The 115,343-nt window shown below is 52.2% G+C and carries 109 protein-coding genes, 2 pseudogenes and 2 riboswitches (2 of these 113 cut by a window edge); of the genes and pseudogenes, 71 read left to right on the plus strand and 40 right to left on the minus strand.

The window, feature by feature from the left end; genetic code table 11:
* Both CO251_RS09880 and CO251_RS09885 read right to left on the minus strand, forming a co-directional pair.
* Window positions 1-907, minus strand: partial view of an EAL domain-containing protein gene (locus CO251_RS09880; protein WP_103375653.1) — the 5' portion only. Its footprint begins 368 nt before the window's first position; the window shows 907 of its 1,275 coding nt (coding positions 1-907); its start codon is at window positions 905-907; the stop codon falls past the left edge of the window.
* Window positions 908-1,039: 132 nt separating this feature from the next.
* Window positions 1,040-1,579, minus strand: a complete 540-nt coding sequence (locus tag CO251_RS09885) for a TetR/AcrR family transcriptional regulator (RefSeq protein WP_103375654.1) — start codon at window positions 1,577-1,579, stop codon at window positions 1,040-1,042.
* Window positions 1,580-1,728: 149 nt separating this feature from the next.
* On the opposite strand from CO251_RS09885, the gene CO251_RS09890 reads away from it, so the two are divergent.
* The 8 genes from CO251_RS09890 to CO251_RS09925 are packed head-to-tail and all read left to right on the plus strand — an operon-like array spanning window position 1,729 to window position 9,268.
* Entirely contained in the window at window positions 1,729-3,918 is a 2,190-nt protein-coding gene (locus tag CO251_RS09890) for a type IA DNA topoisomerase (protein WP_158246280.1), read from the plus strand.
* Window positions 3,919-3,978: 60 nt separating this feature from the next.
* A complete protein-coding gene (locus CO251_RS09895; protein ID WP_242968527.1) occupies window positions 3,979-5,076 on the plus strand; it encodes a M24 family metallopeptidase in 1,098 nt (365 codons plus the stop codon).
* A gap of 32 nt (window positions 5,077-5,108) precedes the next feature.
* Complete coding sequence (locus CO251_RS09900; RefSeq protein WP_242968528.1) at window positions 5,109-5,606, plus strand: peroxiredoxin; 498 nt, start codon at window positions 5,109-5,111, stop codon at window positions 5,604-5,606.
* Window positions 5,560-6,234, plus strand: coding sequence for an endonuclease III (gene nth, locus CO251_RS09905; protein ID WP_103375656.1), 675 nt, complete (start codon window positions 5,560-5,562; stop codon window positions 6,232-6,234). Before CO251_RS09900 ends, nth begins: the two co-directional genes overlap by 47 nt.
* Before the next feature lie 16 nt (window positions 6,235-6,250).
* Window positions 6,251-6,583 carry a hypothetical protein gene (locus tag CO251_RS09910; protein WP_103375657.1) on the plus strand — a complete coding sequence of 111 codons (333 nt, stop codon included), beginning with the start codon at window positions 6,251-6,253 and terminating at the stop codon, window positions 6,581-6,583.
* Between the two features lie 43 nt (window positions 6,584-6,626).
* Window positions 6,627-7,484, plus strand: a complete 858-nt coding sequence (locus CO251_RS09915) for a patatin-like phospholipase family protein (protein WP_103375658.1) — start codon at window positions 6,627-6,629, stop codon at window positions 7,482-7,484.
* 14 nt (window positions 7,485-7,498) lie between these two features.
* Entirely contained in the window at window positions 7,499-8,470 is a 972-nt protein-coding gene (locus CO251_RS09920; RefSeq protein ID WP_103375659.1) for a GGDEF domain-containing protein, read from the plus strand.
* Between the two features lie 18 nt (window positions 8,471-8,488).
* On the plus strand, window positions 8,489-9,268 hold the full coding sequence (locus CO251_RS09925) for a hypothetical protein (protein ID WP_103375660.1): 780 nt from the start codon (window positions 8,489-8,491) through the stop codon (window positions 9,266-9,268).
* Between the two features lie 64 nt (window positions 9,269-9,332).
* On the opposite strand, the gene CO251_RS09930 is transcribed toward CO251_RS09925, so the two are convergent.
* Complete coding sequence (locus tag CO251_RS09930; RefSeq protein ID WP_103375661.1) at window positions 9,333-9,512, minus strand: hypothetical protein; 180 nt, start codon at window positions 9,510-9,512, stop codon at window positions 9,333-9,335.
* Window positions 9,513-9,529: 17 nt separating this feature from the next.
* On the minus strand, window positions 9,530-10,867 hold the full coding sequence (locus CO251_RS09935) for an NRAMP family divalent metal transporter (protein ID WP_242968530.1): 1,338 nt from the start codon (window positions 10,865-10,867) through the stop codon (window positions 9,530-9,532).
* A 221-nt stretch (window positions 10,868-11,088) separates the two neighbouring features.
* Window positions 11,089-11,261: riboswitch (M-box (ykoK) riboswitch) on the minus strand.
* A gap of 465 nt (window positions 11,262-11,726) precedes the next feature.
* Here CO251_RS09935 and CO251_RS09940 point away from each other — a divergent pair.
* Entirely contained in the window at window positions 11,727-12,134 is a 408-nt protein-coding gene (locus CO251_RS09940; RefSeq protein ID WP_103375663.1) for a hypothetical protein, read from the plus strand.
* 53 nt (window positions 12,135-12,187) lie between these two features.
* Here the strand turns inward: CO251_RS09940 and CO251_RS09945 are convergent, their stop codons facing one another.
* Window positions 12,188-13,444 carry an NRAMP family divalent metal transporter gene (locus tag CO251_RS09945; RefSeq protein WP_242968531.1) on the minus strand — a complete coding sequence of 419 codons (1,257 nt, stop codon included), beginning with the start codon at window positions 13,442-13,444 and terminating at the stop codon, window positions 12,188-12,190.
* A 359-nt stretch (window positions 13,445-13,803) separates the two neighbouring features.
* Here CO251_RS09945 and CO251_RS17420 point away from each other — a divergent pair, with 359 nt between their 5' ends.
* Both CO251_RS17420 and CO251_RS18060 read left to right on the plus strand, forming a co-directional pair.
* The gene (locus CO251_RS17420; RefSeq protein ID WP_158246281.1) at window positions 13,804-13,965 is read left to right on the plus strand and encodes a hypothetical protein; all 162 of its coding nucleotides are present in this window, start codon (window positions 13,804-13,806) and stop codon (window positions 13,963-13,965) included.
* Between the two features lie 296 nt (window positions 13,966-14,261).
* Window positions 14,262-14,423: a DUF86 domain-containing protein gene (locus CO251_RS18060; protein ID WP_103375665.1), complete on the plus strand. Its 162-nt coding sequence runs from the start codon at window positions 14,262-14,264 to the stop codon at window positions 14,421-14,423.
* 60 nt (window positions 14,424-14,483) lie between these two features.
* Here the strand turns inward: CO251_RS18060 and CO251_RS18065 are convergent, their stop codons facing one another.
* The 3 genes and pseudogenes from CO251_RS18065 to CO251_RS09960 form a co-directional block, all read right to left on the minus strand.
* Window positions 14,484-14,606: a type II toxin-antitoxin system mRNA interferase toxin, RelE/StbE family gene (locus CO251_RS18065; protein WP_369825260.1), complete on the minus strand. Its 123-nt coding sequence runs from the start codon at window positions 14,604-14,606 to the stop codon at window positions 14,484-14,486.
* Between the two features lie 61 nt (window positions 14,607-14,667).
* Window positions 14,668-14,802, minus strand: a pseudogene (locus CO251_RS18070) (hypothetical protein); the annotation flags it as partial.
* A complete protein-coding gene (locus tag CO251_RS09960) occupies window positions 14,774-15,031 on the minus strand; it encodes a type II toxin-antitoxin system RelB/DinJ family antitoxin (RefSeq protein WP_103375666.1) in 258 nt (85 codons plus the stop codon). The gene CO251_RS09960 and the pseudogene CO251_RS18070, both read right to left, overlap by 29 nt.
* A gap of 805 nt (window positions 15,032-15,836) precedes the next feature.
* Here CO251_RS09960 and CO251_RS09965 point away from each other — a divergent pair.
* Window positions 15,837-17,216 carry an HD-GYP domain-containing protein gene (locus tag CO251_RS09965; RefSeq protein WP_103375667.1) on the plus strand — a complete coding sequence of 460 codons (1,380 nt, stop codon included), beginning with the start codon at window positions 15,837-15,839 and terminating at the stop codon, window positions 17,214-17,216.
* Between the two features lie 258 nt (window positions 17,217-17,474).
* On the opposite strand, the gene CO251_RS09970 is transcribed toward CO251_RS09965, so the two are convergent.
* Both CO251_RS09970 and CO251_RS09975 read right to left on the minus strand, forming a co-directional pair.
* Window positions 17,475-17,810, minus strand: coding sequence for a hypothetical protein (locus CO251_RS09970; protein WP_103375668.1), 336 nt, complete (start codon window positions 17,808-17,810; stop codon window positions 17,475-17,477).
* Entirely contained in the window at window positions 17,807-18,475 is a 669-nt protein-coding gene (locus CO251_RS09975; protein WP_103375669.1) for an ABC transporter substrate-binding protein, read from the minus strand. Before CO251_RS09975 ends, CO251_RS09970 begins: the two co-directional genes overlap by 4 nt.
* A 72-nt stretch (window positions 18,476-18,547) precedes the next feature.
* On the opposite strand from CO251_RS09975, the gene CO251_RS09980 reads away from it, so the two are divergent.
* Window positions 18,548-19,666, plus strand: a complete 1,119-nt coding sequence (locus tag CO251_RS09980; protein ID WP_369825255.1) for an RNA-guided endonuclease InsQ/TnpB family protein — start codon at window positions 18,548-18,550, stop codon at window positions 19,664-19,666.
* Between the two features lie 54 nt (window positions 19,667-19,720).
* Here CO251_RS09980 and CO251_RS09985 read toward each other — a convergent pair whose 3' ends face one another.
* Both CO251_RS09985 and CO251_RS09990 read right to left on the minus strand, forming a co-directional pair.
* Window positions 19,721-20,086 (minus strand): hypothetical protein, encoded by a 366-nt coding sequence (locus tag CO251_RS09985; RefSeq protein WP_103375670.1) that lies wholly within the window; start codon window positions 20,084-20,086, stop codon window positions 19,721-19,723.
* A 40-nt stretch (window positions 20,087-20,126) separates the two neighbouring features.
* Window positions 20,127-20,561 carry an ABC transporter substrate-binding protein gene (locus CO251_RS09990; RefSeq protein ID WP_103375671.1) on the minus strand — a complete coding sequence of 145 codons (435 nt, stop codon included), beginning with the start codon at window positions 20,559-20,561 and terminating at the stop codon, window positions 20,127-20,129.
* Between the two features lie 267 nt (window positions 20,562-20,828).
* On the opposite strand from CO251_RS09990, the gene ylbJ reads away from it, so the two are divergent.
* The 3 genes from ylbJ (at window position 20,829) to CO251_RS10005 (ending at window position 23,217) form a co-directional block, all read left to right on the plus strand.
* On the plus strand, window positions 20,829-22,082 hold the full coding sequence (ylbJ, locus tag CO251_RS09995) for a sporulation integral membrane protein YlbJ (RefSeq protein ID WP_103375672.1): 1,254 nt from the start codon (window positions 20,829-20,831) through the stop codon (window positions 22,080-22,082).
* A gap of 73 nt (window positions 22,083-22,155) precedes the next feature.
* Window positions 22,156-22,422 (plus strand): hypothetical protein, encoded by a 267-nt coding sequence (locus CO251_RS10000; RefSeq protein ID WP_103375673.1) that lies wholly within the window; start codon window positions 22,156-22,158, stop codon window positions 22,420-22,422.
* A 42-nt stretch (window positions 22,423-22,464) separates the two neighbouring features.
* Window positions 22,465-23,217: a glucose-6-phosphate isomerase family protein gene (locus CO251_RS10005; protein WP_103375674.1), complete on the plus strand. Its 753-nt coding sequence runs from the start codon at window positions 22,465-22,467 to the stop codon at window positions 23,215-23,217.
* Window positions 23,218-23,219: 2 nt separating this feature from the next.
* Here CO251_RS10005 and CO251_RS10010 read toward each other — a convergent pair whose 3' ends face one another.
* From CO251_RS10010 to CO251_RS10025, 4 genes are all read right to left on the minus strand, one after another.
* A complete protein-coding gene (locus tag CO251_RS10010; RefSeq protein ID WP_103375675.1) occupies window positions 23,220-23,549 on the minus strand; it encodes a hypothetical protein in 330 nt (109 codons plus the stop codon).
* A 114-nt stretch (window positions 23,550-23,663) separates the two neighbouring features.
* Window positions 23,664-23,930 carry a hypothetical protein gene (locus CO251_RS10015; protein ID WP_103375676.1) on the minus strand — a complete coding sequence of 89 codons (267 nt, stop codon included), beginning with the start codon at window positions 23,928-23,930 and terminating at the stop codon, window positions 23,664-23,666.
* A gap of 55 nt (window positions 23,931-23,985) precedes the next feature.
* The gene (locus CO251_RS10020) at window positions 23,986-25,197 is read right to left on the minus strand and encodes a transglutaminase family protein (protein ID WP_242968533.1); all 1,212 of its coding nucleotides are present in this window, start codon (window positions 25,195-25,197) and stop codon (window positions 23,986-23,988) included.
* Window positions 25,198-25,353: 156 nt separating this feature from the next.
* Window positions 25,354-25,869, minus strand: coding sequence for an NYN domain-containing protein (locus tag CO251_RS10025; protein WP_103375677.1), 516 nt, complete (start codon window positions 25,867-25,869; stop codon window positions 25,354-25,356).
* A gap of 195 nt (window positions 25,870-26,064) precedes the next feature.
* Here CO251_RS10025 and CO251_RS10030 point away from each other — a divergent pair, with 195 nt between their 5' ends.
* Window positions 26,065-27,375 (plus strand): 6-phospho-beta-glucosidase, encoded by a 1,311-nt coding sequence (locus CO251_RS10030; protein WP_158246282.1) that lies wholly within the window; start codon window positions 26,065-26,067, stop codon window positions 27,373-27,375.
* A complete protein-coding gene (locus tag CO251_RS10035) occupies window positions 27,372-28,364 on the plus strand; it encodes an N-acetylglucosamine kinase (RefSeq protein WP_103375679.1) in 993 nt (330 codons plus the stop codon). Before CO251_RS10030 ends, CO251_RS10035 begins: the two co-directional genes overlap by 4 nt.
* On the opposite strand, the gene CO251_RS10040 is transcribed toward CO251_RS10035, so the two are convergent.
* Window positions 28,365-30,137 carry a cation:proton antiporter gene (locus tag CO251_RS10040; RefSeq protein WP_103375680.1) on the minus strand — a complete coding sequence of 591 codons (1,773 nt, stop codon included), beginning with the start codon at window positions 30,135-30,137 and terminating at the stop codon, window positions 28,365-28,367.
* Between the two features lie 131 nt (window positions 30,138-30,268).
* Between CO251_RS10040 and CO251_RS10045 the strand changes: the two genes are divergently transcribed.
* Window positions 30,269-31,336, plus strand: a complete 1,068-nt coding sequence (locus CO251_RS10045) for a hypothetical protein (protein ID WP_103375681.1) — start codon at window positions 30,269-30,271, stop codon at window positions 31,334-31,336.
* Window positions 31,337-31,446: 110 nt separating this feature from the next.
* Window positions 31,447-32,358 (plus strand): GHMP kinase, encoded by a 912-nt coding sequence (locus tag CO251_RS10050; protein ID WP_103375682.1) that lies wholly within the window; start codon window positions 31,447-31,449, stop codon window positions 32,356-32,358.
* A 26-nt stretch (window positions 32,359-32,384) separates the two neighbouring features.
* Here CO251_RS10050 and CO251_RS10055 read toward each other — a convergent pair whose 3' ends face one another.
* Window positions 32,385-32,876 carry a hypothetical protein gene (locus CO251_RS10055; protein ID WP_103375683.1) on the minus strand — a complete coding sequence of 164 codons (492 nt, stop codon included), beginning with the start codon at window positions 32,874-32,876 and terminating at the stop codon, window positions 32,385-32,387.
* Between the two features lie 114 nt (window positions 32,877-32,990).
* Here CO251_RS10055 and CO251_RS10060 point away from each other — a divergent pair, with 114 nt between their 5' ends.
* From CO251_RS10060 to CO251_RS10070, 3 genes are all read left to right on the plus strand, one after another.
* A complete protein-coding gene (locus tag CO251_RS10060; protein WP_207654670.1) occupies window positions 32,991-34,193 on the plus strand; it encodes an MFS transporter in 1,203 nt (400 codons plus the stop codon).
* 73 nt (window positions 34,194-34,266) lie between these two features.
* Window positions 34,267-35,232, plus strand: a complete 966-nt coding sequence (locus tag CO251_RS10065; RefSeq protein ID WP_103375685.1) for a Gfo/Idh/MocA family protein — start codon at window positions 34,267-34,269, stop codon at window positions 35,230-35,232.
* Between the two features lie 19 nt (window positions 35,233-35,251).
* On the plus strand, window positions 35,252-36,592 hold the full coding sequence (locus CO251_RS10070; protein ID WP_242968535.1) for a GH1 family beta-glucosidase: 1,341 nt from the start codon (window positions 35,252-35,254) through the stop codon (window positions 36,590-36,592).
* 520 nt (window positions 36,593-37,112) lie between these two features.
* Here CO251_RS10070 and CO251_RS10075 read toward each other — a convergent pair.
* A complete protein-coding gene (locus tag CO251_RS10075; protein WP_158246283.1) occupies window positions 37,113-37,556 on the minus strand; it encodes a MarR family winged helix-turn-helix transcriptional regulator in 444 nt (147 codons plus the stop codon).
* 295 nt (window positions 37,557-37,851) lie between these two features.
* Here CO251_RS10075 and CO251_RS10080 point away from each other — a divergent pair, with 295 nt between their 5' ends.
* Window positions 37,852-39,168 (plus strand): transglycosylase SLT domain-containing protein, encoded by a 1,317-nt coding sequence (locus CO251_RS10080; protein WP_103375687.1) that lies wholly within the window; start codon window positions 37,852-37,854, stop codon window positions 39,166-39,168.
* A gap of 7 nt (window positions 39,169-39,175) precedes the next feature.
* Here the strand turns inward: CO251_RS10080 and CO251_RS10085 are convergent, their stop codons facing one another.
* Window positions 39,176-39,751: a hypothetical protein gene (locus CO251_RS10085; RefSeq protein ID WP_103375688.1), complete on the minus strand. Its 576-nt coding sequence runs from the start codon at window positions 39,749-39,751 to the stop codon at window positions 39,176-39,178.
* Window positions 39,752-40,065: 314 nt separating this feature from the next.
* On the opposite strand from CO251_RS10085, the gene ftsH reads away from it, so the two are divergent.
* The gene (gene ftsH / locus CO251_RS10090; protein ID WP_103375689.1) at window positions 40,066-41,868 is read left to right on the plus strand and encodes an ATP-dependent zinc metalloprotease FtsH; all 1,803 of its coding nucleotides are present in this window, start codon (window positions 40,066-40,068) and stop codon (window positions 41,866-41,868) included.
* Between the two features lie 28 nt (window positions 41,869-41,896).
* Here the strand turns inward: ftsH and CO251_RS10095 are convergent, their stop codons facing one another.
* Window positions 41,897-42,154: a hypothetical protein gene (locus CO251_RS10095; RefSeq protein WP_103375690.1), complete on the minus strand. Its 258-nt coding sequence runs from the start codon at window positions 42,152-42,154 to the stop codon at window positions 41,897-41,899.
* A 276-nt stretch (window positions 42,155-42,430) separates the two neighbouring features.
* On the opposite strand from CO251_RS10095, the gene CO251_RS10100 reads away from it, so the two are divergent.
* From CO251_RS10100 to CO251_RS10150, 11 genes are all read left to right on the plus strand, one after another.
* Window positions 42,431-44,332 carry a nucleoside-diphosphate sugar epimerase/dehydratase gene (locus tag CO251_RS10100; protein WP_103375691.1) on the plus strand — a complete coding sequence of 634 codons (1,902 nt, stop codon included), beginning with the start codon at window positions 42,431-42,433 and terminating at the stop codon, window positions 44,330-44,332.
* Between the two features lie 31 nt (window positions 44,333-44,363).
* Window positions 44,364-45,662, plus strand: coding sequence for a nucleotide sugar dehydrogenase (locus CO251_RS10105; protein ID WP_242968559.1), 1,299 nt, complete (start codon window positions 44,364-44,366; stop codon window positions 45,660-45,662).
* Between the two features lie 29 nt (window positions 45,663-45,691).
* A complete protein-coding gene (locus tag CO251_RS10110) occupies window positions 45,692-46,720 on the plus strand; it encodes a Gfo/Idh/MocA family protein (protein ID WP_103375693.1) in 1,029 nt (342 codons plus the stop codon).
* Window positions 46,721-46,723: 3 nt separating this feature from the next.
* Window positions 46,724-47,497 carry an acyltransferase gene (locus CO251_RS10115; RefSeq protein ID WP_103375694.1) on the plus strand — a complete coding sequence of 258 codons (774 nt, stop codon included), beginning with the start codon at window positions 46,724-46,726 and terminating at the stop codon, window positions 47,495-47,497.
* A gap of 53 nt (window positions 47,498-47,550) precedes the next feature.
* Window positions 47,551-48,681: a DegT/DnrJ/EryC1/StrS aminotransferase family protein gene (locus CO251_RS10120; RefSeq protein ID WP_242968536.1), complete on the plus strand. Its 1,131-nt coding sequence runs from the start codon at window positions 47,551-47,553 to the stop codon at window positions 48,679-48,681.
* A 2-nt stretch (window positions 48,682-48,683) separates the two neighbouring features.
* Window positions 48,684-49,736: a non-hydrolyzing UDP-N-acetylglucosamine 2-epimerase gene (gene wecB / locus CO251_RS10125; protein ID WP_242968537.1), complete on the plus strand. Its 1,053-nt coding sequence runs from the start codon at window positions 48,684-48,686 to the stop codon at window positions 49,734-49,736.
* A 1-nt stretch (window position 49,737) separates the two neighbouring features.
* Window positions 49,738-50,895: a DegT/DnrJ/EryC1/StrS aminotransferase family protein gene (locus CO251_RS10130; RefSeq protein ID WP_103375695.1), complete on the plus strand. Its 1,158-nt coding sequence runs from the start codon at window positions 49,738-49,740 to the stop codon at window positions 50,893-50,895.
* Entirely contained in the window at window positions 50,892-51,491 is a 600-nt protein-coding gene (locus tag CO251_RS10135) for a sugar transferase (RefSeq protein WP_103375696.1), read from the plus strand. Before CO251_RS10130 ends, CO251_RS10135 begins: the two co-directional genes overlap by 4 nt.
* Window positions 51,492-51,594: 103 nt before the next feature.
* On the plus strand, window positions 51,595-52,128 hold the full coding sequence (locus CO251_RS10140) for a chromate transporter (RefSeq protein ID WP_103375697.1): 534 nt from the start codon (window positions 51,595-51,597) through the stop codon (window positions 52,126-52,128).
* Window positions 52,129-52,205: 77 nt separating this feature from the next.
* On the plus strand, window positions 52,206-52,667 hold the full coding sequence (locus tag CO251_RS10145) for a MerR family transcriptional regulator (protein ID WP_103375698.1): 462 nt from the start codon (window positions 52,206-52,208) through the stop codon (window positions 52,665-52,667).
* Window positions 52,664-54,343 (plus strand): MFS transporter, encoded by a 1,680-nt coding sequence (locus CO251_RS10150; protein WP_103375699.1) that lies wholly within the window; start codon window positions 52,664-52,666, stop codon window positions 54,341-54,343. Before CO251_RS10145 ends, CO251_RS10150 begins: the two co-directional genes overlap by 4 nt.
* Before the next feature lie 63 nt (window positions 54,344-54,406).
* Here CO251_RS10150 and CO251_RS10155 read toward each other — a convergent pair whose 3' ends face one another.
* A complete protein-coding gene (locus tag CO251_RS10155; protein WP_103375700.1) occupies window positions 54,407-54,670 on the minus strand; it encodes a hypothetical protein in 264 nt (87 codons plus the stop codon).
* Window positions 54,671-55,020: 350 nt separating this feature from the next.
* On the opposite strand from CO251_RS10155, the gene CO251_RS10160 reads away from it, so the two are divergent.
* From CO251_RS10160 to CO251_RS10180, 5 genes are all read left to right on the plus strand, one after another.
* Window positions 55,021-56,067: a DUF444 family protein gene (locus tag CO251_RS10160; protein ID WP_158246284.1), complete on the plus strand. Its 1,047-nt coding sequence runs from the start codon at window positions 55,021-55,023 to the stop codon at window positions 56,065-56,067.
* Between the two features lie 36 nt (window positions 56,068-56,103).
* Window positions 56,104-57,447, plus strand: a complete 1,344-nt coding sequence (locus CO251_RS10165; protein WP_103375702.1) for a SpoVR family protein — start codon at window positions 56,104-56,106, stop codon at window positions 57,445-57,447.
* A 1-nt stretch (window position 57,448) separates the two neighbouring features.
* Entirely contained in the window at window positions 57,449-59,350 is a 1,902-nt protein-coding gene (locus CO251_RS10170; RefSeq protein WP_103375703.1) for a PrkA family serine protein kinase, read from the plus strand.
* A 157-nt stretch (window positions 59,351-59,507) separates the two neighbouring features.
* On the plus strand, window positions 59,508-60,749 hold the full coding sequence (locus CO251_RS10175) for a glycosyltransferase family 4 protein (protein WP_242968539.1): 1,242 nt from the start codon (window positions 59,508-59,510) through the stop codon (window positions 60,747-60,749).
* Window positions 60,746-61,807 (plus strand): glycosyltransferase, encoded by a 1,062-nt coding sequence (locus tag CO251_RS10180; RefSeq protein ID WP_103375704.1) that lies wholly within the window; start codon window positions 60,746-60,748, stop codon window positions 61,805-61,807. Before CO251_RS10175 ends, CO251_RS10180 begins: the two co-directional genes overlap by 4 nt.
* Here CO251_RS10180 and CO251_RS10185 read toward each other — a convergent pair.
* The 4 genes and pseudogenes from CO251_RS10185 to CO251_RS18075 form a co-directional block, all read right to left on the minus strand.
* Entirely contained in the window at window positions 61,804-62,703 is a 900-nt protein-coding gene (locus tag CO251_RS10185) for an aldo/keto reductase (RefSeq protein WP_103375705.1), read from the minus strand. The two genes, CO251_RS10180 and CO251_RS10185, sit on opposite strands and share 4 nt — an antisense overlap.
* A 30-nt stretch (window positions 62,704-62,733) precedes the next feature.
* A complete protein-coding gene (locus CO251_RS17645) occupies window positions 62,734-63,378 on the minus strand; it encodes a hypothetical protein (RefSeq protein ID WP_207654671.1) in 645 nt (214 codons plus the stop codon).
* Window positions 63,379-63,438: 60 nt separating this feature from the next.
* A complete protein-coding gene (locus tag CO251_RS10195) occupies window positions 63,439-65,742 on the minus strand; it encodes a glycosyl hydrolase family 18 protein (RefSeq protein ID WP_369825261.1) in 2,304 nt (767 codons plus the stop codon).
* Window positions 65,743-66,342: 600 nt separating this feature from the next.
* Window positions 66,343-66,699, minus strand: a pseudogene (locus CO251_RS18075) (IPT/TIG domain-containing protein); the annotation flags it as partial.
* Between the two features lie 292 nt (window positions 66,700-66,991).
* On the opposite strand from CO251_RS18075, the gene CO251_RS10200 reads away from it, so the two are divergent.
* From CO251_RS10200 to CO251_RS10220, 5 genes are all read left to right on the plus strand, one after another.
* On the plus strand, window positions 66,992-68,113 hold the full coding sequence (locus CO251_RS10200; RefSeq protein ID WP_103375707.1) for a glycosyltransferase family 1 protein: 1,122 nt from the start codon (window positions 66,992-66,994) through the stop codon (window positions 68,111-68,113).
* A 33-nt stretch (window positions 68,114-68,146) separates the two neighbouring features.
* Window positions 68,147-69,607 (plus strand): O-antigen ligase, encoded by a 1,461-nt coding sequence (locus tag CO251_RS10205; RefSeq protein WP_103375708.1) that lies wholly within the window; start codon window positions 68,147-68,149, stop codon window positions 69,605-69,607.
* Window positions 69,604-70,692 (plus strand): glycosyltransferase, encoded by a 1,089-nt coding sequence (locus CO251_RS10210; RefSeq protein ID WP_103375709.1) that lies wholly within the window; start codon window positions 69,604-69,606, stop codon window positions 70,690-70,692. Before CO251_RS10205 ends, CO251_RS10210 begins: the two co-directional genes overlap by 4 nt.
* 84 nt (window positions 70,693-70,776) lie before the next feature.
* Window positions 70,777-71,865 (plus strand): glycosyltransferase family 1 protein, encoded by a 1,089-nt coding sequence (locus CO251_RS10215; RefSeq protein ID WP_242968540.1) that lies wholly within the window; start codon window positions 70,777-70,779, stop codon window positions 71,863-71,865.
* 33 nt (window positions 71,866-71,898) lie between these two features.
* Complete coding sequence (locus CO251_RS10220; RefSeq protein ID WP_103375711.1) at window positions 71,899-72,825, plus strand: NAD-dependent epimerase/dehydratase family protein; 927 nt, start codon at window positions 71,899-71,901, stop codon at window positions 72,823-72,825.
* 86 nt (window positions 72,826-72,911) lie between these two features.
* Here CO251_RS10220 and CO251_RS10225 read toward each other — a convergent pair whose 3' ends face one another.
* Complete coding sequence (locus CO251_RS10225) at window positions 72,912-74,054, minus strand: geranylgeranyl reductase family protein (RefSeq protein WP_103375712.1); 1,143 nt, start codon at window positions 74,052-74,054, stop codon at window positions 72,912-72,914.
* 155 nt (window positions 74,055-74,209) lie between these two features.
* On the opposite strand from CO251_RS10225, the gene CO251_RS10230 reads away from it, so the two are divergent.
* The 5 genes from CO251_RS10230 (at window position 74,210) to CO251_RS10250 (ending at window position 79,386) form a co-directional block, all read left to right on the plus strand.
* Window positions 74,210-75,283 (plus strand): DUF3048 domain-containing protein, encoded by a 1,074-nt coding sequence (locus tag CO251_RS10230; RefSeq protein WP_242968541.1) that lies wholly within the window; start codon window positions 74,210-74,212, stop codon window positions 75,281-75,283.
* A 79-nt stretch (window positions 75,284-75,362) separates the two neighbouring features.
* Window positions 75,363-76,766, plus strand: coding sequence for a sugar transferase (locus CO251_RS10235; RefSeq protein ID WP_103375714.1), 1,404 nt, complete (start codon window positions 75,363-75,365; stop codon window positions 76,764-76,766).
* A 117-nt stretch (window positions 76,767-76,883) separates the two neighbouring features.
* Window positions 76,884-77,357 carry a hypothetical protein gene (locus CO251_RS10240; protein WP_242968542.1) on the plus strand — a complete coding sequence of 158 codons (474 nt, stop codon included), beginning with the start codon at window positions 76,884-76,886 and terminating at the stop codon, window positions 77,355-77,357.
* A 36-nt stretch (window positions 77,358-77,393) separates the two neighbouring features.
* Window positions 77,394-78,968 (plus strand): S8 family serine peptidase, encoded by a 1,575-nt coding sequence (locus CO251_RS10245; protein WP_103375715.1) that lies wholly within the window; start codon window positions 77,394-77,396, stop codon window positions 78,966-78,968.
* A gap of 73 nt (window positions 78,969-79,041) precedes the next feature.
* Window positions 79,042-79,386, plus strand: a complete 345-nt coding sequence (locus tag CO251_RS10250; protein WP_103375716.1) for a helix-turn-helix transcriptional regulator — start codon at window positions 79,042-79,044, stop codon at window positions 79,384-79,386.
* 45 nt (window positions 79,387-79,431) lie between these two features.
* Here CO251_RS10250 and CO251_RS10255 read toward each other — a convergent pair whose 3' ends face one another.
* The 6 genes from CO251_RS10255 to CO251_RS10280 form a co-directional block, all read right to left on the minus strand.
* Window positions 79,432-80,379: an NAD-dependent epimerase/dehydratase family protein gene (locus tag CO251_RS10255; RefSeq protein ID WP_103375717.1), complete on the minus strand. Its 948-nt coding sequence runs from the start codon at window positions 80,377-80,379 to the stop codon at window positions 79,432-79,434.
* 35 nt (window positions 80,380-80,414) lie between these two features.
* Window positions 80,415-81,791, minus strand: a complete 1,377-nt coding sequence (locus CO251_RS10260) for a UDP-glucose/GDP-mannose dehydrogenase family protein (protein WP_103375718.1) — start codon at window positions 81,789-81,791, stop codon at window positions 80,415-80,417.
* A gap of 14 nt (window positions 81,792-81,805) precedes the next feature.
* Window positions 81,806-82,927 carry a glycosyltransferase family 4 protein gene (locus CO251_RS10265; RefSeq protein WP_103375719.1) on the minus strand — a complete coding sequence of 374 codons (1,122 nt, stop codon included), beginning with the start codon at window positions 82,925-82,927 and terminating at the stop codon, window positions 81,806-81,808.
* A gap of 16 nt (window positions 82,928-82,943) precedes the next feature.
* Window positions 82,944-84,755, minus strand: a complete 1,812-nt coding sequence (locus CO251_RS10270; RefSeq protein ID WP_242968543.1) for a M61 family metallopeptidase — start codon at window positions 84,753-84,755, stop codon at window positions 82,944-82,946.
* A 62-nt stretch (window positions 84,756-84,817) separates the two neighbouring features.
* Entirely contained in the window at window positions 84,818-85,969 is a 1,152-nt protein-coding gene (locus CO251_RS10275; protein ID WP_173677099.1) for an aminotransferase class I/II-fold pyridoxal phosphate-dependent enzyme, read from the minus strand.
* Between the two features lie 197 nt (window positions 85,970-86,166).
* On the minus strand, window positions 86,167-87,087 hold the full coding sequence (locus CO251_RS10280; RefSeq protein WP_103375722.1) for a sulfur oxygenase reductase family protein: 921 nt from the start codon (window positions 87,085-87,087) through the stop codon (window positions 86,167-86,169).
* A 366-nt stretch (window positions 87,088-87,453) separates the two neighbouring features.
* Between CO251_RS10280 and CO251_RS10285 the strand changes: the two genes are divergently transcribed.
* The 11 genes from CO251_RS10285 to CO251_RS10335 all read left to right on the plus strand — a co-directional run bounded on the left by CO251_RS10285 (window position 87,454) and on the right by CO251_RS10335 (window position 99,737).
* Window positions 87,454-88,839 carry a DUF2079 domain-containing protein gene (locus tag CO251_RS10285; RefSeq protein WP_103375723.1) on the plus strand — a complete coding sequence of 462 codons (1,386 nt, stop codon included), beginning with the start codon at window positions 87,454-87,456 and terminating at the stop codon, window positions 88,837-88,839.
* 106 nt (window positions 88,840-88,945) lie between these two features.
* Window positions 88,946-89,809 carry an ABC transporter permease gene (locus CO251_RS10290; protein ID WP_173677095.1) on the plus strand — a complete coding sequence of 288 codons (864 nt, stop codon included), beginning with the start codon at window positions 88,946-88,948 and terminating at the stop codon, window positions 89,807-89,809.
* Window positions 89,810-91,006: an ABC transporter ATP-binding protein gene (locus CO251_RS10295; protein WP_103375725.1), complete on the plus strand. Its 1,197-nt coding sequence runs from the start codon at window positions 89,810-89,812 to the stop codon at window positions 91,004-91,006. It begins immediately after the preceding gene.
* Window position 91,007: 1 nt separating this feature from the next.
* Window positions 91,008-92,108: a glycosyltransferase family 1 protein gene (locus CO251_RS10300; RefSeq protein WP_158246285.1), complete on the plus strand. Its 1,101-nt coding sequence runs from the start codon at window positions 91,008-91,010 to the stop codon at window positions 92,106-92,108.
* Window positions 92,105-94,015: a glycosyltransferase family 4 protein gene (locus CO251_RS10305; RefSeq protein ID WP_103375727.1), complete on the plus strand. Its 1,911-nt coding sequence runs from the start codon at window positions 92,105-92,107 to the stop codon at window positions 94,013-94,015. Before CO251_RS10300 ends, CO251_RS10305 begins: the two co-directional genes overlap by 4 nt.
* Entirely contained in the window at window positions 94,012-95,073 is a 1,062-nt protein-coding gene (locus CO251_RS10310) for a glycosyltransferase family 1 protein (protein WP_158246286.1), read from the plus strand. Before CO251_RS10305 ends, CO251_RS10310 begins: the two co-directional genes overlap by 4 nt.
* Complete coding sequence (locus CO251_RS10315) at window positions 95,070-95,984, plus strand: glycosyltransferase family 2 protein (protein ID WP_158246287.1); 915 nt, start codon at window positions 95,070-95,072, stop codon at window positions 95,982-95,984. Before CO251_RS10310 ends, CO251_RS10315 begins: the two co-directional genes overlap by 4 nt.
* Before the next feature lie 86 nt (window positions 95,985-96,070).
* Entirely contained in the window at window positions 96,071-97,306 is a 1,236-nt protein-coding gene (locus CO251_RS10320; protein ID WP_158246288.1) for a helix-turn-helix domain-containing protein, read from the plus strand.
* 237 nt (window positions 97,307-97,543) lie between these two features.
* A complete protein-coding gene (locus CO251_RS10325) occupies window positions 97,544-98,482 on the plus strand; it encodes an MBL fold metallo-hydrolase (RefSeq protein ID WP_103375731.1) in 939 nt (312 codons plus the stop codon).
* A 12-nt stretch (window positions 98,483-98,494) separates the two neighbouring features.
* On the plus strand, window positions 98,495-98,836 hold the full coding sequence (locus CO251_RS10330; RefSeq protein ID WP_242968544.1) for a NifB/NifX family molybdenum-iron cluster-binding protein: 342 nt from the start codon (window positions 98,495-98,497) through the stop codon (window positions 98,834-98,836).
* Between the two features lie 58 nt (window positions 98,837-98,894).
* Window positions 98,895-99,737, plus strand: a complete 843-nt coding sequence (locus tag CO251_RS10335; RefSeq protein ID WP_242968545.1) for an SDR family oxidoreductase — start codon at window positions 98,895-98,897, stop codon at window positions 99,735-99,737.
* Window positions 99,738-99,842: 105 nt separating this feature from the next.
* Here CO251_RS10335 and CO251_RS10340 read toward each other — a convergent pair whose 3' ends face one another.
* Window positions 99,843-101,012 carry a flagellin gene (locus tag CO251_RS10340; RefSeq protein ID WP_103375733.1) on the minus strand — a complete coding sequence of 390 codons (1,170 nt, stop codon included), beginning with the start codon at window positions 101,010-101,012 and terminating at the stop codon, window positions 99,843-99,845.
* 297 nt (window positions 101,013-101,309) lie between these two features.
* Here CO251_RS10340 and fliD point away from each other — a divergent pair, with 297 nt between their 5' ends.
* From fliD to CO251_RS10365, 5 genes are read left to right on the plus strand one after another with little or no spacing between them, the layout of a single operon-like run.
* The gene (fliD, locus tag CO251_RS10345) at window positions 101,310-102,764 is read left to right on the plus strand and encodes a flagellar filament capping protein FliD (protein ID WP_103375734.1); all 1,455 of its coding nucleotides are present in this window, start codon (window positions 101,310-101,312) and stop codon (window positions 102,762-102,764) included.
* Window positions 102,765-102,780: 16 nt separating this feature from the next.
* Window positions 102,781-103,185 carry a hypothetical protein gene (locus CO251_RS10350; RefSeq protein WP_103375735.1) on the plus strand — a complete coding sequence of 135 codons (405 nt, stop codon included), beginning with the start codon at window positions 102,781-102,783 and terminating at the stop codon, window positions 103,183-103,185.
* Complete coding sequence (locus CO251_RS10355; RefSeq protein ID WP_103375736.1) at window positions 103,182-104,423, plus strand: glycosyltransferase; 1,242 nt, start codon at window positions 103,182-103,184, stop codon at window positions 104,421-104,423. Before CO251_RS10350 ends, CO251_RS10355 begins: the two co-directional genes overlap by 4 nt.
* A gap of 15 nt (window positions 104,424-104,438) precedes the next feature.
* On the plus strand, window positions 104,439-106,232 hold the full coding sequence (locus CO251_RS10360) for a glycosyltransferase (RefSeq protein WP_103375737.1): 1,794 nt from the start codon (window positions 104,439-104,441) through the stop codon (window positions 106,230-106,232).
* Window positions 106,216-107,511, plus strand: coding sequence for a glycosyltransferase family 2 protein (locus CO251_RS10365; RefSeq protein ID WP_103375738.1), 1,296 nt, complete (start codon window positions 106,216-106,218; stop codon window positions 107,509-107,511). The genes CO251_RS10360 and CO251_RS10365 overlap by 17 nt, the downstream gene beginning before the upstream one ends.
* Window positions 107,512-107,523: 12 nt before the next feature.
* On the opposite strand, the gene CO251_RS10370 is transcribed toward CO251_RS10365, so the two are convergent.
* The 4 genes from CO251_RS10370 to CO251_RS10385 form a co-directional block, all read right to left on the minus strand.
* Window positions 107,524-108,363 carry a hypothetical protein gene (locus CO251_RS10370; protein WP_103375739.1) on the minus strand — a complete coding sequence of 280 codons (840 nt, stop codon included), beginning with the start codon at window positions 108,361-108,363 and terminating at the stop codon, window positions 107,524-107,526.
* Window positions 108,364-108,455: 92 nt separating this feature from the next.
* The gene (locus tag CO251_RS10375; RefSeq protein WP_103375740.1) at window positions 108,456-109,238 is read right to left on the minus strand and encodes an ABC transporter ATP-binding protein; all 783 of its coding nucleotides are present in this window, start codon (window positions 109,236-109,238) and stop codon (window positions 108,456-108,458) included.
* A complete protein-coding gene (locus CO251_RS10380; protein WP_242968546.1) occupies window positions 109,238-110,197 on the minus strand; it encodes an iron ABC transporter permease in 960 nt (319 codons plus the stop codon). The genes CO251_RS10375 and CO251_RS10380 overlap by 1 nt, the downstream gene beginning before the upstream one ends.
* 7 nt (window positions 110,198-110,204) lie before the next feature.
* The gene (locus tag CO251_RS10385; protein ID WP_103375742.1) at window positions 110,205-111,170 is read right to left on the minus strand and encodes an ABC transporter substrate-binding protein; all 966 of its coding nucleotides are present in this window, start codon (window positions 111,168-111,170) and stop codon (window positions 110,205-110,207) included.
* Between the two features lie 153 nt (window positions 111,171-111,323).
* On the opposite strand from CO251_RS10385, the gene CO251_RS10390 reads away from it, so the two are divergent.
* On the plus strand, window positions 111,324-111,617 hold the full coding sequence (locus CO251_RS10390) for a hypothetical protein (protein WP_103375743.1): 294 nt from the start codon (window positions 111,324-111,326) through the stop codon (window positions 111,615-111,617).
* 3 nt (window positions 111,618-111,620) lie between these two features.
* Here CO251_RS10390 and CO251_RS10395 read toward each other — a convergent pair whose 3' ends face one another.
* Window positions 111,621-112,241 carry a histidine phosphatase family protein gene (locus CO251_RS10395; RefSeq protein ID WP_242968547.1) on the minus strand — a complete coding sequence of 207 codons (621 nt, stop codon included), beginning with the start codon at window positions 112,239-112,241 and terminating at the stop codon, window positions 111,621-111,623.
* 37 nt (window positions 112,242-112,278) lie between these two features.
* Window positions 112,279-112,449 carry a hypothetical protein gene (locus tag CO251_RS17425; RefSeq protein WP_158246289.1) on the minus strand — a complete coding sequence of 57 codons (171 nt, stop codon included), beginning with the start codon at window positions 112,447-112,449 and terminating at the stop codon, window positions 112,279-112,281.
* Window positions 112,434-112,557, plus strand: a riboswitch (cyclic di-AMP (ydaO/yuaA leader). (Overlaps the previous gene by 16 nt.)
* Window positions 112,558-112,653: 96 nt before the next feature.
* Between CO251_RS17425 and CO251_RS10400 the strand changes: the two genes are divergently transcribed.
* The 3 genes in view from CO251_RS10400 to CO251_RS10410 are tightly spaced (at most 52 nt apart) and all read left to right on the plus strand, a layout consistent with a single transcriptional unit that may run on beyond the window.
* Window positions 112,654-113,505, plus strand: a complete 852-nt coding sequence (locus tag CO251_RS10400) for an ABC transporter permease (RefSeq protein ID WP_207654672.1) — start codon at window positions 112,654-112,656, stop codon at window positions 113,503-113,505.
* A gap of 52 nt (window positions 113,506-113,557) precedes the next feature.
* Window positions 113,558-114,601, plus strand: a complete 1,044-nt coding sequence (locus CO251_RS10405; RefSeq protein ID WP_242968548.1) for an ABC transporter substrate-binding protein — start codon at window positions 113,558-113,560, stop codon at window positions 114,599-114,601.
* 12 nt (window positions 114,602-114,613) lie between these two features.
* Window positions 114,614-115,343, plus strand: the 5' portion of a protein-coding gene (locus CO251_RS10410; protein WP_103375745.1) for an ABC transporter ATP-binding protein. 47 nt of this gene lie beyond the right edge of the window; only the first 730 of its 777 coding nucleotides appear in the window; the start codon lies at window positions 114,614-114,616; its stop codon lies off the right edge, out of view.

Raw genomic sequence — 115,343 nt, forward strand, 5'->3', positions numbered from 1 at the left:
GTAGCAAGCGAAAAGTCGACGCCATGATGGCCATTAACCGCTCATGGGGGGTAGCCTGGGGGTCGGCTAGGCTTTCCATCAGTAATGACCAGTGCAACCGAAAAGAATCCCATGCCATTAAATTTTGCGCCGAGGATTCTAAGAGTTCATTTTGACGGCGCTGGATTTCATGAATGACGTGATTAGGCGCTTGTACTCCGGGGTTCCACGCGCTAGGGCGAGCAAAATAATAGCCTTGTCCAATCGCAACGCCCAGATCAATGCAAGTAAGGAGTTCTTCACGGGTTTCGATTCCTTCGGCGATGAGCTGAAATCCCAGAAATTCGGCCATGTGACTGACTGATGCGATTAAATTGCGTTTGACCGGATACATATGGCATTGAGCAATAATGGAGCGGTCCAGTTTAACAAAATTGGGGCGTACAGCGACTAATTTTTCTAGACCAGAATATCCCGTGCCGAAATCATCCAGGGCGACGGTTCCGCCTTGATTGCGAAAGGTTTGCATGACCGGTTCCACAATGTCACCAAACCAGTTTCCCCGCTCGGTAATTTCAATCACAATGGCCCCATGCTGGCTGCTCCCGACCATGCTCTGAATGTCAGGATCTGTGAGCGAGTCGGGGTGCAAATTGATAAAGAGCGGGTAGGAGAGAGGGTGACCTTGCAAAAATTTCGTAATCTGACCCACAATAAGGCGGTCTACGGCCACGGCGTGACCTTGTATGCTGGCTTCATGGAAAAAGGATTCGACCAGCAGGGGTCGGTGGTTGCGATCAACCGGCCTGGTCAGCACCTCAAATCCGATAATGTTGCCGCTTGACAACGCTAAGAGCGGCTGAAAAGCTAAATCGAATTGAGGCTCCGAGTAAAGCCACTGTGCAATGTCCACGACAGGTAGCGACATGATGTATGATGCGCAGGCAACCCACGCAATCTCCTTTGGCTGTAATGCGATAACGGTTTCATTGTGCCAGGGATAAGGGGGGTTTGTCCATGATTTTGTCGAGGGTTGTCATCGTAAGGACAGAACGTAGATTTAGGTGAATCGTCCGAGAATCACGGGAATAATGGCATATAAACTGTTTTTGTCGGCATGTCCGCTTTTTAGGGCATGCAAGGTGGGCACGGCAATGGCACCAAAGAGAGCATAAGCCAGCCATTCTCGGTTTGTGGCGGGGATATGGGGATGCAAGTAGGTGGCTACAGGTTCTAAGAGTCGGTTTAAAAATTGTCCCACGAGTTGTTCGCGCGAGCGGTCGCGCCATGCTTCACTAAGAAAAAGGCTGAGAAATTCTTGCTCCTCCCAAAAAAAATCAATCCATTGTCGCAAAAGGTCAGATAGCGATGCACCCTCGTGAGCCAGCACCTCTTTGGTCAAAGCTTCCAAGCGTCCCGCGCGTGATTGGACTAAAGCCACCCAAATCGCCTCTTTGGATGCGAAATGGTAATAGACGGACCCCTTCGCTACATGTGAGCGTTGGGCAATGCTGTCGACCGTGGCGCGGTCGTAGCCTTGTTCGGAAAACTCTTGCAAGGCGGCATGCAAGATGCTGTCCCGGGCATTTGATTTTGCCATTGATTTCGCTAGGCTCCTTTACCGAAAGGAATTGTCCTTACCATACCGTGACAGGAGGCATTGAGCAAGGGTTCGGCTAAGGCTATGCGATTTCCTGATGGCACGCTAGTATAGGTGTGGAAGATTTTTAGCGGGTAATGGAGGCCCTCATGAAAACACTAGTCATTGCGGAAAAACCGTCCGTTGCTCGGGATTTAGCCCACGTATTGCGTCCCGGGACGCGTAAAAGTCCTGATAGGCTCGAAGCCGAGGACATGGTATTTACCTGGGCTTTGGGACATTTGTTGTCGCTCGAAGATGCCGAAGGGTATGACCCACGCTACCGGGTGTGGCGTCTCGAAGATTTGCCCATTATCCCCGCCGAAATGAAATACCGGGCGCTTAAGGCCACCACGGGCCATTTGAAAGCGGTGGCGGCATTGATGAAGCGGGCGGATATTGATGTGGTCGTGAATGCTTGTGACGCAGGGCGTGAAGGAGAGCTGATTTTTCGGGAAATCAGCCGTTTTGCCGGATTGCGCAAACCAGTTCAGCGTCTATGGCTGTCTGAGACAACCCCTGAAGCCATAAAGAGGGCGTATGCGGCGATGTTGCCGCAAGCCCATTACGACAATCTTGCGGCTGCGGCATTTTTGCGTCAAGAAGCGGACTGGCTCGTAGGCATTAACGCTTCTCGGGTGTTTTCGGTGCGCCACAAACAACGCCTCAGTGTGGGACGGGTTCAAACCCCGACCTTAGCCCTGCTTGTCGCCCGGGAGAAAGAAATTGAAAATTTTACGCCGCAAACGTTTTATCAGCTGCATGCGACGTTTGAGACGACAAAACAGGCTCAATACCGGGGAATGTGGGTCTTGCTCAATGATCAGGGAGAGGTGGCCCAAGACCGTTTTCAGACCCGTGAAGAGGTGGCTCAACACCAATATCCTTTGCCGCGGCAGGCGGTAGTTCGGCAAGCTCAGAAGTCCACAGAGCGGGAATTGCCGCCCCTGTTGCCCAATTTGTCGGATATTCAGCGGGAGGCCAACCGTCTATGGGGACTCACGGCGGCGAAAACGTTGGCCGCGCTGCAAGGGCTTTATGAGAAAGGCTATATTAGCTATCCGCGGACCGAAAGCCGCCATCTGACCAAAAGCTTGGCGGGCAGTCTGGGATCCAGACTAAAAGCCTTGGAGGCCACAGACCTTGCGCCCCAGGCTCAGCAGGCGTTGCAGAATCTTGAGCAATTTCGCCACTACGGCAAACGATATGTGGACGATGCCAAGGTTACAGACCATCATGCCATGATTGTCACTACCAAGGTTCCTGCGGGCCGTTTGGGGAGTTCGGAAGAATCCTTGTACCGATTGATTGCCCGCCACTTTTTAGCCGCGTTCTTTCCGCCCGCTCTCTTTTCGGTGTATACCGTGCTATCTGAAGATGTTGAGCGCGGGGACATGTTTCGCTCGACGCAGCGGCAAAGGCAGGAAGAAGGCTTTCAAGTGCTCTTTCCTCCGGCGCAAGATCCTAATAAAAAAGAGTCTACCGATCAGTTGCCGTCGTTGCACGAAGGCGAACGGGTGACCATTGTCCAATATGACGTGCATGAAGGCGTGACAAAACCTCCCGTGCGCTATACGGAAGCGGCGTTATTAGGGGCGATGGAGCGAGCTGGTAAAAAAATCGATGATCCCGCCTTAAAAGACGCTATGAAAACAGCAGGATTAGGTACTGCGGCTACGCGCGCTGCGATTATCGAGCGACTAATTACGGTGGGGTACGTGAAACGGGAAAAGAAGCAATTGGTGCCCACGGATAAAGGTAAAACCCTTGTGACATTAGTGCCGGATTTGCTCACACAAGTCACCTTAACGGCGCAATGGGAGGATGGCTTGAGAGCGGTGGAAGAAGGACGGGCAGCCGTTCAAGAGTTTCGCCAAGCCATCCATGGGTTTACCCGGGATGTCGTCGAGCAGGCGCGGTCTGCTCCCGTCAACGAGTTTGCAGTACTAGACGAAGAGGCTCTCTATCCGTGTCCTTTGTGCGCCTCGCCTCTGCAAAAATTTTCTAAAGGGTACCGGTGCACCAAGCAAAAGGATACTCAGTGTGCCTTTATTTTATGGACCACCATTGCCAGCAAAACTCTGACGCCCCGGCAAGTGCAAACGTTATTGACGAAGGGCCGGACAGGAACTATCCGGGGGTTCAAGTCGAAGGCGGGCAAGTCCTTTCAAGCGGCGCTTGTGTTGGAAAATGGAACGGTGCGATTCGATTTCGATCAAGAATCCGCTACAGCCAAGAAGGTCCCACGGAAAAGAAAGGCACCGTCTACGGTCACTAAAAAGGCGGGGACAAAGCGGTAGGAGGCCGCGTTTTGGTATGATACGATAACATGAGCACGTAGTTGAGAGGTAGGCGATGAAATGGGTATCGAGCGACTAGCCAAAGCGCGTGAGCGCCTTGGCAAAGAGCATGCGGCAATGTTTTTAGCTCCTGGTGATGATTTCCGCTATCTGCTCTCATGGTCACCTTTGGCCGATGAGCGGGTGACATTCTTGGGGGTTTCACATGACCGGGTCGTCTTGGTTATTGCTTCCGTCAATGCTCAAGAAGCTCACGAGCATCTAAACGGCATGGTTGACATTGTGGCATTTTCCGATCAAGACGGGCCCCATGCGGTGATGCAAAAAATCTTTGGTCCCATGGCGGCAGATTGCCAGACCTTATACGTTTCGGACGATGCTCGTTTTGATCACGTGGAACGGCTAAAGGCTGCTATTAATGTGCATGATGGGCTCACTGTCGCCTCGTCTCTGATGGCACCATGGCGGATGTCTAAGGATCCTGATGAAGTAGAGAAACTTATGGCCTGTCAGGCGATTAATGACCGGGCTATGCGAAAAGGGTTGGAAAGCATTCGGCCAGGTATGACGGAAATGGAGCTGCAAGATATTATCCGCCGGGCGTTTATGGAAAATGGAGCCGACCGAGAAGCCTTCATCATTGTTGCCGCGGGTTCCCACAGCGCCATGCCGCACCATACATCGGATCAAACCGTCATTGCTGAAGGTCCCGTCCTATTGGATATTGGTTGCTATAAAGATGGCTATGCATCGGATATGACGCGGATGGCTTATGTAGGAGCGATTCCGGACGAATTCGCGCATGTACACCGGATTGTGAATCGGGCGGTCGAAGCCGCATTTGACCAAGTGGCCGTAGGACAAGAAGCACAGCAGATTGATCATGCCGCACGCCGAGTGATTGAGGAAGCGGGATACGGAACATACTTTGTACACCGAACAGGGCATGGGATTGGGTTGTCTGTTCATGAACCGCCTTCCATTATGGAAGGGAATCCGCTTCCGCTTCCGCTCGGGGCAGCATTTTCTATTGAGCCAGGAATCTATCTTCCCAGGCGTTTTGGCGTGAGGCTCGAAGAAGTCGTCGTAGTTAGACATCAGCAGGCTGAAATTCTATCGAAAATCCCACGTGACATCTATCACGTGCCCTTAGATTAAAGACCTAAACGGTGACGGAGTGGAGGATAACGATGACAGTCAAAGCGGAAATGGGAACGCAAGATAGCATGGTAGGGCAGGTGGCGCCAGATTTCACGCGCGAAGGGACCAATGGAACGGTTCACTTAGCTGACCTGAAAGGCCACATTGTGGTGCTGTATTTCTATCCCCGGGATAATACACCAGGGTGTACAACAGAGGCCTGTGATTTCCGCGATGCTATTGCGGACTTTTCGCAAGTCGACGGCATTGTGCTCGGGATCAGCACCGATTCCTTGGCGAGTCACGAAAAATTTACCGCCAAATATCAATTGCCCTTTAACTTGTTGTCTGACCCTGACGCCGAAACGGCGAAGGCTTATGGCGTGTATAAACAAAAGAATCTTTACGGCAAAGTGTCCTGGGGCATTGAACGTTCGACCTTTATCATCGATGCACAGGGGATTATCCGGTACGTGTTTCGCAAGGTCAAGGTGCCAGGACATGTCGAACAAGTCAAGGCGCTCGTCGACCAGTTGGCAGGTGACTAACGCCGTGGTCCAGGACGTACTGACCGTCCTTGCATCGTTGTATCCGAATCCGGTAACGGAGTTGGTCCATGACGGCCCATGGCAATTGTTAGTGGCCACGATGTTATCCGCCCAATGCACAGATCGCCGGGTAAATATGATTACGCCGCGTATTTTTGCCCGTTATCCGGGTCCTGCGGAGCTAGCGCAGGCCTCGGTGGAGGAGATTGAAGCATTGATAAAAGATTGTGGGCTGTATCATAGCAAAGCCCGCAATCTGCGGGCGACGGCGGAAATTATTGCGACGCAGTTTGATCAACACGTTCCGGAAGATCGCGAGACTCTCATGACGTTGCCAGGGGTGGGCCGGAAGACGGCCAATGTGGTATTGTCAAACGCCTTTGGTGTAGATGCCATTGCCGTGGATACCCATGTCTTTCGCTTGTCGCACCGCTTAGGGTGGTCTGATGCTAAAGATGTGTTGGGGACCGAAGAAGATTTAATGCGTCTATTGCCACAATCGGTATGGAGTCAGGCGCATCACTGGCTGATTTTGCATGGGAGACAGGTGTGCATGGCGCGCAATCCGCAGTGTGCAAGGTGTCCGGTCGCGCCGTTTTGTGAGCAACGCGGCGTAAATAAGGCGTGAGGGAGGGCGTGCTGAGGTGCTCTATGCGTTAGTCTCTGATTTATTTTTTGCGGATGTTGTCATGCGCGCGGCAAGCAGCGTCGGAGAGCGTGTCCAAACGTTCTCGACACCCGATACGTTGTGCCAAGCCGTGGCTCAAGCATCCCCACCACCTTTAGTGTTGCTTGACTTATCGATATGGGACCAGAGGCTCTCGCCGTGCTTAGAAGCGGTGCAACACATTGCAGGATTTGGTCCTCATGTCGCGCGCGAACAATTTCAAGCGGCCCGTGCCCAGGGAATTGAGACGCTGTGGGCCAACTCGGCGCTGAGTCAGAAACTAGGGCCGTGGATCGTGACCAACCGCTGACATATGGTCGTGTGCAGACACAGCATAAAGGAGGAATGGGGCCATGCGGGCAGTGGTCCTAGGGGGCGGAGGCATTTTAGGCGTTGCTGCCATAGGTATCTTGGAAGCATTAGAAGAACTGGGAATGGCCCCAGATATTGTGGTAGGCACGTCCTCAGGGGCATTGATTGGGGCGTTGTATGCGCTGGGCATTTCTCCAACCGAACTGAAAGACATTGGACTCTCGGTAAGGCGCCGAGATATGGTATGGAACTGGCGACGGATGGGCCGGGAATTGCTCACGCGGCATACCCTGGCCGAGTCCATCTTAGATCCGGAGCCTTTTTGGAGTAAATTATATAAATATTTTGGCTCGCAAACATTTGCGGATACCCGCCTTCCCCTATTTATGGTGACGACGTCGCTGACGCATCGCATGAGCGTAGTGTTTGGATCCTATATTCCCCAAACCTTTTATCGCTTGCCGCATGTTTTGTGGGTGGATGGGACGCACCAAGAAATCTTTCCTGCGGCTCGGGCTTCTTCGGCGATTCCTGGATTCTTCCCTGCTGAGCGAGTGGCTGATATGATATTGGTAGACGGGGGAATGACAGATGATTTCCCACTCGATGTGGCACAAGCTGCGGGCGCGACGAGTGCCATGGGATTGTGGATTGATGAACCCGTCCGTTGGCAAGTGCCAACGCCCCGTCCGCATTTGTTGCAAGTTTTGACGGAAAGTCTTGCCGTCACCATTCATCATATGACCGTTCTGAAGAAAAACACGGTGACGATGCCGTATGTGATGGTGCGATTGGAGATGGACCACCGCGCCGATATGGCTCGGATTCCGCAAATCATTCGCCGCGGCTACGAACAAACTATGGCGCTTAAAGAGATTCTTGTTCGAGACTATCGGTAAAGGAGGTGCAGTCAATGCCTGACACTCCCTCGTCATTGATGGTTTTGATTCAAGAGTCGCGCCAATGGGCGTCGGTGAGTCGTGGCTTGGAATTGTTTACGCGGGCGAGTGAAGCGTTGCAACGAGCGTTTTTGGTAGACAGTGGGTATTTTATCTATAAAAAGACGGGGCTTTGGGAACGAATCGAAGATGAGGCGTGCCGCCTTTACGCGCCCTGGGGAGTAATGGTTGCCCACCAAGGCGGATATCCCGCCGAGGAAGACCGGCAAGGTGTGGCAGCGGTCGAGGGGTTCGAAGACAGGACAGGCTGTTGGATTCGTACGGCGGACGCGCCCGAACTTATTCGCCAACAGTGGCAATCATGGGGGATCAAAGTCGGCGGCGCATGGCGTCTCACGTTAGGTACAAAGCCGGTAGGACTCATGGTATTACGCCGCTCTGTCCCAGTAGCGGATGATGCCGAACTGATGGGAATGGTGGCAGGGCAAGTCTCTTTAGTGATGGAGTTGTTGCGCTTTCGGCGCACCGCCGAAGAGGCCGGGTGGCGCGATGAGTTGACGGGTATTTATAACCGCCGCGGTATTGAACGCCAAATGGCGCTAGTAACGCAACAAGGAGCTCAGACCCTAGGGACTGCTTGGATTTTTGGCATTTTTGATATTAACCGGTTCAAATACATTAATGACGCATATGGACATCCAGAAGGGGACCGTGTATTAGCAGATGTGGCGAAGGCTCTGTGTGCTGGGTTAAGGCCTCAAGATATTTGTGGACGCTGGGGCGGCGATGAGTTCGTGGTGTTAGTCAATACCGCACAGGCCCAAGCTTCCACGGTCATCGCCCGCTTGCAAGAATTAGTCGCTGCCCGTGTCGAACGGGTTACCGTTAGTGCGGGGTGGGCCGTTTGGGGCGTTGACGGCAACGATTTGGATACGATTTATGATGTAGCAGATCAACGATTATATGAAGATAAGAAGAGACATTAACCGAAAGGATGGCGAGTAATGGAGCGAGCACACGCGGTGATTGTGGGAATGGGCCAAATAGGCAGAACATTAGGAGAAGGCCTTTTAATGGCCGGATATACGGTCACCCCTGTACTACGCGGACAAAGGTATCCCACCGATGACGCACTGCGGCCCTTTATTATTGCCACGGGAGAAGACGATTTGGCACCAGCGCTCGAACGTCTTCCGGAACCGATAAAAAAAGCGTCGTCGGTAGTGTTGTTGCAAAATGAATTGTTACCCAGTCAATGGGAGCCCGTGGGGATTTTGAACCCGACGCTTTTTGTAGTGTGGTTCGAGCGGAAACTTGGCAAACTGATAAGCGTGTTGCGCCCTTCTGTGGTCTTCGGGCCGCAGCAAGCAGCGATCCAAGAAGCCATGGACCGGTTGGGACTCGCCTGCCAGCAAGCCGACAGTTTTCATGAGGCGATGGAACAAGTGGTTATCAAAAATGTCTATATTTGGGCGACCAATATCGCCAGCTTGCGGGTCGGAGGCACTACCGGCGAATTAGTTAAAAACCATTTTGCCTTGGTTCGGTCCTTGTCCCATGAAGCACTTGCGATGCAAGAAGCCGTAATGCAGCAACGATTTGATGGAGATCGCGTGATGGATGAAGTGATTGCCGCGCTCAAGGCGGATCCAGCACATCAAGCCGGAGGACGCAGTGCCAAAAGGCGACTGGAACGGTTTTTGGCTCATGCGGCAGCGGAAAAAATCGATGTGCCTGTAGCACAAGATATTGCAAAGGCCCATGGTCTGAGCCCAAAGTTGTAAGCTAACGCTAAGGTCCTGGCAGAAGTGCCAGGACCTTAGTGTTGGGAGGGATATCACAGGACTGTCAATGGATGCCGCGGCTGAAGCCAATGGCGACAAGGACGACCATGACAAGAATATAGATGCGTAAGGCCCAAAACGCGACCTGAATCCAACCCTTGGGAACAACTTTCGTCAGTTTTACCGGGGTATGGCTATCCTCAGGGACGGAGAGCACTTGCAAATTCTTTTGTGGGGTCTTCATATCGATCGCGCCTCCTTTCAAAACCACTTCGGGAATACGACGGACAATCCATAAATGCCATTCAGCACAACCAGCAATCCGACAATGGTAAAGGCCGAAATGTTTTGCCACTTGCGGTTGACGTGTTCTCCCATAATGCCCGGGTCATTTAAGAGCAACAGTAAGAAGAGCATGGCAGCCGGCATGAAGATGGATGCAATGACTTGCACTGTTAAGTTCAAAAAGCCCAAAGGCGTGTTAGGAATCAAGACTACAGCGGCTGCCAACACCGCACTCAAAAGTCCCGGGATGTAAAACCGCCATGCTTTTTGGAACGGCAGGTTAATGCTCTTGGGCCAGTTGAATGCTTCGCCCATGGCCCATGAGGTGCTGGCCGTCAGCGCAATAGTGGCAATCGTGCCAGCTTCTACCAAACCCAAGGCGAACAGGCTTTGTCCGACAGGCCCAACGCGTTGGCCAATCACCTGAATGATTTGTTGAATGTCATAATTCGAAGCCCCTGGCCGCCCAAACGCTACCGTCCCTGTCAGAATGACGATGGCTAACGCCACTAAAACCATCGCTAAAGTGCCTAATGCGGTGTCGATTTGTCCATGGCGGACATCTTCGACCGTTAACCCTTTGTCGACGACCGAAGACTGTTGGAAAAATAGCATCCAAGGGGCGATGGTGGTACCAAAGTTCGCCAACACGACAAATAAGAAAGCGGCTGTAAAACCTCCTGGAACCTGCCAGTGCGCAAATGCGTTGGCGACCGCACTCCAATGCGGATGAGCCATTAACGCGAGAGGCACAAAGATGAGATTGCCGGCGGCAATCCACAATGAGACCCGCTCCCATGTCCGGTACCGGAGGACCAAGAGGATGACCGCATCCAGCACTAATCCACCTAGCGCGCTCCAAATGGGCGGGACGCCAAAGACTGACATGCCAATAGTAATACCTATAAATTCCGTGACCAGTGTCAGGACGTTGGCTACTACCAAATCAATGAGCGAGAACCAGCCCCAAAATGCGCCGTAACGCCCCCAAATCATTTCCGCGTGGCCCCGGTGTGTGACCGCGCCAAGACGCACAGTCATTTCTTGCACAACGTAGGCAATGAATCCGCCAATAATTAAAGCCGGAATAAAAAACCCAATCCCGTAGGTTGCTCCCGTTTGTGCATACGTAATGACACCGCCTGCATCATTGTCAGCAATCATAACGAGAATCCCTGGACCAATCAACGTGAGCAACAACATTAACCGCTTGCGCCAGCCGCGGGATTCGCGCAAAGCGGCGACACGCGCCTGGTCCTCTGCCCGGATCTGGGTGTCGTCCAACGGGGTTACTGCAGAAATTGTCTTTTTCACGATCTATCCCTCCCTCGGCTGTCCCGAGGCAGGTCACGCACGCAATAAATTACGTAGGAGACGAGAGCACTCGGGAGAGCACAGCGTGTTCACTGAATTAATTGAGACGGTTTGACTTCTATGGCCTCCAGGGTCTGTATTCACCCGCGTTCCCTCCTTATAGTGGAGATTCTCCATAAAAATATCCTCTTTGTCTGCACAAGAGGATAGCGCGCGAAAAACGCAATCCCCCTGGTGGAGCTTTGGCACTGCATCACGTGAGAACTCCCGTGAGAGTTCAGCCACATTGGAAGAAGCCTTAATCCGGCAACTTCTGGTCTACTCCTTAGCGTCTTTAGACGGGTCGGAGCAGTGGCCTATGTTGATGCAGACGCCTCGCCTAACGAGGATATCAATTGACTTTCTACCCTCACTATATGCGCCTAAGCGGGCGTGTGTCAATGGCCAAGTATGATATGGGGAGAAAAAATCGGATATTCGTCCAAAATACCGTCTAAATAGTCCTTTGTTGTCCCATACGGGGAATTTCGGGTTTATTTCTCCATTGAATGATCCTGTCAACGAAATTAACACGACTTTGTAACCTATAGAAATCGAAAAAAGCGGGGACGGCTTTCGGTGATTTACCAAGACATTATTAGAAATTGATTAGAAATCTGCCAAAAGATCCGGGACAGCGCAAAAATTGCTGACTATAATTAAATAGGGGAAGGTTATTTAGACCTAGTCCCCATAGGTATCGAGTTTAGACTCCGTACGTGTTGCAATATCGGTCCGGCGGAGTGACTAGTGGTCCATAACATATGGGCGTTACTTCAAGTTGGGAGGCCGACTAATCTACAAAGAAAGAAGGGTGGCTATGTCTACAGCGACCAAGGGAGTTTTGTGGGTGATTGGCGCATTAGTGGTGATTGTGGGTTCGTTCTATGCGACATCGGCGGTGCATGTTGCGCGCTTATCACGGCGTTATGGGCAGGCCTACTTAAATCCCGAATTGGGAGGAGCGGCCCAATATAAAATCAATGTCTGGGTACCCAGCGGAAACGGCACGGCTCAGTATGTTGTGCTCTATGACGCCAACAAATTCAAAACGGTAAGTGTGCCAGAAACCGGTGCAGCCCATTGGGCCACGTTGGGCGTGTTTCCGTCACAGGGTAACGCCACTATGTCAGTGCGGCGTGTGGGTGAAAGTGGACAGCGCAACGACGGTGTTGTAAATGGGCACATACAGCATCAGCAAGTGGAATTTATTCCGGTGGCTTCGTAAGATACGGAATCGAAATGCGGGAGGACTGCCAGATGAGCGGTCCCCCCGCTCTTTTATAAGAAAGCCGCAATCATATAGAGACCAAACGCCATGACAATGCCGGACAGTGTCCAAACCATTAACCGGTAGCCGCCATGCATGCGGTGGGCTGGGGGAAGCACGCGAGCCTCAAGAAGGAGCAAAAAGCCTAAGACAACAGGAAGAAGCATCGCGTTCATGACCTCCACATCGATGGTGAGTTGAACTAAATCGATGCTGGCAATGACCATAATTGCGCCTAAGACGTGCGCTAAAGTATAGATGAGGTAAAAGGCAGGCGCTTCTCGAAACTTGTGGTTGAGACTATGCTTGATACCAAAGGCTTCTCCGATCCCCCATGAGCCTGCAATCGAAGCCACGAGAGCCGCGACAAAACCCGCACCTAAGATGCCCGCTCCGAATATGAGTCGTCCAGCTGTCGTGCCCATAACGCTAGTCAGGGCGTTGGCAATTTGCACAATGGATTGTAATGATCCAAGATTTTCGTGCCCAAGCGTTGCCGCCGTGGTGAGCACGACGGCAATCATTAAAAGCTGCGTGATAATAGAGCCGATGCCAGTATCCCACCGTGCGGCCTTGACATGGGATTGGTCCCACCGTTTGTCAATAATAGCGCCTTGCTGATAGAAGATCATCCAAGGCATAATGACCGCGCCAACGTTGGCGGCCAATAAGAACACGTAACGCGGATTACTTACGGGCATGGTTACCAACCCGCGAGCGACCTGAGGGAGCGCTGGATGAGCCATGATAGCGGTTACAAAGAAGGCGAGTTCTAAACTGCCAAGTGCAATTCCAATCCATTCGACGCGTTGATACCGTCCGGAAACGCCAATGGCGATGAGTGCCAAAGTGGCAATACTGACACTGATCCATGGCGGCAACCCAATTAGAGAGCCCACCCCTGCTATGCCAGCAAATTCCGTAATTAAAGCGCCCACCACGGATAAGAACAGCGTGGAGACCGACAACCACGCCCATCCGCGTCCAAACCGTTCGCGAATGAGTTCGCCATGTCCCTTGCCTGTAAAAATGCCTAATCGCACGGTCATTTCTTGAATCACAAACAGCATGGGAATGAGAATCAATTGAGGCAAAATCATTTGATATCGCCACTCCACGCCAGATTGCGCAGCTGTGACAACACTTCCCACATCGGTATCCGCCAACATCACCATAATGCCGGGGCCAAAGAGTGCGGAATACCTAAGAAGGCGCGAGCGCCAAGGGTCTGGCCTTGTGGCGTCAAGCGATTTGGCCTGATGATTCATGTCGGACACTCCTAGCAATAATTCATAGAATGCACTGAAATTGATAATGTTAATCATTATCATAGCGGCTTAAAAGATACAATCATTCTTTCTAACCGAACCGGATAACCCGATGTCTCTCACTATATCATGTCAACGGACAAAAACGACCGATTTATCTAAACCAGAATTGAGTGGCCCGAATCCGTTGGTGCGATTAATACCAAATCTTATTACAAAATGCATTCTCACGTAAAACGTCCTAATTCTTGTGCATACCATACAACGAAAGGAAAAAGAGGTGGAGCTTTCCGACTTTTGTCATAAATCAGCGGCATTTGGGCAACATAAAGCCACATTGCATGCGAGGAGTGGATGAGATGGATAAGCGAAACCGTCTGACCAAGAGCTTGTTATGGATAAGCGAGACGACAGGACTGTCTGCCCAAGCGGCTATCCATGCTCTAGCCATGGAAAAACGAGGCGACGTGGATAAAGAACTCGAGAACACCGAAGAAGAAGACCCTGAAACACAAGGATAATACGGTTCCATGGCTAATATTTAGAATCCGCCTGTGAACTTATGTCTGATGAAAAATTCCAAGGAAATTCTTTGATACTAAACTTGGGAGTGTATGGGATACTGTATGTCATTCAGATCATGACTAAGGTCAGGTTGCAGCACATGCGTGGTGCAATAAAGTATAAATGAGGTGAAGTCATGGGTCTGAAAGAGCGCCTAATCGTTGCGGGTTCCGTTATAGGCGCTGTCTTTTTGGTTGCGCCTGCTACGTTTGCTAGTGCCTAACCGTATATTCCATAGTCCGCGATTGCCCAAATGAGAGACCGCTTAGTTCACCACTACCTGGGACCCCACTTAGAGATTGTTTGGGAAGTTGTGATCCATGACCTGCCACCGCTTAAAGCCGTTGTTGTTGCGATGTTGAAAACACGATGCCAAATATCCGAGTTCGATGAGAAACCTCGCGGTGTGCGATAGCGATCATGTGGCGCCCGGAAGAGCCGGTCCCGGCTAAGCTTGGGCCGTATGGTGGCGGGCTCATTCCTCGAAAATATCGGCGTGCGTTCCGGTGCGCAGTAATATGAGTTCTGAGATGGCGCGGTTGATCCGATAGATTAAAAGCCAATCGGGTTCGATATGGACGTCGCGCCACCCGTGCAGGTCGCCCCGTTAAGGCGTGATCGCGATAACGGGAAGGAAGCGGCTCTTCGGCCACTAACAAGGCAATGACGGCTTTCAATTTGGTTAACTCTTTATGGCGGCGTGCCATTTTTTTAAGATCCCGCTCAAAGCGCGTAGTGACGCGAATGCTGAGAGACATCTGCGGTTTACTGGGGAAATCGGTGAAACAGGTCATCGAGCTTCTGAAACGAATGACCGCCGCCGTTCTCAATTTCGTCCATGGCTTCTCGTGTGGTGTGGTTAGGCACCGCGACGGCAAACGGGAGGCGTTCTTCTTCAGCCACGCGCAGAAACGTTAGACGAATCAGGTCCGAGGCAGTCAAGCCCATTTTCTCTAAGACCGCGAGAGCCTTTTCTTTGGTTTCTGCGGGTATGCGTGCGCGCACAATCGTATTCGCTTTCATCAGTATCCCTCGCTTTGCCAAGTGTATACTCTATTATAGCTACATTGTAGCTACGGTATCAAGGATGCCGTCTAAAGACCTCAAGCGCGGTCAGCGCCGCGTCCCCCGTTAACACGGTCTAACGATGGGCAAGCACAAACCGCCAGACGGCACGACTGTTGCCTGTGAGTCCGCGAATCCTAATCCGCTGACGGAGCACGTTATGCGGTCGAACTAACTGGTCAGGACATCTACGCGGGATAAGTCACAAAGTACTGGAGTGCCCGTAAGCGGTGAGATGCGCCCGCAAGCGCCGCGGGAGCTGGGCGAGATCCGGCGTGCCGCACCAGGCGGGCGAAGAGCTGGGTTAGAGGCGAATGAGGTTGGCCCGGTAACGTACGATGGCACGCGACGCACTGAACCTGTTCCTCGGCGGTGACGATGCGAAAACGAGTCGCTGGAAGACAAGCGACATGGATGCTCGTCAGAGTATAGCAGAGCGAGCCTTTTGCACTGGGGGACAGGGGCGTCACAGCGCCCCTGTCCCCCAATCCCGTAAGGCTGACATGATATCCCAATGCGTATCCGCGTAAAAGAGATGGCAAATGTCCAAATTTTGGGGACCGCAGGAATATAAAGGGCAGACCCCATGGGATTCGGTTTTTTTCAGACAAAATCTGGCACAACCTAAACTCTATGTTCACCATGTGGATAATGTGCTTCACAACGAGAATTTAAGGGCATTCGAAAATCTCACGATGGAAATTATTTCTTAAGATGAAGGGAGTTTGGGGGTGATGTGCTAGCGTGAATATGAGGTGACGGAATGATCAACCACGAGCCGGTCTTGCATATACCTACCGCAGAATTAGTCGCCGCCTTATCTCGGGCGCTCGACTTGACAGAAGGCGAGCCTATGGGCCATGCCATGCGCACATGCTGGATTGGTATGGAAATTGGGCGCTATTTGACGTTATCGGAGAAAGAACGAGCGGAATTATATTACGCGCTATTATTAAAGGACGCCGGCTGTTCTGCCAATGCGCGGCAAGTCGCCGAATGGTTTGACACCGATGACCGTTCTGCGAAGTATGCATTCAAGTCGGTAAATTGGTCGAACTTGTGGCAGGCGACGCGGTATGCCATATCGCAAGTCAAACCGGGTGCCCCATGGACACAACGTCTCAATCAGCTCATCAGCGTGGGAAGGCGCGGCCCTCAAGGCGCACGGGAATTGGTTGAAATGCGGTGCACAAGGGGAGCGGACGTCGTGCGGCAGTTAGGTTGGGTCACGATAGCGCCGGATGCGGTATTGAATTTAGATGAACATTGGGACGGATCAGGGCAACCGCGCGGTCTTAAAGGCCAAGAAATTCCGCTTTTAGCCCGGATTTTGCTGCTAGCCCAAACGATCGAAATTTTTTGGAACCGTTCTGGAGCCCAAGCCGCACTGAAAGTGGTTCACGATAGGCGAGGAACGTGGTTTGATCCGGCATTAGTCGATCTATTCTTGACAATAGGGAAAGCCGAGACATTTTGGGCCCAATTGGGCCAGATCACAGAGCCCATGGCTATTGCGCATTTAGATCCGGACCCTTCGGCGATCTCGATGTCTTCGCTCGATGAGCTGTTACACATTGCACGCGTCTTTGGAGAAATCGTGGATACGAAATCCTCATGGACCGCAATGCATTCGATTCGTACCGCACAGGTTGCCGCATCGTTAGCCGAGATAATGGGTGAGAGTGAACGCGTACAACAAGAAACGTTGCTGGCAGGATTTCTGCATGATTTAGGTAAATTAGGCGTAAGCAACTTGATCTTGGATAAACCCGGGGCACTCGATGCGCAGGAAAGGCAAGAAATTCAGAAGCACCCGGAATTAACCTATCATATATTGGAGCCGATTCGTGCGCTTCAGCCGATTGCGGCGGCTGCGGCATCGCATCACGAAAGACTTGATGGCACCGGCTATTATCAGGCCCTGCATGGCGATACCATCCCCTTAGTGGGTCAAATCGTGGCGGTCGCTGACGTGTATGATGCTCTAGCGCATGCTAGGCCCTATCGCCGTCAGCTTGATACAGGCGAAGTCCTCGGGATTATGCGGCCCGACGCGGGCAAGAAATTGTCTGGACCAGCAATGGAAGCGTTAGAGTGGGGGCTAACGCAGCAACCCGAGAGATTTGTCGCAGAGTCTGGATAATAAAACGCCTTGGGCCGCTATAGTAGAGACAACGCCCGTTGTCGAGCTCTTATCGAGGCCGTCCGGGTTTATCCCGCGCGATTTGCTATGTACGGGATTCTCTTGCACAAACCTTTGAGGACATGACATCCTAACGACCCCAAGCATCTATTCGCAGACGAGAACCCCCTGGCTTATGACAAGACTAGGGGGTTCTGCACGAGATTCAAGATCATGGTGACGTACATAGCACCACCGACGGCAGCCGTCCGGCCATATTCAGGAATTCGTCCATAAATTGGGGTAGATCAGACCTGATACCCAATTTAAGGACTGCGAGAAGCCATGCAGATGATTGCTGACCACGAAGTTCGTTGCGGAATACGGCATCCAAATGACTGGGATATGGCGGGAGGCAAACATTTGATATTGATCGAGCCGTGAGAGTTCTTGAGATGTGCTAGTGTAAGGCGCATAGGTTTGATCAATGAGGGAATTCATCGTGGTATTGCTATAATCCTCGCCGTTGAGGGCGGCATTGGTTTTAAACAAGGCGCCGCCGGTCGGATAATAATCGGGGCTATAGATCCAACTGCCAAGCCCCAGCCAAATCATGGACCATTTGCTTGGGGGAGGGCAATGAGGCTATCAAATGGGGTGGAGACAAGGTTCGCCTCAATCCCTTCTTTCGCCCAATCGGTCTTGAGTAGCTGGACAATATCTGTGACGGTTTGGCTGCCCGCGTTGTAGTTTAAGGTAAATGCCAAAGGCTTTCCGTTTTTCATCATGATGCCGTGGTTGTCTTTCCAACCATGGGCTAACAAAATCGACCGTCCTTGCTGTGGATTATAAGAATAGATAGGTTGGTTTAGGGCGGTATCGTAATAAGGGGTCTTGGGCTGTTCGGGAATGGGGCCGTCTCCGATAATGCCATGACCATGATAAAACGCGGCGATAATAGCCGGTTGATTAATGCCATACGCTAAAGCCTGACGAATGTAGAGTTGATGAAAGAGCATGCCGGTACCATTGGGGGCGGTGGGCGACTCATTGGGCTGGAGGTACGTCATTCCCCAGACATAACCGGATATTATGCGATCATGCGTTAATGTATGGCGGGATTTCCACAAGCTAAGCGGAAGGTAACCAATAGTCAAAGCCCCCGTCTTTAAGGCTGAGAATTCACTTGCCGATGACGTTTCATCAAAATACCGCGCGGCGGAGACCTCGGCCTTCAGGCCGGGGAGGAGCCGCGTCAGAGAACCCTCCCTTCTTCCCATGTTGTGGTCTCACTAACATTGCGATATGATAGGTCTCGTGAATGTTGGGAGGCGTCTGCGACGGTACTGACCTTGACCGCGAAGGTGCAATTGTATCCGAACCCGGATCAGGCGACGTTGCTCCAGCAGACCGTCGAGGCCTACCGTCAGGGCTGCAACTGGGTCTCCGGGGTCGTCGATACCACGCACTGCCTTCAGCAAGCCGCTCTCCACACCGAGACCTACCGGCCCTTGCGGGCGCAGTTTGGCTTGCGATCCCAAATGGCGCAATCGGTGATCAAAACCGTGATGGCCCGCTACAAGAGTGTGCTGGCCCACGGGCATCCCTGGACTCGGGTGCAGTTCACCAAACCGGCCTTCGACCTCGTCTGGAATCGCGACTATTCCTTGAAGGCCGGCGCATTCTCTCTCAATACGCTGGCGGGCCGCGTGCCGATCCCCTTCGCCCGGCAGGGCATGGAACGCGTCTTCGACGGGACCTGGCAGTGTGGCACGGCACATCTTGTGCACCGCCATGGGCGCTGGTTTCTCCCTGTACCGATGACGAAAGACGTGGCCGAGACCGATTGGGCGGAGATTCGTCAGGTGGTCGGGCTCGACTTCGGCATCAACTTCCTGGTGACGGCCTACGATTCCCAGGGGCAGACTACCTTTTTCCCCGGCCGCGCCGTCAAAGCGCGGCGTGCTCACTTCAAGCTCCTTCGACAGACCCTGCAACGGCGGCAGACACCGTCCGCCCGCCGGCGCCTGAAACGCTTAGGACAACGAGAAAACCGTTGGATGACCGATGTGAACCATCAGGTCAGTAAGGCACTCGTGGTCCGCTATGGGGCTCAGACGCTATTCGTCCTGGAGGATCTGACGGGGATGCGGGGGGCCACGGAGCGGGTCCGGCGACGGGATCGGTATACGTCCGTGTCGTGGACCTTTTACCAACTCCGCCAGATGCTCGAATATAAAGCGACCCTATATCAGTCCCGCACGATCGCGGTGGATCCGCGCTATACCTCGCAAACCTGTCCCCACTGTGGGCACGTGGCCCGAGGAAATCGCGATAAGCGCCGACACCGCTTCGCGTGCCAACAATGCCACTACCGGTCGAACGATGACCGGATTGGCGCCATGAACCTGCACCGTCAGGGAATTGAGTACCGGGTGACAGGTGCGATCGCGGCAGGCCCGCGGTCGTGAGGGCGACGTCAACCGCCCTACGATGCGACCCCAACCCAAGGAAGGAGATGGCGTTCAGCCATCGGACGCACTTCCGGGGAGTCGCAAGCTCCGGCCTTTAGGCCGGGGTAGTTGACACTGAAAGATAAGGGAAGATAGATGAGATTTGCGTCCCCCATAGTCTTTATGTGCGACAAAACTCCATGACTGGTTTGGTTGAACCCGGCCAAAATGATAGGCTCCATCGACTATTTTAAACAGGGCACTGGTGGGGCTGTTCGCTTCAGATTGAATAAACTTGAGCTCTTTGATCATATTGTTGGGATATTTATCCCACACAAAGGCCGGTACGGGATTGATTTGGCCTAATCCATTGAGAATAAACCACTGCGGATTCACGCCGGAATTTAACGTGACTTGGAGCGTGCGGGCATTAATCACGTCGACATTTTTGAAATCGGTGGGGACCCCGCCGCTGCCCTTAGTTCCAAGGCAAATTTTTGGCGTTACTACTGGCGCCTTTCATAATGGACCAGGTGAACGCCACATCTTGAGCCGTGACGGGTTGTCCATTGGACCAATGGTAGCGCGGATTCATGTGCAGTGTAAACACGCTGGCCGTCTTGTTCCAGGTAATGGAAGAGACTAAAGAATGTTGATAGTCTACCGTATCGTGAGGCGTCACATCAAGCAACGGTTTGTACATTAAGGCATCGAGTTCGATGTTGGTGGCGCTAAACGTATTGCTGGAGAAGACGGGGAAAAACCAGTTAGGACTCGTTTGCACGGGTAACGCGATAACTACGGGGGCAGAAGCAGGTGGCGCGGCCTGAGAGGACGTGGTGCCACACGCCGTGAGTTCCAACCCCGCCAACAGAGAGACAGACATCATACTCCACATCAGTTTCCGTGCCATGGTTGACACTCCCTCCAAAATACGATTAATGAATATTTATTCATCATCTCATATGTAGATATGGTTGTCTTGGGCATTCAACCTAAAATATGGCAAGAATCCGGATGGCGGCATTCTTTGGAGAATTCGGGCTGTCTTTAGAATTCCCTGGGTGTGTCGTGAGGAATAACCGCGCAGAAACAGGGCGCGCTGAAAATGTCTTGGCTCGTCATAGCACCTGGGTATGGGACATAGCATGAAGGGAAGTCCCAGAAATGAGGTGGCCTCATGGACCAAGAACCACGCCGCATTGCTACGTTGATTACCGGGTTTACCATGCTGCTGTTGACGATTGCGCTGATCGTATTTTCGGAGCATGGGTTTCACGCGACGGTCGATGCCTTAAAACTCTTTTTTGAGGTGGTCTTCCCGTCGTTACTACCGTTTTTCATTTTGTCAGATGTGCTCCTGTCGACAGGCATGGTGCACTATTTAGGCGTCTATTTTGAGCCATTGATGCGCCCTCTCTTTAATGTGCCAGGAGTGGGATCCTTTGTCTTTTCGATGGGGCTCGCGGCTGGATACCCCATGGATGCGGTGTTGACCGCCAAATTTCGTCGGCAAAATTTGTGTACCAAAGTGGAAGGCGAGCGGTTGTTGGCTTTTTCCAATTCGGCGGACCCGTTATTTCTCTTTGGCGCCGTAGCCGTTGGAATGTTTGGCCAGCCTGCTTTAGGGGCCGTACTGGCCATGGCCCATTATGCGTCGGTGTTGATGGTTGGACTAACCTTTCGCTTTTATGGGCGGCGGGCAGACCACCCTCGGCAGGAGGAAGGAGTGGTGCTGCGCGGCATTCATAAGCGGGCCATGGATGCATTGATTCGTGGTCGAATGGAAGACGGCCGCTCATATGGAAAGGTTTTCAATCAAGCTATTGGAGAGAGTATGGGGACGTTATTCATGATTATGAGCTTTATGGTCTTGTTTGCCGTGCTTTTACGCGTATTGACCGCGACAGGCCTTATGGTGGTCCTGACAGCCCCCTTGACCGCGGTCTTTCATGTCTTGGGCTTTTCCCCCCAATTGGTGCCGGCGGCTGTAAAAGGGCTCTTTGAAATTGATTTAGGGTCAGCCGCTGCGGCCCATGCGTCAGCCCCCTTGCTCCAAAAATTGGTCATTGTGTCAGCGATTGTTGCATGGTCAGGCTTGTCGGTTCATGGGCAGGTGGCATCAGTGCTCGCTGATACCGATATTTCCATGAAGCCGTATTTTATGGCACGTGCGTTGCACGCGGTCTATGCGGGCATCATGACCGTCGTGTTTTTTCATCCAGTTGAACAGGCCTTGGGCGGCATCACTTTGCCGGCCTTTGCCGATCGTGATTTCTTAGTGGTAGCGCCAACCGCGCCCACCATGGTCGATGCCTTTCATGTGACCTTGCTCATGATGATTTTGTCCCTGTCCGCTTTGGCGGTGGCCATGCTGGTGATGGGCATTGTGCGTATGTTGCGTCTGGAATGGCTTGGCGCCCGATTTCGGTAATCTCGTTCGCACGCACCCTTAGGCGCCCTCCGAATACCGTACAGGAGGGAGCCGATACAAGGGGTGAACCAAGATGGAACAAGAAGTGGGAATGGTGTTGGCGCTTGTTGCCACATATACGGTGACCCGCCACGTGCACGCTACTGCTGTCGTGTGGCGGGTTTTAGCGTTGGTTGCCGAGTATGCGTATTTTACTGGCGTATGGCCCCAGGTGGCGCAAGCCGTTTTTCTCATGGCATTAGGCGTCACTGTCGGACTGTGGACTTGTCAGCGCAAAGGCTCTGCGCTAGAGATTACGGAAGTGGTGGCATGGACGTGGATGGCCTTGGCGATTTTGTGAAGTTTGCTATGATAAACAGTATGAAGCGTAGTGAGGTGACCCGTGTTTGATTTGACAACGCATTTGGGCGTGCCATTGTCTTGGACGGGACACCAGGAAAATCCGGTGTATCCTCTTATTGATGGAGCGGTTGACCATCATGTGGCTAGGAGTTTAGAAGAGCTTCGTCCTTTTTTGGAAGATCCGGACGCATCAGGGCCGCCCTATGTCTATCATGTTTATGAAGGCATTCATTTGAAAAGTGAGGAAACGCGTTACCGGGCGCAAGGCATTAGCGTTGATCTCACGATTATCTGGCCAGGAGTTCTGCGGGACGAATGGACGAAAACCGCTGGACATAAGCATTCAGCAGCCGACAATGACGAATGGCGGGCGGAAGTTATCGAAGTGATTAATGGCCAGGGTCTCTTTGTTCTGCAGTCGGGAAATCGGGACCGAATTGATGACTTGGTCGTCATCTCCGCCCAGGCGGGAGATTGGGTGGTGATACCACCAGGATTTGGCCATGTCAGCGTCAATGTCGGGGAAGAAGTTTTAGCCATTGTATGTGCGCATGCCCAGGACATTTATTTAGAATATGAAGACATGGCCCGGCACCGAGGTGCCGGGGTGTGGATTGGACCAGAAGGCATGCGGGAGAATCCGAGTTATTTGAGGATTCCCCCTGTTAAGCGCTTGGCGGCGCGTGACGTGATGGCGCGTCCTAGTCAGCAGCCGTTATATCGAATGGTGGGCATGAATGCGTCACAGTTTGAATTCCTCCAAGACCCGAGGCGGCCTGTTCCGTGGCGTTAGGATTAGGGCACCAGTTGTAGGTCTTGGGCATGATACCGGCTTAACTCATCGGTAAAGGCATGTTCGGGCGATTCCAAACACACCACGAGACCACCCTTTTCAAGAATGTCTGCATATTTTTTAGCCCAGCTTCGATTGAGACCTAAGCGATAGATGTGATGCTGCACATCCAAAAAAGGATAGGGTGCCACAAAGCGGGTTAATGGGCCCATGACGACGACTTCTAAGTCTTGCTGGCGCATTAAGACGGAGACAGCGGCACTTCGTTGGACGCTCTCAATACAGGACAGCAGAGTCTTGGGGTTTTTAAACCATCCAAACGTTCTTGGCATGAAACCACCTCCGCCACTAGTATCTGCTGTTACTGGGCAAAGCATAATGGAAATTGGGTCCACTCAAACCGTAAGCGGGCCATCCCCGAGAGGATGGCCCGCTTACGGCAGCAGCTATTTTTGCGAGGCGGAATCTTGGTCTTGACCAACCGCTTGGATGAAAAGGTGTGCAAGCTGTTCTTTCTCATCGTCTTCGGCCACACGCCAAGAGGTATACGCTAGCCAATCATCGGGCTTTTGCCACTGATGTTGATGTTTGACCACTTGATTGCCTGTGCTGACGAGTTGGTTGTGCAGATCATCCACGCTTTCAGGAGCATAGTGCTCCTGCACGTACGCCCACACCGTGTCCAACGTGGTTGGAATGTCAATGGACTTCATTATTCCCACCTCCACTATTTAAGGTGGCTGGGATGGGCGTAAACTATGCAGGAGATTATAGGCCCACTTGCGCAAGACGAGCAGAAATCCAAGCACCAACGCGGTCTTCCGTTTGCCGAATCCATTGGCTGATGGCTAACCACCAAGCTTGCCACGGTTTCAGCGGCACACTGTGCACGCGGTGGGAAATCGTCGAAGGATCCAAAAGCGGTCGCGGTTTCGTCACACGGTGCGTAATGGTCACTTTAGGGTGCGCACCAATCGTGGGAATAGGCGTTTGCGCAAACACGTAATGATAATTGATGGCGATTTGTGAAGAAGCTTCAGCGGCTGTCAAGGCCGAAGGCGAGTAATTCCAGTTGACGGTGATGTCTTTGCGGATGCCGTCATACAAGGCAATATGCCAGTGGTCTTGAAGCGAGGCAAAGTAGCCATAGGCCCCCCATGTGGGATCGGCTACCACCCATCCAACCGTGGGCAGGTAAAATTCTGTCCACTGGTGAAATCCTCCTTGCCCACTGCCATTGCTTGTCACGTAGCCTCCTACAAAGCGCGCTGGAATTTTTGCCGTGCGCAGCAAGCCGACATAGAGATCGGCAATGTCGCTGCAGATCCCTAGGTGGCTTTCGGCCGTTGCCACAGCACTGCCAGAAGCCTGCAAGGTATAGTTGTAATGGATGTTGGCCACAATCCACTCAAAAAGCGCATGCGCTTTTTGTTCCGGATTTTCCCCAGGGGTAATCACGGAATTGACAATGTTCTCTAAAACCGGGGAGTCGGTGTCGACCTCTTGGGCCTCTTCTGCCGGATTGGTGTAGGTTTGGTATACGCTGCTATGGGTATTATAAGGCGGATAGGTTACAGGCAGCTTGTAACTTACCTCAGATGAAGTGGCGGTGTAATCTAAAACTAATGTTACGGTCTGGTGTGGAGCAATTTGGTTCCACATAAAACTGCCAATCAGATTGCCATATTGATCATGGTAGGTGCTGACCGGTTGGATGCTGGTGTGAACTAATTGGACTTGTGAATAGCTCGTCTCAGGTGCCAGCAAGACCACATCGGCTTTCACGTCATAAGCCTCGGCATTCTGCGTATTGGTCAAAGTAATCGTTTGGCTAAAGGTATAATGTGCTGGCAGCGTCGGGATTGCATCGGGTGAGGCGATGCTGAGATTGGTTTGCGCAGCAAACACCCCAGGAGTCCACGTAAAAACCCCCGAAAACATCACGACAAGACTGATTGTGACGAAACGCTTGACACCCAAAGCCAATCCCCCTAAATGATTAACATAACTATTATAATGACGGGGCGCCCAAGAGGAAACTCACCAATGTTAGGGTATTAGGAACCTAGACGGTGAAAACATGAGTAATCCCTATGTGGGGGCTAAAGCAGGGGGGAGGGCCGGTAAACCCGGCCTTCAGCGCACTTTTTCCACTTCTGATCGAATATCTTCTAGCTTGACGTAGCGGTCACAAGCATTTTCCAATTCGGCCGAAATCATTCCGCGCGTGCCTACCCCAATGATTTCTTTGCCACGTGAGCGAATGAGCTCGACGGCACGCTCAAAATCGCCATCGCCTGACATGAGTACCGCCACATCATAGCGGTTGACGGTACTAAACATGTCAATCACAATTTCGATGTCCAAATTCGCCCGCCGAATAACGGAACTCGAACTTTGGTCCATCGTTTCTTTAATAGACTTTTCCCGGATGGTAAAGCCTAAGTGACGCAATGCCGTAAGAAAGTCACGCTGGGAATTGTCAGGAGGCACCTGAACCCCAGTGTAATAAAAAGCGTTGTAAATTTCCCGTCCTCGGGTAAAGTATTCGATGACACGGGCAAAATCGAGATGCCATCCTAGCACACGCTGGGCGTAAAACATATTCGCGCCGTCAACAAAAATAGCGACTCGTTCATTGCTGTAATCCACGTTGTCCTCCCTCATGATTCAGATGCTTTTCTATTGCGCGCACCTCATTGGTTATCTTGTACACGGTAAATAGCGATCCACTTCTATCATACTTAATCCTGCGCGAAACGCTAAGTATTTATTAAACCCGCGGTCGAAGAAATTTACGCGCGTCTGACGTCTTTTCGTTATATGATCAATGAAAGAGATGAGGAGATGATGAAGATTTCGGGAGTGCGTATAGTCATTGTGGGGGGTGGCAGTTCTTATACACCCGAACTAGTCATGGGACTTTTGGAGGCTCAACGCTTGTCTGTCGATACATTGACGCTAGTGGATGTCCCTGCAGGACAAGAAAAAATGGACATTGTGGCGCACTTTTGTCGACGGCTGATTAAAAAGGCCGGTTCGGCGATACGGCTTGAGACGACATATGACCGGAAAGGGGCATTAGCGCAAGCCGATTTTGTCCTCACGCAATTTCGTGTGGGGGGCTTGGCGGCTCGGGCTCAAGATGAGCGCATTCCCTTGCGCTACGGTGCGGTAGGCCAAGAAACGGTAGGGGCTGGAGGTTTTGCTAAGGCATTGCGGACTATTCCTGTGGCTTTGGAGTTGGCCAAGGAGCTTGAAACGGTTAATCCCAACGCCTGGCTTATTAATTTTACCAATCCATCAGGCATGGTCACCCAAGCGCTCTTGCGTCACACGGCCATTCGCAGCATTGGCCTGTGTAATGTGCCTATTACTATAGCCAGGACCATTGCCAAAGCCTTGGCCGTTGATCCTGAAGCTGTAAGTCTGGACATGTTTGGTCTCAATCACCTATCGTTTGTCCGCGGTATTTACGTCAATGGACAAAATATCACAAGCCTCGTTCTCGAATTTTTAAAGAATCCTCAAACTGCGGTGGCCAATATTCCAGATCAGCAGTGGAATGCCGAGGTGATAGGCGCGTTGGGCATGGTCCCCAATCCTTATCTACAGTACTACTGGAATCCCGGGGAAATGGTTCAGAGGCAGCGTCAGGAAGTGGAGGCGGGACGCGGCACCCGCGCGGACATTGTGATGAAGGTCGAGCAAGAGTTGTTTGCAGATTACCGCAACCCCGAACAAGTCACTTTGCCGGAGGCATTGATGCGGCGCGGGGGCGCGTATTATAGTGCGGTGGCAGTTATGCTGATAGAATCCTTGGCGTTAAATCAACGCCAAGAAATTATTGTGAATGTCCGCAATGGGCAGGCTTTGCCGGAATTGCCCGAAGACAGTGTCGTAGAGGTTCCGGCGATGGTGGATGGCCGGGGGGCCATCCCCTTGACCTGCGGCCCGATGCCGGCATCTGTGAGAGGATTGATCCAACACGTGAAGGCCTATGAAGAACTGACGATTGATGCCGCGGTAACGGGAAGCCGTCAAACGGCTTTGGCAGCCCTAATGAATAACCCCTTGGTGCCGTCAGAAGAAGTAGCCCGGTATATCCTCCGTGACATTTTGCAGGAGCATGCGGCCTGGCTGCCGCAATTCGCATGATGGGCATGGTCTATATAGGGGTCGATGGGGGAGCTAGCAAAACCGAAGCGGTTTTAGCGCGTCACGGGAACATCGTGGCGCTTGCCCGCACTGGGCCGTCAAATCCTCAAGGTCCTGTGGGCTTTGAGGGAGCGATGGAGTCTATTACCCAAGCTGTGACGGAGGTGTTGCACCAAGCCGACCTCGCAGCAAACGAGGTGGATTACGCTGTGTTGGGCTTGGCTGGGGCAGACTTTCCTGAAGACGTGGCCAAAATGACTCAGGCGCTCAAGATGCGCTTGCCGGGTCTTAGACTGCGGGTAGTAAACGATACGCAAATTGCGTTGGTGGGAGGCAGTCGCAGCGGATATGGCATTGCCGTTATTTGTGGCACAGCTACCAATGTGCTGGCAAGACATCCCGATGGCCGCGAATGGACTATTGGTGGCTTAGGCTATGAAATGGGTGATTATGGGGGCGGGATAGATTTGGCGCGCGAGGTGCTTCATGTGGCATTTCGCAGCGCCGAAGGCCGAGGCCCTAAAACGCTGTTAGAACAAGGAGTGCTGGCCAAAATGGGCCAGCCTGATTATCTGGCTTTGCGCCGTGCCATGTATTTTAGGGAAATTCATCCCTACGCCTTCTTGGCGTTGGTGCCTTTATGTTTTGAAGCGGCAGCTCAGCAGGACCGCGTTGCGATTCATCTTTTGACAACCATGGCTCGGGCATTGGCGGACAGTGTAAGAGCAGCGGCGGCCGCGTGGCCGGTAGACAAGGACCGCGTGGAGGTCGTGACCGTAGGCTCCTTATGGAACGGAGCCTCTGATATTTTGCAAAGGCATTTTACCCACTGGTTAACGCGCCGATATCCTGCTTGCGAGGTGCACACTCCCCTGTTATCCCCGGCGGCCGGAGCGCTGTTAATGGCCGCTGATTATGCGGGCAACAAAGAGCGTGAAGAATTGCGCCGCCAACTGGTGATGCAAGAGGAAGTGGCGCCTGAGGCCTAACTACAGGCTTTGGGGCATCTCAAACAGCGTGCGGATGTCGTGGCGCCTGGCGCCTGGGCACACAATGGTGATAATGTCTCCGGCCTGCAGCGTAGACGACCCCCGGGGCACCAAATGTTCGCGGCCCCGGGTGATGCCAATCACCAGAGTGTCTTCCGGTAATTGCAAGTCGCGCAAGGGGACGTGCAGCGCCTCGGGATTGGTGACGGTTAAGTCGAGGGTCGATGACCACAGCCTGCTGTCAATGATGCTCGCTGCGGGTGAACGAATCATGGTTTCTAAGAGCTGCATGGAGGCGACGGCGGCCACGAAGGGAACAAGGCCGGAGTTTTGCGCCTCCTCTAATCCTTCTATTGGGACATCAACAATCACGTGGTCAATTTGCAAGGTATCCGCAATGATAGTGCCCCAGCGCAAATTGCGCTCCCACGCTTCCGTGCCCAAAACCGCTGCCGTACGAACCCGTGGCGCTAAATCACGCGCGGCGGTGACTAGGGCTTCGATATTCTCGTAGGTAAATACCCGGTATTCGTCATCCGCGAGGTGGGCTGCCATAGGACGCGTCCAATGATTGGGCCCCACCAACACAATGTCATGGCGCGCGGGTGGCGGGGCTGGGCTCAAACGATGAAAGAGCGGTGGGAAAATGAAGGCCGAGAGGACCGAAGTCATGACCATGGCCAGATAAAGAGATTGGGATATGATGTGCGCTTGGTATAAGATGAGCGAGCCGGCCACGGTCACAGAGAGTCTTGTTGCTAAGAGTGTTGCCATGGCAAAAGCTCGGGAGCGAGGAAAAATCCGCGTCAGCAACCAGGCCGCTCCGGCGCTAATCGCTGCGACGCCGCCTAAGAAGATAGCGGTAAGGATCCAGATATGGTTGGAGGACAACGCAGGGCGTAAATTGAGGTTGGAACCGACCGTCACAAAGAAAAAGGGAATGAAATAGCCAAAACCTAAGGCGTCGAGTTTGTCTTGCAAAATGGGGCGGTCGCGTCCGGCAATCATGGAAACCACGATGCCAGCTAAGAAGGCACCTAATACGGTAATGGTGCCAAGCGTATCGGCAAGGGCGATGAAGAGCGTGATAATCATCATGACCCCACGCACGCCAATTTGTCCCGTTACGCTATCTTGGCCCCTTCCAAACCACGCACGGTGTAAGAACTTCGAGGTTGATTTCGCAATAAGTGCAGGAATGAATAATAAGAGCACTAAAAATATTCGCAACACGGCGCCGTGTTGGTTCAGCGCGGCCAGCGCTGTGACACCAAGCAGGCTGCTAAAGTCGACCACGAAGCCAATCGATAAAATCCACTGGCCAAAGGTTGTCTCCACCAGTCCACGCTCCTTGAGCGTAGGTAAGAGCACGGTCGGGGCACTGCTGCCGAGAAGCAAGGCGACGGCTACCGTATGGTGAATAAGGCCCCAAGACCAAAAGGCAAAGGCTTCAACAAATGCTAAAACCATCCAGACCAAGGCGATAGGCCAGAGCCATTGGCTGTGAGGTAAAGTTCCTGGGCGCCTTTTAAGCCAGGAATCCAAATTGGTTTCAAGTCCGTAGAGGAACATAATATAAGACAAGCCAAAGAGTGAGAGAAAGCTAATAGGGCCGGAATTATGAATCCACTGCAGTCCGCTTTTGCCAAAAATAAGGCCTAGGAGAATTTCAGCGGCGGCAAAGGGAATTTTAGCTTTTGTCCGCAAAAGAACCCAGGGCACCATAAGGGCAATGATCGAGACAACCAGAATCGAGACAATGATATGTGACATAGTCCTGCCTTTCTCAAGATGTGCAACGTGTTATTGGTCCCACATAGTGGGTGAGCACGGCGACTATTCGAAGAGGCTCACGTCTAAACTGCCGGATTGCTCGAACTCGGTAAACAAGATACCATAGACCTATGAAACGTTGGCAGACCTATACCCTAATGGGAATTATGGCTGGGCTCACAGCGGGTTGCGGATGGGGAAGGCCGCAAGCTATTTCCCATGCAACAGAACCTAAAACGGTGAAGGCTCAAATTCTCGCGCGCATGGGCAATTGGCAAGCGATACGGGCCGATGTCCAGGAGACCATCGTGGTCGATCACCATCCCGCCAAAGCCTTGGAATATCAGGTTACCAGTGATTTATCTCATGGGCAATACGTTGTCTTTCTATCAAAGCCTACGCCTATGGATTTTTATGTCAATGAACATGAAACCATATGGTACCCGCAAAGCACTCACCATTATACGGTATTGCCCAGTTTGCCCGCAGCCGACGCGCCTTTGGGAGTCGTGGCCCAGATGCCTTCGCTACTTCGGGAGGCACATGTCACAGCGGCTGCCATCAAACATAATCTCGTCACGTTGCAGATGACCGTCAATTTTCCGACCTCGAGCAATTCAGCACAAATGCGCGTGACCTATAATACAAAAACTAATGTCTTGACTCAATGGCAGGCCAAGTGGGGCTCGACGCAGATTACGGAAAATTTTTCCCATTTTCAAGTGAATCCATCCGTGGCAGCGGGGACGTATTCGTTTGTGCCTCCTGCGGGCGTCACCTCCGATGTGGCCCTGTCGCAGGTAGGCACTGCGTTAAATGCCGCTAAAAGTGCGGTCGACTTCCCTATTGCCCTGCCTCCGGCTAATGCTGATATGACGCTCAACGCCATCAATATTGGCACCAATGCCCAAGGTCAACGGGTGGTGATAATGAGTTTCACCGCACAAGATGCCAATCCGGTGGTTATTACCGAGAAGGCGCAGGTCCACGCTTTGGTCGGATTGCCGGATAAGGACTTAACTGCAACGACAGCGAATGTGGGGGCGCTTACGGTCTTTTTAGGAGCGCTGCCCGACAATATGGAGGAAGCAGCATTTCTTGTGCGTAAAACGGAGGTCATTGTTGAAGGCGAGACGAGCGTGATTAACACTTTGCTAAATGCCTGGGGCAATGAGCCGTCTCTCGCACCGAGCACATAATAGGCCAAAGGCCTCCCTTTATACTTCATCTACTGGAACCCGGCAACAGAACGTCCCCAGTCGTAGCAGGCATGGTACAATGATTAACAAGTTTCAAGGAGGGGGCCCCCATGAAGCAGGCTGGCTGGGGATTTTCTTCCGGAACATTTGGCGAACTGGTGCAGGGTGTTATTGATCAGACTCCATTCCTGGTAACGATACCGATCCGGTGGGGAACCCGGGCCAAATTTATTCCGGGTGAGAATTCTGAGGTTGTGGTCTATCCGAGGCATCGTAAGAAAGCGCAAAAGGCAGCCCTGTTGGCTTGCCAAGCCTTGAAAAAACCGGGAGGCATTCTAAGCATCTCTTCGGTTATACCCATAGGTAAAGGCATGGCGTCGAGTTCCGCCGACATTGTTGCCAGCATGCGCGCTGTTGCAGCGGCATATGACCGCAGTCTGTTGCCATCGACGATGGCGCGTTTGGCCGCACAGATCGAGCCGTCGGATGGGGTGATGTATCCGCATATGGTGGTCTTTGATCCCGTCAAAGGCATCTTACTGGAAAAATGGCCGATGGCGCCTTACGCCGTGATTGTCGGACTTATCGGACCCGGACGGGTAAACACGGCATTACATCACCGAATGCGCGAATCCTACACCGCCCATCAGCAACAACGCTTAGCGCAGGCGTTAAAAATCGCACGGGAAGCCGCGCATGCACGGCTGGTTTCGCAAATGGGACAAGCGGGATTAATCTCCGCAGAGGTGCAGTGGGAACGGAATCCGGAAGATCGGCTATTGGGCGTGGTGATTGAACAAGCCCATCAGCAGCAATGGGGTGTGGTGACAGCGCATAGTGGGACGGCGCGAGGCTATTTGTTTTCACCACGTGATTTTCACACAGGGGCCATTCTCAAAGCCGAGAGGTTTTTGCGTAGTTTGCAAGCCGGGCCCGTGTTTCGTTTTTGGACGCTCACCCGTCCTGTAGCGACAGCGGGACAATTTGACATTGTCCTTAGCAATGATCGCCATGAGGCATAACAAGGAGCCCGGTTTAGCCGAGCTCCTTAACGGTAAGAGCGGTACCCTACCGGCGTATCGGCCAGCCAACTAATGGCCAAACCAAAGGCGAGAAGACTTAAAAGAAAGAATAAGGAGCTCGTAGCTCCAAAATTTGAGGCAAAAATGCCTGGGGCCAGCATGAGCCCGTTGTTGACCAGAGGGCTTACAAGATCAAAGAGCGGTAAACCGATAATCATCCAAAAGATCCATAATGCCCCACCAAGTGCCATGCCTTTGCTCCATGGCGATCCTTTGAGGCGCGGAGAAAGCCACTTCTGGTATTCATAAGCGACGAGAGTGGCTCCCAAAATTTCTAGGATGTAGCCCAGGACCGCGGCTAGGCGTAAGTTCAAGGTGATCAAAGTACCGTCCCATAGTGCGACATTCAAGGTGGGGGATCCTGCTACGGGGGCTAGGGTCAGAAGAGCAGTAAAGACGGTCGTGCTTATCACGCCTGCCAATAGCGCGCGCGGCCAAAGATCTGATGTATGCTTCATAATGTGCCGCCTTCTTTCTTAAATCGGTAGTGGGTACATTGGGTGCCTGTCACCACAATGTACGCCGGAAATGTGGGGACATGCGCGGTAATTTTAGGCAAAGTGGTGACAAACATGCAGCGCTTGTTTGCGGCCGAAGGATTTCATGCGAAAGTCAAGCCCGCATGGTATCTAACTTGGGCGACATTGTCTCAAACCGGGATGTCTTTTGTGCAACAGGGAATCATCGTGATGGGATTTCTTTTTGCCGTGCGGTATCATTTGGACTTCGCGGAAATTGGTCTGGTCACGACCTCGATGAGCTTAGGCATGATGGCGAGCATGGTCTTTATGGGCATGTTAGCCGATCGATGGGGACCCCGCCGGCTTTTGCGCTGGGGCGCAGTGGTTATGGCGGTGCTTGCAGCTCTTTTAACACAGATACGAGGTTTTGACAGCCTTTTAGGCATGTTCTTCCTGCTGGGTATCAGTTTGGCCGCTGTGCCCATGGCGGGGACAAAGGCGGTCTTCACCGCCTTTCAAAATCGTGCTCGGGGTATGCCCATGGGGATTCGGCAAACGGGTGTGCCTTTAGGGGCGGCACTGGCCGCCATGATTTTGCCCGTTTTAGCGCTGCATGAGGGGCTCAATGCGGTCTACGGATTGTTTGCTGTGGAACTCTTTGTGGTGGGCTGGATTTTTTCGAGTGTCATCGAACCATCTGTTAAGGCGCCAGCGGCTGTACCCAAGGTGCAGAGCAAACTGCCTCGGTCTTTATGGACACCGGCTACCGTGTCCGTTTTGATGGTAGCCGGCCAATACTTTCTTATTACGTTTACTTTAGAGTATTTGCATCGGTTTCGCCATTTTACGTTATCTCAGGCGGGATTTGCTCTAGCCTTGGCGCAAATTGGCGGAGGCATTGGGCGTATTGTTTTTGGGGCCTATAGTGACCGGACTGGGGCTAACCGTCCGCGGACGATCAGTCAGATTGCTCTTTTAGCTTTTATTATGGTGGGCTTTGTCGTATTCCTCCCGCAGCATATCGGTTTTGGGTGGATTTGTCTTGTTTGGTTTTTGATGGGGATGGGGGCTATTGGCTGGAATGCGTTGTCTTTAACGTGGGCGGCAGAAACGGTGCTCCCTGAGCAGGCAGGTATGGCAATGGGATTTGTCGGGACGGTGGTGTTTTTAGGATCGGCCTTTTTCCCGCCTATACTCGGAGCTGTTATTGACAGTACTCACCATTTTCGGCCCGCTTGGGGTTTGTTGGCGTTTATATTGCTGGGGGCCGGGTTGCTGGCCTATCAGGCGAGCAAACCGCTGCGTTTGTCCTAACACTGGGTGCCACTTGGTGGAACAAGGTGATAGAATGCCCAAAGAATAGGAGAACGAGAAAGTAGGCGAGATCATGATTCGTTGGGGCATTATGGGCACGGCTGATATTGCGCGAGGTGGGTTTCTCCCCGCCTTACAGGAAGCCGGGGGCGGTGAAGCGTGGCTGGTGGCATCGCGTGATATGGAAAAAGCGCGCCAATTTGCAGCGCAAAACGGGGTTGTAAAAGCTGCGGGTGATTACCATGCCATTTTGGAAAGTGACGAAGTCGACGCGATTTATATTCCCTTACCTAATCATGCTCACTATGAATGGACGATGAAGGCGCTAAAAACGGGCAAGCCGGTCGTGTGTGAAAAACCCTTAAGTGGGTCGTGGTCCGAGGCAGAAGCCTTGATCAAGGAAGCACAGCGGACGCACGCATTGTTGTGGGAAGCGTATGCCTTTCAGTTTCAACCACAATGGTTGCGGGTGCAGCAATTGGTATGGGAAGGGGCTATTGGGGATCATGTAGAAATCCACGGGACCTTTAATACGGTTTTGGGGCGGCCTGGGGATGCACGGTGGTTTAAAGCTTTTCAAGGAGGTGCGTTGAATGATCTAGGTTGTTATCCTGTTCATGTCACGTCCTTGTTGCTGAAAGACTTGCCTGGGGATGTGTGGGCGCGTGCGCATGTGCCTCAGGAAGTTGATGAGTCGGTTTGGGCCGTTTTGCGTTATGCTGGCATGCAGCAGTTAATCATGAATGTGTCTTTTGTTCGGCGCTACGACACGCAAACGCGAATCATTGGTTCAGAAGGCGAAATTCGTTTGTCAAATACGTATCATCCGTCTGCTCGCGATGCCGTGGAAATTCGCACGGCGCAGCGTGTTGTCAAAGAATATACCATGCAGGGACAAAAACCTTTTACGGATATGATCCGCCATGTCCATGCCGTGATGCAAGGAGTCAGTGAGCCTATCCAGTTGGTACGGGATGTGGCGTGGCCGACGCTTTGGACGATGGAACAAATTCGCAGCCGCTGGAGCACGGTGAGCTAGAATGAAAGGACGAACAGCGATGATGGGGTTAGACGCGAGCAAGGTGTTTCCGCCTACGTTTCAGTGGGGAGCGGCGACCGCTGCCTATCAAATAGAAGGCGCCGCCCAAGAAGATGGCAGGGGCCCTTCCATTTGGGATGACTTTTCGCACACACCTGGTAAGACCTATCACAACGATACGGGCGATATCGCTTGCGACCACTATCACCGGATGGTCCAAGACGTTGACTTGTTAGCTCAGGTGGGCGTGTCCCATTACCGCTTTTCAGTCTCATGGTCTCGCGTGTTTCCCCAAGGCCATCTGCGGACTGTCAATCCGTCAGGTCTGGCGTTTTATGACCGTTTGGTAGACACCTTGCTGGACCGAGGCATTACACCCGCGCTTACCTTATATCATTGGGATTTGCCCAGTGCCTTGCAAGCTCAGGGGGGGTGGACTCAGCGCGGGACGGCTGAGATATTTGCAGACTATGCAGGATTTTTGGCCGAACGTTTGGGAGACCGTATTCCGATCTGGATTACCCATAATGAGCCGTGGTGCACCGCTGTTTTAGGGCATTTGCTGGGGGAACATGCGCCAGGAGTGCGTGATCCCGAACAGGCGTTGCAAGCAGCCCACCATGTGCTGCTGTCCCATGGATTGGCGTCGCAAGCTATCCGGGCTGCAAGGCCTAAGGCGCAAGTTGGGATTACCTTAAATTTGACTCCGGCCTATGCCAAGAACGAGCAGGCACCAAATCAGGCAGCGGCGCATTTGCAAGATGTGTTTTCAAACCGTTGGTACTTAGATCCCTTGTTTCGAGGAACTTATCCTCAGGAGCTGGAAATTCTATTCGGCAAAATGCCTGAGATGGGGCCGCGCGATATGCGTATCATTGCCCAGCCGTTGGATTTTTTAGGGATTAACTATTATTTTTCACAAGTGGTTGAGGCTGTGACGGACAAGCTCTGGCCCGCGCGCATCGTTCCGCCTCAAGGGCCGGTGACGGCGATGGGATGGCCTTTGATGCCTCAGGGGTTAACCGACCTGTTGATGCGCCTAACCCACGAATACGGCCCGGTGCCTCTTATAATTACGGAAAACGGCGCGGCCTATGATGACGTGGTGTCTGAGGGGCGCGTTCACGATTCCGCGCGCATCCGTTACTTAGAATCGCATATTGCCGCGGTGGCTGAAGCGATGAAACAAGGGGCCGATGTCCAAGGATATTACGTGTGGTCCCTTATGGATAATTTTGAGTGGGCCTTTGGGTATTCTAAACGCTTTGGCTTATTGTACGTTGACTATGCAACCCAAGAGCGCATCTTTAAAGATAGTGCGTTGTGGTACCAGAATTTTCTGAGGACCGTAAAGCGCTGAATACTTTGGTGATGAACCGCGGTGGCTTCTTCGTAGATGTGGAATCTTTTGGTTATAAGCTCGGTGACGGGTACCAGGTGATTGCGTTGCAATCCCAGTCTCTAACGGACGGGTCAGGCAGGCGGAAGTGCATAGGGAGGTCAAACAGGGAAAACGCCAGTCCTTGACGATGAGATTACCTTCGACGGCAAGGGGGGGTCAAGAGTTTCGCTTTGCGCTTTGCCTAAACAATGAGCCAAGCCGGGAGTTGCACCAAAAGGCTTGGCTCATTGTTTAGTGACTGCGACACATTCGTATCATTCATTGAAGGCGCCGATGCATTCGATGATATCTTACGCCGGGGTAAAGAACCGGCTGGCCCGTTATAGGAACGTTTACGCCGTTGCAGGCTCAAGCCTTCTTCAGGATGGAGCCTGCAACCGCCCGGAAGTGCAGACGTTGGCATGTCATTGCCAAGGTGCGCCTTCCGTGCAGTGGGTGCGTTACACCACCTCCGTCAAAGAGTCCAACAGGCTTAGCGTTAATCGCACGCGTGCCGGATCGCAGCTTCGTAATCCAGGTAGCGCATTAGAATGTGAATAAAATCCTGCCGTTCCGCGGGTTGAAGTCTGGCGATGGCCTGTGCCGCGCTGCTATGGATAAAGAAGTCGAGGTCGGCCAGCATTTCTTGTCCCTTTTGTGTCAAAGAAATGACCACCAGACGGCGATCATGCACGTCACTTCGTCGTTTTGTCCAGTGTAGCGCTTCGAGCCCTTGGGTTAGGCGGGTCAGCGAGGTGGCCCGGATTCCTAAGGCTTTTGCTAAAGCGCCGGCGGTTTTGGGTCCTGTCCGGAGTTGAAAGAGGCAACGAATTTGGGCAAGGCTTAAATGATGTGTTGTAGACAATTCTTCGAGAATGGGTTCAGCGGTCAATATGGCATCAAAGAATATATGTAAGGCCATGCTCCGATCATTGCGTTCCACTCGAAAATTCCTCTCTTCTGCTATCGCATGAGACGGTGCAGCCGTCGTGAAAATCATGCCAGATACGTTGTCGTTCGAACAGAAGGCGCGAGAATCTTTGTATATCCTGCACGGATTTTAGGCCAGTCCGCCCACGATTATCAGAAGACGCTGGAGATTATGCAGGAAATTTGGCGTTCGCCGCGAATATATGAAAGTGTTAGGTAGCAATCGATGAGTAAGGATTGAAGCGTTTATCATTCCTTAAGATGCTTACTCATGGATTGCTAAAGGTAGAGGAGGCAATGGCAGGATCATGCGAGGCAAAACAGCTTTAGCGTTGATAGGTGCAAGCCTGATGGTGTTATCGGGGCCTGTCATGGCATACGCCGCATCATTGCAACAATTGCAGCAGGAAGAAGCTCAGGCCCAATCGCAACTAGCGCAGGAACAAAGCCAATATGCTCAGACGCAAGCCGCAATCAATCAAGCAGCTGCTCAAATTAGCTCTTTGAACCAAAAATTAGCTCAAGCCCAAAATCAGATAGGGTCGACAAATCAACAATTAGCGGTAACGAATGCGCAAATGCAAAAAACCGCCGCTCTATTAGCCAGCACACAAGCCCAATTGAGTGCGACAGAAAATGAATTGAATGCCACGCAAGCCAATTATCAAAAAACCAAGGCACTGGTTGCCCAGACCCAAAATAGCCTTATCCAGGAAAGTAAGCTATTAAGCGGACAACTGCAGCTGATTGAAGAACGAGGGTCTATTGGATATTTGGACGTGCTCCTAGGAGCCAATTCTTTCAATGATTTTGTCAGCCGATTGGATTTATTGGGCCAAGTCGCGGGACAAGCGGCCAGTGAAGTGAATGTGATTAAAGCTGAAGAAGCCCAAGAGACCAAGGAAAAAGAAAGCTTGAAAGCAGAGGCGCAATTATTGTCGGCCGCGCAGGCATCTTTAAGCGCGCATCAGTCGCTCCTCCAACAAGAACGCAATTTGTTAGCGAGTCAAGAAAGCCAAGCCTTGGCACTACATAATCAAGCCGTATCTGACGCGCAAAGTGCGGCCAGCACCATCGCGGTACGGCGACAAACCGAAACGCAGTTGCAAAATCAACAGCAGCAACTGTCACAAAATATGGCGGCTCTGGGCAATCGCATTAGTGAAATTGCTTCCCAGATTCAATCATTGCTATCTCAGTTCAATCAAGGCAACTTATCGCAACGCGCCTTGTATAACGCGATGCTTCCTCTTGTCACACCGATTGCCCAACAGGAGAATTTGCCTCCAGCCCTTGTCATTGCGGTGATTACGGAAGAATCAGGGGGTAACGCGAATGCGGTCAGTTCTGCTGGAGCAATTGGGCTCATGCAATTAGAACCAGGCACTGCAGCCGTCTTAGGCATTTCACCGTCAGAGCTCTATAATCCTGAAGAGAATCTTTTAGCCGGGTGCCTTTATTTAAGGGAGATGCTGAACATGTTTGGCGGCAATCTTTCTGTGGCATTGTCGGCTTACAATGCAGGACCTGGCGCTGTGCAGGCAGGCGGGGACCGCGTGTTGCCGTATACAGTCGGCTACGTGGATAATATTGAGAGTCTCTATGCGATGTATAGTCAATGGTAGGGTATTTTTAAACCCCTTCCGTTGGGTTATTAGGGGGAGGGTTACCTCCCGAATTGGGTGAGGGATGGGATAAGGGGCGATAATGGCGCATCAGAGCCAGTGCCCCTAAAATCAGAGCCATGGCGCCTCCCCAATAGGGATTACCCCAAAATGACAGCATAAGACCGGCAGTCGCGACGACGGCCAACCATGATCCGCGAAAGCGGGTCTTTTGCGTTGCAGGAGGGATTACGGCTAAGACGAACGCAACAAGAACTCCAAATGCTGCAGGAAGACGGAGATCGAGCTGAGGCGCTTGCGCATTGGCATGCATGAGGAACAAAATGGCGTCGGCCACCACATAAAGCGCAGGCGGTAGACTCATAGCAATGGGCAACCATGATTTTTTAGGAAATATTCGCCTTAACGCCAACATCATCCAGACCGCAAGGAGGGGGGGAAGCCATGCGGCCCAAAAAGCGGGAAGACTATAAAAGAAAGGAAATAAAGGAACTTTCGCGATTAGATACGGCCGAAATAAAGCGGATTCCAACCACAACGCCGATAAGATAAGCCAGGGAATGCGGGCTTTCCATACCATCACCTTCACGCTCTCCTCTCTAGTGGAACAATTACCCTCAGTATGCCCGCAGAGGAGTAAAAATAGCCCAAGCAACGAAACCTATAGCACAGGGGATGAGAAAAGTGCTATTGTAATATATCGGGCAAAATTTTTCCGTCACGGACTCTTTTTTCGAAGATGGCGGTTGAACATTGGGAATCACAGAGTTTGCCGCTTTTTCCCGTGGAGCCCGCAGCGATTTGGTGTAAAAGGCGGTAAACCTCCGCGTTATTAAGGGGCGTTCCCCTGTGGAGGATATACAAGACGAGTAATTTGCAAAATGCGGAGGGGATCCGATGCAAAACCGGTGGTTTCGAGGCGTCATTACGATTGTCCTGGTTGTTTTGTTTATTTCCACCCTGATGGACATACTTAACGCCCGTACCGCGCCTGTCCAGGAACAAGCGTATAGTTCACTGATTAGCGCCACCCTTAAGCATCAAGTGAAGACGGCCGACGTGAATTCTTCGCAGCATGTGGTGACTTGGACCAATGCGCAAGGGCAGCATTATGAAACGGTGTATGCGCCTGGCGATACCAGTGCTCTGAGTACTCAATTATATGCTAATGGTGCGAACGTCACGGTCACCAAACCGTCCAGTTCGGCGATGTGGGTCGGCTTAATCGGTGACTTTTTGCCGGTGCTGATTGTCATTGGATTTGTGTTTTTCTTTTTCCGGCAAAGTCAGGGCGGCAACCGGATGATGTCCTTTGGCAAGACTCAAGCCCATTTGCAGGCGGATAACTTGCCCAAGGTCACCTTTGCAGACGTCGCAGGTGTCGATGAAGAAAAACAAGAGTTGGAAGAGATTGTTGACTTTCTGAAAAATCCTAAGCGGTACATGGACATGGGCGCACGCATACCGAAAGGCGTTTTGCTCTTTGGCTCGCCTGGTACCGGTAAAACGCTTCTTGCGCGTGCGGTGGCAGGAGAAGCGGGGGTTCCATTCTTTTCGGAAAGTGGGTCAGGATTTGTTGAGATGTTCGTCGGTGTGGGGGCATCTCGGGTTCGCGATCTCTTTGAACAAGCTAAGAAAAATTCGCCCTGTATTTTGTTTATTGATGAGTTGGATGCGGTGGGCCGCATGCGTGGAGCGGGATACGGCGGAGGCAATGATGAGCGTGAACAGACTCTAAACCAGTTGCTGGTGGAAATGGATGGTTTTGGGGTCAACGAAGGCGTTATTGTGATGGCCGCCACCAACCGTCCGGACGTTCTCGATCCGGCATTATTACGCCCGGGCCGGTTTGATCGTCAAATTATGGTGCCGCGGCCCGACCAAAAAGGACGACGGAAGATTCTCGAAGTCCATGTGGAAAACAAGCCCTTGGATTCTGATGTGGATTTAGACGTGATTGCACGGAGAACGCCAGGTTTCACGGGGGCCGATCTAGCGAACTTGGCTAATGAGGCTGCACTCTTGGCTGCTCGGGAACGGCGGAAGAAGATTACGATGCAAAACTTTGAAGAAGCTTCAGAGCGTGTGATGGCGGGCCCGCAGAAAAAGACTCGCGTGTTGTCTGAATTCGAAAAGCGTGTAGTGGCGTTCCATGAGGGGGGTCACACGCTTGTGGGAATGTTGGTGCCGCACGGGGATCCGATTAATAAGGTGACGATTATCCCTCGGGGCATGGCCATGGGCTATACCATGCCTATGCCAGAAGAAGACCGTTATCTGATTACCAAAGAGCAGATCTTGGATAAAGTGGCGATGTCTTTAGGTGGGCGCGCTGCAGAGCAAATTGTGTTTGGCGAGATTTCTACGGGGGCGTCCGATGACCTGGAGAAGTCAACCAAGATGGTCAAACAAATGATTACTGAGTTTGGGATGTCCGAGGAACTAGGTCCGATGACTTATGGTACGCGCCAAGATCAAGTCTTCCTCGGACGAGACTTGATGCGCCAGCGTAATTACTCGGAAGAAGTGGCCTCAAAAATTGACCAAGCGATTCGGCATATCGTCATGCAGCAATATGAGCGCGCTAAATCGTTACTATTGCAGCACCGCATCACCTTAAACCGCATTGCGATTGAATTGATCGACCGAGAAACGTTAGATGCGGCACAACTAAAAGAGATCTTACGGGCGACAACCTAAAAGAAAAGAGCGCAGAAGCGCTCTTTTCTTATTTGGGCCAGACTAATTCAAGATTGTGGGGGGTAATAACGCGGGCCCCGTCCTCGCTGTTGGCTACGGGCATGCGCTTCATTGCACGCTCAGCCACCACATCGAGGATAATTTCGGGAGGACGGGGATCCTCCTGCATAATTAGGTTAAGAGCGGCTCTGTCAATTTGAACCCAGCGTTCTTGACCTGAGTTAGGGTCTTGAACAGCGACTCGCAGCCATTGTGTATCGGCAGAAACATTTACTCGTATCGCCACGTAAATCCCCCATCCGCCATCTCCTCACGCCGCCGGATTCGCGTTAAAGGAAACACCTTATTGGCCATCAATTGATCACCTGTATAATAAACGTTTGTGACCGTGCGGGCGTTACTATAAATGAATGAAAAGGCTTTTGTCTAGTGAATTCCGTCGAATGACTGAATATCGGATGTGGTTCTCGCCCCTGTGCCTTGAATAAACGTGTTATAATTTTGGCGCGTACAATGTCTTGCTGGCCTATCGCCAGGTGCCATTTATGAAAGAGGGGAATCTATGGCTCCGCGATTCCGTATGTATTTCAAGATTGTCTTGGCCATGGTTATTGATGCGATTATGATTAACGCTTCGGTGTACCTAGCCTTGTATTTGCGGTTTGATGTTCCCTATATTCCACGCCAGTATCTCCAACCTTACCAACATATTGCCATTTATTTTACCCTTACGACAATTCTTTTGTTGTGGGTCACACGCATTTATCATCGGATGTGGCAATATGCGGGTTCGCGCGATGCTCAGGTGCTCATTGGATCGCTGTTGGGGAGTGTTGTGTTTTTAGACGGTTACTTGCTTCTAGACAAGGCGGCGCACTATCCCCGTGGCGTCTATGTTCTTTATGTGCTGTTTGCCATGGCTTTAGTGGGAGGCTGGCGGTTTCTCATTCGCTCGTACTATGACATTACATGGATGCCGAAAAGCAAGGCGGCTCCGCGTGTGCTCATTGTGGGGGCTGGTAAAGCAGGCCAATTAGTTGCCCAAGAATTAGCGCGTCACCCCGAAGTGGGACAAGCGGTGGGGTTCTTAGATGATGATACGGCCAAACACGGGATGCAGATTGGAAACCTCAAGGTCTTGGGAACGACAGAGCAACTTCGGAGCCTTCTGCGTGATCACCACGTCGATCAAGTCCTCTTTGCAATTCCTTCGGCATCCGGTAAAGTTTTGCGTCCATTAGTGGACCAATGCCGAGACCTGAATGTGAAAACGCGTTTATTGCCTGCCATAAATCAGATGATTGGTGGTCAGGTTCTGGTAAACCAAATTCGTGACATTCAAATCGAAGACTTGCTGCAGCGCGAGCCGGCGGTGGTTGATTTGGCTGAGATCGCGGGATATATTACGAATCGCACGGTGATGGTAACGGGGGCTGGGGGCACGATTGGATCCGAACTCTGCCGGCAAGTGGCGCGTTTTAATCCCCGTTGTCTTGTGCTGTTGGGTCTTGATGAAACGTCAATTTTTGATATTGAACAGGAAATGCGGGCCAGCTATCCGGAGATGCGGGTAGCGCCAGTGGTGGCTGACTTGCGCGATTTAGGCCGTATACAACACGTTATGGAACAGAATCGTCCAGAAGTTATCTTTCATGCCGCGGCTCACAAACATGTGCCATTAATGGAAATCCAACCTCCCGAGGCGATTCGCAACAATGTTGAAGGGTTGTGGGGTTTCCTTGATATGGCTCAAAAGATGCATGTCGAGCGCTTTGTGTTTATATCCACGGACAAGGCCGTGAATCCTACTAGTGTCTATGGGACTACCAAACGTATCGGAGAAATCCTCGGGGCTATTTACGCTCAAAATACGCATATGCGATTCGTTACGGTGCGCTTTGGCAATGTCTTGGGCTCGCGCGGTAGTGTCTTGCCCACCTTCCAACGACAAATTGCACAAGGGGGACCGCTGACGGTGACTCACCCCGACATGGTGCGGTACTTTATGACCGTTGCCGAAGCCTGCCAATTGGTTGTGCAGGCAGGTGCTATGGGCAAGGGCGGCGAAACGTTTGTGCTCGATATGGGTGAACCGATAAAAATTATGGACTTGGCCACAAATCTAATTCGGCTATCAGGCCTCACGCCCGGGGTGGATGTGGATATTGTCTTCACGGGTTTGCGTCCGGGCGAAAAACTATATGAAGAGCCCTTAACGCCAGAAGATCAAACCAAAGCGACCAAAAATTCTCGGATTTTTATCCATACAGGGGACGTCCCCAATGCACGCCGCCTCCTGCCACTGCTAGAAGAATTGGTCGAGGCGGGGCGCAGAGCGGATGAACCGCGAATTCGACGGCTGTTGAAAGAAATTGTCCCCGAATACCAGCCCCAAAACAGCAATGTGGCAGCGCTGCCGGGGATGGGATTGTCGACGACAGGAGGAGAAGCCCGTGCTCACTGAAAACGCGCAGACAACCTATTTTGAGCAGTTAATGGAGCGCTTGGCCACGCGCACCGCGGTGGTGGGAGTTGTGGGCCTCGGCTACGTGGGTCTTCCCTTGGCCGTGGAGCACGCGGCGGCAGGCTTTTTTGTCATCGGACTCGATGACAATTTAAGCAAGGTCGATCGAGTCAACAAGGGGGACAATTATATTCCTGATGTGGATTCGGATCTCTTGCGAAGCCTCACTGCGTCGGGCAAGCTGCAGGCGACTGGGGATTATGAGCGCCTGACAGAAGCCGATGTCATCATTATCTGTGTTCCGACACCCTTGACGACGAATAAGGAGCCCGACCTTTCCTATATTCTAGCGGTAGCTGAAAAAGTTCGCCGTATTATGAGACCAGGCCAATTGATTGCACTGGAAAGCACGACCTACCCGGGGACAACAGAAGAGGTTCTTGAGCCTATTTTAGAAACCAGCGGCTTACGCGTAGGGGATGAATTTTTTCTGGCTTTTTCTCCAGAACGTGTCAATCCTGGGGACGCGGTGTATAAGACGGGCAATACACCTAAACTTGTGGGCGGGGTCACGGAAAAGTGTCGGCAAGCGGCGACACTGTTATATCAACAGTCGATATCGCACGTGATTCCGGTGTCCTCCCCACGCGTGGCAGAAATGTCTAAGGTTTTCGAGAACACCTACCGCGCGGTCAATATAGCTTTGGTTAATGAGTTGGCCCTTCTATGTGACCGGATGAATCTTGACGTATGGGAAGTGTTGCAAGCGGCGGGGACCAAACCCTTTGGTATTCAAATCTTTCAACCGGGTCCTGGTGTGGGCGGACACTGCATTCCCTTAGATCCCTTCTACCTTAGCTGGAAAGCCCGCGAATACGATTTCCCGACGCGCTTTATTGAGTTGGCAGGCGAGATCAATTTACGCATGCCCTACTTTGTGGTCGACAAAGTGGTGCGCGCGATGAATGGACAAAAAAAGGCGGTGAACGGCTCCCGTATTCTTTTGTTAGGCGTGGCGTATAAAAAGGACATCAATGATGAACGCGAATCGCCAGCTCTTAAGATTTTCGAACTGCTTGAGCAGCAAGGGGCGGTCGTGCAATATCACGATCCTTATGTTCCTGTGGTCAAACCCCATACCTTCTTTTCTCGTCAAATTCGGTCGGTGCCCTTGACGCAGGATTTGCTAGAATCCCAAGATTGCGTCGTTATTACGACGGATCACTCGACCGTAGACTATGCTTGGGTTGCGCAACACAGTGCGCTAATTGTTGATTCCCGTAACGCCTGCAAAGACCTTGGGAATCGCGACAATATTGTGCGCTTGTAAGAAGCTAAACCAGAAGGGTGGCACGATTCATGACAATTCGAACGGCGCTGATTGGATGCGGTAAAATCGGGCAAAAGCACTTGCAAGCGCTTGTCCACCAACAAGCCCTAGAGTTAGTCGCAACGGTGGATCCGGACCGGGCGAAAGCCGACGCAGCGGCCGTGGCTTTTGATGCGGAGGCTTTTGATGACGCCTTGGCGGCATTTGACGCAATGGATCTTGATGCCGCCATTATTGCAGCCCCTTCAGGATTGCACCGAGCCTTGGCCTTCCAAGCCCTGGACCGGGGTCTTCACGTCATGATTGAAAAGCCACTTGCATTGTCGTACCACGATGCACAAGCTATTGTTGACTATGGACGTCAGCGCGGCGTGGTCGTTGTCGTGACCCAGTTTAATCGCATGTTACCCACGGTCAGCAAATTATTGGCCGCTCATCAAGAAGGACGGCTGGGACGAGTGGTGAACGGCGGCGTGGCCGTTCGGTGGGCCCGTCCCCAGTCGTATTATGACGAGGCACCTTGGCGGGGCACCTTTGCCATGGATGGAGGCGTTTTGTTTAATCAAGCGATTCATGCCTTGGATGTGCTGTTACAAGTGATGGGGCCCGTTGATGAGGTTTTTGCCCATACCGCGACGTTGACACATGCTATCGAAGCGGAAGATACGGTAGCTGGCAGCTTGCGGTTTGTGTCGGGGGCCTTGGCGTCGGTTGTTGCCACGACGTGTGTACCGCAAACCAATTTAGAAGAGCGCATTACGGTGGTCGGTGACCAAGGCGTCGTGATGATTGGCCCAACTGTTCAGCAAATCGCAACATGGCGGGTCGGGACGGATGACGAAGCGGCTGTGCGTCAAGCCATCTTGGACCTGCCTTCCCGACCTAGCTGGCAAAGTCATCATGACGCATTGCAGGATTTTGCCGAAGCGATTGTCCGTCAGACGCCGGCTCGGTTGGATGCCGCCACGGCGCTGCCCAGCATCCAGGTCATTGAAGGACTCATGCGCTCCGGACGCGAGGGGCGAGTAGTCAAGATGGATGAAATCGCAAGGAGTTGACTCATGACAAACCATCAACAAGGCCTGCATTGTGTCATTGAAGAAGGGGCACGCATTGGCCAGAATGTGACATTAGGTCATCATGTCATCGTGCATAAAGACGTGGTGATTGGAGACAACGTGGTGATAGGCGATGGGGCAATTTTAGGGAAAGCCCCAGCCCGCAGTAAAACCAGCAATTTGCATACCGGGAACTTAGAACCCCTAATCATTGGGGAGGGCACGGTTATTGGGGCACAGGCGATTTTATATCGAGGAGCCAAGCTGGGACGGGACTGTTTTATTGCGGACCAAGCCGTTATTCGCGAGCGCTGTATATTGGGCGCGTATGTGGTCGTCGGACAGCGGTCGACGGTTGAAAATGACTGCACCATCGGAGATTATACGAAATTGCAGACGGCCGTGTATTTAACGGCTCACACAACCGTGGAAGATCACGTTTTTATTGCGCCGATGGTGACCACCACGAATGACCCCTATGTGGCGCGTACGGAAGCGCGCCATGATGCCATATTGGGCCCGACGATTCACCGGGCTGCACGCATTGGCGGTGGCGCCGTGATTTTGCCGGGTATTCACGTGGGGCAAGAAGCCCTCATCGCAGCTGGAGCCGTGGTCACGCGAGACGTCGCAGCGTATCGGCTGGTTATGGGCGTTCCTGCACGAGTTGTGCGCCAAGTGCCAGAAGAACAGTGGATTTTTTGGCCCGATGGCAGTCATAAGGAGACATTGGTGCCTCCTGGTCGGGCTAAGGATGAAGCGGGCGGCAAAGCCTAGCCCTGTGTCGGCAAATTTGAGCAGAAGAAGGAGGAGACGGCGCGGCTTTTCGCATGGTTCGCGGCCGTAAATACGTTATGAATATCCCGGCTTTTACCTTGTCTAGACAAATTCAGGAAATTGGACCGGCCGTGGAAGAGGCTATGCATGAGGTGGTCAACTCCGGACAGTTTATTTTAGGTCCGCAGGTGCAAGCGTTTGAAGAGCGCATCGCGCAAATGACGGGAACAGGGTATGCTGTGGGGGTAGCGAATGGATCCGATGCCTTATATTTAGCGTTACGGGCTGCGGGCGTTGGACCGGGTGATGAAGTCATCACCACGCCGTTCACATTCTTTGCAACGGCAGGAAGTATTTTGCGAACAGGCGCGAAACCGGTCTTTACCGACATTAATCTGGATACCTTTAATATGGACCCGGATCAAGCGTCGGCTCGGATTTCCCCCCGGACCCGAGCGATGCTCCCGGTCCACTTATTTGGGCTGATGGCCGACATTGACGCCTTGCGCCAGCACTATGCGGGGGTGATTATTGAAGATGCGGCCCAAGCGATTGGCGCAACACTCCGCAATAAGCCTGCTGGGAGCGTGGGTGATCTGGCGGCCTTCAGCTTTTTCCCGACGAAGAATTTAGGCGCTTTTGGAGATGCGGGAATGGTGACGACGACGAATGACCAATGGGCAACCATGTTGCGGTCGCTACGCGTCCATGGGTCACGCCAAAAATATCACCATGAATGGTTAGGCATCAACTCGCGTTTGGACGCGGTGCAAGCCGCCGTATTAAACGTGAAGCTGAATTATTTGGCGCACTGGACGACCAGGCGACAGGAAATCGCCGAGCGCTATCGTCAAGGATTTGTGGAACGGCGCGTTAGCGATATTCACCTTCCCAGTGTTCCCCAAGGATTTAGCCATGTATTTCATCAATATACGATAAGGGCCGAAGCCAGAGACCGATTGAGCGCCTATCTAAAGGATCGGGGTATTGGTACGACGGTCTATTATCCCTTGTCGCTACACCTGCAGCCAGCTCTGCGAGACCTTGGCTACCGGCTAGGAGACTTCCCGCGCAGCGAACAAGCGCAAGATGAAGTACTCTCCTTGCCCATGTTTCCGGAATTGACCGATCAAGAGGTCGATTACGTGGTCCAACAAATTGCGGCATTTTATCAGGGTGGTTAGGCATGATGAAAGTGGTCACCATCGTAGGCGCCAGGCCCCAGTTTATTAAGGCGGCGGTCGTTTCACCGAGGCTACGGCAAGTCGCCCACGAAGTGTTGATTCATACGGGTCAGCATTATGATCAAACTCTCTCGACCGTTTTCTTTGAGCACCTTCCGATTCCTCACCCGGATTATACGTTGACAGCCGGCTCCGGGACGCACGGTGTTCAGACAGGGCGGATGCTGGTGGATCTCGATCCGATTTTACAACGGGAAGCGCCTGATTGGGTGATTGTCTATGGGGATACCAATAGTACCGTGGCGGGCGCGTTGGCAGCGGTTAAAATGGGGATACCGGTTGCGCATGTCGAGGCAGGGCTGAGAAGTTTCAACCGCTCGATGCCAGAAGAAATCAACCGCGTCATGACTGACCATATCGCGACACGGTTATATTGTCCAACGCAGCAGGCGGTGCACAATCTCGCGCAAGAAGGGATTCGCTCGGGGGTCAAGCTCACCGGAGACGTCATGGATACCCTGGTTGACCAAACCCCAGATAATCTTGCGGTTCTTAACCGGTATGGAATAGATTCGGGGCAATACATTTTAGCCACCGTGCACCGCGCCCAGAACACGGATGACAGCGGACACTTGCATAGCCTGTTACAAGCCTTTATGGCCTTACCCAAGCCGGTGTTCTGGCCGATGCATCCAAGGACACGGCAAAAAATACACGAATTTCAGCTCGACGCCTTATTAACCCCGCCAATTATGGTTGTTGACCCCGTAGGCTATCAGGAGATGATTACACTCGAACGGCATGCCTATGCGGTTGTGACAGATTCTGGCGGCGTGCAGCGCGAAGCTTGCCGCGTGGGAACCCCCACTTACATTTTGCGTGAAGAAACAGAGTGGGGAGAGCTCGTGGCAACAGGGCAAGCGGTCTTAACCGGGTGGCGGACCCATGACATTGTTACGGCCGTTCTGGAACAGCGGGCGCGTCCAAAACCTGCGATCCACGCCTATGATCCCGTGGCGATGATTCTCGAGGATTTACTACGCAAGGAGGAATAGCATGCGCGCACAATTTTTGCCGTACAATTTGCCGGACCTGGGAGAAGACGAAGAAGCCGCGGTACTCGAGACCTTGCGCAGTCATTGGATTTCACGGGGACCGCAAACCGACTTATTTGAGCAGGACTTATCGGCGTATCTTCAAGGGGCTACGGTGGTTGCCCTGTCATCGTGTACTGCAGGTATGCACTTGGCGTTATTGGCACTAGGGATTGGCCCTGGAGACGAAGTGATTACCACGCCTTATACCTTTGCAGCATCTGTCAATGTGATTATTCATGCAGGCGCAACGCCGGTGTTAGTAGACGTCGAAGAGGACACCGCTAACATTAATATGGCGCAGGTCGAAGATGCGCTGACCGAACGAACCAAAGCGATTTTGCCAGTACATTATAGTGGACATCCGGTTGATCTATCGGCATTGAACCGCTTGCGTGACACTTATCATCTTCCCATTATTGAGGATGCGGCCCATGCTTTAGCCAGCACCTATGACGGGAAAAAGGTGGGGACATTTGGCAATCTGACCTCATTTTCTTTTTATGCCACGAAAAACCTCACCACTGGCGAAGGGGGGGCACTCGTGGTGCCAGATGAAGAGCTTGCCCAGAAAATCCGCGTCTTGTCTTTGCACGGGATGTCGCATCATGCGTGGAACCGGTATGGCGAATCGGGATCATGGGTGTATAGCGTGGAGGCCGCCGGATTTAAATATAACATGACTGACATTCAAGCCAGCTTGGGACGTGTACAATTGGCAAAACTCACACGCATGCAAGCAAAGCGGCGCTGGATCGCAGAGCAATTCCATCAGGCGTTTCGTGATTTGCCCGTGATATTGCCGGCCCAAAGGACAGGGGTGGAACACGCCTGGCACCTCTATCCTTTGCGGCTGCAATTAAGTGCCTTGCGCATCAGCCGTGCAGAGTTTGTAGAGGCCTTGAAGGCGCGCAATATTGGGGCCTCTGTTCACTTCATTCCCATTCATTGGCACCCTTACTACCAGGAGCGTTTTCACTGGCAACCGGGCCAGTTTCCTGTAGCCGAGCGGTACTTTAATGGAGAGGTTTCCTTGCCTTTATATCCGTCCATGTCTGAGCAAGATGTGGATGACGTGATTGCTGCCGTCCGTGAGATTCTCTTATCGCATCTCAAATGATTCAGCGCAAGATTAAAAGAGGTCTCGATATTATCTTGTCCTTGGTCGCCTTGACCTTGCTGTCGTGGCTTATGGTGATATTGGCGTTATGGATTCGGTGGGATTCAAAGGGGCCAGCTTTTTACGTCCAAACGCGTATTGGGCGCCACGGGCAGCCATTTAAGATGTGGAAATTTCGTACCATGCAAGTTGGCGCGGATATCCATTGGACGGCGCCCAGCCCTGATGAGGCGCTGACCTACCGATTTCAAGATCATCAGGACTGGCGCATTACGCGCCTTGGCAAGTGGTTGCGGCGCACATCGTTGGATGAATTGCCGCAGCTGTGGAATGTCTTGACCGGTTCCATGTCCCTGGTGGGACCAAGGCCAGAAATTCCTGAAATGGTGGCGCTGTATCCGGCGTATGCGCATGCTCGTCATAACGTTCAGCCAGGGATTACGGGGCTGGCTCAAATTATGGGACGAGGCGATCTGACCTTAGAGGAAACGCTTCAGTGGGACCTCTGGTATTGTGAGCACTGGACGCTGTGGTTGGACGTGAGGATTTTATTCGGCACCATTGCCTCGGTCTTTAAAAGACAAGGGGCGTATTAACCAGGCGGCGTGGGAATCCACTATAGCCAGCGACCGCATTATACGGTATCTTGGTCGGTGAACATTTTTTGGCCGAAATGAGACAGTGAAGGGATATCAGGCAATGGATAAATGGCTGCAATTGTTTTGGGGATTTTTTAAAGTGGGCATATTGGGCTATGGCGGCGGGCCCGGTTCAATTTCACTCATTCAAGCCATTTCCGTGAATGGTTATCACTGGATGGACAATACCCAATTTGCAGAGATGCTGGCTATCGGCAATGCCTTGCCAGGCCCCATTGCGACTAAGTTAGCGGCATCCATTGGATGGCAGGTTGGCGGGGTTGTGGGCGTGATAAGTGCCTTGGCCGGAGTGATATTGCCTTCATTGTTGCTGATGCTGGGCTTATATCAATTTATGCTGGCGAATAAGTCTAATCCCTATGTCGTGGGTATCATTCGCGGGGTCAAGCCCATTGTCATTGTCTTGTTGCTTAGTATTATTTTGGATTTTATTCCTGGAACCTTCCCGAAACATCGTTATATTCTGCCACTCGTGTTTTTTATTGTAGGGTTTATTGCGATTCGGGGGCTGAAATTGTCACCAGTATTGGTCATTGTGGCCTCCATGATCTCTGGTGCATTGTTCTTGCGGTAGTGTTTTTGCGTGTTCATTAACCTTAACGTTAGAGTATGATATAGATAAGATAGTGCGCCGAACAGGAGGTGTTGGGGTTGGAACCCACTCATGAAATGCAGATCGGGGAACTGGCCCAGATTTGTCAAACTACGACACGCACCCTCCGATATTACGAAGACATAGGGCTTATCGAGCCACTGCGGCGACTCGACGGCGGATTTCGTGTCTATGGACCGGAAACGGTGACGCGTATCCGTCATATTCAAGAGCTCAAGGAATTATTAGGCTGGTCCTTAGAAGAAGTGCGCGGAGTCGTGCAAGCAGAAGATGCGGTAGAAAGCTTGAGAAGCCAGTATCGTCAGTCTCGTACGGATCAGGAGCGGTTGGCGGTTGTCAAACAAGCCACGGGCATCATTGAAGGACAATTGGCGAGAGTCGAAGAACGCATAGATCGGCTTGCCCAAATGCGCCAGCGGCTTCAAGCGAAACTAACGCGGTATGCGGAGTTAGAGGAGGAATTGGCGGCACATATCCGCAGCCAGGAGGGATCGGTATGACCGGTAACAGAGGAAGCAAATACAATGTACTGGCGGTCACAAGTTTGGGCGCCTTGCTTTCGGCATTGAATTTCAGCACTTTGATTATTGCCTTGCCGGATCTTATTCGTAGTTTGTCCATATCCTTATTATCCGCGATGTGGATTATGATGTCGTACATGGTAGCCCAAACAGTGATGGTTTTAATGGCGGGCAGCCTGGCTGACCGCTTTGGGCGGCGGCGCTTGTACATTGTGGGGATGATGATTTTTACGGTGGTGTCCTTGGCCGCAGGGTTTGTGGATCAGGCGCCATGGTTAATCGTGTTGCGTGTGTTTCAAGGCATTGGTGGGGCCATGCTTATGGCAAACAGTGCCGCCATTGTTGCGGATGCGTTTCCGAAAGAAGAATTGGGCCGCGCGTTGGGCATCAATGTAATGGTTGTGGCTGTGGGCCAGATTATTGGTCCTGTGTTAGGCGGCTGGCTGACCACCGATTATGGGTGGCAATGGACGTTTTGGTTTAATGTGCCATTTGGAATCATTGCGGTCATTCTGGCGCTATTGGTGCTGGGATGGGCCAACGCGCGCGGAGAAGGAAAACCCAAGACCTTTGATACCATGGGGGTTATAACATACCTCATTGGGGTCACGGGCCTTCTTATTGCCTTGACGTGGGGAGCCGTAAAAAGCTGGCAGGATCCCGCTGTCTATGTAGGATTTGGGGCTTTTATTGTGTTCATGCCATGGTTTTTATGGAATGAAGCGAGGGCCTCTGCTCCTATTTTGCATTTAGGACTGTTTCGCAATCGGACGTTTGGATTTGGCAATCTCTCGGCTTCCTTGCTATCCATTGCCCGCATGGCCATCTTGTTTTTGTTAATTTTCTATTTCCAGGGACCAAAGGGCGATACCGCGTTAAAAGCGGGAATCTTGGCCATCCCTTTGGCTTTGGGCATGTTGGTCTTGTCGCCCATTTCAGGCTGGATGTCGGACCGTTTTGGCCCGTTATTGCCAACAACCTTAGGAACGGTATTAACGGTCGTGGGCTTAGGCGGTTTGGCCCTCGACATCCGTCTTGACACGCCTTATTGGCACTTGGCGCTGTGGATGCTGATTTCAGGTTTTGGGTCGGGACTCTTTAATTCGCCTAACTCCAGCAACATTATGAATGCCGTGGGCATCAAACACCGTGGAGAGGCCTCTGGGATTCGGTCGTTAACTACCAACACCGGTATGTTGATTTCGATAGCCTTTTCGTTAGTCTTGGTGACGCGCAGTATTCCTCGTCCCGCGATGTTGGCGATTTTTGCTGGCACTGTCCGAGGCATTCCTCAAGGGGCACGCGCTGCTTCGGTTACAGGCTTTATTCAAGGACTGCACTTGGCGTTTTGGGTGATGGCGGGCATTGCCTTGTTGGCCACAATTTTATCCATTCTGCGCGGTTCAGGGTCCAAGACGAAGGCGGTGGACCCAAGGTTGGTGGAAGCGATCTTGTTAGGACAAGAAGCCAAGCGGTTGTTGTCGACCAAATCGTGGAACGCGTTAAGCGCGGGAGAGCGCGCCTTGGTGCAGTTGGCCCAACACGAACTGCATGCCGTTTTAGGACCTTCGTCGGTGACGCGGGTGTCTTCGCCCGAGGATAAAGGAGCCGACAAAGCAGACGCTGTCCGCTCATTACGTCGCCAAGCGAAATAGCCCATGCGAAGTCTGGTGAGAGCGCCTGCTCTCACTTTTTTTTGTCGCGGGGTTCATCCATCATTATGAGGGATTTTCAATTTTGATGGCAGACAAGCCACCTAAAGCAATGGCGGCAATGACTAGCCCGTCACAGGTCCAGAGCAGCGCGTTGGGAGCGGTCACAAGACGGGTGGTTAAGCCGTAGATCCAGACCAAGGCCTCTGAAGCCAAAATGGCGGTCAAGGTGGGGGAGGCGTGGGGCCAAAGACGGCGAACCAAAAAGAGGATAGCATGGACAAGAATAACCAGGCCCGCGGTTGTTCCTAGCATCGACCATGTCAGCATGACAAGCACCTTCTTTCGAAAACGGTCAACAAGATCTTTTTGCACGCTATGTTTGTGTTGGCCCCGATGTGCATGGGCTCAGGCACTGTTGTGACATTTATCTTTGCACAGGCATTCTAATACAAGCCACGCTTCCGATATATTAAAGGGAGGAAGCTCGCAGCTAGAAGGATGGGGCCAAAGCGCAGGTAATCAACCTTTGGGCGGGAGGCTGAATTCCGATTTCGAACTGTCGGAATTATTAATAGTATGGTATACTGTAAGCAACCTGTAGCACCTTCCCTCGTGAAATTCCTCTTTCCTTTACTCTGCCGGTCTCTGTTTCTGTTCCCGTGAACGGAGGGATGACCATGAATCTTTATGATCAGAAAGGCGAGCTCGATCGTCAGTGGTATTTGCGTAAACTCAACCAAGCTATCAAGGCAAAACTGCCGGAATTGATCACACAAGAGGCAGTCATGGGCAGCGCTCCCGATCAGCGCATCCGTATCGCGGTTAGGAAGCTAGAAGAACCGGATTTCCGCTACCAACCTCCGACAGGACAGGGCCAGGGGAAGGGAACGGGGCCTGGCAATGATGGTGGCGAAGACGTGGTATGGATTGAGCTGACCACAGAAGAAATTATGGACTTATTGCTGGATGACCTCAAATTGCCGCGGTTGGAAGATAAACCTCGGGGTGTATTACATGGCGAAGAAGACCGTTATGACGATGTCACGACCCATGGACCGTGGGCGAATATTGACAAGCGCCGCAGCTTGTACGAGGCGGCAAAGGCAGGCCGAGACTACCTTCAAGAAGATGATTTGCGTTACCGAAGTTGGAAAACCTATCCCAAACCGATTACGTCGGCCGTGATTACCTTAGTGCGTGATGCCTCGGGGTCTATGGATGAGTCGAAGCGCTATTTGTCCAAGTCGGCGGCGTGGTGGCTCGTGCAATGGATTCGCAGACAATATCAGCACGCCGAAATACGGTATTTTTTGCATACCACAACGCCTGTAGCGGTTGACGAAAAGGATTTTTTCAACCGTGAAATTACGGGCGGTACAGCAATCCTCTCCACGTATCAGACAATCTTGCAGTTATGGGACGACGAGTTTCCCCATGATGATTGGAACCGGTATTTGTTGCACTTTTCGGATGGCGATATCTGGTCCGACTATGGCCGGGAATTAATCGAGACGATTCAAGCGATTTTGGCGACGTCGTCTATTTTGGGGTACTTTGAAGTCGAAGGCCATAAAGGGGTTTCCCCTCTTTGGTCTCTCTTTCGCAAAAGTGCCGAGTACCAAGGGCATTTTCACCCGGCCATGAGAATGGCCAAAATTGACCACAAAGATCACATTCTTCCCGCCATTCGTATGGTCATTGATGAGAAAAACCGTCTACAATAACGCGATGACCGTCTGCAGGACCTGGAGGTGAGTGCAATGGTCCACGGAACCCTTGAAGACTGGGTCGCAGAGATGGATCAGCTCGTGCATACGCACCAGCTGCAACCTTTGCCGACTGAATTTCACATGGTGTCCGATGAAGACATTTATACGTTGTCCTCGTATTTTGTGCCGGGACGTTATCGGCATTGGACGCATGGGGAACGGTACTGGATCGCCAAGCAGCGCGATGAGCAAGGCATGGGACGCATTTATGAGCTGGTTGTTAACGGAGACCCGGCGTTAGCCTATCTATTGGACAAAAACGCGGATGCCTATAACGTCTTAGTGATCGGTCATGTCTTAGGACACACGGACTTCTTTGCACGAAATCGGCATCTTAGCCGTGTTCGGAGGACCAATGTGGGCATGTGGTTTCGCGAACATGCCGAGTGGCTGGAAAATTTGCATCGTCAACGCAGTTTTTCCCGGGTGGAGAAACTGATTGATGCGGCGCATACCCTAAGTCAACTCGTGGACCCTTATTACCGAGCGCCCGAATTGCAGACCATGCCGCCAGCTTCGCCTGTGCGTTCTCCCTCATTTGACTGGGTCAAGCAGCTCTACGACGAGGAACCACCGGATACGGAAGATGACAGCAGCTATATTCCGCGATATAAGATGTGGCCTGCAACGCAGGACGTCTTGGCTATTGTCGCGGATTTAGGCCACTTAGGCGAAGAGGAACGGATGGCATTACGCATGTTGCGCGAAGAAATGCTTTACTTTCAGCCTCAAGCGCAAACGAAGTATATGAACGAAGGCTGGGCGACATTTTGGCACGTGCGGTTGACGCGAGAGTTCTCCCTTTGGGACGAACAAGACCATATTGAGGCTATGCGGATGCATGCGTTGGTGACCCAAAGCCATCATTTCTTTAATCCCTATTATTTCGGATGGACCTTGTGGGAACTCATTGCGGAGATGCACGGCTTAGCGACATGTTTTCAAATTGTGGAGGACCAAACGGACCAGCAATGGGTCAATCAATGGATTACTCCAGACCTCGTGAAGTTGGCCCAAGACCGCAATGTTTGGCCGCTAGAACGGCCGCGCGATCCCAATGACCCGTCCAAGGGCATGGAATATTATCCGGCCCAAGATCTCGCTCGCGACGTGCAAAAGGCTTTTATGCCGGACACACCAGAAATTTTTGTCGAGCAGATTGATGCACAAAACCATCGCCTCGATCTTGTGTATCATGGCGAGAAGCCGTTGCACAAGGAATATACCCAGGACGTCCTCAATGCCATTGCCTATTTGTGGGGCGGCGACGTGATGCTTACGAGCCTACACAAAATCTGGTACGGCAACGAAGCGGATTGGAGAAGGAGGGATTGATATGGCACAGTTTGATACGGGATGGCTTAGCCTGCACCAACCCCCGGCGGGGGCATGGACATGGGAAGGAACATTTGCCGACTACCTTCAAAAGGTGCAAGAGACTCCTTCCATCGCTGATCTCGCCCATGCCCGCATCTATCGCATGATTATGTCTCATGGAGTCGAAAAGCCGGAAAATCAGGAGACACCCCGGTATCTATTTTTCAGTCAAGAGCTTTTTGGGATTGATGACACGATAAATGAAATCGTCGAGTACTTTGCCGCGGCGGCCCGCGGCATGGACATTCGTCGCCGAATCTTGTTGATGATGGGAAGTCCTGGCACAGGGAAGTCTACCATTACCGCCATTCTTAAAAAAGGCATGGAAGAATATTCGCGGACGGATGCGGGCGCCTTATTTGCTATCTCCTTCTGTCCCCAGCAGGAAGAACCGTTACATTTGCTGCCTGAGGCGGCGCGCCGGGAATTTATGCAGGCGACGGGGGTGAGCATCGAAGGCGACCTCTGTCCCTATTGCCAGTGGATGGTGGATCACGAATATCAAGGGCGTTTGCAAGAAGTGCCGGTTAAAAGAGTCTTAATTTCGGAATCCCGCCGGATTGGCATTGGCACGTTTGCCCCCTCCGACAGCAAGGTGCAAGATATCAGTGAACTGGTGGGATCCATGGATCTGTCGACCATTTCTCGCTATGGTTCGGAGTCAGATCCTCGGGCGTACCGTTTTGATGGAGCCTTTAATGCGGCGAACCGGGGCATTATGGAGTTCATTGAAATGTTGAAAGCCCAGCCTGATTTCCTGCATGGGCTGTTGACTTTGGCGCAAGAGCGGAAGATCAAGGTAGGACGGTTTGGTCTGTTTGATGCCGATGAAGCCATTATTGCGCATACTAACGAAAACGAGTTTGAGCGGTTTGTTAGTAACAAAGCGTATGAGGCCTTGCATAACCGGGTCTTGTTGATCAAGGTGCCGTATAATCTGACCGTGAGTCAGGAAATGCGGACATACCAGAAAATGATGAACTTGACAGGGGCTGATTTAGGCAAGCATATTGCGCCTAATACGTTGAAAGTGGCAGCGATGTTTGGCGTTGGTACCCGCCTAAGCCGCGATGCCAAATTCTCCGTCAAAGAAAAGCTCACGCTGTACGATGGCAAAGAACTGCCTGATGTGCAGCAGCGGGAAATCAATCGGGTGCGGGAACTTGCGCGTAAGCAAGGAGAGGGATTTCAAGGCATCTCGCCGCGGCACATTTTGGACGCCTTGTCGTACGCCATGGCGAGTGACAAAGATGTGTGTGTGACACCGACAGCTATGTTGCGCGCAATTCGCGAAAGCTTTGAACAGCATATCACTCAAGTTAAGAACCAGGATCTGCTTGAAGCGTTGAAGGCGACCCATGAGTTATATGACGAAGCTGCGAAAAATGAAATTCAGCGGGCTTTTGTCGATTCATTTCAAGATGCGGCGCAATTGCTTTATGATAACTATCTCGAGCATGCCGAGGCACGGATTATGCACACGACGGTGAAAGATCCGGTAACCGGGGAAGAAGTCGAGCCGAACGAAAAGATCTTGCAAGACTTGGAAAAGGCATTGGGGATCAGCGACGCAGCAGCGACCGCCTTTCGCCAGGAAATGGTGAATAAATCGGGAGCCATGGCTCGCAGGGGCCAATCGCTGAGTTGGGATTCACACCCCAAGATGAAAGAAGCGATCGAAAAGAAGCTATTTGCCGATGTGGCGAATTTAGTCAAAGTGACGACGTCGACGAAAGTGTTGAATGACCAACAGAAGAATCGTGTGATGGAAGTCAAGCGCCGTCTCATTGAAGACATGGGCTATTGTGATCACTGTGCGCAAGAACTCTTAGATTATGTTGGCTATTTGCTGACGAAGTAACCGCGAGGGTGGTGCGAGGAGCCTTGTACAATGCTCTAAGCGAGCGAGGGAGCCTCCCTCGCTTTTTTGCGTGCGCATTTTAGGGATGAGCCATGGGAGAATGACGTTAATTCAGGTATGATGAATAGACCAAATATTATTGTGCGGAGGAGACACATTGGCGCAGCGCGGACGGCACTTTATTTTTTTAACGCAATATTACCCGCCTGAGCCCGGAGCGGCATCCATACGGTTGCAGGCCATGGCGCATGAATTGATGCGTCAAGGCCATCATGTTTCGGTGGTGGCAGCAATGCCCCACCATTTAGGGGCGTCTGGTTCCAGACGTTTTGCGTTTCACGTGCAAGAAATAGTGCAAGGAATTCCTGTGATTCGGACATGGATCTGGCGCGTGCCCCCCAATAAACGGTTTTGGTGGCGATTGCTGAATTATTTTTCCTTTGTGGTGACAAGTTTTGGGGGCTTGCGTAAACTGCCGCGTCCCGACTATCTTTTAGTGGAATCGCCCCCGTTGTTTTTAGGGATGACTGCGCGGCTGTATTCACGCTGGTTTAAGGTTCCTTATATCTTGTCGGTATCAGATTTGTGGCCAGAATCGGCAGTCGCCTTGGGATTGGTGCGCAATCCTTGGCTTGTCGGCCTAACAAGGCGATTGGAGTTGTCGTTGTATGCTCATGCCGCCTATGTCTCTGCGGTCACGGAGGGCATTCAACAAACCATTCGCGAAACAGGGCAAATTCCTCCAGAGCGCGTGCTCTTTTTTCCAAATGGGGTGGATCTAGCGCAGTTTCCACGCGTCGAGATGCCCACCGCGTTGCGTGCAAGGTGGGGTAAGGGGACTGAAAAGGTGTTTCTCTACCCGGGGACCATGGGCTATGCCCAAGGCTTGGACGTCATTATTGAAGCAGCCAAGCGGCTTCGGGACCGCACGGATATCGCCTTTTTGCTGGTTGGGGACGGCCCTGTAAAAGCTCATTTAATGGAACAGGTCAAGGCAGCCCAGTTGACCAATGTGTGGTTTGAGGCATTGCAGCCGGTCGAGAACATGCCCGCTTATTTCAGTTTAGCACGGGCTGTTGTGGTGCCGCTGCGCCGCCACTCGTTGTTTAAGGGGGCAAGGCCTTCTAAAGTCTTTCCGGCATGGTCGGCCCAGGTGCCGGTCATTTATGTGGGCGAGGGGGAAATGGCTGATCTTATTCACCGGGCTAAGGGGGGCGTCGTCGCCGAGCCCGAAAATGGGGACGCGTTAGCAGCAGCCGTCTTGCAGCTGGCGGATATGCCTGAGGATGCTTGGACCGCAATGGGACAAGCCGGGTGGAGCTTTGTACGAGACCACTATACATGGCAACGGATCGCGGAGAAGTGGCTGAAAAGTTTTGAGCCTGGTAGCGACGTATGACGATAAAGCATTTGCTGATGGTGGGCCATTATCCGCTTGATGCCTTGGATCGCGCCCCCAAAGTGCGCATTTACCGAATGGCAGAGGCCTTTGCGCGGCATGTTCAGGTCACGCTAATTACAGGGACACGCCGTCAACGTGGGCCATGGTTAACGGAAGCATGGCGTCACAACCTCTTGAATGCGGTAGACGCCGTGTACGTGGAAAGTGCGAGTTCTACGGCGACGGTCCGCGACCTTCTGTTTTTACGCCATGCTGCGCAAAAAAACCTGCCGGTAGCGGTATTTGTGCGCGACTATTACCAAAAATTTCCTGATCTCTATCCCTTGCACGGTGCGAAATCCTACATAATGGCACTACTCTATGGGCTGACTTTACGGGCGTATGGGGCTTGGGCCGACATTCTTTATGTCCCCACCCAGGGCTTGGGCGATTTGCTGCCTAAAGGATCTGCTCAAGTCCGTCTATTGCCACCAGGGGCCGTGACACCTGTTTCCTTACGACCCCATGAGACTTCCTCAGCCCCGTGGATTCTTTATGTCGGCGCTGGGGGCCCGTACGATGGGGTAGAGTTATTAATCGAGGCGATGGGTCACGTTCATCGGCAATGCCCTGAAGCACGGTTGGCATTGATAATGCGGCGTGCAGAATGGCCACAAGCTAGGATTCCTGAGTATATCACCGTGACAGAAGCGGCAGGGCCCTCGCTTTTGCCATGGTATGAAAAGGCTGCCGTAGCCGTGATCCCGCGACCTGATACGGCGTATACCCGGTTAGCGTGGCCCGTGAAGTTGATGGACTATCTCTCTTATGGTATTCCGGTTGTCGTGACGGATCGTTCGGAAGCTGCGCGATTTGTGGAGCGCTACCGCGTCGGAATTCATGCAGCAGCCAATGCTCGCGCGCTGGCCGCAGCGCTCATAGCTGTCATATCGTCTCCTCAATATCGGCAGGAGCTGAGCATGCATGCCTACGACGCAGTACATCAAGCCCACAGCTGGGATCACCGCGCCCAAAGCGTCTTAGCTGACCTAGACCGCCTATGCGAGAAGGCCTAGACCGTCGCTTTAAGGCGTATGGCCTCATCTAGCATGCCTGAAGGAAGCGGCACCGTCAGGGCTTGAATGGCTGTATCCAAGTGCAAAGGATTTTTGGTTCCCACAAGAATCGATGAGACTTCTGGCATGCGGGCGATAAATTGCAATGCCAGCGCAATCAAGAGGGCATCGTCATTATGGGCGATTTGCAAATATTGGGCCGCCCATTGCGCTTTAGGAGAGTCTTGGGATATTGCGTGGCGTTTGGGGGTTAAAAAGCCCATAGCTAAGGGAAAGCGAATCATGACGCCCAACTCGTTATCCGCAGCGCGTTTGATGGCGTCTTCGGCTTGGCGGTCCAAGAGGTTGTAGGTTAACTGGATGGCATCGAAATCTTGGAGCGAGATAATGGCAGGGACAATATCTGGTTCGCACGAGGCGCCCAAGAAGCGTACGAGCCCTTTCTCGCGAGCATCTCGCATGGCTTTGACCGTAAATCCTTCGCGTAATACGCGGGTGGGATCGGGGCCGAAATGAATTTGCATTAAATCGATTTGGGACGTTTGCAAGCGGATTAAGGACTCGTCAATCGAGGTGCGAATCGCCTCTTCGCTGAAATCATAATAGGTACCGGGTTCTCTGTTATGCTCTCCGCATTTGCTGGCCAAAAAATACTCCGCACGCCGGTGAGTTAGCGCTTGGCCAATGCGTGCCTCGCTGGCATGATACGCGGCGGCGGTGTCGATTAAGGTAATGCCGCAATCGAGCACATGATGAAGCAGTGTCGTTGCGTCTTGTTCGTTGGGTCGCTCGGTGTCCTGAGGCGAACCTAATCCCCACGTGCGGCCTACTTCTAGAGCGCCAAATCCAATCAGGGAGACAGGTTGTTTGGTTTTTCCTAAAAGCCTTTCTTCCATTGTCAATGCTCCTCATCCCCAAGAATGGCGTTAATGAAATGTAGCCTGGGGCCCGGTGGGTGTGGACGTACCATTCCACACGAGAACATATTGCGAAGCAGAAGGGGCTTGGATCGTCAATTCTGCCGTTAAAGGGCGACCTGGTAGAATCTGAGTCACGTCTGACGCGGGGCTCTTTGGAGTGAGAGGAAAGGCAAACAGCGAATTGGACGCCGTGAGGCCTTGCTGCACGTAATCGTTCCAAGCGTAAGAGGCACCATTGGCATCAACTGCTAAGTCATCGAGCGCCAAGCCAATGATCCCTGATGTTGGGTTATCGACCGTTACGGTGAGGCGATAGACATTGAGCCGCTGGCCCGATACGGTTGACGTGCCTTCTGGTACGGCCGCAACCACCGCGACTTTTAACCCCGTGTAGGGCCCCGCGCCTGGCGGAGGCGGGGCCTGGACAGACTGCGTTGCGGGTGATGATGATGATGACGTCGAAGGTGATGACGGCGTCTGAGATGGGCTAGGCGACGCAGACGGGGATGGAGACGGACTGGGTGACGTTTGGCGCAACGTCTTAGGACGAGACGTATTGGGGGCGCTGGCGGCGTGGTGAAACCCACACCCTGCGAGCGCCAAGGGCAATGACAAAAGAATAGACCACTTGACAGATTTTCGAGGATTCATAAACGGCACCATTCCTTCCACCGATTGAGTTCTTTCCCGATCATACCATGACGGGCCCATTTATGGCTGCAGGTGGGCGACAGGGGTCAGCTGGCCGATAGCGGTCCAGTAGCCGGGGGTTTCAAAGGGTAAGCGCCACGCGGCGACGCCTCCTAAATTGTTTTGTAAGGCCAGTTGCACACGGTCAGCGATGGACTGGGATGTTTCATCCCAATAAATGTCTTGGCCAATATTCCACTGGGTAATCAGCTGCTGCAAAGCTTGAGCTGTGGCGGTGTCATAGACGCCCGCCGTGGCGCCTTGGACATTGAAGTCCTGCTGGAAAGCGGTGACTGCAGCCGTGGTAAGCGGCCCATAATAGCCGTCAGTCGGCAAGAGAGCCGGCGGCGTTTGATTGTTGTCAATCGCATATTTGAGCAGAACGAAATTTAATAGGTTTTGCAAATTGGCCACTTGCGGCAGGGATTGATTGTCATCGGCGATCGAGTACCCTGCAGGAGGCAATTGGGCTAACGGCCCCGCCGTAAAGACAATTTCATCTTGGGTCGGATCCCATAACGGGGAAATTCCTTGCTGCTGCAAAAGACTTTGAACGGCTCGGTTGCTTACAGCGCCGACGCCGGTCACGCCTTGATTGGTGACCGTCCATTCATGGCCATAAGGCGCTAGGCCCAAGATAATTTGCTGGGGATTCACGCCGCCTGCTATGGCGGATTGGACTAAGGACTCAACCCAAGGGAACCCAGCTGTGGGACCAGGAAACGTACTGGAGTTGTCTTCAGGGTAGGTCATCATATTGATGTAATTGACATAAGGGGCAATGGCTTGATAGTTGTACAATGTGTTGGGATATGACGAAGGATAGACAGCGACCATCAACAGTTTGTTGACGGCGTGCAATGCTGTACCCAGCTGTTGGATAAAGGTCGTGTATTGGGTTGAAGCCCCTGAGACGCCTAAGCCTCCGTATCCATTGTTTTCGAAGTCAATCGTGATGCCATTAAATCCATCTTGGGTCACAAGGGAGACGATTTGTTGGACCAGGTTGGCGTCGTCGGCCGCCGTGGTAATGGGCCCATTGGCGGGATTATAATAGCTGCCAATAGAGGGTAAAACCATGACGCCTTCTTGTTGGGCCTGAGCGGTGACGACTTGAATATTGTTGAGGCCATTGATGTCGGGCGCAGCATAGGGGCCTGTGGTTGACCAACTAGTAATTTGCCACGATCCATCCGCATTTTGGGCCAAGTTGAACCAGGCGGGATTAATGGCGGACAATGAATTGCCGTGTTGTAGCAAGTCTTCGTACGATGAGTTATTCACGCCGTTGGGGAAGTTATCGACAAAAAACCCGTAGCCCATGGATAAAAAGCCAGAGGGCGCAATCGAGGGGGCAGCGGGGACATTGGCTGGCATGGGTGAATCAATCACGGAAACGGGTGACGAAGGCACGCTTAACGCGGGGCCATCGCCAAATGTCAAAACTTGGCCATCGGCGGTGATAACGTCGTACCCTTGTTGGTCCACACTGACGACAAGCTGTGTGGCTTGTGTGCCCGCCGGGGGCTCGCCAAAATTTTGGGCATTGCCAAAGGTTGTCACAACGCCATTGGATTGCAAAATCCAATACCCTTGACCATTAGACGTCGGGGTAAAGCCGACCACTGTGGGGGGATCATTGGTTGAAGCCGCAGGGGTTGTAGACGGCGCCTGCGTGGGATCTGAGGTGCTGTCCAGGGGAGATCCGGTGGGCAACCCTTCTAGGGTCGGTACGACCACAACTTGAGCAAAGGTAAATCCTAGGGCATAAAGCGCCTGGGGATTGACAATATGGCGCAATGTGCCGTTTTGGACCAAATACACGGCCGCTTCGTTTGCTTGTCTCACCAAAGTGCCGGTGGGAAAGGCGCGCATCGGGGTCGTTAGATTCTGCCCGATAGGCAAATTCGGTAAAGTGGGTACAACGGTGATATCGCTCCATTGGTAGCCCATGGCTGAAAGCACGGAGCCTGACATGATGTGTTCCAGGGTCCCATTATTGACCATGTAGACGGCAGGATTGTTCTGAGCTTTTAATAACGTGCCCGAGGGGTAATACGCGACGGGGACCGTTAGGGCGGGGCCGATTGGCCAATTGGGGCTGATTTCATTGACATGGACCACAGAGGACCACGAAAGGCCCATTTGCGTAAATACCGACGCGCTGGCAATATGGCGCAATATGCCGTTCATCACAAGATAAATGGCGCTTTGACCATTTTGTTGAAGCAATGTCCCAGACGTGTAGGGGGTCACTAATGGAGCTCCTACCGAAAGACCGGATAACGAGGAAACCACTTGCACTTGGCTCCAAGACAGGCCCATGCCTAAAAGGATGGTCGGATTGGGAATATGATGAAGTGTGCCGTTTTCAACCACCCAAACGGGACTTGTTCCGTTTTGACGCAGTAACGTGCCATTGGGGTACGATACGGAAGTGCTTTGTGGCTGAGCAGTTTGCGGCAAGCTGCCAAAGTTTTGTGCATCACCAAAACTTTGGACAACGCCTGATGCACTGACAACCCAATAACCCAGACCATTAGGCGTACTGGCAATGCTAACCGGGGATGATCCTGTGGCATTGCCATACGTCTGCGCATTTCCTAAGGCGTAGACCGTTCCATTTTGCGTTAAGACAAACGCGCCTTGACCTGAAGGGGTTGCCGCCATGCTAATTGCGGGGGATGTAGCAGGAATGTTCGAGGTGAAAGGCGTGGCGTTGCCAAACGCATAGACTTGGCCGTTTTGAGTCAAAATCCAGTATCCCTGGTAATTGGCTGTCGGAATGAGTTGCACGGCCGGTGAGGAAGACGATACGCCGATGGACGACAGATCTCCGTAAAAGGGCACGTTGCCAGAGGGAGTAACTGTACCATTGCTGGAGAGGGCATACGATCCTCGGCTGACGCCGGCAAATGTCAAATCGTTGGAGACAATCCCTTGAGCGGTTGTGACTTGAATCGGGCCAGGGCCCGCATCGGCAGGAATGCTGACAGTAATGGACGAGGGGGTCCAGCTCGTAACGGGCGCAGGTTGGTTGTCAATGGTGACCGTGGCAGCGGTTGAGCCAAAGTCTTGACCTGTTAAGGTCATCGTGGTATCTCCAGCATTTAGGGTATAGCTGGAGAGCACGACAGCACTTTGCGCATAAGCCGCCGCGGGCAAGCTCGCGAATAGCAATGCTGAGGAAATTAAGGCTAAAGCAGGATTAGCGGTTCGGTTACGGGGGCGACGATGTAAAAACTGGGAATGGCGATGGCGCCGGGCCCGGGTTTGTCTCATGGTTATAAAGGCCTCCTAAAAAGATCCATATCAAAACAACATCAAAACAACATCAAAACAACATCAAAACAACATCAAAACAACATCAAAACAACATCAAAACAACATAAGCCGACACGTCAAAGGTTCTCTGCAATATCTATACGGCGTGCTCCTGCCAAACTCCTCTATTTGCGCCAAGACTTTGCAATCTGTGGGGAATGCATGTCGAATAATACGAGATGCCAGATGATGGCCGCGTTTAGGACATACGGTAAGACAAATGCACAGACTTGACGTATGATAAAATCCAATGTGGGATGTGACGACGGGAGGGATATTGCTGCAAGTCGTGGTCGACGCCTTACTGTATCATCCACAGTCTGCGGGTATTGGACGGTATATTGCGTCGCTGGTGGAGGCCTATGTGGCGCAATTCGCCATGGTCGATCAGGTGATGGCCATTGGCTTGCCGGGCCAAGTGCTTCCGGGCGGGACGATGGTGGTGCCCCCAGGCAATCTTCACCACAGTCGGGAACGGATGATGTTTGAACAGTGGCAGTTGCATAAGTGGTTGCGTCAGACGTCCTATGATGTGGTCCATTTTCCCGATTATCAAGTGCCAGTGCTCAGGCGCGTTCGGCACAGTGTGGCAACGGTGCATGACTTAGTGGCATATAAGTATCCCCAAATGTTTCCGTGGGCTAAGTCGCAAGTGAAAAGGCGAATGCTGGCATGGTCGGTTCGTGCTGCGGATCATATTATTGTACCGAGTCAAGCGACTGCAGATGATCTTCATGAGATTCTTAAGGTGCCAAGAGAGCGAGTGACGGTCGTGCCGCATGGCGTCATTCGTCGCGGCATTCCGTCTGCGATGTCCTTGAATTCCCGTCCCTATTTTGTGGCCGTGGGGACGATTGAGCCCCGAAAAAATTTTCAACGCGTCATTGAAGCTTTTGCCCAATTAGTGGACAAGCAGAAGTTAAGGGGACAAGTGGATCTGTTAATTGCGGGTAAAAAAGGATGGCTTTACGAGCCTGTCCTCGAAGCGCCAAGTCGGTTAGGGATTGCCGAACAGGTCCGATTCTTGGATTATGTTTCCGAAGACGACTTAGCGTCCTTATATCGTCATGCCATTGCCTTGGTGTATCCGAGCTTGTATGAAGGCTTTGGATTGCCAGTGCTCGAAGCGATGGGCTGGGGAGCTCCCGTGATATGCTCTAATCGGGGAGCGTTGGCGGAAGTTGCGGGTAACGCGGCGATGATTGTCGATCCTTTAAGCGTTGAAGACATCGCAGCGCACATGGAACAACTGTGGACGCATCCCGAGCACCACGACATCTGGGCGCAGAAGGGGCTCGAGCACATCAAGTCTTATACGTGGAGCCAAACGGCTTTGCAAACACGTGCGGTTTATTTACAAGTGGCACGATAATAATGGGGCGACGATACCGGGGAGGAACCAATCATGCAGGCCGAAGCAGTGTCGAGTGATCAACCGCTTTTTTCAAAGAAACTGCTCCCGTCTTTGGCAATCGCTTTACTGGGGGCTCTGATTGCCGTGCGCTGGGGGGGCATCGGAGCTGCTATTTTTTTTGTGGGCTATATTTGGATGACATGGGTCTCATTGCCTGCTGCGGCCATTTTATACATTGTGGCCGCACCGTTTCCGTTAGGGATTGTTTTCCATCATCACAAATTTTATGCGGCTGATTTTATGGCGATCGTCATGGCCTTGAAATTAATTCGCGACCACTGGGTTGAAGGCATAACGGGATTGGCGCGCCGCTTCTTTCCACAACCGTACCGGTGGCCGTTGGTATTTCTCTTTATCATGGCGATTCTTTCGTTGGCCAGTAGTCTCAGCCATTTCGGAACGGTCATCAAAATCTTGGAATATCTCGAGTTTTTTGTTGTCATGGTGGCGGTGTTTCGGGAATATGGGGACAACAACGCGATATGGAATTGGTATTTAGCCGCCTTATTTGTGGTGGTGAGCGTCATGGTTCTCTACGGACTCTATCAATTTATGCTGCAATTAGGTCCCGTTTATAACATTGTGGACGGCCACCATGTTCGAGCGACAGGATTTTTTGGGCAACCCAATGTTTTTGGTGGCTTTAGTGACCAGACCTTTCCGTTATTAGCGGCTTTGGTGGCATTAGGTCCGCCCTCGCTGCGTCAAGGCTGGCTGAAAGTCGCTTTAGGTTTGACGGCTTTAGGCGTCGTGATCTCTTATTCGCGAGGTTCTTGGGTCGCGGATGCGGGCAGCGTATTCTTTATGGGGGTATTGATTGCCCTAACACGCGGACGTCAGGCTCTTAAGCGATTTGCATCGTTCGGTATTCTCGTCCCGATTGTGATGTTTGTCGTGGTCTTTTTGTTGGGCAAAACCGATTTAAGTCATACGGCTTTGTATGTCGGGGCTCATAAAAATACCCTTGAACGTTTGACAACCACGGTTACGGCTGTGATTAATCCTGCGGGACATTTTGATACCGATCAACGGCTTCTGATTTGGAAATCGGCTTTGAGTGCCATTCGTCAACATCCGCTGTTAGGGGTAGGATTGGGTAACTTTCATCTCTTCATTCAGCAGCATCCGCCCAAGGGATTGGCGGGCATCCCGCCTATGGCCCATGATTTATATTTAGAGTGGGGGGCGGATATGGGAATTGGCGGCATCGTGGCTGCGCTGTGGCTAGAATGGTCGTGGCTAGCGTCTTCAGTGCGCCTTGTACGGGAGAAAACCGCCGCCTTGTCTCCTTATTGGTATGCGCTTTTGGTCGGAGCCTTTGGAACGATGACGGCTTTCGTGATTCACAACTGGGTTGATTTTCTTATTGACCAAGGAGTAATTCTACCTTTGCTTTTGGCGTTGGCAGCGGTGAGTGTGGCGTGGGAACGGTACGGAAGGCATCGATCATGAAAGTGGCTCTTGTCCACGATTGGCTGGTAACGATGGGAGGAGCCGAACGTGTTTTAGAGACCTTGGCTCATATGTATCCGGATGCTCCCATTTATACGGGAGTGTTAGATCGTTCTCGCCTCTCCCCATATTTGCAACAACGGACCATTTATTCAACGTTTGTTCAACGGTTGCCCCGGGCCAAGCGCTGGTATAATCGCTACTTGCCGTTGCTTATGTATGGGTTTGAGCAATTCGACCTATCGCGCTATGATTTGGTCATTTCATCGAGTGCCGCGATTGCAAAAGGCGTGTTGACGCGGGCGGAGACTGTGCATGTGTCTTATATTCACACGCCGATGCGCTATGCCTGGGATTTGTATCACGATTACCATAATCGTGAAGCCAAAGGCCTGACGCGAAGGCTGATGGGCCCCGTTTTTCATTATGTACGCCTTTGGGATCGCCTGTCGGCCGACAGGGCCGATGTTTTGGTGGCCAATTCCCATACCGTGCAGCAGCGCATCCGCAAACATTATCGCCGCTCCGCAGAGGTTGTGTTTCCGCCGGTCAATATTGACCGATTTCAGCCTGCCCCCCATCCGGGGGACTACTATTTGGTTCTCTCACGCCTTGTCGCGTATAAGCGGGTGGACCTCGCGATAGAAGCCGCGAATGCGTTAGGAATCAAACTGGTTGTGGCCGGAGATGGTCCGGAACGAGAGCGATTAGCGCGTTTGGCCAGTCGTCATGTGGAGTTTGTGGGGGCGGTCGATGATGAGAAGGCGTCCGCTCTGATGACGGGGGCCAAGGGCTTAATTTTTCCGGGTGAAGAGGATTTTGGCATTGTCCCGGTGGAAATGCAAGCCGCGGGTCGTCCGGTGATCGCTTATGGGCAAGGCGGAGTTAAAGATACCGTGATTGACGGGAAAACAGGCGTCTTTTTTGACCGCCAGGAGATAGATGCGGTCATTGCGGCCATTCGGCGGGCCGAAACTATTACATGGGACAGCCAAGCCATTAGACAGCATACCGAGCAGTTTCGTCCGGCTGTTTTCGAAACGCGCATGGCGCAGATCATCCAAACTGCGCTGGACGGACGGTAGATAGTACCCATGGCGCTCATGATGCGGTATGATAGCCGAAACGATGCGTAGAGGGGATTTTGACCGATTGGTATGAAGATTGCCATGGACGTGTCCATTATTGAACAATGCCGGACGGGGACGGAAGAGTATGTCGAAGGCCTGATATGGGGGCTAAGCCGCCTGGGAACGGGTGTGGTGGGAGTCGGACGCCGGGGCCAGGCGTTATTGCCGGACCAACCATGTCTTGGGTTGGCGTCTCGTCCTAAAAGGCCTTTATGGGAAAAATTGTGGTGGGAAAATGTGAGTATTATCAAAACGCCACAGGATGTCGATCTCCTTCACATTCCCTACATGATGTATCCACCAGTAGCCTTGTCGATACCGACCGTCGTGACGGTGCATGATGTGATTCCGTACCGTCTTTCCGCCTATCATGCCAGGTGGAAAGAACGCTTGTACTTTGGGCAAATTCGAAAATACTTGCCGCATGCCAGTCAGATTGTGGCCATTTCGCGAGCGACTGCCCAAGACATTGCTGAACTCTTCCCCGAACTGACCGCCCGAGTTACTGTCATTCCCAATGGGGTGCACCCGGATTTTTTTCGACCCGTGCCCGTTGAGCAAATGGAACGGTTGTCATCCCGGTACCGTCCTGTGCGCCATCCACGGCTGCTTTATATAGGCGGCTATGATCCCAGAAAAAATGTCTCCACGCTTCTTAAGGCTTGCCAACAGGTTTTTGCCCGCCATACGGGAGGAGAATTGGTATTGATTGGAGCGGAAACGGACCTGACCATTCAGCATCAGATAGCCGATTTGCATTTGCAAGAAAGGGTCGTGACAACGCCCTACCTCACTCGGCAGGAAGTCGTGGCCCTTTACCAGACGGCTGATCTCTTCGTATTTCCTTCCACCTATGAAGGGTTTGGCATGCCTCCAGCGCAAGCATTGGCTATGGGAGTTCCTGTGGTGGCAGGGTCTACGCCGGCCGTGTCCGAGGTGGTAGGAGATTCTGGCCTGCTTGTGCCTCCGCAAGACGTCGATGCGTGGGTGCAGACCATTAATAAAGTGTTGGATACTCCAGCCCTTGCGCAGAAAATGGCCGCACGGGGCCGCGCTCGAGCCGAAGACTTCAATTGGGAAACAGTCGCCCGGCAATATGATCGCTTATACCAACGTCTTGTCCCCTAAACGGGTGATGTTTTCAAAATAGGAGTGAAGACGATGCGAATTCTTGTAACGGGAGGTGCGGGCTTTATTGGCTCGCATATTAATGTTCAGGCGCTTGAGATGGGGCATGAGGTTGTGGTGATCGATAATCTTAGTCATGGCACGCGTGAAAATGTTCCTGCGGGCGCACGCTTTGTCTATGGGGACATTTTGTCGCCGGAGTCTTGGGTGGATCAAGTGGGGTCAGTGGACGCGGTCATCCATTTAGCTGCGCAAATTAGCGTGGCGGCGTCGGAAAGCGATCCGCTAACCGATTTGCGCCTTAATTTGGAAGGGACCTTGCGTATGCTAGCGGTAGCAAAGACATTGGGCGCGTCGCAATTTCGCACGGCATCGTCGGCAGCGGTCTATGGGAACGTTGACCAACTGCCGCTTAGAGAAGACGGCCCTGCTTGGCCCATCAGTTTTTATGGATGGTCCAAATATACGGCTGAGCAGTATGTCAAGCATTTTGCGGATCTCAATCACATGCAAGCCATTATTTTTCGTTTGGCCAACGTGTACGGCCCACGGCAACGCACCCAAGGCGAAGGCGGCGTCGTCGCTGTTTTTTGTGAAGCTTTAGCCCGTAACGAAACCGTGGAAATCCATGGGGATGGCGAGCAAACGCGCGATTTCGTGTATGTAGGGGACGTGGCCCGTGCGTTTTTGCATCGTCTCGCCGACCCAGGGCCTGTGTCGGTCTACAACGTCAGCACCCAAACGCGTACTTCGGTGCGTGCGTTGTTTGAGATGCTGGCAAGAGCCGCAGGGGTTTCGGCACAGAGTTACCGGGTGGGGGCTAAACGTCCGGGCGACATTACAGATAGCTTGCTATCCCAACACAAGGCCAAACTATGGGGTTTTGAGCCCATTACCCCCCTGACGGACGGATTAGAAGCCACATGGCATTATTTTCGTGAAAAAGAAGCCCAACGCTAAAGGGTGACCGAAACGATTGTTTGACATCGATTTCCGCAAGAGGCTCTCCCTTTAAAGGCCTGTGATTTTATGCGGGAGCGTGGCCCTTAACGGCTTAAAGGGCGCAGATGCAATTGGTGCAACAATGTGGCTTCGGTTTGGCGTAGAAGCGCATCATAGGTGGATTGCCCTTGTGTGACGCGTAGATATTCCTCTAACAACTGGGTGTGACCGACAAACCAATCGGCCCAAAATCCGGCAAGGGGATAAAACAAGTGCGACATTTTAACCGCGGGCCGCAATTGCGTCCAAAATTGTTCCCGGATGGCGTGCGCATAAGGCAATGTGTCGGGAATATTGTGGCGAAGGGCTTGGCTAACGGTGTTGGCGGCGATGTGGGCGCTGGCCAACGCCGAATAAATCCCTTCGGCGGAAAAGCTGTCCATAAGGCCAGCGGCATCGCCAATGAGAAGGGCATGGGTGGTGGCTAAGGGCGTATATCGGGTTCGGTACGGTAAAGGGTGCGCGAGCATGGGGACGTCCTTTGGGGGATTCGGCACAATCTGATGGAGGTACTGGCCCATTAACGATTTTAAAGGAGGCAGTTTACCGGCTTTAAATGACCCGACTCCAATGTTCAAGATTCCGTCTTTAGGGATGACCCAGGCATAGCCCCATGGGTAGCGGGTCACATCAATTTCCACACGGTGTTGCCACGCGGCAAATTGTTCGCCAGTGACAGGCACTTCTGCTTCAATAGCCGCTCCATGATGAGGACGGGGAATGCCCAAAAAGCGGGCGCTGACCCCTTTTGCGCCATCGGCTCCAATCAGCCAAGGCGCTTGAAATCTGTGCCCTTGGGCGGTTGTGGCCGTATAATAGCCGTCCTCCTCGTGGATGCTCGTGACCTTTTCCTCGAAGGCAAAGCGGGCACCAGCATCTTGAGCCTTTTCAGCGAGCCAAGAATCGAACGAGCGGCGTTCGACAGTATAGCAATAAGGCGTCTTGGTCGTAATGGTGCGAGCTCCCGTGCGTCCGCGAAACGTCCATTGGGTAGGGGCTGAGCGGACTTGCTGGAAAAAACCTTGAGGCAACAAATCGACAGCGCGAGATGTAATGGCTCCTCCACACGGTTTGACACGGGGAAAAGCGGATTGTTCGAGGACCTGTACATGAAATCCTTGCTGGGCTAAAAGTCTAGCAGCGGTAGAGCCAGCTGGCCCTGCGCCAATGATCACGACGTCGTCCATGAAAAAGAGCCTCCTTGAAAAAGGGGTTATTTGGCACCTAGTGCGTGTCACCTTAGTGTATCATGAGAGAAAGACAGGCGGGGACGGTGCACATTCCCTATCCACACTGTATGTGAACCGGGCATAAACTAGACGCGCATGGTATACGGAGGTTAATGATGGTCAAAACAAGACACATAGCATCTGTCGCAATCGGCGCAGCCGTGTTGACGGGGTGTGGCGCGGTGAAAACGACGGCACCCGTCAAACACGTTTCGCCGCAGGCGCAGGCGGCATCGCGCACGACATTTACCAAAGGGGATGACCCACTTACCGGTCTTCCTGAACCGGATCATGGGCCTTTGGTGGCGATTATGGTCGAAAACACCGAGTATGGTAGGCCTCAGTACGGACTAGAATCAGCGGACGTGGTCTATGAAGCTTATACCGAGTTTTTCTATTACTCGCGTTACTTGCTACTATTTTATGGCCATGAGCCCAATAAAGTCGGGCCGGTAAGGTCAGCACGGCCCTATTTCGTGAGTTGGGTCCACGGGTGGCCGCAAGCTGCCTATGTTCATGCTGGGGCGTCCGATCCCGGCTACGTCTCCATTCAGAAAGATCAAATACATAACTTAGATGTTGATGCCAATGCTTACGGTTTAGGATACCGCTCGCCGAATCGGCCAGCGCCTCATAACTTATTTGTCTCGATTCCGCAAGCTGCGGCCATGGCCCAACAAAATTGGGGCAATCCTCCTGTCACACCTCATTGGCTGTTCGGCGGGCCCCCAGGATCGGCTGCACCGAAGGATCAGACCATTACCCTGACATGGAATACGCATAACACGATCGAGCAGTGGCGCTGGGATGGATCACGGCGGGGGTGGACCAGGTGGGTGAAGTGTCCGGAATGTCCTGACAATCAATATACCCAAGTCATGGGACTGAATAGCCATCAACCGGTCGTGGCCTCCAACATTGTCATTCAATATACGAAGGAAGAATATCTTCCGGATCCGGCAGGGACCGGATGGATTCAAATTCAAACGCACGGATCAGGCCCGGCATTATTAATTTTAGGAGACAAAATCGAGCGAGGAACATGGAAAAATGCGGGCTCGGGCCAGCCTACGCAGTATTATGATGCGAACGGCCAGCTGGCTCGGTTTGTTCCGGGGCAAACATGGATTGAGGTGGTTCCCAATGCCCACTCCGCACCCAATCCTTTTCAGTTACAGATCCAGTAGAGCATTCGCTCCCAAAATTCGGTGGTTTTCACCGCCATGATACCTGCTATAATATTGGTATTCAAAATGGGGTGTGAATGTGTTCAAACACTGGACCAATAGATGGGATGAGCTGGCCGTTCTGGTTGATACTGGGGCAGCCTTTTTGGCTTACTTGCTGGCGGTACATGTGTATCTGACGTGGATCAACCCTGATGTGACGACCGTGCAGCTCGTGACGTTGTATTTTTCCTTTTCACCTGTGCTCTTAGCACTCAATTGGCTCGTGCTGAAGTTCAACTTCAATGGTTATTCACGGCGATGGAATCAATTGCCAGCTGAATTGAAAATGCTTATGGTGTCCAACCTCGAGAGCACGTTGGCGATGGCCCTGCTTATTTTCTTTATGAAAGCGACGTGGTTCTCCCGTCTGATTTTTGTGTTGATGCCCCTGACCGCTTTTACCCTGCAATTTGGTATCCACGTTGTGACCAAGATCGGCATTAATCGGTTGCGGGTAGGCAAGAAAGACTTACGTCGGCTTGTGGTGATGGGGTATCCCAAGCGGGTGCGCATTTTTTCACGAACCGTGGACACGGTTCCGCAGGCGGGCATGGTCGTGGTAGATCGTTTGCTCATTCCTTTGGGGTCTGCCGAGGCGGGTCAAAAAGCCTTGAACACCTTACGGCAGTTACTGCATTCTACGGTTATCGATACGGTGGTCTTAGCCTTGCCTGTAGCCGATGACGTCATGATGGCGGCCATTGGGATGGCCCGTCAGCAGGGTAAGGAAGTGCGCATGATTTTGGATGAGGTGGGCGCCTACGCAACGAAATCGGCCTTGTATGATTTCTATGGGAACTCCGTTTTAGTCGTCAATGGGGTTAAGTCCCCGCAAACGGCGCGCAGACTGTCCAAGCGCTTGGTGGATGTGTTATTGTCGGCCATCAGCTTGGTCCTCGTGTCCCCGGTGATGGCGGTCATCGCGATTTTGATTAAGCTCGATGATCCAACGGGTCCCGTATTCTTTGTTCAATCTCGCGTAGGGCTCAACGGACGGGAATTTCCCTGCTTCAAGTTTCGAACCATGGTGCCGAATGCTGAAGCGTTGCGTTCGCAAATTGAGCATCTCAACGTCATGAGTGGGCCTGTCTTTAAAGTACCCAATGATCCACGGGTTACACGCATGGGCAAGTTTTTGCGAAAGACAAGTTTGGACGAGCTTCCACAACTTGTCAACGTGCTGTTAGGGCATATGAGCCTTGTGGGACCGCGGCCGGCTTTGCCGACAGAAGTGGAACGCTATGGAGATGACTACCGAAAAAGGTTATCGGTTCGTCCCGGTATCACCTGCTTGTGGCAGATTTCGGGGCGCAATGACATTGACTTTGATCAGTGGATGCAGCTTGATATGGAATATATTGACTCATGGTCTTTGGGACTGGACTTTAAGATTTTAGTTAAGACCATACCAGCTGTGTTGCAACAAAAAGGCGCACATTAATTTCTTGCAGCGGACAGATCCAGCCGGATCTGTCCTGCGCTTTTTTGAAGGCTAATGGGTTTAAACAGTTCTTCAAAAATGAACCAGCAATGCATCGCGCAAGATGGAGGATAGGACGTGGAAAGCATACAAATTGATCTATTACATGTGATTGGAGACGCCCCAGAAGGGCCATGGAGTGTCTTTTCCGTATCACGGGGCGAGGACACGGTGCTGATGTCCATGATTATTCCACGGTCTTTGTGGATGCAAATGACGCGTCACGATCCCTTTTCTTCTGAGATTACACTGATGGAGAAAATTGGGCAGGTAGCTATTACTAAGCGTTTGGCACAAGGACAAACCGCACAAAGTATCATCATTACCCCCGAAGACATACCTGGTGTGTGGCCCGCAGCAGAAGAACCGTGGGACGTGACGTTAAGACGCTGTCCAACGTGCCAGCAGCTGGTGCCAGCAGGCGAATTGCTCGAAGGATTAGCCAATGCCCTGCCTCCCGATTCACGAGGGGAAATCGAAGTGCGTGTACTGTGCCCTAAATGCATGACGTCAAATATTTTCCGGCTGACCCCGTGGGGCATCCCTCTTTAACATGGCATAATATGGTTAGAGAGGAGGGGTGTGGAAATGCCACAGATTTTACGCGAAGTGCCGGGCCATATCGTGCCTGGAGAATCATTGGCCTCATATCATGATCGGCTTGACCCACAGAGGACCGTCGAGTTTGCGATGGTATGGAGGTCCGCTGATGAAGCAGGCCTTGAGGCTCGGCTGCTGTCGGGCAGACCCTTAACGCGCGAGGAATTGGTGCAGGATTACGGTTGGGATGCCTTCGTGAAAGAGGCGGCGGTGCGGTGGCTCACCGCTGAGGGTGTGCACGTGACGCACGACAGTGCCTTTATTACATGGCTTGAGGGATCGATGGCGGCGATTGAAACCACTTTGCAAATTCGCTTTGTGGAATCGGGGGGGAAATTTATGATTGCCCAAGAACCCCGTGTACCGCAATGGCTATCTCCTGCGATTATTGGATTTGTTGGACTCGAAAATGTCTCCCAACTCTATCCCGGCTTCCGGTCTCCATCACGCGTCGATGCTCTGGCGAATAATGGGCAAGGATTTTTTCCCATTGATATTCAGACGGCGTATCAATTTCCTCCCAGTGACGGTACAGGGCTCACCATAGGGTTGCTGGAATTTTCAAATGGCTACAATGTTGAAGATGTTGGCGGGTTTTGGAGTCAATTTGGGATCCCTGCGCCCTCCTTGACGTTTGTCTCAGTGGATGGCACACCCAATGATGGAGGCGTCAATCCATGGGATCTGGAAGCGACCTTGGATATTGAATGGAGTGGGGCCATGGCACCGGGGGCTTCTCTGGTGGTTTACGAGGCGAGCGCGGGCAACCAGGATGCTGCGTTTGCACTGTCGGTGCTGAAGGCCTTGGAGTATGCCCGTAATGACACGGTTAACCATCCCAACATTCTGTCCATCAGTTATGGCGATGGTGAAACCCGCTTTCCTATCGCCACCATGCACGCTTGGGACAGCGTGGTTCGTAATAGCGCGGCTATCGGCATGACAGTCTTTGTTGCCTCTGGTGATGAAGGGGCCTATGGCCTTCGAGGACCCGGACGCCCTATTTGCCATGTGGATGCGCCAGCTAATTGCCCGCATGTGGTTGCCGTAGGCGGAACACACCTTGTGGTCAATGCAGCGGGGCAAATCGCGCAGGAGACGGGCTGGACCGATACGAATAACAATGGCGCCTCGGGTGGAGGGATTAGCCAAATTTTTCCTGTACCCAGCTACCAAGAAGGAATTCGATTGCCTGTCAAACCCGGTTACAAGAGAGGGCGCGGGGTGCCTGACGTGGCTCTTAATGCCGATCCCGACACGGGCTATGCCGTCCTCTTTCAGGGCGCATGGACCATCGTCGGGGGGACGTCTGTCGCGTCACCCATTTGGGCAGCGTTGTTCGCCCGTATTGCGCAAGAAGGCCTCGTTGCGAATCGAACGGTGTTAGGGTATGTGAATCCCCGTCTTTACCTGTTAGGCCCTACGCCTGCCTTTCGTCCAATTACGCAGGGCAACAATTCTTATGCAGGGGTGGTGGGCTATGAGTGTACCCCTGGCTGGAACGCCGTAACGGGATGGGGCAGCCCAGTTGGTGAACAACTGGCACAGGGGCTGCTCTGCTAGGAGAATGATTACTGTCCAGAAGGGCGTGCTATATAATAGTATGGGTATAACACGACTAAAGGACGGGCAGCGTATGATGACAGCGGAAGAAATCGGAGCACAATTTAAGGCGTTAGGCGACGTGACACGGCTGCGTATCTTGGCCTTACTGAGCCAAAGAGAGTACTGCAACTGTGAATTGGTGGATATTTTTGGAATTTCCCAACCGGCCATTTCGCGGCATATGGCGCGTCTTAAAGAGGCGCGCCTGATTTGTGAAACCCGCCACGGGCAATGGATTTATTACCGGCTGAATGCGGCCATGTTTGCTTTGGGCCAAGGATTAGAGGACCTGCTTAAAACTCTGTGTGAGACCGACTCGCTGGTGCGCCAAGCCTTGTTACACCCTCCCGCTTGTTCGGTTCCCGAACTTTCTTAAGGGGGCTTTTTGGCTTGGCGCGGCGCGCGTCATGGTCGATGCTTGTTAGATTTTTGACCGGAAGTAGGCGAACGTTTTTTCGAGGCCTTCTTCCAAGGACACCTTAGGTGACCAGCCCAGTAACGTCTGCGCTTTGGTAATATCGGGACAACGATTGGTGGGATCATCGGGCGGGAGCGGGCGAAATTCTGTGTGCAAGGGCACACCGCCGGCCTTCGCCACGGCCTGTGCAAAATTCATAATGGTGCGCTCTTCAGGATTTCCGATGTTAAAGACTTCTCCGGCTAGCCCTTCGCGGGTTGCTGCGGCATAAATTCCGGCCACTTCGTCTGAAACATAGCAAAAGCTGCGCGTTTGCATTCCGTCTCCGTAGACCGTCAACGCTTGGCCTTCCAAAGCTTGACGCACGAAATTGGGAACAACCCGGCCATCTTCAGATTGCATGCGGGGACCATAGCAATTAAAGAAGCGCAAAATCCGCAGATCAATGCCAAATTGGCGGTGATATTCCATCGCAATGGCTTCTCCATAGCGTTTTCCTTCATCATAGCAGGCGCGAACGCCATTGGGGTTGACATGGCCCCAATAGGATTCCACCTGCGGTGAGATTTGTGGGTCGCCGTAGACCTCTGAGGTAGAGCCTAAGACGAATCGTGCATGATATCGTTTGGCCAATTTTAAAGCATTTTCGGTCCCAATCGAATTGACGCGCAAAGTTTCCAGGGCCAGACGCCTGTAATGGACGGGGGACGCCGCGGAGGCCAGATGAATGACTACGTCGACCTCGGATAAAGGCAATATGGTCTCATCGGGATATTCGGTAATATCCCAGGTCAGTTTAAGCACATGCTCTGGTCCATGTTGCTCAAGGTTGTCCCAAGTTCCCGTCGACAAGTTATCGATGGCGGCGACAAAATACCCTTCAGCGACCAACTTGTCCACCAGATGACTTCCCATAAAGCCGGCTGCGCCGGTGACAATTGCAGTTTTCATCGTCAGTATCTCCTCAAATGCATGATTTTGGTTCGTTAACGGCCAATACCGCGGTAGCGAATGCCCAAGTGTCGCGCTTCCTTGGGGTCGTATAAATTGCGGCCATCGATAAGAATGGGCTGGGTCAAAGCCTGGGCTATGGTCGCAAGCGGTATGCGCTGGAACTCGTCCCACTCGGTGAGCACCACTAACGCGTCCGCTCCATCGAGAGCTTCTAATGCGGATTCACTGTAGCGTATGTCCAAATCGGGATATTGCTGCTGAATGTTGGTCATCGCCACCGGGTCGTAGACGGTTACGCGGGCATTTAGTCGCAGCAGCTCGCCAATGACGCTTAACGCCGGCGCATCACGCAAGTCGTCGGTGCCTGGTTTAAAAGACAATCCCCACAGGGCGATGCGACGCCCTTTCAGTGTCTTCAATTCGTCTTGAAGGCGTTTGACAACCAAAAGACGCTGGTCTTTGTTCACCTCTTGCGTGGATTCCAAAAGTCTCGGCTGATATCCGTATTCTTTAGCGGTATAAATTAAGGCCGAGAGATCCTTGCCAAAGCAGCTGCCACCCCAGCCGACGCCTGCTTGCAGAAACTTTGGGCCAATGCGCGTATCGAGTCCTATGCCATGCATGACCGTTTGAATATCCGCTCCGACACGCTCACAGATATTAGCCATCTCATTAGCAAAGGATATCTTCGTTGACAAAAAGGCATTGGCCGCGTATTTAATCATTTCGGCCGAGAGGCGGTCTGTTTTGATGACAGGTACCGGACCACGGTCTTGGGGGCGTGGCGTTTCGGGCGGCGCCACGAAACTTTGCGCAATGATGGGTTGATATAAGGTCGTCAAGCGGTCCATAGCCCAAGTTTCATCCGCCCCTAATACGATGCGGTCAGGATACAAGGTATCGTGTATGGCGCTGCCTTCACGCAAGAATTCAGGATTCGAGGCGACGGTAAAGAGGTCGGCAGGCGGTTTTGTTCCGTAGCGAGCTGACCATCCGTCTTCAATCCATAATTCAACCAAGTTGGCCGATCCGATGGGTACAGTAGCTTTGTTGACAATGACGTAGGAGGCACCAGATACCATGCCTTGACCGATGGCTAACGCCGCTTGGTGCACATATTCCAGATTCGGAGATCCATCGGCAAGAGGGGGTGTCCCTACAGCAATGAAGATGATTTCAGATGATGCGACAGCTTGGCTGGCTTGGGTGGTGGCTTGCAGGCGGTCGGTACCACGCACCCGCGTGAGCAATTCTGATAACCCCTGTTCGAAAATGGGGGGGACGGCTGCCATGATGTACTCGACTTTTTGTTCATTGACATCCACTAAGACCACGCGGTGGCCAAGCTCGGCGAGTACCGCCCCCGTGACGAGACCGACGTAGCCCGCGCCGAAAACCGCGACGTTCATACAGGTTCCTCCTTTTACGACAATAGCTGATGATAAGCGGCCATGGTGTTGGTCGCAATGACTTCTTGAGAAAAATGGTTCAGAACGCGCAGGCGGCCTTTCTTTCCTAGGCTTCGTCTCAAATCCCCATCAACAAAAATCGTCTGAAGAGCTTCCGCCAAGGCTGTGGGAGACTGCTCCGGCACAACCAGCCCAGCGTCTCCAATCACTTGCGGGATTTCTCCACTAGACGACCCGATCACCGGCACCTCGGTGGCCATGGCTTCGGTCAAGATGCGTCCGAATTGCTCTTTCCAACGAGCCGTGGTTCGCGAGGGCAGAACCAACACGTCGACCCCATTCAAGATTTGGGGCATGTCACCAGTTGAGACCCAGGGCACAAAGCGTACTTGATTGTCTAAATGCGCCTCGTGTGCCAGTTTCTGCCCGGTTGCTTGCCACGGTCCAGATCCTACGAATAACAGGGTCATGTGGGGATGTTGAGCTAACAGCGGAGCTGCGGCCATCCACAGATCATCCAGTCCCTTTTCTTCGATGAGCCGACCCATGTAACTGATAACGAATTGCCCATCAAGGTTCCAGATCCGTTTGGCCGTCTCTGGATCATGCGGCTGGTACAAACCCACATCACATCCGAATTGGGGAATAATCCACACGGGTTTGTCAAATCCTTTGCGGCGGATGACGTCTTGTGCTTCTTGGTTGCCGACTATCGCGCCGCGGGCGGTTTGAAACACCGTTCGTTCCATCAACGAAAAAGGCCACGGATAGTTCTTGTAGATATTCTGCCAGGCAAAGAAGATCGAGGGAATGTCAAGCCTCTTGGCAATACGAACCGCTTGATAGGTGACGCTGCTATAGGGTTCCTCATCGATGTGTAAAAGATCGGGCTGAAAGCGGCGGATAATCGACAAGAGCTCGGGATAGTAATGGAAATGATTGCGTCCATTAAGTCTGATAGGCGCAATGAACAGCGGATAGCTATGATCTTGAGGCCGGGGTTCGAAAGTGAGTGAACCCCACGCCGGTGGTACGACAAGCCCCACTTCAACCTGATTGTCTAGTTGATTGAGGTATTCGAGCTTGGTTCGGTAGCTTGCACTAACGCAGGCTTTGGAAATCATGAGTACACGCACAAAAAGGCCTCCTGGCTTATAAAGGACGGTCGCTTGAGGATAGACCGGAATCCCATGTGGCGACCATCCAGCTCTCAAAAATGGCTGTTTGGCGGGGACTGGGTTCTTTAACAGGCACGAGTTGCACCTTGTCAAACGGCTGCGTCCCTAAGACCAGTGATACGGACTGCAATTGGCCCCGGCGGAAGAAGTTCACGACCACGGTATCCCCAACGTGATGGTCGTATTGGATACGGTGTTTGAGATCATCTGCTGAGGCGATACGGTATCCATTTAAACCAATAATGTGGTCTCCTGCATTGAGCAGGGTCTGAGACGGTCCTGGGGCATAAACGGATTTGACGACAAGCTGATGCCCATCGACAATTTTTGTTTCAATGCCCAGCCACGGCCGAGGGCTTTGCGTATTATTGGATTCATGGCTTTCTTCCGCATCGTCGCCGGGTGTGTAAGAGCGTTCAATCTTCAGACCAGCGGTGAGTAACGCGTCTTCCAAAGGCAATGGATTAGGCTTATGGATATGGCGCGCAAAGAAGTCTTCAAAGGAACTCTGCGCGACTTCTTCCACGGTTTCTTGATAGACGGATTCTGGAAAACCAATGCCATGGGCGCCATAACGATCATACAGTCTACGTAAGACATCGTCCAACGATGCTTGATTGTCCGTGCGTTGGCGAATCTCTAAATCCAAGCAGGTGCCGAGAAGGTCTCCCCCGAGATAGTAGGACAGGGTGCGATTGACCGAATCCTCATCGGGCTTATACAGTTTAATCCAGGTATCAAAACTCGATTCGGTCAGCGATTGCACGAATCGACCGGGCTGTTTTTCATACGCTGCGATTTTTCTTCCTAGCCCGTCAAGATAGTCTTTGACAGAGTAAAGACCTGAGCGCCGCAAAGTCAAATACGCGTAATAGTCGGTGAAGCCTTCCATGGCCCACAAAAGGTGCGTGTAGACTTCTTTATTGTAATCAAAGGGCCCTAGCATGTCGGGATGAATGCGTTTGACGTTCCAAAGGTGGAAAAACTCATGGGAAATGAGACCTAAAACCCGCCGATAATTTTTCCACGGACGAAAGGCAAACCGCTCCACACCGCAGGTTGTCGAGTTGAGATGTTCTAATCCGCCGGTAGACTTGTCCATTAAATGTAAAATGAACGTGTAATGCTCGTAGGGCAACGAACCAAAAAGATCACGCTGGGCAATAACAATGCGCTTAACATCTTGCGTGAGTTTGTCCAGATCTTCATTACCGTGACCCCATACGGCAATGGTGTGCGGTTTGTCATCCACTTCGAATGTGCATACGGTGTGGGTTCCTACTTCAAAGGGGCTATCAATTAAGACGTCGTAATCGGCGGCGCGGTATTGTCCCCAGACATCATCTGCCCGGTCCAGACCTGTCGAAGCCTGCCAGCTGGGCGGCGCCTCGAGGCTGACATAGTACGGCGCGGCTTTATAATCATCGACCAACAAGAAGAGTTGGGCGCCGTTCCAGTAGGCGTGACTTTGGTCTAGATGGCTGGTCGCAACCCCTAGTTCAAAGGCGTAGACTTTGTAACGTACCTCCACCGCTTGGTCTTCAAACAGTTCGAATTCCCAAGTATTTTTGGACGCGTGGTGAACGCCAACGTCTTGCTGGTTGGCTTTTACGGTGAGATCGAAGAGATGACGGGCATAATCTTCTACTTCATAGGATCCCGGAGTCCATACGGGTAACGAGAGCGTGTGGCGTCCTTTGGGCAATTGGTCAATTTTAAGAGTGAGATGATAGACGTGGAGTCCCGGTTCCAGAAAACTGACGGTAAATGAAAATGTCGGAATCACAAAATATCCTCCTTTGATGTCCCCTGCGTGCATCCTGTTGTTATGTTAGCATATCCATTTTGTCATAAGCGTTGGACAAACTGGCCTAGGAGGGCTGCAGCGTGGGCTAGGGTGTCTTCATTTTCCGTCAGGGATACACGAATATAGCCTTCGCCCCGTTCCCCAAAGCCACGTCCAGGTGCGACGATAACGGCGGTGTGCATGGCAAGCTGTTCTGCAAACGCAACGGACGAGGTGCCAGCAGGAAGCGCCAACCATTGGAAAATGGACCCTTGACTTGGGGTTTGATTCCAGTGAGCAGCGCTTAGGGCGGTAAGAAAGCGGTCACGGCGCCTTTGATAGAGGTCGCGTAGCGCAGCAACCGATTCAGGGGGCGAGTCGAGCGCGGTGATGGCCGCTTCTTGAATGGCGCCGTACTGACTGCAGTTCAAGTGATCTTGTAGCGTTTCCAAATAGGCAATGAGGTCGGGATGACCGGCAGCGAAACCCAACCGGAATCCTGCCATATTGTAGGATTTCGATACCGTGGTGAACTCTATTCCGACATTTTTGCCGCCTGGCCGCGCTAATAGGCTAACCGCTTGTTGGCCATCATAGACGATGTCGCCGTAAGCTAAGTCATGGGCAATGACCGTATGGGTCGCTTCCGCACGGGCAATGACGCGATCCAAGAACGAAGCCGGGGCGAGTTGACCAGTCGGGTTGTTGGGATAGTTTAAAAAGGCGAGGCGCACCTGATCCGTGAGGAAGTCCACGTCAGGTAGCCAAGAGTCCGGCGACAAAGGCCACGGAATCATTTGACCGCCAGCCAAGCGAATTCCGGACCAATAGTCTGGATACCCTGGATCAGGCACTAAGGCCATATCACCGGGATTCAAAACGGCCAGGGAGATTTCTTGCAGGCCAATTTTACTGCCGATTAAGATGGCGACTTCCCGTTTCCAGTCTAAGGTTACGCCGTGACGTCTCGCATACCAACGGGCCACTGCCTGCTTGAGTTCTGGCAAGCCTGTAAAGGGAATGTAGCGTTGGTACCGGGGATTGTCAGCTGCTCGCTTTAGGGCAGCGACAATGGGTTCCGGCGTGGGTTGATCGGGATTGCCTTGGCCCAGATTAATGACCGGACGGCCCTGGGCTTTCAGTTCGACGGCAAGATTGACCAATCCGGCAAAAAATTGCTGGGGCAGACGGGTAATCCGGTCGGCGGGTTTCATCAAAATCAGACCTCTCTGACATCTGTAATAGATCACGCGCTGGTAATGGATATTTACGCTGTCCATTATACGAAATTCTTGCAGTTTCTTCGTCACGGCAGAAGCGAAATTCCTTGAAATGTGTGGCGCTCATCCATTGGACACACGCAAAAAAGCTCCCCAGAATTTCTGGGGAGCTTGGATGAAAGGGTTAACTCCTATTCGTGAAGATACTCACGCCACGAGGTGTCCTCCATCAAGGGATTCCATAACGTCACATAGGGTCCTTGAACGAGGGTGGCTAACACGCGGTCGTGTTGCGCACGGTATTTCGTATTAATGACCACACGAGAAATACCCATCATGGCGGAATTCAGATCTTGCCACTCCATGTGGACAATATATTCAGTAGGCGTGGCTTTGGCATCGAGTAACTGGAAATTGCCTTCTTTATTGCGCGGCGGGTATTCACCGGTGGTTTGCAGAGCTTGGTGAAGACCTTCGGGATTTAACTGAAAACTGCCGATAGCGGAAGCGCCAATTTGTTTCAGCACCATGTAGCCTAAGAAGCCCGGAGCTTTTTTAAACATTTGCATGAGGTCCTCGATGGCCGTTTCAAATTCTTGCTCACGACCAGGGATAATGCGGTGGTCAGACCCCGCAATGACGCGTTGGCCGTAAGGCATCGAAACCGCATCGGGCGTCTGCCCGGCCATAAAGGCCGCGCCGAGCCTGGAGGGGACGTCGGTCATCGCCATGTTATCGGGCAAATCAGAACTGGTGATTTCGTACAGATTTTCCCATGGTCCTTCAATAATCATACCTAAGCAGTTAGCACAGAGCCGAAAAATGCTGTCGAATTGCTCGTAGTGCATTTCCTCATGGTCCTGCCAGTTTTTCCACATCGTGTACTGGCGAATGCCTAACGGGTTTAGCTCTGCGTGCATGTCCATCTTTGCGGCACCGTATCGTCCGCCCATTGGGAATACACCGATTTGCACGTGGTTTTGAAACCCAACAAATCCGGAATGATTGGCGGTCACCATGCAGACCTTGGGACCTACTGATTCAAACATGTTAAAACTCGAAGGTTGATTGACAATTTTGGCGTCATTAATGGCCACAATTGGACGCGGCATACGGTACCCTCCTCTTAAATGTAAGAAATGTGACACTATGCTCCACTTCGAAAGAACTAGTTCGTTTTTGGATTCTCGTCTTGACGTATTGAACGCTTATCAACCGAGATTAAACTCGGTAAAACCCATTATAACCGCTGATTACGAAAATGATCAACGCGTATTAAAAAATATCGAAATCGAAAATGGGATTTTTCGGCGTCTTGCTGGTCCGCTTGACCTGTGACAGAATCACAGAAGTGGGATGTAAATAAGGTGTCGATCCGGTGGCGTGGGAATCGTAGCTTTTCAAGACGGGCAGAGAGCGTCCGCCCTTGTGGCGGTATGCTACGTTTTTATGGATTGAAGCACTGAAAGAGGCGGAACATGGTTGAAGATGTCTGGATAAGGCCGGAGCAGGAGAAACGCGGAGAAGAAATGGGGCTTAGCGCCTGGACGCGGATATTGGCGTATGCCGCTCTCGTCGTTTCTGCGCAAATTTTGCGGTGGGGCCTCTTTGTCGCGCATGGTTTTGACTTGGGCTACTATCAACAAGGCATGGCGGCGTTGGTGCATGACGGGTTAGGTGCGCGTTCGACATACACAGGGCAAGCGGTTTTAGCCAAAAATCATGCGTGGTTGTTGGTGGTCTTGGCGTATCCGGCGACGTGGTTGGGCACCGGTTTCTTATTTCTCGTCGAAACGCTGGCGTTAGCGTCGGGTTATTTTCCTTTGATGCGCATTGCACGGGCGTGGACGGTGCCCCGTGAGGTGGCGGCGTTTGTGGGAGCGCTTTATCTTTTGAGCCCGTTGGTGATTGCCGGTAATCTGTATGACTTTCATATGAGTGTTTTGGCCGTGCCGCTGGTGCTGTATGCGGTGCAGGCATTGATGGAACGCCATTGGGGGCAGTTCGTTGCCTTTTTGGTGCTCTTAACTGGTTGTGGCAGTAAAGCGGCGATCGCGGTTCTGATGGTTACGCTCATCGCTGCCGTGCGGCGTCAAACATGGTGGGTGGGCTTGGTGGCGATAGGCGGCGTCTTGGCATGGATGTTCTGGGGACTTAACATCCGCTTAGACCGTTTGAGTGCTCTGGGCTGGATAACCGTACCGGTCTCGCACACGCTAACGATTCGCGCCGTCCTTTACGCCCTCTGGGTGCTTGCGCCGTTTCTGGTCGTACTCGGAGCCTTGAGTGTTCAAAGAAAAGCGTTTCCGTGGAGCTTTTACGGAGTTTTGGCCTTGCTCTATTTAGGGGGCAATATGCTGTCGGCCCTGCCCGCGTCCACCTCTCCCTTTGATCAAAAGTCGGCTCTCATCGCCCCCTTTTTATTACTGATGCTTTTAGATGTCGCGGCACGTGATCGTCGACCTTGGCCATTTCAAATTCGAGCGGCTGGCATTTTTGCGACAATGGGCTTGTTGGTTCTCATGGGTTTTGATTTCTATCATTCTGCGTGGAAAGTGCGGCCGAACAACACAATGGCCATCGAACAAGCTTTAGTCGCTGTACCGAAGAACCACCCCATTTATGCGCAGAATAATGTGTTGCCTCATTTGGGGTTTATTATCAACCAAGTGCCTTTGCAACGCTTCAATCTTGCCCATGTACCAATCGGGTCAGCGGTCATCTGGGATACACAATTTCACGATGATACGACGCCCCCTTCGGTCTACCGCACGTTATCAGCATTGATGGCTAACAAGCGCCGCGCACGGGTTGTGTTCGACAAAGGCGGCGTGGTCGTGTTTGACGTCATAGCGTCAAGATAAGGCGTGTTGGCATCAAAGTAGGGCTTGAACCGGTTTTTTACTGTTGGTTACGATTGTCCAATAATGTATCATCTGAGCGAAGATGCGACAACGCGAAGGGGCGAACATGGTGTCACATTCTGTACGAATTGAGGATCAGGAGGCTAGGGCACCCCGCCTATCTCCCATTCAAAGCCTGTTATCGAGGTGGAAGACTGGTTGGCACCAATTGCTATTGGGCATGGAATTGACGCGCAACTTGGCGGTGCGTGATGTTGAAACACGCTACAAGCATTCCATTTTGGGGTTGTACTGGGCCATTATCAATCCGCTGGTCACGGCCGGCATTTTTGGCTTTGTTTTTGGAGTCATTTTTCACGAATCGAGCAAACCAATTCCCTATGTCGTGTTTATGCTGACGGGGATTACGTTTTGGAACTTTTTTGCGAATGGCATCATGTCTGCGGTGGGGAGTGTCTCGGGGAACGCCTCACTATTAGCGAAAATTTATTTTCCCCGGATTGTATTGCCGACGGCGGCGGTTCTAGCCCGATTTATTGACTTTTTGTTCTCACTCGGCGTGCTGATTGTGTTCATTATTCTCTATGATACGCCGATTCATTGGAGCACCTTATGGATTCCTGCGCTGTTGATTTTGCAAGTGTTGTTTACCCTAGGCATTGGCTACTTGGTGGCAGCGTTGAATGTTTTATACCGGGATATTAACCAATTGATGGGGCTCTTGCTATTGGTATGGATGTATTTTTCTCCGGTGATGTATCCGGTAACGAATTTGAAGCCTAGTTTGCGCAGTATTTTGTTGATGAATCCGATTGGGAGCATTTTGCAAATGGAACGCGACGTGATTTTTACGGGCCACTTGCAATACCCTCAGTTCGCCTACAGTGCGCTCGCGTGGACCGCCTTTGTTTTTATTGCGGGCATTCGGGTATTTCGTCATATTGAGCCGATGTTTTCTGAGGTGATGTAAATGGCTCATATTGAGGTTGAGCATGTCTGGAAACGCTTTTTGCTGCGCAAAGACCGCGCGGACAGTGTGGGGCAATTGATTACGCGCATGATTCCTAGACGGGGCCAAAAGCCGCCAAGCGAGCCCTTTTGGGCTTTACGCGATATTTCGATTGATATGCCACCGGGCCACTCCTTTGGGATTGTCGGCAACAATGGCTCTGGCAAGAGCACGCTACTAAAAATTCTCACCCGCACGATGAGCCCCACGCAAGGACATGTGCGTCTTCATGGGCGTGTATCGGCTTTGGTGGAATTGGGTGCGGGTTTTCACCCTGATTTTACGGGCCGGGAAAATGTCTATCTTAACGCATCGATCTTAGGGATTGGGCGCAAGGCCATTGAGGCGAAAATGGAAGAGATCATTGATTTTGCTGAAATTCGTCCGTTCATCGATACGCCTGTCAAATATTATTCGTCTGGAATGCATGCGCGGCTAGGCTTTGCCGTCGCGACGAGCGTGGATCCCGAAATTCTCATCGTGGATGAGATTCTGGCCGTGGGGGATGAAGCGTTTCAACAAAAATGTATGGACCGCATTTTTCATATGAAGCGCGAAGGTACGAGCATTCTTCTTGTGTCCCATGACTTGTCGTCTATTGAACGGTTAATGGACCAAGCGGTATGGATTAACAAAGGCGTTATGCAGAAAACGGGGGCCCCACGAGACGTCGTTTTGGCTTACCGGCAAAGCTTGATGGGCCAAACTTCGCAAGGGACTCCAGAGCCAGAAGCTACGGTGGCGCATCCAGGGCCTATCCAAGTCGCCCAGGCGTTTTTGAAAAGCCAGGGCAAAGCAGTGGATGCATTGGTCTCTGGAGATCCGGTATCGGTGACATTAGATCTGCGCAATGACAGCGCCGAGGAATTTGTGGGACACGTGAGCTTAGTGCTCAGGCGCCCCGATGGATTAGAGTTAGCAACATTTTCTACGGTGCTCGATGGCGTCCCCATTCGCCTCAAGCCAGGAATGAACCGGGTGAGCGTGGATATGGCGCAGTTATTTCTCACGAGCGGGGCCTATGATGTGACGGTGGCCATTTATGACCAAAATGGCCGCAGACTCGACGAATGGCCGGGCGTATTGCCTGTGCGAATTCAGGCCTTGCGCAATAGTCCCGGGCTCTTGGTGTTGCCGCACACATGGAGGATGGATTGACGTGACCACGACCATTGCCATGGATGCACGCTATGGGCTGCAGAGTCCCCGACGCGGTATCGGCGAATATGTGTTTCAAACCTTGCAGCATTTAGGGGATATGCCTCGCCGCTACGATCTTCACCTCTTTGGCGACGAGAGTGCCGATATGCAAGTGGTTCAAGCCTTGCGAAGCTACTACCGTGTCGACATTTTGCGGGCACCCAATTTTTTTCTCTGGGAACAGCAGGCATTTCCGGCAGCCATTCGTGCCTATGCGCTGGCACATGGCACAGCCAATATGGCGCCGTTGGTGTCACGGGTCCCGGTCATCATGACGGTGCATGACGTGATTGAGTTCAAACGCGGCCAGGTCTTTGGCGGGCGAATTCCCTTGCGCCATCATATCAGCCGATTGTACCGGATGAATGCCCTTCAGTGGCTTGCGCGGCGGGCTCCTCTCATCTTTACGGTCTCTCACCATGCGGCCAGCGATATTCATCAAGTATTGGGGGTGAAGGCCGACCGCATTGTGGTGACCCCTTTAGCACCGAAATATCCGATACGCCCGGCCTCATGGCCTAAAGAGCCCTATGTGCTGGCATTAGGCGCCGCCGACCCGCGCAAAAACACAGCGGCTGTTGTGAAAGCGGCAAGATACATCACGGCCCAAGGGATAGCGGTCAAGATCGTGGGGGTCGAGCGTCAAGCGTTGGCACCCTTGCAGGATGCGGCTTCTGGCAATGCGCGCTTGGAAGTATTGGGAATGGTGGACGATGCCACATTGGCGCATTTATATCAACAGGCAGGATGTTTTTTATATCCCAGTCTTTATGAAGGCTTTGGACTGCCCGTGCTCGAGGCTATGGCTTTGGGATGTCCAGTTGTGACGGGCAAGAACAGTTCTCTTCCCGAAATTGCGGGGCCTGCCGCTTTATTAGTAGATACCTCCGATCCCCAGGTTCTGGCTGAAGCGGCCTTAAGCATTGTGCAAGATCCGGTAAAGCAACGGCAACTGATTGAAGCAGGACAAGCATGGGTTCGTGCGTTTTCATGGAAAAAGACGGCGGAATTGACCCATCAAGGCTATGAACGAGTGCTGCATGAGGTGGCGAATCGGTGAATATCCTGATCGCCAGTCGAGAATTGCAAGGCGTTACGGCATCGGGCGGCATTGGCGTCTATGTGCGTCAGTGGGCCCAGGATCTGGCGCAGGCGGGCCATGAGGTGCGGATTTTGAGTAAAGGACTTGCGTCCCAAGGCACGATGATTGATTCAGTCGCGGTCGACTTCGTTCAAGCCGATCCCAGGTTTCGCGATGAGGCTATGGGCTACGCTTTTGCCTTATATGAAAAAATTTTAGCGTTGACCTCTTCTCAACCGTGGGATCTTATTGAGTTTCCCGACTACCTGGCCGAGGGATATTTTACCATTAAGGCCAAACGTCTCTTGGGTCAATTTGCTCGCACCACATTAAGGGTCCATGGACACATGTCCTTGGAGCTGTGTGATCGCATTAACCAAGAAATCCCCCGTAGCGATAGACAGCGGATTTATGCGTTAGAGCGCTACGCGATGCAGTATTGTGATGTGCTGACGGCGCCTTCCGTTGGTTTGGCTGAAATCTATGAAGACCAATTTAAACGGAACGTTTTGGTCACGCGTCACCCATTACCCAACTGGCAGCCCTTGGCGGGAAAACGCGAGCGAAAAGGGCCGGCGACGTTGGTCTATGTGGGGCGCTTGGAATACCGAAAAGGGATTGATTTACTGCTCAGGGCATGCCTTCCATTGTGGGAGAGCCAAATGGATTTTCGGCTCCAACTCATCGGTCAAGATACCCATTACCGAGGTCAGTCTTTTCAACGGTATTTGCTGTCCAGCCTGCCTTCAGAGTTTTGGGACCGGGTGGAGTTTGTCGGGACGGTGAACCGCGAGGCTCTGCGTGATTATTATGCTCAGGCCCATGCTGTGGTGTTTCCCAGCCGTTTTGAAAATTGGCCGAATGTCTGTTTGGAAGCGATGCGCATGGGCGTGCCTATCATTGGGTCGAAATGGGGGGGAATGCGAGAAATGTTGGAGGAGGGCGCTGGCATTTTGATTAATCCCGAGCACCAGCCCTCTTTTTCCGTCGCCATTGCGCAGGTATTGACCGATTCCGAGTTGGCGAACACATTGGCGGAAGCCGCTCAAGCTCGGGTGGTCGCCTTACAAGCGGATCCGGATGCGGTGTTAGCCAAGATTGTGAAGGAGCTTCCGCCAACCCGAAAAGGTGGCATACCCCCTTACCCCCAGCGTTTGAGCGTGATTATTGAACCCCAAAGCGACCATGGTGAACCCGAGATGGTGAAGTCGCTCGCAGCTAAGGCCTTTGTGGAAGAAATTATGGTCGCGCAGTGGCCTAAGGCGCTTTCTCTTCCCGATCATGTCGTGTGGCGTGAGGAGGCACGTGATCCGTGGAGTGCAGCAGAAAATGCGCTAGGAGATTTTGTGGTGGTCATAGGCAATGGCGAGCAGTGGGCATGGGATTTTCTAGAGCAGGCGGTGAAGACCTTGGCGTGTGTCCCAGAGCTGAGTGCGGTGTACGGTTGGGTTGAAACCGATGCAGGCATATTGGAGGTGCCAGAGGATCTTGACCTCACGCGCGTGCTGGTGCCAAGCCAAGCTTGGGCTCGGGGGGTTGTGCGTAAAAAAGTATTGGCGGCTCCTGCAGAGGACGCACCAGCGGGCGTACTGCCACAGTGGGATATGCTGATTTCTTTGGCGATGCAGGGCTTAAAGGCGGAGCTGCTGCCGACAACGAGTGTCCGCGGCCTGAGGGTAGACGATGACAAGATCGGGCTCATGTGGGAGCAGCATGCCGAGTTGCTGGGTCAAAGTGGCTTGGCAACCCTCATTGCCGTAAAGGATCCATCGCAGCCGTATGGTCTTTTGCGCCCCGCATGGTTAAGAGGTATGGCGCGCCTTGCGCCGCCGAGACTTGTACGGTGGGTCAAACAATGGCGGAAGGAAGAAGGCGGGCGAGGGTGATTCGGGTAGGCGTGGATGCGCGTGTGCTCTCCGCACAAGTACAAAGGGCTGGAGTCGCGCAATATATTGCAGAAATTCTAAGGGATGGCGAAGACGTTTCTGATGTTGCCGTTACCGCGTTGTCGTATGAACAAGAACAGTGCCGGGTGGGGAAAGTGCCCATTGACGTGATTCGTCTGGTGCCCGGTGTGCCATGGCAAAGTGTGTTGTTGCCCAGTCATTTGGTGCGGAAGCGATTCGATGTCGTTCATGGACCCGCATTTAGCATTCCGCCGTCTTTTTGGGTCAAAAGAGTCGTGACGGTGCACGACGTTGCATTTATGCGCATGCCACACACGGTGCGGGCGGACACCGTTCATTATTTACAGCGGGTGGTCAAATATGCTGTGCATCATGCGGCGGCGATTATTGTACCCTCCCACGAAGTGGAGACTGATTTAGTCAAGTTGTGGCCGAAGACGGCTTCTCGCATTCGAGTTATTCCCTTAGGAGCGGACCGGTTGGCACATGTTTCCCCTACCTCTGGCTACCGGCTGGATGCGCCCTATTTTTTGCATATCGGCACGATTGAACCGCGAAAAAACTTGACGTTTTTGTTAGAAGCCTTCGCCTATGCGGTAAAAGACGGCCATCTTCCTCATCATTTGGTCTTGGCAGGGGCGCGGGGCTGGAACAACGAAGATTTTTGGGAGGCTTTGCGCCAATCTCCTGTGGCGAACCGGGTTCATGTCTTGGGATATGTAGATGACTCGCAGAGCGTACAACTCTATCAGGATGCGGCCGTTTATGTTCAGCCCTCCCATTATGAAGGATTTGGTCTAGGGGCCTTAGAAGCCTTGTGGTTTGGGGTGCCTACCGTGGCGTCGCCTACGGGAGCCGTGCGTGATGTGCATGTGGCCGGCTTACAGGTCGTTGAGACCCGTGACGTGGCGGTATGGGCGCATGCCATGCAGCAGGCGACGTCCCTCTCGCGTGCTGGGGTTCGTGACGCACTGCCGACATGGAGGGAGACCAGGCGTCTGCATTATGCGTTATACCGGGAGGTCGCCCAGACATGAACCTATCAGACGTGTCGGTCATTATCGTGAACTATAACGGGGCGAATGTTCTGCCGAGAGCGGTGGCCTCTATCTTACGCCTGGAGCATCAGCCCGGGGAATTAATTATCGTAGACAACGGCTCGACCGATGATAGCCGGGAGTTTGTAAAGGGCCTGCATGAGCCTCTCATTAAACGGGTGCTTTTGCCCACCAACCATGGGGTGGCAGGGGGACGCAACGCGGGAGTGGCACTAGCGTCGGGGAAAATTTTAGCGTTTTTAGACAGTGATGGGGAAGCTACAGCCACGTGGTTGCCTGGATCGTTAGCCATGCTGCAAAACGCGCCGAGGGCTGGGGCCATTGCGCCTTTAGTCTTAATGAACAACGGGACGACGATTAATGGGGCAGGATCGGTGTTAGATTCTTCTGGGCACGGGCGAGATCGCCTCTGGGGAGAACCTTTAGAACCGTTCCGGCAGGTGCTGGAACAGTGGCGAGGACAACCTGTCGACTATCCCATGGGATGCGGCATGGTCGTTCGCCGTGATGGTTTAGAACCGGTTTGGCCACTCGATGATGCGCTTCCCAAATGGCATGACGATACCGAAATTGGGTTGCGCATTAGGCGCTTGGGATATCAGGTGCTGTTCAATCCCGATGCTACCGTGCTCCATCATCCCGGGCACTCAGATCCCAAAGACCAAGGCGAGCGCCAGCGACTCGCCGAACTAGCGCGTTTGCGGTTGTTGTGGAAGTATTACCCGATCAAGGTCGCGCTGTGGCAAAGCGCGTATTATACGCTATTTGCGGTGACCGGATCGCGCCAACGCTTTCAAAATTGGCGCGATTTGCAGACGATAGCGGTGCATTTCTGGCAAAATGCAGGGAAAATTAGACATGTACGCCGAAAATGGAAAATAGTGTCTTGAAAAAGACTGTAAAATCTTTATCCTCTGGCAAGCATCTGCTATCATTGACACACAACGTGTCAAATCGAGTCTCACGAGGTGTAGAAGTGGATATTGCGACAATGCAGACGGTTGGTGACGCGATTCGCGCTATACGCCTCGGTCAGGGGCTAGAGCAGGAAGATTTGGCCACCGATGGCATTCCGGTTCAGGTGATTGATCTCATTGAGAAGAATCTATGCTGGCCTCCTCAAGAGTGGCTGAATCATTTTGCCCAAGTTTTTGGCTTACCGGTCTTCTCTAGTCAGACGTCTAACCAGTCGATGTACCATGCGGCCCAGTTGTTGTGCGATGAAGGACTAAAGTGCAATGAACGCGGTGATCAGCCCAACGCGGCGGATATGCTCATGAAGGCATATGACATGATCATGGCCTATCAATTTTATGACTTGCTGCCCCAAAGTGTCCCCACGTTATTACAGGTCTTGTCGTTATCGGGTCGGGGAGAAGATGCTGTACGTGTCGGCATGCACGCGGTGACCTGTATGCCGCCTGGGTTCTGTCAGGCGCGCCGTGATGTGTTGATTCGTACGGGGGCGGCCATGATGGGCATTAATGATTTTGCCAGGGCAATTGATTTGTTTGATGAAGTCCTTAATGAACCGACGACAGATTCCGTGACGGCCATCAAAATGCTGCTCAACAGCGGAACGTGCTATATGAATATGGGAGAGTTTGAGCAAGCCCGCCACCTTTATGGGCAGGCTTTGGAAATTGCTGACGAACTGCAAGAGCCCTTTTGGTTGGCATGGACCTATATTAATTTAGCAGCGGTTGAGCTTGAACAGTACCAGGCGGTGCCGGCTATTTTACCCTACTTAGACCGTGCCGAGCAGTTAGCGATCGAAATGGACAATGTGGCCGTTTATGCAGCGGCAGTGCATGACCGTGGCGCGTACTATCTCTATGCAGGAAAGCTTGGCTTGGCTCAGCGCTTGATTGAAAATGCGGTGGAGTATCTCGGCGAGGAGAGTGCATCGGCGGCGTACATTTTAGATGATCTCGCCCATGTCTATATTCTGCGGGGTTTTTGGCGCAAGGCTGATGAAACGATTGCGCGCATGATGAAGATTGCCGATGAGATTCATGCCGTCCGGGTGCGTGCCTTGGCGCATCGTCGGCAAATGCAGAAGAGTGCGCGCATGGGCAAACACGATGACGCCGAGAAATATTTCCTGCAAGCGATGGACGGATTCTTGCAAGCCCGTCACGCCTTTGATGCGCGAAGGACCTTGGAGTTGTGGCAAAAATTGCAACGACCGTGTGCGGCTTTTGGCGAATAAAGAATAGCATTCTTAATCGATCGTTCTCACAAGGCGGGAGGGGCAGACTTCAATCCCCTGTGAGAGACGACAGGCTTGTTACCTCCCTCATCACCGTTCCCTCTTATTGCTGCAATGTCTGAGCCTTATGCCACGAAACCGCGGAACTCGAACAGAATAGGGCAGTGAAATGTCCTGACGCGACGAAGAATTGCCAGATAGGCTGCAGCAGGAGAAAATAGAGGGGGAGGGATAGTTATGGCGGTCATTGACTATGGATCAGGTATTTACGCGATTGATCTGTTGGAAGAAGGGAAGCCATTTCGCTCGAGTGCCTACCTGATTAAAGACAAGCAACTGGCTTTGGTGGACACGGGGTCTGCACGAAGTCACGAGACGCTTTTAGCGGGCTTGCAGGAAGTGGGCGTCAGCCCTCAAGACATTGATCACATCATAGTAACCCATGTGCATTTAGATCATGCGGGAGGGACCGGACAAATGATGCAAGCAAGTCCCCGCGCTGTGGTTCATGCCCATGCTCGGGCAGCAACGCATTTGATTGACCCCTCTCGGCTGGCTCAAGGAGTGCGCGCTGTTTATGGCGAACGGACCGATGAGTTATTTGGTACACTGGTGCCGATCGAGGCGCGGCGGGTTGTGGTTGAAGGGGATGGCGCGCATTTAAAGCTTGGACGGCATACCCTGACCTTTTATGATACGCCCGGCCATGCTAAGCATCATTTGTGTGTTTGGGACAGCGAAAGTCAAGGCTTATTTAGTGGGGATATGGTGGGGATTCGTTACCGTCCTGAATATACCGGGTGGGACTTTGTCTATGGATTTCCCACGACGTCTCCGGTCGACTTTGATCCGGAGGTGATGCTTGAGTCGCTCGCCCGAATGGAAAAGTTAAAGCCTCAAAGAATATTTCACACGCATTTTGGGGAGACCACGCCGGCCGCGGAGGCATTTCATTTCACGCGGCGGGGTGTGGAGTATATTCGCGCATTAATCGAACAATTGCCAGATAACGTGGAGTATTCTATGATTCATGAAGCTTTGCAGCAGATTGTTCTGCAAGACATTAAACGGCAAGGGCATCATGTCCAAAACGTGAATCCGCTCGCTTTGGACATGATGTTAGATGCCCAAGGGATTTTGGTGTACATACAGAAGAAAGCTGCTGGAAAATTATAGAAGGGGTGATGTATGATGGCGCGTATCATTTGTATTCCGGTGACCGTATCGGGTGAAGTGGAGCCCAGGTGGGGAAAAGCTCCTCGGGTGGCATTGGCTACTGTCGAGGGTCACCAGATTGCGGATTGGACTGAAGAAGACGTGCATTGGGATACGCTCCATGATGAAGGAGGCGAGGGCAAACACCATGCGCGTATTGCCCGCTTTCTCATGGACCACCATGTGACCGACGTGGCGGCTAATCACATGGGGCCAGGAATGGAGCGCATGTTGGGTTCTATGCGGCTTAAGGTGTATCTGGGTGTTGAGGGAAATGCCCGCGCCGTCGTGGAGCGCTTAGCCAAAGAGGCGTGAACACAAGGGCGATCCTCATCGCCCTTGTGTTTTCTGAGACGGGGGAATGACAGTCAGGATGAAACATGTGATTATCGGCGCCTCAGGCCAAGTCGGTGGGTATTTGTTCAAGGAGTTGGCCACGCGTCACGAATCGGTCGTGGGAACGAGTTGGACTCATACGGCACCGGGCCTGCGGTCCTTAAATATGGAAGATGAGAAGGCAGTCATCCAGCTGCTAGATGGGGAGCACCCTCATGTGGTGTGGATTCCCGCGGCATTGCCGGATGTCGATCGTTGTGAGCGGGAACCTGATGTCAGCTACCGTTTGAATGTTCAAGCGCCTGGGCGGGTGGCTGAGCTTGCAGCGCAGAGGGGCGCTAAGGTGGTCTTCTTCTCGACAGACTATGTTTTTGATGGGGAAAATGGTCCCTATTCCGAAGGCGATGAGGTCCATCCCCTGCAAGTCTATGGACGCCATAAGGCCGAAATCGAAAACTTTTTACTGTCAAATGTTCCGCGTAGTGTGATTATCCGCCCAGCTTGGATTTATAGCCAAGATGCCAATCCGCGCAACTTTGTATACCGAGTGGTGCAACAGCTGAAACAAGGCGCTGTCGTGAAAGCGGTTACGGACCAGTGGAATACGCCGACGCCCAGTGACGGCTTAGGGAAAATGGCATGGCAGGCCGTCGTCGACGATTTTGTAGGGGTTTTGCATGTGGTCGGGCCCGAACGCTTATCACGGTATGAGTTGACCGTTCGTATCGCTCGTAAGTTTGGATTTTCTGCTGAGCAGGTGGAACCCGTGACAACCGAGGCTTTTCATTTAGAGGCGCAAAGGCCTTTGAATGGGGGACTGATTACGGCCTACAGAGACTACCGTATGGAACCGGGGAGAGATTTTTCTCCCGTCTTTTGATGGCGAGAGGCGACTTTTAAGATGAGGATCTGCTGTCTTGACAACACAATAAAGCCCGCATGATAACAGCGGGCTTTATTGTGTGCGTGCTGGGATGGGGATGAATTAACCCAAAATCTTTAGCACCATGCCAGGCAGCGAATTTGCGGAAGCCAGGGCTTGCAGTCCTGTTTGCTGCAGAATTTGCTCTTTAGCAAAGCTGCTCGTGACCTCCGCCATATTGGCGTCCATAATGGTCGACTGGGCGGCTTGCAGGTTGGTATTTTCGGTGTTGAGGTTCTCAATGGTGTAATTCAACTGGTCTTGCTGAGCTCCAATTTGGCCTTGGGCGTTGGTCAACATCGACAAGGCGTTGTTCGCCAAGGTAATGCCGTATTGGGCATTTTGAGTACCCACCACGTTGATGTTGGAGAGTCCTAACGTCACACTGTTGAATGTACCCAAATTGGTGCTGACTTGGTCTGCGGGCTGGTCATTGGGACCGACCTGGAAGGTCAACGGATTGGTGGCCGCCACGACCGAGAAACTCAGAACCGTGGGTGACGTCGAGGCAGAAACTGCAGATGGGTCAAAATTGACCACAAACGACGCATTGCTCACCGCATTAGAGTCATTCGAGGTGCCTAATACGAACTGGGCCGTTTCGGGCGTCGTGGCCGTTGAGCTGACGTTGCTCACAACGTCTGTTCCCGCGAGCGAACCGTTGGCATATAAGCTAATCGTGGCCAAGGTGCCGGTGCTACTGTAGTCGATGGACACTGAGTAGGAACCCGACGCACCACCGCTGTCAGCGCCCAGCGTGACGGTAGCGGTTCCCGCGATTGCGGACGATGCATTGAGGGTGGCCCCAAAGCCATTTTGTCCATTTAATAAGACTTGGTTGTTGTAGTTGACAGAGTTCGAGTTGTTGTCGAGCTGCGTCAGCAGTTTATTAATCTGGTTTTGCAAATCTTGTTGGTCCTGAGACGTTTCGGTGCTGTTTGAAGCTTGCGTGGCTAATTGTTGAATCTGCGTCACAATCTGTACATCGTTTTGTATTCCGCCGTTAGCCGTGTCAAGCAAGTTTAGCGCTTGGTTCGCGTTGTTGACACTGGCGTTAATCCCGCCAAGCTCGCCGCTCATTAACGTGGAGATCGCGAGTCCTGCAGGGTTGTTGCCCGGCGAGTTGATTTGATATCCGGTAGACATTTCCTGTTCTAAATTCGATAGGGCGTTGGTGGTGTTATTCACCGCGTTCTCAGCAAAGAGAGCCGAAACGTTTGTGTTGATAATCATGGGTTTTTCCTCCTTGAGAATGGTCAGGTTTCGTTCCTTCGAAACCGTTGTCTTAGGAACCCTTTCGGTGCAATTCCCATGCTTATCATACGCACTTTTCTTGCGGAAACCAAATTCTTGAGAGGAATTGTTGATATAAATTTTGTTTCCATATGGAGGTCCATGTACACTGATTGCAGTAGCGAATCTGTCATTCTATGCCCGATGGACCGGGTATTTCACTTCAAGGAGGAAGTTGTCCATGAATGTCACGATTTCAAAGGCGTGTGATGCGAGCTTTGGCATGGGGGTGTGGCCATGTCAGGGATAGCGGTTAACTGGACGGCCGTTTATGGCACGAATAATGTGGCGGCTCAAATGTTATCGGATCTCTCCTTAAACGAGATGGAAAGTATGGCCATTGAGCCGTTGACGCAACAACTCAATACGCTGGAACAGCAATTAACAGCCCTGCAAAACAATAGTGCGGCGTGGACTACGTTACAAGGGGATGCGGCGGCGTTTCAATCGGGGCTGAATTCCCTAGGCTCGAGTACCGCCTTGCAAGCCATGGAGGCGGTGTCTTCGAATACGGCGGTGGCCACGGCCGCGGCGGATGGCAATGCACCACCCGGGACTTATGCGATTGATGTGAGCCAATTGGCTACGTCAGAAATTGATGGCTATGCGTCGACAGCCATGACCATCACCGACCCCACGGCTGCCCTAGGACTTGCGGCGACGACGGTGGCGTTTTCGATTGGCGGCGTTTCGGTGTCGATTGCCGTCACGTCGACGACCACTTTGGACCAGTTAGTGACGGATATCAATCAAAGTGGGGCGCCAGTTCAAGCGCAGGCCGCACAGTCGGGAAGCGATTATTATTTGAAACTCTACGGGACGGTCACCGACCAAGCGATTAGTTATACGGGGGGAAGCGCCGCCTTGGCAAGCGTGGGCATTCTGACTAGCACATCGTCAGGATACACGGTGAACTCGGTGCAAGTGGCAGAGCCTGCCGTCGTTCAATTCCAAGGGGCGACGGTGCAAAACACGACCAATCTTTTTACCAATTTGATTCCTGATGTGACAGTACAGTTAGCGTCGACGGGGACGACTGACGTCACGGTGTCAGCGAATTACTCGCAAGATGCGCAAAGCATTCAAGCCGTGTTTAACGATTTTAATACATGGTCTAAAGATACGTGGAATTTGGCCTATGCTACGGAGCAGGGACCCGCCGCATCCGTGTCGTCGAGTACCGCGAGCTCTTATCAAACGAATCCTAACCAGGTTATTCATTCCCCTGTACCCATGAATGAACTAAATCAGGTGACTCAGCAATTAGCGTCATTCCAAGATAGTCAAGGTTTGTCGTTGGGGTCATTAGGCATCACCTATAATGCCCAAACGGCGACGTTTTCGGTAAATATGACAACCTTGACATCCGCTTTGCAAAATAACTTGGCGGGAGTGCAGTCATTTTTCCAACAGATGGCTCAGTCGCCTCCTGGCATTGTGCAGGGATTGGCGGGATTTAGTGGTTCGGGTTCTTTAAGTGTGGCTGGGACAGCGATTACCAGTGATACCAATCAAGAGAGTCAGACCAACGAGCAAATTACCCAGCTGCAATCGGAAATTCAGCAGGCCATTGCTGCCGCTCAAACGCAATATGACTCTTTCGTATCAACGCTCAGTGCAATGGCGGAGACAGAGAACGCATTCTCGGCGTATGCGCAGCAAACTAATGGACAAAACGGGACTTTGGCGTAGGGAGAGAAGGGCTAGTATGGACATGGAATCGTCAGTCAACGCCTATCATCAGAGCCGTGTGCTCTCGGATAATCCCGATTTCTTGGGCCGGGAATTATACCGGGCCGTATACCGGGATCTTTTGGGCATGGATGCGGCCTTGAAAGAGCAACGGTGGGATCGGTTAACCAATCTTGGGAGCCATGCGCAACTGATTATTACAGCTCTGCACGACGTGGCCAAAACGGACACTCCCGAAGGCATGGCCTTCAAAACGGCACATTTGGCCATGTGGCGTATGCTTAATGACATCATTCGCAAACATGATGCGGGGACGTTGGCGGATTTAACCCAAACCATTACCGAGCTGATTCATCAGCTCGACTACCGGTTACAAAAGCCGGTATCCCAAGAGCCTGCCGTATTAGGTTGGTCCGGATGAGTGGGATTACCGTAGCTTTAATTGCACGTAATGAAGAACGCTTTATTCAACAATGTTTGCAATCGGTTCACGCCATAGCGGATGATATCGTCGTCATCGATACAGGCAGTGACGACAATACCATTAGCATCGCACAACGTGAGGGCGCTCGCGTGTTTTCAAGGCCGTGGCCGAAAGATTTTGCCAGAGCCCGCAATTGGGCGCTTGAGGAAGTCAAAACTCCATGGACGTTAATGCTGGATGCCGATGAGGTACTGTTGGCTGATGACATCCCTAACCTTTTAGCGGGGGTGACTCAGCCCACCGCCGATGCATACAATCTTCGCATTGTCTCTTTAACAGACCGTGCGGAAGATTTGTCCGAAGCTCGGGTGACGCGCCTTTTTCGGACGGATCCTCGTATCCGCTGGGAAGGGCGGATTCATGAACAGATTATTCCCTCGATAGGGCGAGCGGGCTTTAATTTAGGCCCGTTGGATGTGCGCCTGATGCATTATGGCTACCTCAATGAGGTTATGACCAGCCGTGACAAGTTACAGCGCAACCTTGATTTGTTGGATCTGAGTATCAAAGAACGGGGTACGAGCGATTGGAAAGCCTACATGTTTTGGCAGCGAGCGCAAACCCTTATGGCCTTGCAGAGGTTAGATGATGCGGCCAAAGATATGAAACAAGCCATCGCTCTCATGCATCCCACCGCGCCTTTGCAACCGCTATTTTGGTTGACGTTGGCCAAGGTCTATACGGTCAAAAAAGATTTTCGCAAGGTGCATCAGACAATTCGGGAAGGATTGCGACTTTTTCCCGATTATACCGACTTTGTGTATTGGGAAGGCATGGTTTACATCAATGAGGGCAATTGGGACCGGGCTTGGGAGTCCTTTCAACACGCCCTGCAATTAGGCGTGCCGAAGGCGTATTTGCAATCCGAGTTGGGTGTCGGGACCTTTAAAGCATTATGGCAAATGGCGCGTGTGTCGCGCATGCAGGGGAAGATGACGCAAGCAGAAGCCTACTATCTCAAGACGATACAAATGAAAACGGCTTTTTATCCAGCCCTGCACGAATATATTGAAATGTTAGCAGCCAGTGAACCCCAGGCGATTCTCCAGCGGTTATGTCTTGTGCTTTCGCCCAGGGCCCTCGCTGGTGCCTTGCAAATGGTCTTTCACCGGACGCCGCTTGAGGAGAATTTGTTGAGATTATGTCTAGAGCAAGTCAAAACATCAGCGGTATGAATACCGGAGGATGAGATGCGGCCTAAATATTTGGTGATTAATGGAACCAGGGCGTTAGCGACGAGTTTTTTCGCCGATTTGGTAGATTTTCGTGTGGTGTCGTGGGACTCTGATGCGGATTTGGTTCTTTCTGTTCAAAACTTTGATATAGACAAGGTTTTGCAGGTATTCGGTACATTTCAGCCGGATTTGATTTTTGTCTTCTGGCCGGAGTTTCATGCGTTGCCGGAAGGGCTGTTTGCGTGTGGAGTGCCTGTGGTAGCTGCTATTAGTGACTGGAACCTCGGGACCCGTGCCATTTTGAACCATTTAGATCTCTACGACCTTGTGCTCATGGACCGTGAAGGTGCTAGGCGGTTTAAGAATTTGGGATACCCCAACGTGGAATACGCGCCCCTTTATAGTTACGAACCCGGTATGGTTCACGCACCGGATGATCTTTTGCAACGCCCTATTGATATTGGATTTGTTGGCAATTTAAATGGCCATGTGCAAAGGCAGCGTGCGATTTGGATCGACCGATTAGCTTATCTTCACAAGCGCCATGGATGGGTTGTTAAAGTTGCCACAGGCGTATACCGCGAAGAGTATTGGCGGTTTCTTCAAAGTTGCAAGATGGTATTTAATCTAACCATCCGTTCAGAAATGAATCTTCGCTGCTATGAGGCTCCAGCAGCCGGTAGTGTGTTGTTGTTAGAAGAAGATAATGATGAAACCCCATGGGTTATGCAACCAAACATTGAGTATCAGACATATACTGTGGAGAATTTTGAAGAAGTGGTGGCTAATCTACTTTCTAATGAGGAAAAACTTCAAGAAATGGCGGTTAGAGGGCATGAACGCATTGTCCCTTCGGAATCGTATAAGGCGCATGCTGCGCGTATTATAGACCTCATTACGGACCGGGTGCCGCGGGCTAGAGGAACTCGCACCTTTCGTGCCGAGATAGGATTGCAAGAACAAAGACTCTGGTCTGTGACGCAAGATAAGTATGCCATCACATCCCGCTCCATGACTCGCGATTCCATCGCGCAAGAGGTGGCGAGTGAAGATGAATCCCTATTTTTAAACAGCTTGGCGGCAAGCTTAATTGGCTACGCGGCTACTCAGCCTAATTTTGTGGTAACAATTCCGGGTGAGTATTGGCAACGGGTCCGCATGCTACTGCAGTCTGCTCTGGCAAAATGGTCCACGAATATTGCTGTCTATTTCAATCAGTTGCAGTTAGCCTTCTCTTTAGGTCAGTATCAGGTTGTGATTGACACGGCTCCAAGCGCCTTCGATGCGATAACAAAGGCCAATACGCGGCAAGCGTTTGCGGGCGCTATTGCCTTAGCCGGTTTTGACGAATTTCGAAGCGACATCGAGTCAGTGTTTAGCGATTTAAGAGTCGGTCATCTTGATAAATTACGGTCGAGTTTTTTTTCCAGAATTCTCGTCTTGCGCGGAGATTGCTATCAGAATTTGCAGCAATGGGCGCAAGCTCGCCAAGACTACCAGCTGGCACTTCATATGATGCCGCACTGGGCGTCCATTTGGTATAAATATGCGGCGGCTACATTAGTGAGTGGGCCGACGCCTGATGCGCTGGAGATTGCCAAAGACGCCATTGCAAAAAATCCGTTGATGATCTCTGAACAAATCCAACTATATGGCATAGCCGCTCAAGTCAAGAGAAGCGATGTTAAGGCCTTGATAGCACACCATATCCACAACCTTTATCAAATTAGCGACTATTTTGCCCAAGGAATCCAAGCACTTCAGAATATCGATCAAGCGTTGGGGGGCTCCCGTGAAGCCGTTAATTAGTGTGGTCATGCCGGCTTTTAATGCTCAAGCGTTCATTGCCGAGGCCATTGATAGTATCATCATGCAAATCTTTGATGCATGGGAACTGATTGTGGTCAATGATATGTCGACGGACAATACCAAAGAGATTGTGCAAGCCTATACCGTACGCGACGGACGCGTACGCCTTATCAACGTAACGGCCCATCAAGGCCAAATCGGGGCACATAACGTAGGAATACGCGAAAGTCAGGCTGATATTGTCAAGGTGCTGCATGCTGATGATCGTCTCCTACCTGGCGCCTTGCAATCTTATTACCGAGCATTTCAGCAATATCCGTCAGCTGTTGTGGTAGGCGCAGCGACAAGGACAATTGATGAACGCGGACAGACAGTTGGGCTGACACGAGCGGTGGCGAGTGAGACATTTCTAGAATCTACACGGTTTTTCGTGGCGAATATCCTTGGTTGGAATCCAGCATGGGTACCTTCGGCTCATGCTATCAGGCGGGATGCCTTTGAAGCATGTGGGTTATATGAGGATCCGGGAGAGGATTTGCTGCACCGAGACTGGGGTTTTGATTGGTATGCTATTTGGAAGGTGGCCAAGCAAGGCGATGCGGTCCTTTTGGCCGAGGAACTCGTGGAGTACCGCCGACACAAAAATCAGATTTCATCGGGCGGCTTTGATGATGCGGAAGTTCATATGCGCTATTATTGGCTGCGCAGGATTCGCGAGGAGGCTTTGGTATCACCACCGATCATTCGGCAAGCCTTTGCATCCCATTGTGGTCTTCTTTTACTGATGGCCGCTGCTGCATCTCAAGAACACCGCGAATCAGAGGCCTTGTACATGCTAGAACAAACGGTGTTGAATGACGATTATATCAACACCTATGACCAGGGCCGACTGCGCCTGGATTTAATGACGTGGATTGCACTGCTACAATCTCATGATGCGCATTGGAAAAGTCATCTGTTAAATCATGCGCATTCGCGGTTTCTTTTTCTTCTCATATCGACTATGTTTTCTTACAACGTCATAGCCATCGAGCGCCTGACGAATGCGACGGAGCCCACCTTGTTGCTTGGGCCTGCCTCCTTATTAACCCCGGTTTTGCGCGAGGTCAAGGTATCCTCGGCCGTTGTGGTTAGAGTCACCCATAGCCGTAAAGAGACCGTTGACCTCTTGGGTTCGAGTGCAAAGAATTTCCACGCGACCGTTGTGGGTTTTGATACGCGCCTGGAGTCCTATATGTTTTATGATCAAGCCAAGAATATCGTGCCGCTTTTAGTCTAGGCAGGAGTCATCTTAAGGACTGTATATCTCGAGAGCCCGGAGAAGGATGCGCGCCGTGGTGTTTTGCATAAAGGTATGTTGTCGTTTGGCGGCTTCGAGTTCTAAATCCGGATGCGTGAGCAGGTTTTGGCAAACATCGACGAGTTTCTCATACGGGGCCCAATAGGCTAGAGCTTCCCACTGATCCGGGACGTAGGTATCAGCATTGCGCTCAGACAATACCGGCACTTGATTGGCTACTAAATAACTGACGCGAACCTCTTCGAAAATGTTCGGAACGTAAAAGTGAATGTTAATCGCTAGTTTGCTCCGGGCGATGATACCATCGCGTTGGGCTCCGTAAACTCCATGCAAGGGGACCACGCGAAGATTTTGAGCGGCAAGGGCCTCTAAGATTTTCGTGCGCCGCTCGTTGCGCGACCCATAAAATACGACGTCAATATCTTTTTCCCCAGTTCGGTTAATACGTGTTAATGAAGGCACATAGCCTATTGGCACATGCACAGCATGGACATTATGGGCTTGCCAGTAAGGCATATTCTGGAGGCTGTATTCCCATACTACACGTCCTTGGAGGGATTGAAGCCACTGTGGGGTCATCCAAGGAGAACTCTGGGTAATTTGTTCAAGGTTGTAAACGATGGCTTCAGCCGGAAGAGCGGCAATGTGCTGAGGTTGCAACAAGTTCGCCCCTAAAATAATTGTGGGATGCGTAGAGTCAATGTGGTTTTTGGTCACGTGCACGCGGTGGCCTAAGGAATCTAGCCCATAAGCCAAGGATTCCAATACTTCAGCGAAGGCTAGCGAATGAATGTAATTATCGGGCTGCAAGATGGTAATCTCAAAATCCACACGATCTCTCCCTTATCTGACACGTCTTGATTTTATGATAGGCCATGGTCGCTTGGGGAAGAAAAAATAAGGACGGTTAAGTTTGATATTTGTTATAAAGCCAGCACAATCATTTTGCCAGACACCGGATGGCTGATGCGCTGCAACGTGGTGTGAAAGACCTGCTCTAAGAGGGGGGATACCAAAACCTGTTCAGGGGAAGCCGCAAGGGATACCTGCCCGTGCTGCATCAGCCATATGTGGTCAGCAAACAGGCCCACTGTGGCTAAATCGTGGTAAGCCATGATGACGGTCTTACCGTGAACGTGGGCGAGGTCTTCGAGGACATGAATGATGGCTTGAGCATGACCGGGATCTAAATGGGCCGTGGGTTCATCAAGAAGTAGCACGGGCGTATTTTGAACCAGCGCCATGCCGAGTAAGGTGCGCTGCTGTTCGCCGCCAGACAATGACCGGTAGGATCGGTCGTGAAAAGCGCTCAGACCCAATTGCTCGAGCACGGGACCAATCTGCGGGGCAGTGTCGCCGGTTATGCGGGTCTTCCACGACATGCTGGGGAGACTGCCTAAATTTAAAATTTCGGCAACCGTCAGGTCAAATCCCAAGGGCATCAATTGAGACACTAAGGTCACCAAGTTAGCCCGTGCTGATGCAGCTATATCCAAGAGGGCGCTGTCGCCGTAATAGACCGATCCGCTGGTTGGTTTCAAGTAACCTCCTAACAGACGCAAGAGGGTGGATTTACCCGCTCCATTGGGCCCAATCAAGGCCGTAATCGCGCCAGGTTGAAATGAGCCGGTTAATGGTCCAAAAGAAGCCGTGGATGACGGCCAAATATATTGGAGGTTTTCACAATGGAGTCTCTCAAAAGACATTATCCTGACACCACCCGAGTTTTGAAGAGAATATAGACGAAATAAGGACCGCCGATTAAGTCACTGACCAAGCCGACCGGGACCGTGCCAATCCACGGGATTTGTTCAGCTAAAATGTCGGCACCGACTAAAAAGATAGCGCCGGCAAAAAACGAGAGGGGAAGCAGCAAATGGTGATTCGAGCCTTGCAACCTGCGAATAATGTGGGGAATGACCAATCCGACAAAGCCGATTAAACCCGCTAGATAGACAGAGGCGGCGGTTAACAAGCTGGCCAGAATTAGCAGGAGCGTTTGCGCACGCATCACGTTGACGCCAAGATAGTGCGCTTGTTCTTCTCCGAGATAAAAGGCGTTTAACTCCGGAGCAAAGGGCCACGTGGCCACTAGCGCCACGATGATCATAATGGACGGCCATAACAGTTCATGCCAGCCAATGCCATGAATGCCGCCAAGTTCCCACGATAGAACCTGCGTCAATGTCTTTTGATGCGCTAGCATGACAAACGTGGTTAACGCACCTAAGACCAAACTTAAGGCATATCCCGCTAAAATCAAGGTGAGCATATGGACGCGGCCTTGCCCGCGGGCCAGTAGATAGGCCGCAAAAACCGCTGTAATCGCGCCAATAAATGCGCCCACTCCCATGAGACCCGATGCCGGCAGCAAGAGACTTAAGAGCATCGCGCCAAATCCGGCGCCGGCTGACGCCCCCACAATATAGGGATCGGCTAAAGGATTTTTAAACAAGGCTTGCATGACGGCCCCTGCGGTACCTAAAGCGCCGCCCACGAGGGCGGCGGCAATCAATCGCGGTAAACGGATATCCCAGATAATGATGGCGGGAATGGAGGAACCGAAGGGATGAATGAGACTCTGTCCGACTTGTTGCCAGGAAAGTGTCACGGGCCCATAGGTGAGCCCTAGGAAGATCACGGCCGCAAGCAGGGCGATGCCCATGCTGATCCTAAAAATTCTGGATGAGGTCATGAGGAATCGCCAGATGCGGGTGGATGAGTTGAATCAGTTCTACCAGCCCCATGGCTACGGCAGGGGAGGGTTCATCGACATAAGAGTCTTGGGGAATGGCTAGGACCTTGTGATTTTTGACAGCGGCCAGTTGAGAAAAGCCGGGCAATTGATCGATAACCTGGGTGCTGCCATCAGCCGGGTCAAAAATGATGATTTGCGGATCGGCTTTGACGACCTGTTCGGGTGTTACTTGTGGATAGGCGGTGTGGCTAAAGCTTGCCGCAACATTTTGAGAACCGGCCATGGTTAATAAGCTATTGAGGTAACTGTTGGGCCCAGCGGTATATAATTGCCCGAGGTCAAGAAAAACCCGCGGCGTATGGTGAGTATTCTTTTTGACCAGGTCTTCAAGGGTTGTCAGTTGGCTTTTGAGATGGGCGACAATCGCGCTCGCCTGATGGACGCGCCCCGTGGCTTGACCCACAATCTCAATGTCGTGATACACACCGGCGATGCTTTGAGGACTCAAGATAAGAACAGGAATGTGAAACCGGCTGAGCGCCGAGAGCCCCTTAATGCCGGGCATGGCCAAGACGAGGTCTGGCTTGGTCGCAACGATTTGTTCGACACTGACCCCAGGATACGAGGACCCAATGTCATGTAGCCCTTTGAGCTCTGATGCCCAAGGCGCTGGGGCATACTGGAACGTCGAGGAATCGGTGCCGACAATGTCCGATTTTAATCCCAAATCTAATGCAATCTCGGTATTGCTGGGATCGATAGTAACGATCCGTGTTGCCGGTTTCGGCAAGGTTACCGTGCGTCCGGTGTCATCTACAATCCGGATGCTATGAGACACGTGGTTGGGGGCAGCGGCACTTGGGGTGGTTCCGCAACCGGCGATAAGGGTGGATCCTAGGGCGAGAACAGCTAAACGCCATGCTAATGACAAGCGAATCACAGATCTTTCTCCTTACATCACGAATTTTTACAAAGAATTCTTTGCCATAATGGAAGTGTATGCTGAATAGCTGGTAAACACAAGAAAAAGGGACGAACGGACCATGTTGTCGACGCATATCCATTGCTTAAGAACACAAAGGAGGCGGTGAGCATGTGGGATGAAAATGGCGACGCACAAAAGATGCCGCAAGTGTTGGCGGCTCTATGGGTTCAGAGGCGCGCAGCGGCAATTGGAACCTTGGCTGGGTACGCACGGCTTGATCCCAGCGTGGTTGCCCGCGTGTTAACCGCCTTGACTCAGCGGGGGTGGGTACACGAGTATCGCCTTCCTGGTCAACCGCCGCTTTACTTGTGGGCCGGCCTTTGCACCGAGGATATGCTGAAAACCGCGGATATGATCCGGCGTATTGCTTGGGACTTGCCCCTAGACTCTCAAATTGTTTAGCGGTTACGACGGGACTCTGGGATCGGCAAAGACCATGGTCCACACGCCCGTCTCGTACCAGCGCAAGACAACGTGACCCGCATTAGGGACAACCAGGCGACGCGCCATAGGACCTTCAGCGTTCATAATCAGCATCACCGCGCCTTTAATGCAGTCCGCATGGGTGGCAGCAATCGTCAAGGTATGGCGTTCTCGGGGTTCCACAAAGTGGGCCAGCGCATTCAACACGCGTTGCCCCACCGCCCGAATGCTTTCGCCGCCAGGGGGTGGATTGCGATCAGGGTCTTGACGCCATGCGATAAAGGACGGGGACTCCGCTTCCTCAAGATCGCGCAGGCGCTTTCCATCCCATTGGCCTAGATTGACTTCGGCTAAATCAGGCAAAATCACGGGAGTCAAGTCATGATCTTGGGCTAAAGGGGCTAGCGTTTCTTGGGCTCTGAGCAACGGGCTTGTAACCAAATAGCGTATGGGCGCGTTATGCCATTGGTGGGCCAGTTGTTGTGCTTGAGCCCGTCCTGTTGCCGTAAGGGCTGGATCCCATGAGCGACAGGCAAAGCGACCGGCGGCATTGGCTTCGCTTTCACCATGTCGAATGAGTATGATATCTGCAAATGAGGGCAACACAGAACCTCCTGGAAAATCAGGTATGCCCATTATCTTACCCAATTTGGGGAAGAATGGGGAGCTTAAATTTTCGGTTGCGATATTTGTCAGTATAGGTCGAAATTGCCAACATCCGCTTATCCATGGTAGCCTTAAAGAGCACAAGCGTTGCATCTACAGCATATTCTAGGCTAGAGAGCGGCGTGCCAATTGAATCAATCGCCAAATCGTGTCATCACACGAACGGGGGACCCAATTTTCGGGGCGTACGCAAGGGGGCAGCCATCCGCCCTAGCCCGTCAGCTTACCTCGTCGGCTTGGAAGGCTTGGACTATGCCCGGGCTTTAGCCCGGTTTTTTCTTTGATGGGGCGACTGTTCAGTTGGATAGGAGATGAGAAGAGATTATGCATTTGCAAGGAGGCTGTTGACATGGGGTATAGCTATATGGCGTCTGATGAGCTTGACGCTGAAAGCGCCGAAGGCGCACTGGAGCAAAAAGTGTGGAAGGAAGACAAAAAGCCCTATCGTGGCTACGTTCCATGGCTCGTCGCCGTTATCATGATAGCCTTGTGGTGGGGAGTGACGGCCCTGAATCTCTTTCCTCCAACGGCCTTGCCTTCACCAGGGGCCGTTGTCCATGACTTTATCACCGTCGCGACGGTCGGTTATAGTGGGGAGCCACTGTTAACCAGTACGCTTTACAGTTTGGGGAGGATTACGACCGGATTTATAGCAGCAGTGGTCGTGGGCGTGCCGATTGGATTTTGGATGGCGTCCACGGATTGGGTGTTCTTAGCGATTGATCCGCTGTTGCAATTTTTGCGGCCGATTCCGCCCTTGGCGTACATCCCCGTCATGATTGTCTGGTTTGGCATTGGGGAGACGTCCAAGGTGGTTTTGATTTTCTTCTGCACCATCCCGATTATCATCATCAGCGCGATGTCAGGCGTTAAGAGTGTTCAAGAAACGCGCATTCGCGTAGCGCAATGCTTAGGCGCTAACAAGCGTCAGATTTTCCGCTATGTCATCTTTCCTTCAGCGCTTCCAGAAATCTTTACGGGCATGCGGGTTGGCATTGGAATTGCCTGGACCTGTTTAGTGGCAGCGGAAATGATTGCTGCCTCCAAGGGCCTAGGATGGATGATTGAGTCGGCCGGCAATGAATTACAAATTGGGGTAGTCTTTGTCGGCATCGTCATGATTGGGTTGTTGGGATACGGCATGGAGTTGATTATTCGCTCCATTGAGCACCGTGTCACACCGTGGAAGGGGAAAGCATAAACACAATCAAGATGGCAAAAACCCACAGCCATAAAATGAAGGAGGATGTTATGTGGAGAAAAAGAAGACCTTGAAGCCGTTTCTGGCCGGATTAATGGTGTTGCCATTAATGGCCATCGTGGCCGGGTGCGGCACGTCTGGGGCAGCCAGTGAACCGACGGTGACGATTGGCTACGAAAATGCGCCCGATCCGGAGTCTGTGGCGATAGAACAAAACTTTTTTCAAAAGACGATGCATGCCCACGTGGTGTTGAAGTATTTTTCCTCCGGCCCTGACGCGCTGACCTCACTTGCATCAGGATCCTTGGACTTTATGACAACCCTGGGCAATCCTCCAACAGCAGCGGCGATTGCTCGGGGTGTGCCGCTTAAAGTGGTATGGGCCATGGAGCGTTATACGACGGCCGAGGGATTGGTGGTGAAAAACGGCAGTCATATCCATTCGCTGCAAAATTTAGAGGGGAAGACGGTGGCATTGGTAAGCGGTTCCACTTCGCCTTTTGAGCTAGATACGGCGCTGGCCATGCACCATCTGCCCGTATCATCGGTGCAAATCAACAATATGTCACCGCCGGATATGGTGGCCGCGTGGAAAACGGGCCGCATTGATGCCGCCTATGTGTGGGCGCCATTTCTCAATGAAATGCAGCAAGATGATGGACATATTCTGATTTATGACCAGGATCAGGTGGACAAAGCGCCGATTTTTAATTTAGCGGTGGTCAATGCGCACTTTGCCGCTAAAAATCCCCAGCTAGTCGATGAGTTCGTGAAGGCCGAAGAGGACGGCGTAAAATTCTTTTACCAACACCCAACGAAATCGTTTGAAGACATTGCTAAACTCAATGGGATTTCTCCTGCCGAAGCGCGTAGCCAGGCGGCAGGCCTCAGCTTTACCACGCTGGCCCAGGAATTGACACCCCGCCGCTTGGGGACGGCCAGTACCGTCAAAGATTCCCTTGTGACGCGCTCGTTAACTTCAGCGGCGCAGTGGTTGAAGCAGACCGGTCAAATTTCCAGCGTCCCCCCCAATCTTAGTCAATACGTCGATCCGAGTTATTGCGAGACGGTCTATCACCAAGAACATCAGGGGTAAGGGGGAAAGACGGTGATATCACTGCAAAATGTCAGCAAGTTCTACCCCCCCACGCAAAAAGGGGGGAAGCCCGTGCTGGCGGTGGATGATTTTGATGCGCAAATTGAGGCTGGCGAGTTTGTTTGCATTGTCGGCCCCTCGGGATGTGGGAAAACAACGGTCTTGAACATGGTCGCAGGCTTTGAATCTATTTCACAAGGCGACATCGTGGTTAATGGCGTACCCGTTCGCAAGCCTGGACCAGACCGAGCGGTGGTGTTTCAACAGCCTTCGTTGCTTCCTTGGATGACCGTGTTCGACAATATTGGCTTTGGCTTAACGCTGCAAGAGGGACGCAAGACGCGTTCGCACGATAAAGTGGCCAAAATCATCGAGATTATGGGACTCAAGGGTTTCGAGAACCATTTTCCCTATCAGCTCTCGGGCGGTATGCAGCAACGGGCGGCGATTGCGCGGGCCTTGATTACAGAACCGCAAATGCTTCTCATGGATGAGCCTTTTGGCGCTCTTGACGCGCAAACGCGAACCGACATGCAAAAGTTTCTGTTGACCATCTGGGACCGCTTAAGGCCCACGGTTCTCTTTATCACGCATGACGTCGAAGAGGCCATTGTGTTGGCGGACCGTGTTATCGTTATGACACCTAGACCTGGGCGGATTGCGCAGGTGATTGATATTGGGTTAGGCCGCCCACGCAATTGGGATATGGTGCTTTCTCCGGAATTTTTGCGCTATAAGAAAG

The sequence above is a fragment of the Sulfobacillus sp. hq2 genome (genome assembly GCF_002903155.1).
Lineage (GTDB): Bacteria > Bacillota > Sulfobacillia > Sulfobacillales > Sulfobacillaceae > Sulfobacillus > Sulfobacillus thermotolerans.

Excerpts from the sequence above, each read along its gene's own strand:
- CO251_RS10080 (WP_103375687.1), top strand. The coding sequence starts at position 37,852 with ATGCGAGGCAAAACAGCTTTAGCGTTGATAGGTGCAAGCCTGATGGTG.
- CO251_RS10185 (WP_103375705.1), bottom strand. The coding sequence starts at position 62,703 with ATGGAAGAAAGGCTTTTAGGAAAAACCAAACAACCTGTCTCCCTGATT.
- CO251_RS09920 (WP_103375659.1), top strand. The coding sequence starts at position 7,499 with ATGCCTGACACTCCCTCGTCATTGATGGTTTTGATTCAAGAGTCGCGC.
- CO251_RS09970 (WP_103375668.1), bottom strand. The coding sequence starts at position 17,810 with ATGATTTGGCTGGGGCTTGGCAGTTGGATCTATAGCCCCGATTATTAT.
- CO251_RS09940 (WP_103375663.1), top strand. The coding sequence starts at position 11,727 with ATGTCTACAGCGACCAAGGGAGTTTTGTGGGTGATTGGCGCATTAGTG.
- CO251_RS18060 (WP_103375665.1), top strand. The coding sequence starts at position 14,262 with ATGAGAGACCGCTTAGTTCACCACTACCTGGGACCCCACTTAGAGATT.
- CO251_RS10160 (WP_158246284.1), top strand. The coding sequence starts at position 55,021 with ATGAATCTTTATGATCAGAAAGGCGAGCTCGATCGTCAGTGGTATTTG.
- CO251_RS10070 (WP_242968535.1), top strand. The coding sequence starts at position 35,252 with ATGATGGGGTTAGACGCGAGCAAGGTGTTTCCGCCTACGTTTCAGTGG.
- CO251_RS10295 (WP_103375725.1), top strand. The coding sequence starts at position 89,810 with ATGGCTCATATTGAGGTTGAGCATGTCTGGAAACGCTTTTTGCTGCGC.
- CO251_RS10155 (WP_103375700.1), bottom strand. The coding sequence starts at position 54,670 with ATGCTGACATGGTCGATGCTAGGAACAACCGCGGGCCTGGTTATTCTT.
- CO251_RS10215 (WP_242968540.1), top strand. The coding sequence starts at position 70,777 with ATGGACGTGTCCATTATTGAACAATGCCGGACGGGGACGGAAGAGTAT.
- CO251_RS09890 (WP_158246280.1), top strand. The coding sequence starts at position 1,729 with ATGAAAACACTAGTCATTGCGGAAAAACCGTCCGTTGCTCGGGATTTA.
- CO251_RS10150 (WP_103375699.1), top strand. The coding sequence starts at position 52,664 with ATGACCGGTAACAGAGGAAGCAAATACAATGTACTGGCGGTCACAAGT.
- CO251_RS10245 (WP_103375715.1), top strand. The coding sequence starts at position 77,394 with ATGCCACAGATTTTACGCGAAGTGCCGGGCCATATCGTGCCTGGAGAA.
- CO251_RS10225 (WP_103375712.1), bottom strand. The coding sequence starts at position 74,054 with ATGGACGACGTCGTGATCATTGGCGCAGGGCCAGCTGGCTCTACCGCT.
- CO251_RS17645 (WP_207654671.1), bottom strand. The coding sequence starts at position 63,378 with ATGAATCCTCGAAAATCTGTCAAGTGGTCTATTCTTTTGTCATTGCCC.
- CO251_RS10100 (WP_103375691.1), top strand. The coding sequence starts at position 42,431 with ATGGCTCCGCGATTCCGTATGTATTTCAAGATTGTCTTGGCCATGGTT.
- CO251_RS09930 (WP_103375661.1), bottom strand. The coding sequence starts at position 9,512 with ATGAAGACCCCACAAAAGAATTTGCAAGTGCTCTCCGTCCCTGAGGAT.
- wecB (WP_242968537.1), top strand. The coding sequence starts at position 48,684 with ATGATGAAAGTGGTCACCATCGTAGGCGCCAGGCCCCAGTTTATTAAG.
- CO251_RS10180 (WP_103375704.1), top strand. The coding sequence starts at position 60,746 with ATGACGATAAAGCATTTGCTGATGGTGGGCCATTATCCGCTTGATGCC.
- CO251_RS10170 (WP_103375703.1), top strand. The coding sequence starts at position 57,449 with ATGGCACAGTTTGATACGGGATGGCTTAGCCTGCACCAACCCCCGGCG.
- CO251_RS09945 (WP_242968531.1), bottom strand. The coding sequence starts at position 13,444 with ATGAATCATCAGGCCAAATCGCTTGACGCCACAAGGCCAGACCCTTGG.
- CO251_RS10110 (WP_103375693.1), top strand. The coding sequence starts at position 45,692 with ATGACAATTCGAACGGCGCTGATTGGATGCGGTAAAATCGGGCAAAAG.
- CO251_RS10210 (WP_103375709.1), top strand. The coding sequence starts at position 69,604 with ATGAAAGTGGCTCTTGTCCACGATTGGCTGGTAACGATGGGAGGAGCC.
- CO251_RS10035 (WP_103375679.1), top strand. The coding sequence starts at position 27,372 with ATGATGGGCATGGTCTATATAGGGGTCGATGGGGGAGCTAGCAAAACC.
- CO251_RS10340 (WP_103375733.1), bottom strand. The coding sequence starts at position 101,012 with ATGATTATCAACACAAACGTTTCGGCTCTCTTTGCTGAGAACGCGGTG.
- CO251_RS09965 (WP_103375667.1), top strand. The coding sequence starts at position 15,837 with ATGATCAACCACGAGCCGGTCTTGCATATACCTACCGCAGAATTAGTC.
- CO251_RS10015 (WP_103375676.1), bottom strand. The coding sequence starts at position 23,930 with ATGAAGTCCATTGACATTCCAACCACGTTGGACACGGTGTGGGCGTAC.
- CO251_RS10400 (WP_207654672.1), top strand. The coding sequence starts at position 112,654 with ATGGGGTATAGCTATATGGCGTCTGATGAGCTTGACGCTGAAAGCGCC.
- CO251_RS10120 (WP_242968536.1), top strand. The coding sequence starts at position 47,551 with ATGGTTCGCGGCCGTAAATACGTTATGAATATCCCGGCTTTTACCTTG.
- CO251_RS10130 (WP_103375695.1), top strand. The coding sequence starts at position 49,738 with ATGCGCGCACAATTTTTGCCGTACAATTTGCCGGACCTGGGAGAAGAC.
- CO251_RS10330 (WP_242968544.1), top strand. The coding sequence starts at position 98,495 with ATGATGGCGCGTATCATTTGTATTCCGGTGACCGTATCGGGTGAAGTG.
- CO251_RS10165 (WP_103375702.1), top strand. The coding sequence starts at position 56,104 with ATGGTCCACGGAACCCTTGAAGACTGGGTCGCAGAGATGGATCAGCTC.
- nth (WP_103375656.1), top strand. The coding sequence starts at position 5,560 with ATGTCGAACAAGTCAAGGCGCTCGTCGACCAGTTGGCAGGTGACTAAC.
- CO251_RS10000 (WP_103375673.1), top strand. The coding sequence starts at position 22,156 with ATGGAACAAGAAGTGGGAATGGTGTTGGCGCTTGTTGCCACATATACG.
- CO251_RS10350 (WP_103375735.1), top strand. The coding sequence starts at position 102,781 with ATGGACATGGAATCGTCAGTCAACGCCTATCATCAGAGCCGTGTGCTC.
- CO251_RS10315 (WP_158246287.1), top strand. The coding sequence starts at position 95,070 with ATGAACCTATCAGACGTGTCGGTCATTATCGTGAACTATAACGGGGCG.
- ftsH (WP_103375689.1), top strand. The coding sequence starts at position 40,066 with ATGCAAAACCGGTGGTTTCGAGGCGTCATTACGATTGTCCTGGTTGTT.
- CO251_RS10250 (WP_103375716.1), top strand. The coding sequence starts at position 79,042 with ATGATGACAGCGGAAGAAATCGGAGCACAATTTAAGGCGTTAGGCGAC.
- CO251_RS10285 (WP_103375723.1), top strand. The coding sequence starts at position 87,454 with ATGGTTGAAGATGTCTGGATAAGGCCGGAGCAGGAGAAACGCGGAGAA.
- CO251_RS10045 (WP_103375681.1), top strand. The coding sequence starts at position 30,269 with ATGAAACGTTGGCAGACCTATACCCTAATGGGAATTATGGCTGGGCTC.
- CO251_RS09915 (WP_103375658.1), top strand. The coding sequence starts at position 6,627 with ATGCGGGCAGTGGTCCTAGGGGGCGGAGGCATTTTAGGCGTTGCTGCC.
- ylbJ (WP_103375672.1), top strand. The coding sequence starts at position 20,829 with ATGGACCAAGAACCACGCCGCATTGCTACGTTGATTACCGGGTTTACC.
- CO251_RS10200 (WP_103375707.1), top strand. The coding sequence starts at position 66,992 with ATGTGGGATGTGACGACGGGAGGGATATTGCTGCAAGTCGTGGTCGAC.
- CO251_RS09885 (WP_103375654.1), bottom strand. The coding sequence starts at position 1,579 with ATGGCAAAATCAAATGCCCGGGACAGCATCTTGCATGCCGCCTTGCAA.
- CO251_RS10290 (WP_173677095.1), top strand. The coding sequence starts at position 88,946 with ATGGTGTCACATTCTGTACGAATTGAGGATCAGGAGGCTAGGGCACCC.
- CO251_RS10105 (WP_242968559.1), top strand. The coding sequence starts at position 44,364 with ATGGAGCGCTTGGCCACGCGCACCGCGGTGGTGGGAGTTGTGGGCCTC.
- CO251_RS10230 (WP_242968541.1), top strand. The coding sequence starts at position 74,210 with ATGATGGTCAAAACAAGACACATAGCATCTGTCGCAATCGGCGCAGCC.
- CO251_RS10375 (WP_103375740.1), bottom strand. The coding sequence starts at position 109,238 with ATGTCTTTTGAGAGACTCCATTGTGAAAACCTCCAATATATTTGGCCG.
- CO251_RS10140 (WP_103375697.1), top strand. The coding sequence starts at position 51,595 with ATGGATAAATGGCTGCAATTGTTTTGGGGATTTTTTAAAGTGGGCATA.
- CO251_RS10050 (WP_103375682.1), top strand. The coding sequence starts at position 31,447 with ATGAAGCAGGCTGGCTGGGGATTTTCTTCCGGAACATTTGGCGAACTG.
- CO251_RS09925 (WP_103375660.1), top strand. The coding sequence starts at position 8,489 with ATGGAGCGAGCACACGCGGTGATTGTGGGAATGGGCCAAATAGGCAGA.
- CO251_RS10205 (WP_103375708.1), top strand. The coding sequence starts at position 68,147 with ATGCAGGCCGAAGCAGTGTCGAGTGATCAACCGCTTTTTTCAAAGAAA.
- CO251_RS10220 (WP_103375711.1), top strand. The coding sequence starts at position 71,899 with ATGCGAATTCTTGTAACGGGAGGTGCGGGCTTTATTGGCTCGCATATT.
- CO251_RS10010 (WP_103375675.1), bottom strand. The coding sequence starts at position 23,549 with ATGCCAAGAACGTTTGGATGGTTTAAAAACCCCAAGACTCTGCTGTCC.
- CO251_RS09895 (WP_242968527.1), top strand. The coding sequence starts at position 3,979 with ATGGGTATCGAGCGACTAGCCAAAGCGCGTGAGCGCCTTGGCAAAGAG.
- CO251_RS17420 (WP_158246281.1), top strand. The coding sequence starts at position 13,804 with ATGGATAAGCGAAACCGTCTGACCAAGAGCTTGTTATGGATAAGCGAG.
- CO251_RS10260 (WP_103375718.1), bottom strand. The coding sequence starts at position 81,791 with ATGAACGTCGCGGTTTTCGGCGCGGGCTACGTCGGTCTCGTCACGGGG.
- CO251_RS10360 (WP_103375737.1), top strand. The coding sequence starts at position 104,439 with ATGCGGCCTAAATATTTGGTGATTAATGGAACCAGGGCGTTAGCGACG.
- CO251_RS10195 (WP_369825261.1), bottom strand. The coding sequence starts at position 65,742 with ATGGGCCTGTCTTGGAGCCAAGTGCAAGTGGTTTCCTCGTTATCCGGT.
- CO251_RS10055 (WP_103375683.1), bottom strand. The coding sequence starts at position 32,876 with ATGAAGCATACATCAGATCTTTGGCCGCGCGCGCTATTGGCAGGCGTG.
- CO251_RS10325 (WP_103375731.1), top strand. The coding sequence starts at position 97,544 with ATGGCGGTCATTGACTATGGATCAGGTATTTACGCGATTGATCTGTTG.
- CO251_RS10275 (WP_173677099.1), bottom strand. The coding sequence starts at position 85,969 with ATGAAACCCGCCGACCGGATTACCCGTCTGCCCCAGCAATTTTTTGCC.
- CO251_RS10355 (WP_103375736.1), top strand. The coding sequence starts at position 103,182 with ATGAGTGGGATTACCGTAGCTTTAATTGCACGTAATGAAGAACGCTTT.
- CO251_RS09975 (WP_103375669.1), bottom strand. The coding sequence starts at position 18,475 with ATGGGAAGAAGGGAGGGTTCTCTGACGCGGCTCCTCCCCGGCCTGAAG.
- CO251_RS10335 (WP_242968545.1), top strand. The coding sequence starts at position 98,895 with ATGAAACATGTGATTATCGGCGCCTCAGGCCAAGTCGGTGGGTATTTG.
- CO251_RS10255 (WP_103375717.1), bottom strand. The coding sequence starts at position 80,379 with ATGAAAACTGCAATTGTCACCGGCGCAGCCGGCTTTATGGGAAGTCAT.
- CO251_RS10380 (WP_242968546.1), bottom strand. The coding sequence starts at position 110,197 with ATGGGCATCGCCCTGCTTGCGGCCGTGATCTTCCTAGGGCTCACCTAT.
- CO251_RS10390 (WP_103375743.1), top strand. The coding sequence starts at position 111,324 with ATGTGGGATGAAAATGGCGACGCACAAAAGATGCCGCAAGTGTTGGCG.
- CO251_RS09960 (WP_103375666.1), bottom strand. The coding sequence starts at position 15,031 with ATGAAAGCGAATACGATTGTGCGCGCACGCATACCCGCAGAAACCAAA.
- CO251_RS09900 (WP_242968528.1), top strand. The coding sequence starts at position 5,109 with ATGACAGTCAAAGCGGAAATGGGAACGCAAGATAGCATGGTAGGGCAG.
- CO251_RS10030 (WP_158246282.1), top strand. The coding sequence starts at position 26,065 with ATGATGAAGATTTCGGGAGTGCGTATAGTCATTGTGGGGGGTGGCAGT.
- CO251_RS10065 (WP_103375685.1), top strand. The coding sequence starts at position 34,267 with ATGATTCGTTGGGGCATTATGGGCACGGCTGATATTGCGCGAGGTGGG.
- CO251_RS10040 (WP_103375680.1), bottom strand. The coding sequence starts at position 30,137 with ATGTCACATATCATTGTCTCGATTCTGGTTGTCTCGATCATTGCCCTT.
- CO251_RS09990 (WP_103375671.1), bottom strand. The coding sequence starts at position 20,561 with ATGGCACGGAAACTGATGTGGAGTATGATGTCTGTCTCTCTGTTGGCG.
- CO251_RS10060 (WP_207654670.1), top strand. The coding sequence starts at position 32,991 with ATGCAGCGCTTGTTTGCGGCCGAAGGATTTCATGCGAAAGTCAAGCCC.
- fliD (WP_103375734.1), top strand. The coding sequence starts at position 101,310 with ATGTCAGGGATAGCGGTTAACTGGACGGCCGTTTATGGCACGAATAAT.
- CO251_RS10135 (WP_103375696.1), top strand. The coding sequence starts at position 50,892 with ATGATTCAGCGCAAGATTAAAAGAGGTCTCGATATTATCTTGTCCTTG.
- CO251_RS10280 (WP_103375722.1), bottom strand. The coding sequence starts at position 87,087 with ATGCCGCGTCCAATTGTGGCCATTAATGACGCCAAAATTGTCAATCAA.
- CO251_RS10115 (WP_103375694.1), top strand. The coding sequence starts at position 46,724 with ATGACAAACCATCAACAAGGCCTGCATTGTGTCATTGAAGAAGGGGCA.